The organism is Actinomycetospora sp. C-140, assembly GCF_054796175.1.
The window spans coordinates 1-115343 of record NZ_JBTWNF010000014.1 but is presented as its reverse complement, the minus strand read 5'-3'; the positions used below and the strand labels follow the sequence as shown (position 1 = coordinate 115343).

General features: G+C 75.1%; 112 protein-coding genes (1 of these 112 running past the window's edge). 86 read left to right on the top strand and 26 right to left on the bottom strand.

Annotated elements, in window-relative coordinates; translation table 11 throughout:
- Positions 1-17 carry the 3' portion of a hypothetical protein gene (locus ACR9E3_RS22295; protein ID WP_460382720.1) on the top strand. It extends 277 nt beyond the left edge of the window, so only the last 17 of its 294 coding nucleotides appear in the window; its start codon lies off the left edge, out of view; the stop codon is at positions 15-17.
- 90 nt (positions 18-107) lie between these two features.
- The gene (locus ACR9E3_RS22290) at positions 108-698 is read left to right on the top strand and encodes an SAV_6107 family HEPN domain-containing protein (RefSeq protein WP_460382719.1); all 591 of its coding nucleotides are present in this window, start codon (positions 108-110) and stop codon (positions 696-698) included.
- Positions 699-728: 30 nt separating this feature from the next.
- On the opposite strand, the gene ACR9E3_RS22285 is transcribed toward ACR9E3_RS22290, so the two are convergent.
- Positions 729-1568, bottom strand: a complete 840-nt coding sequence (locus ACR9E3_RS22285; RefSeq protein ID WP_460382718.1) for a ParA family protein — start codon at positions 1566-1568, stop codon at positions 729-731.
- A gap of 74 nt (positions 1569-1642) precedes the next feature.
- Between ACR9E3_RS22285 and ACR9E3_RS22280 the strand changes: the two genes are divergently transcribed.
- The 32 genes from ACR9E3_RS22280 to ACR9E3_RS22125 all read left to right on the top strand — a co-directional run bounded on the left by ACR9E3_RS22280 (position 1643) and on the right by ACR9E3_RS22125 (position 40270).
- Entirely contained in the window at positions 1643-2395 is a 753-nt protein-coding gene (locus tag ACR9E3_RS22280; RefSeq protein WP_460382717.1) for a class I SAM-dependent methyltransferase, read from the top strand.
- Positions 2392-3699, top strand: coding sequence for a DNA polymerase IV (dinB, locus tag ACR9E3_RS22275; RefSeq protein ID WP_460382823.1), 1308 nt, complete (start codon positions 2392-2394; stop codon positions 3697-3699). Before ACR9E3_RS22280 ends, dinB begins: the two co-directional genes overlap by 4 nt.
- Before the next feature lie 132 nt (positions 3700-3831).
- Positions 3832-4230 carry a DUF3040 domain-containing protein gene (locus ACR9E3_RS22270; protein ID WP_285654586.1) on the top strand — a complete coding sequence of 133 codons (399 nt, stop codon included), beginning with the start codon at positions 3832-3834 and terminating at the stop codon, positions 4228-4230.
- Between the two features lie 642 nt (positions 4231-4872).
- On the top strand, positions 4873-5304 hold the full coding sequence (mraZ, locus tag ACR9E3_RS22265; RefSeq protein WP_285654584.1) for a division/cell wall cluster transcriptional repressor MraZ: 432 nt from the start codon (positions 4873-4875) through the stop codon (positions 5302-5304).
- 224 nt (positions 5305-5528) lie between these two features.
- Positions 5529-6539, top strand: a complete 1011-nt coding sequence (gene rsmH, locus ACR9E3_RS22260; protein ID WP_460382821.1) for a 16S rRNA (cytosine(1402)-N(4))-methyltransferase RsmH — start codon at positions 5529-5531, stop codon at positions 6537-6539.
- 37 nt (positions 6540-6576) lie between these two features.
- Positions 6577-7263: a hypothetical protein gene (locus ACR9E3_RS22255; protein ID WP_460382716.1), complete on the top strand. Its 687-nt coding sequence runs from the start codon at positions 6577-6579 to the stop codon at positions 7261-7263.
- Positions 7263-9179, top strand: a complete 1917-nt coding sequence (locus ACR9E3_RS22250; protein WP_460382715.1) for a peptidoglycan D,D-transpeptidase FtsI family protein — start codon at positions 7263-7265, stop codon at positions 9177-9179. The genes ACR9E3_RS22255 and ACR9E3_RS22250 overlap by 1 nt, the downstream gene beginning before the upstream one ends.
- 62 nt (positions 9180-9241) lie before the next feature.
- Positions 9242-10867 (top strand): UDP-N-acetylmuramoyl-L-alanyl-D-glutamate--2,6-diaminopimelate ligase, encoded by a 1626-nt coding sequence (locus ACR9E3_RS22245; protein ID WP_460382714.1) that lies wholly within the window; start codon positions 9242-9244, stop codon positions 10865-10867.
- Complete coding sequence (locus ACR9E3_RS22240; protein ID WP_460382713.1) at positions 10864-12309, top strand: UDP-N-acetylmuramoyl-tripeptide--D-alanyl-D-alanine ligase; 1446 nt, start codon at positions 10864-10866, stop codon at positions 12307-12309. Before ACR9E3_RS22245 ends, ACR9E3_RS22240 begins: the two co-directional genes overlap by 4 nt.
- Positions 12306-13373 (top strand): phospho-N-acetylmuramoyl-pentapeptide-transferase, encoded by a 1068-nt coding sequence (mraY, locus tag ACR9E3_RS22235; RefSeq protein WP_285654575.1) that lies wholly within the window; start codon positions 12306-12308, stop codon positions 13371-13373. Before ACR9E3_RS22240 ends, mraY begins: the two co-directional genes overlap by 4 nt.
- Positions 13366-14835, top strand: a complete 1470-nt coding sequence (murD, locus tag ACR9E3_RS22230) for a UDP-N-acetylmuramoyl-L-alanine--D-glutamate ligase (RefSeq protein WP_460382712.1) — start codon at positions 13366-13368, stop codon at positions 14833-14835. The genes mraY and murD overlap by 8 nt, the downstream gene beginning before the upstream one ends.
- Positions 14832-16154 carry a putative lipid II flippase FtsW gene (ftsW, locus tag ACR9E3_RS22225; RefSeq protein WP_460382711.1) on the top strand — a complete coding sequence of 441 codons (1323 nt, stop codon included), beginning with the start codon at positions 14832-14834 and terminating at the stop codon, positions 16152-16154. The genes murD and ftsW overlap by 4 nt, the downstream gene beginning before the upstream one ends.
- Before the next feature lie 33 nt (positions 16155-16187).
- Positions 16188-17318, top strand: a complete 1131-nt coding sequence (murG, locus tag ACR9E3_RS22220) for an undecaprenyldiphospho-muramoylpentapeptide beta-N-acetylglucosaminyltransferase (RefSeq protein ID WP_460382710.1) — start codon at positions 16188-16190, stop codon at positions 17316-17318.
- The gene (gene murC / locus ACR9E3_RS22215) at positions 17315-18799 is read left to right on the top strand and encodes a UDP-N-acetylmuramate--L-alanine ligase (RefSeq protein ID WP_460382709.1); all 1485 of its coding nucleotides are present in this window, start codon (positions 17315-17317) and stop codon (positions 18797-18799) included. Before murG ends, murC begins: the two co-directional genes overlap by 4 nt.
- Positions 18796-19677, top strand: coding sequence for a cell division protein FtsQ/DivIB (locus ACR9E3_RS22210; RefSeq protein WP_460382708.1), 882 nt, complete (start codon positions 18796-18798; stop codon positions 19675-19677). Before murC ends, ACR9E3_RS22210 begins: the two co-directional genes overlap by 4 nt.
- A 250-nt stretch (positions 19678-19927) precedes the next feature.
- The gene (gene ftsZ, locus ACR9E3_RS22205; RefSeq protein ID WP_460382707.1) at positions 19928-21298 is read left to right on the top strand and encodes a cell division protein FtsZ; all 1371 of its coding nucleotides are present in this window, start codon (positions 19928-19930) and stop codon (positions 21296-21298) included.
- Positions 21299-21386: 88 nt separating this feature from the next.
- Positions 21387-22097, top strand: a complete 711-nt coding sequence (gene pgeF, locus ACR9E3_RS22200; RefSeq protein WP_460382820.1) for a peptidoglycan editing factor PgeF — start codon at positions 21387-21389, stop codon at positions 22095-22097.
- Between the two features lie 98 nt (positions 22098-22195).
- Positions 22196-22867, top strand: coding sequence for a YggS family pyridoxal phosphate-dependent enzyme (locus ACR9E3_RS22195; protein WP_460382819.1), 672 nt, complete (start codon positions 22196-22198; stop codon positions 22865-22867).
- A gap of 426 nt (positions 22868-23293) precedes the next feature.
- A complete protein-coding gene (locus ACR9E3_RS22190) occupies positions 23294-23863 on the top strand; it encodes a cell division protein SepF (RefSeq protein WP_460382818.1) in 570 nt (189 codons plus the stop codon).
- Positions 23864-24426: 563 nt separating this feature from the next.
- Positions 24427-25365, top strand: a complete 939-nt coding sequence (wag31, locus tag ACR9E3_RS22185; RefSeq protein ID WP_460382705.1) for a DivIVA-like cell division protein Wag31 — start codon at positions 24427-24429, stop codon at positions 25363-25365.
- Between the two features lie 65 nt (positions 25366-25430).
- Positions 25431-27086, top strand: a complete 1656-nt coding sequence (locus ACR9E3_RS22180) for a hypothetical protein (protein ID WP_460382703.1) — start codon at positions 25431-25433, stop codon at positions 27084-27086.
- 118 nt (positions 27087-27204) lie between these two features.
- Positions 27205-28827, top strand: a complete 1623-nt coding sequence (locus tag ACR9E3_RS22175; protein WP_460382702.1) for a potassium/proton antiporter — start codon at positions 27205-27207, stop codon at positions 28825-28827.
- Positions 28824-29426 (top strand): signal peptidase II, encoded by a 603-nt coding sequence (lspA, locus tag ACR9E3_RS22170; RefSeq protein ID WP_460382701.1) that lies wholly within the window; start codon positions 28824-28826, stop codon positions 29424-29426. The genes ACR9E3_RS22175 and lspA overlap by 4 nt, the downstream gene beginning before the upstream one ends.
- A complete protein-coding gene (locus ACR9E3_RS22165) occupies positions 29423-30352 on the top strand; it encodes an RluA family pseudouridine synthase (protein WP_460382700.1) in 930 nt (309 codons plus the stop codon). Before lspA ends, ACR9E3_RS22165 begins: the two co-directional genes overlap by 4 nt.
- 2 nt (positions 30353-30354) lie before the next feature.
- Positions 30355-31128 (top strand): hypothetical protein, encoded by a 774-nt coding sequence (locus ACR9E3_RS22160; RefSeq protein ID WP_460382699.1) that lies wholly within the window; start codon positions 30355-30357, stop codon positions 31126-31128.
- Between the two features lie 169 nt (positions 31129-31297).
- Entirely contained in the window at positions 31298-32584 is a 1287-nt protein-coding gene (locus tag ACR9E3_RS22155; protein WP_460382698.1) for an NAD(P)/FAD-dependent oxidoreductase, read from the top strand.
- 86 nt (positions 32585-32670) lie between these two features.
- Positions 32671-33651: a malate dehydrogenase gene (locus ACR9E3_RS22150; protein ID WP_460382696.1), complete on the top strand. Its 981-nt coding sequence runs from the start codon at positions 32671-32673 to the stop codon at positions 33649-33651.
- A 13-nt stretch (positions 33652-33664) separates the two neighbouring features.
- Entirely contained in the window at positions 33665-34045 is a 381-nt protein-coding gene (locus ACR9E3_RS22145) for a cupin domain-containing protein (protein ID WP_460382694.1), read from the top strand.
- A 33-nt stretch (positions 34046-34078) separates the two neighbouring features.
- Positions 34079-34921, top strand: coding sequence for a 4-hydroxy-tetrahydrodipicolinate synthase (gene dapA, locus ACR9E3_RS22140; RefSeq protein ID WP_460382693.1), 843 nt, complete (start codon positions 34079-34081; stop codon positions 34919-34921).
- Between the two features lie 198 nt (positions 34922-35119).
- A complete protein-coding gene (locus tag ACR9E3_RS22135) occupies positions 35120-35863 on the top strand; it encodes a hypothetical protein (RefSeq protein WP_460382692.1) in 744 nt (247 codons plus the stop codon).
- Positions 35864-36332: 469 nt separating this feature from the next.
- A complete protein-coding gene (gene dnaE / locus ACR9E3_RS22130) occupies positions 36333-39869 on the top strand; it encodes a DNA polymerase III subunit alpha (RefSeq protein ID WP_460382691.1) in 3537 nt (1178 codons plus the stop codon).
- Positions 39870-39883: 14 nt separating this feature from the next.
- Positions 39884-40270 (top strand): VOC family protein, encoded by a 387-nt coding sequence (locus ACR9E3_RS22125; RefSeq protein ID WP_460382690.1) that lies wholly within the window; start codon positions 39884-39886, stop codon positions 40268-40270.
- A 12-nt stretch (positions 40271-40282) separates the two neighbouring features.
- On the opposite strand, the gene ACR9E3_RS22120 is transcribed toward ACR9E3_RS22125, so the two are convergent.
- Positions 40283-40738, bottom strand: coding sequence for a group II truncated hemoglobin (locus ACR9E3_RS22120; RefSeq protein WP_460382689.1), 456 nt, complete (start codon positions 40736-40738; stop codon positions 40283-40285).
- A 104-nt stretch (positions 40739-40842) separates the two neighbouring features.
- On the opposite strand from ACR9E3_RS22120, the gene ACR9E3_RS22115 reads away from it, so the two are divergent.
- The 6 genes from ACR9E3_RS22115 (at position 40843) to ACR9E3_RS22090 (ending at position 46511) form a co-directional block, all read left to right on the top strand.
- Positions 40843-41670, top strand: a complete 828-nt coding sequence (locus ACR9E3_RS22115) for a class II aldolase/adducin family protein (RefSeq protein WP_460382688.1) — start codon at positions 40843-40845, stop codon at positions 41668-41670.
- Positions 41671-41698: 28 nt separating this feature from the next.
- Positions 41699-42553, top strand: coding sequence for an amidohydrolase family protein (locus ACR9E3_RS22110; RefSeq protein ID WP_460382687.1), 855 nt, complete (start codon positions 41699-41701; stop codon positions 42551-42553).
- Positions 42554-42658: 105 nt separating this feature from the next.
- Complete coding sequence (locus ACR9E3_RS22105; protein WP_460382686.1) at positions 42659-43267, top strand: TetR/AcrR family transcriptional regulator; 609 nt, start codon at positions 42659-42661, stop codon at positions 43265-43267.
- On the top strand, positions 43264-44712 hold the full coding sequence (locus ACR9E3_RS22100) for an MFS transporter (protein WP_460382685.1): 1449 nt from the start codon (positions 43264-43266) through the stop codon (positions 44710-44712). Before ACR9E3_RS22105 ends, ACR9E3_RS22100 begins: the two co-directional genes overlap by 4 nt.
- A 9-nt stretch (positions 44713-44721) precedes the next feature.
- On the top strand, positions 44722-46101 hold the full coding sequence (locus tag ACR9E3_RS22095) for an NAD-dependent succinate-semialdehyde dehydrogenase (protein ID WP_460382684.1): 1380 nt from the start codon (positions 44722-44724) through the stop codon (positions 46099-46101).
- Positions 46098-46511 carry a VOC family protein gene (locus ACR9E3_RS22090; RefSeq protein WP_460382683.1) on the top strand — a complete coding sequence of 138 codons (414 nt, stop codon included), beginning with the start codon at positions 46098-46100 and terminating at the stop codon, positions 46509-46511. The genes ACR9E3_RS22095 and ACR9E3_RS22090 overlap by 4 nt, the downstream gene beginning before the upstream one ends.
- A gap of 22 nt (positions 46512-46533) precedes the next feature.
- Here ACR9E3_RS22090 and ACR9E3_RS22085 read toward each other — a convergent pair whose 3' ends face one another.
- The gene (locus ACR9E3_RS22085) at positions 46534-47391 is read right to left on the bottom strand and encodes a PaaX family transcriptional regulator (protein ID WP_460382682.1); all 858 of its coding nucleotides are present in this window, start codon (positions 47389-47391) and stop codon (positions 46534-46536) included.
- A gap of 49 nt (positions 47392-47440) precedes the next feature.
- Here ACR9E3_RS22085 and ACR9E3_RS22080 point away from each other — a divergent pair, with 49 nt between their 5' ends.
- Positions 47441-48718 (top strand): adenosylmethionine--8-amino-7-oxononanoate transaminase, encoded by a 1278-nt coding sequence (locus ACR9E3_RS22080; RefSeq protein WP_460382681.1) that lies wholly within the window; start codon positions 47441-47443, stop codon positions 48716-48718.
- A gap of 453 nt (positions 48719-49171) precedes the next feature.
- Positions 49172-51523 carry a SulP family inorganic anion transporter gene (locus ACR9E3_RS22075; RefSeq protein ID WP_460382680.1) on the top strand — a complete coding sequence of 784 codons (2352 nt, stop codon included), beginning with the start codon at positions 49172-49174 and terminating at the stop codon, positions 51521-51523.
- A 41-nt stretch (positions 51524-51564) separates the two neighbouring features.
- Here ACR9E3_RS22075 and ACR9E3_RS22070 read toward each other — a convergent pair whose 3' ends face one another.
- Positions 51565-52659 (bottom strand): TIGR03617 family F420-dependent LLM class oxidoreductase, encoded by a 1095-nt coding sequence (locus ACR9E3_RS22070; protein ID WP_460382679.1) that lies wholly within the window; start codon positions 52657-52659, stop codon positions 51565-51567.
- 23 nt (positions 52660-52682) lie between these two features.
- Here ACR9E3_RS22070 and ACR9E3_RS22065 point away from each other — a divergent pair, with 23 nt between their 5' ends.
- From ACR9E3_RS22065 to ACR9E3_RS22030, 8 genes are all read left to right on the top strand, one after another.
- The gene (locus ACR9E3_RS22065; protein WP_460382678.1) at positions 52683-53843 is read left to right on the top strand and encodes an 8-amino-7-oxononanoate synthase; all 1161 of its coding nucleotides are present in this window, start codon (positions 52683-52685) and stop codon (positions 53841-53843) included.
- 67 nt (positions 53844-53910) lie between these two features.
- Positions 53911-54780 carry an STAS domain-containing protein gene (locus tag ACR9E3_RS22060; RefSeq protein ID WP_460382677.1) on the top strand — a complete coding sequence of 290 codons (870 nt, stop codon included), beginning with the start codon at positions 53911-53913 and terminating at the stop codon, positions 54778-54780.
- Positions 54777-55664, top strand: coding sequence for a DEAD/DEAH box helicase family protein (locus tag ACR9E3_RS22055; RefSeq protein ID WP_460382676.1), 888 nt, complete (start codon positions 54777-54779; stop codon positions 55662-55664). The genes ACR9E3_RS22060 and ACR9E3_RS22055 overlap by 4 nt, the downstream gene beginning before the upstream one ends.
- A 16-nt stretch (positions 55665-55680) precedes the next feature.
- Positions 55681-56376: a dethiobiotin synthase gene (gene bioD, locus ACR9E3_RS22050; RefSeq protein ID WP_460382675.1), complete on the top strand. Its 696-nt coding sequence runs from the start codon at positions 55681-55683 to the stop codon at positions 56374-56376.
- A 68-nt stretch (positions 56377-56444) separates the two neighbouring features.
- Positions 56445-57479 carry a biotin synthase BioB gene (bioB, locus tag ACR9E3_RS22045; protein ID WP_460382674.1) on the top strand — a complete coding sequence of 345 codons (1035 nt, stop codon included), beginning with the start codon at positions 56445-56447 and terminating at the stop codon, positions 57477-57479.
- Positions 57476-57751: a biotin synthase auxiliary protein BsaP gene (bsaP, locus tag ACR9E3_RS22040; RefSeq protein ID WP_460382673.1), complete on the top strand. Its 276-nt coding sequence runs from the start codon at positions 57476-57478 to the stop codon at positions 57749-57751. Before bioB ends, bsaP begins: the two co-directional genes overlap by 4 nt.
- Positions 57748-58353 carry a DUF2567 domain-containing protein gene (locus tag ACR9E3_RS22035; protein ID WP_460382672.1) on the top strand — a complete coding sequence of 202 codons (606 nt, stop codon included), beginning with the start codon at positions 57748-57750 and terminating at the stop codon, positions 58351-58353. Before bsaP ends, ACR9E3_RS22035 begins: the two co-directional genes overlap by 4 nt.
- Entirely contained in the window at positions 58350-59411 is a 1062-nt protein-coding gene (locus ACR9E3_RS22030) for a M20 family metallopeptidase (RefSeq protein WP_460382671.1), read from the top strand. Before ACR9E3_RS22035 ends, ACR9E3_RS22030 begins: the two co-directional genes overlap by 4 nt.
- Here the strand turns inward: ACR9E3_RS22030 and ACR9E3_RS22025 are convergent, their stop codons facing one another.
- Entirely contained in the window at positions 59412-59837 is a 426-nt protein-coding gene (locus ACR9E3_RS22025; protein ID WP_460382670.1) for an ester cyclase, read from the bottom strand.
- Positions 59838-59950: 113 nt separating this feature from the next.
- Positions 59951-60637: an O-methyltransferase gene (locus ACR9E3_RS22020; protein WP_460382669.1), complete on the bottom strand. Its 687-nt coding sequence runs from the start codon at positions 60635-60637 to the stop codon at positions 59951-59953.
- A 67-nt stretch (positions 60638-60704) separates the two neighbouring features.
- Between ACR9E3_RS22020 and ACR9E3_RS22015 the strand changes: the two genes are divergently transcribed.
- Positions 60705-61607 carry a LysR family transcriptional regulator gene (locus ACR9E3_RS22015; protein WP_460382668.1) on the top strand — a complete coding sequence of 301 codons (903 nt, stop codon included), beginning with the start codon at positions 60705-60707 and terminating at the stop codon, positions 61605-61607.
- Here ACR9E3_RS22015 and ACR9E3_RS22010 read toward each other — a convergent pair.
- The 3 genes from ACR9E3_RS22010 to ACR9E3_RS22000 are packed head-to-tail and all read right to left on the bottom strand — an operon-like array spanning position 61600 to position 63538.
- A complete protein-coding gene (locus ACR9E3_RS22010; RefSeq protein ID WP_460382667.1) occupies positions 61600-62064 on the bottom strand; it encodes a DUF3237 domain-containing protein in 465 nt (154 codons plus the stop codon). The genes ACR9E3_RS22015 and ACR9E3_RS22010 overlap by 8 nt on opposite strands.
- A gap of 9 nt (positions 62065-62073) precedes the next feature.
- Positions 62074-62775: an LON peptidase substrate-binding domain-containing protein gene (locus tag ACR9E3_RS22005; protein ID WP_460382666.1), complete on the bottom strand. Its 702-nt coding sequence runs from the start codon at positions 62773-62775 to the stop codon at positions 62074-62076.
- Positions 62776-62830: 55 nt separating this feature from the next.
- The gene (locus tag ACR9E3_RS22000; protein WP_460382665.1) at positions 62831-63538 is read right to left on the bottom strand and encodes an NUDIX hydrolase; all 708 of its coding nucleotides are present in this window, start codon (positions 63536-63538) and stop codon (positions 62831-62833) included.
- 246 nt (positions 63539-63784) lie between these two features.
- Here ACR9E3_RS22000 and nadA point away from each other — a divergent pair, with 246 nt between their 5' ends.
- The 6 genes from nadA to ACR9E3_RS21970 all read left to right on the top strand — a co-directional run bounded on the left by nadA (position 63785) and on the right by ACR9E3_RS21970 (position 70238).
- Positions 63785-64789, top strand: coding sequence for a quinolinate synthase NadA (gene nadA, locus ACR9E3_RS21995; RefSeq protein WP_460382664.1), 1005 nt, complete (start codon positions 63785-63787; stop codon positions 64787-64789).
- Complete coding sequence (locus tag ACR9E3_RS21990; protein ID WP_460382663.1) at positions 64786-66432, top strand: L-aspartate oxidase; 1647 nt, start codon at positions 64786-64788, stop codon at positions 66430-66432. Before nadA ends, ACR9E3_RS21990 begins: the two co-directional genes overlap by 4 nt.
- Positions 66429-67304, top strand: coding sequence for a carboxylating nicotinate-nucleotide diphosphorylase (gene nadC, locus ACR9E3_RS21985; RefSeq protein WP_460382662.1), 876 nt, complete (start codon positions 66429-66431; stop codon positions 67302-67304). The genes ACR9E3_RS21990 and nadC overlap by 4 nt, the downstream gene beginning before the upstream one ends.
- Entirely contained in the window at positions 67301-68473 is a 1173-nt protein-coding gene (locus ACR9E3_RS21980; RefSeq protein ID WP_460382661.1) for an NAD(P)/FAD-dependent oxidoreductase, read from the top strand. Before nadC ends, ACR9E3_RS21980 begins: the two co-directional genes overlap by 4 nt.
- Positions 68474-68484: 11 nt before the next feature.
- The gene (locus ACR9E3_RS21975; protein ID WP_460382660.1) at positions 68485-69342 is read left to right on the top strand and encodes a GH12 family glycosyl hydrolase domain-containing protein; all 858 of its coding nucleotides are present in this window, start codon (positions 68485-68487) and stop codon (positions 69340-69342) included.
- A 125-nt stretch (positions 69343-69467) separates the two neighbouring features.
- On the top strand, positions 69468-70238 hold the full coding sequence (locus ACR9E3_RS21970) for a GH12 family glycosyl hydrolase domain-containing protein (RefSeq protein WP_460382659.1): 771 nt from the start codon (positions 69468-69470) through the stop codon (positions 70236-70238).
- Here ACR9E3_RS21970 and ACR9E3_RS21965 read toward each other — a convergent pair.
- Complete coding sequence (locus ACR9E3_RS21965; RefSeq protein WP_460382658.1) at positions 70224-70601, bottom strand: RNA-binding S4 domain-containing protein; 378 nt, start codon at positions 70599-70601, stop codon at positions 70224-70226. The genes ACR9E3_RS21970 and ACR9E3_RS21965 overlap by 15 nt on opposite strands.
- 45 nt (positions 70602-70646) lie before the next feature.
- Here ACR9E3_RS21965 and ACR9E3_RS21960 point away from each other — a divergent pair, with 45 nt between their 5' ends.
- On the top strand, positions 70647-71486 hold the full coding sequence (locus ACR9E3_RS21960; protein ID WP_460382657.1) for an LLM class F420-dependent oxidoreductase: 840 nt from the start codon (positions 70647-70649) through the stop codon (positions 71484-71486).
- Between the two features lie 5 nt (positions 71487-71491).
- On the top strand, positions 71492-71911 hold the full coding sequence (locus ACR9E3_RS21955) for a TIGR03668 family PPOX class F420-dependent oxidoreductase (RefSeq protein WP_460382656.1): 420 nt from the start codon (positions 71492-71494) through the stop codon (positions 71909-71911).
- On the opposite strand, the gene ACR9E3_RS21950 is transcribed toward ACR9E3_RS21955, so the two are convergent.
- From ACR9E3_RS21950 to ACR9E3_RS21940, 3 genes are read right to left on the bottom strand one after another with little or no spacing between them, the layout of a single operon-like run.
- Positions 71868-72509 (bottom strand): hypothetical protein, encoded by a 642-nt coding sequence (locus ACR9E3_RS21950; RefSeq protein ID WP_460382655.1) that lies wholly within the window; start codon positions 72507-72509, stop codon positions 71868-71870. The genes ACR9E3_RS21955 and ACR9E3_RS21950 overlap by 44 nt on opposite strands.
- Entirely contained in the window at positions 72506-73363 is an 858-nt protein-coding gene (locus tag ACR9E3_RS21945; protein WP_460382654.1) for an NmrA family NAD(P)-binding protein, read from the bottom strand. The genes ACR9E3_RS21950 and ACR9E3_RS21945 overlap by 4 nt, the downstream gene beginning before the upstream one ends.
- Positions 73360-74793 carry an MFS transporter gene (locus ACR9E3_RS21940; RefSeq protein ID WP_460382653.1) on the bottom strand — a complete coding sequence of 478 codons (1434 nt, stop codon included), beginning with the start codon at positions 74791-74793 and terminating at the stop codon, positions 73360-73362. Before ACR9E3_RS21940 ends, ACR9E3_RS21945 begins: the two co-directional genes overlap by 4 nt.
- Before the next feature lie 91 nt (positions 74794-74884).
- On the opposite strand from ACR9E3_RS21940, the gene ACR9E3_RS21935 reads away from it, so the two are divergent.
- On the top strand, positions 74885-75319 hold the full coding sequence (locus ACR9E3_RS21935; protein WP_460382652.1) for a MarR family winged helix-turn-helix transcriptional regulator: 435 nt from the start codon (positions 74885-74887) through the stop codon (positions 75317-75319).
- Here the strand turns inward: ACR9E3_RS21935 and ACR9E3_RS21930 are convergent.
- Genes ACR9E3_RS21930 through ACR9E3_RS21910 form a run of 5 tightly spaced genes read right to left on the bottom strand, consistent with a single transcriptional unit; the run spans position 75306 to position 79566 of the window.
- Entirely contained in the window at positions 75306-75956 is a 651-nt protein-coding gene (locus ACR9E3_RS21930) for a hypothetical protein (RefSeq protein WP_460382651.1), read from the bottom strand. The genes ACR9E3_RS21935 and ACR9E3_RS21930 overlap by 14 nt on opposite strands.
- Positions 75953-76837, bottom strand: coding sequence for an amidohydrolase family protein (locus tag ACR9E3_RS21925; protein ID WP_460382650.1), 885 nt, complete (start codon positions 76835-76837; stop codon positions 75953-75955). The genes ACR9E3_RS21930 and ACR9E3_RS21925 overlap by 4 nt, the downstream gene beginning before the upstream one ends.
- 14 nt (positions 76838-76851) lie before the next feature.
- Positions 76852-77646 (bottom strand): SDR family NAD(P)-dependent oxidoreductase, encoded by a 795-nt coding sequence (locus ACR9E3_RS21920; protein WP_460382649.1) that lies wholly within the window; start codon positions 77644-77646, stop codon positions 76852-76854.
- Positions 77643-78182, bottom strand: coding sequence for a carboxymuconolactone decarboxylase family protein (locus ACR9E3_RS21915; RefSeq protein WP_460382648.1), 540 nt, complete (start codon positions 78180-78182; stop codon positions 77643-77645). The genes ACR9E3_RS21920 and ACR9E3_RS21915 overlap by 4 nt, the downstream gene beginning before the upstream one ends.
- A 28-nt stretch (positions 78183-78210) precedes the next feature.
- A complete protein-coding gene (locus ACR9E3_RS21910) occupies positions 78211-79566 on the bottom strand; it encodes a cation:dicarboxylate symporter family transporter (protein WP_460382647.1) in 1356 nt (451 codons plus the stop codon).
- 122 nt (positions 79567-79688) lie between these two features.
- Between ACR9E3_RS21910 and ACR9E3_RS21905 the strand changes: the two genes are divergently transcribed.
- Entirely contained in the window at positions 79689-80453 is a 765-nt protein-coding gene (locus tag ACR9E3_RS21905) for an IclR family transcriptional regulator domain-containing protein (RefSeq protein WP_460382646.1), read from the top strand.
- Here ACR9E3_RS21905 and ACR9E3_RS21900 read toward each other — a convergent pair.
- Positions 80450-81376 (bottom strand): alpha/beta hydrolase, encoded by a 927-nt coding sequence (locus tag ACR9E3_RS21900; RefSeq protein WP_460382645.1) that lies wholly within the window; start codon positions 81374-81376, stop codon positions 80450-80452. The two genes, ACR9E3_RS21905 and ACR9E3_RS21900, sit on opposite strands and share 4 nt — an antisense overlap.
- A gap of 119 nt (positions 81377-81495) precedes the next feature.
- Positions 81496-82035: a hypothetical protein gene (locus tag ACR9E3_RS21895; protein WP_460382644.1), complete on the bottom strand. Its 540-nt coding sequence runs from the start codon at positions 82033-82035 to the stop codon at positions 81496-81498.
- A gap of 224 nt (positions 82036-82259) precedes the next feature.
- Between ACR9E3_RS21895 and ACR9E3_RS21890 the strand changes: the two genes are divergently transcribed.
- Positions 82260-83999 (top strand): hypothetical protein, encoded by a 1740-nt coding sequence (locus ACR9E3_RS21890; RefSeq protein ID WP_460382643.1) that lies wholly within the window; start codon positions 82260-82262, stop codon positions 83997-83999.
- A 1-nt stretch (position 84000) separates the two neighbouring features.
- Here ACR9E3_RS21890 and ACR9E3_RS21885 read toward each other — a convergent pair whose 3' ends face one another.
- From ACR9E3_RS21885 to ACR9E3_RS21870, 4 genes are read right to left on the bottom strand one after another with little or no spacing between them, the layout of a single operon-like run.
- Positions 84001-84840: a glutaminyl-peptide cyclotransferase gene (locus tag ACR9E3_RS21885; RefSeq protein ID WP_460382642.1), complete on the bottom strand. Its 840-nt coding sequence runs from the start codon at positions 84838-84840 to the stop codon at positions 84001-84003.
- A 19-nt stretch (positions 84841-84859) separates the two neighbouring features.
- Complete coding sequence (locus tag ACR9E3_RS21880) at positions 84860-85537, bottom strand: MBL fold metallo-hydrolase (protein ID WP_460382641.1); 678 nt, start codon at positions 85535-85537, stop codon at positions 84860-84862.
- Positions 85538-85556: 19 nt separating this feature from the next.
- Positions 85557-85745 carry a hypothetical protein gene (locus tag ACR9E3_RS21875; protein WP_460382640.1) on the bottom strand — a complete coding sequence of 63 codons (189 nt, stop codon included), beginning with the start codon at positions 85743-85745 and terminating at the stop codon, positions 85557-85559.
- A 16-nt stretch (positions 85746-85761) separates the two neighbouring features.
- A complete protein-coding gene (locus ACR9E3_RS21870; protein WP_460382639.1) occupies positions 85762-86334 on the bottom strand; it encodes a TIGR03086 family metal-binding protein in 573 nt (190 codons plus the stop codon).
- Positions 86335-86368: 34 nt separating this feature from the next.
- On the opposite strand from ACR9E3_RS21870, the gene ACR9E3_RS21865 reads away from it, so the two are divergent.
- The 6 genes from ACR9E3_RS21865 to ACR9E3_RS21840 all read left to right on the top strand — a co-directional run bounded on the left by ACR9E3_RS21865 (position 86369) and on the right by ACR9E3_RS21840 (position 93071).
- Positions 86369-87196, top strand: coding sequence for a helix-turn-helix domain-containing protein (locus tag ACR9E3_RS21865; RefSeq protein WP_460382638.1), 828 nt, complete (start codon positions 86369-86371; stop codon positions 87194-87196).
- A 414-nt stretch (positions 87197-87610) separates the two neighbouring features.
- Complete coding sequence (uvrA, locus tag ACR9E3_RS21860; protein ID WP_460382637.1) at positions 87611-90511, top strand: excinuclease ABC subunit UvrA; 2901 nt, start codon at positions 87611-87613, stop codon at positions 90509-90511.
- Positions 90512-90877: 366 nt separating this feature from the next.
- Positions 90878-91417, top strand: a complete 540-nt coding sequence (gene infC / locus ACR9E3_RS21855; RefSeq protein ID WP_460382636.1) for a translation initiation factor IF-3 — start codon at positions 90878-90880, stop codon at positions 91415-91417.
- 183 nt (positions 91418-91600) lie between these two features.
- Positions 91601-91798: a 50S ribosomal protein L35 gene (gene rpmI, locus ACR9E3_RS21850; RefSeq protein WP_460382635.1), complete on the top strand. Its 198-nt coding sequence runs from the start codon at positions 91601-91603 to the stop codon at positions 91796-91798.
- 74 nt (positions 91799-91872) lie between these two features.
- Positions 91873-92259, top strand: a complete 387-nt coding sequence (rplT, locus tag ACR9E3_RS21845; protein WP_460382634.1) for a 50S ribosomal protein L20 — start codon at positions 91873-91875, stop codon at positions 92257-92259.
- A complete protein-coding gene (locus ACR9E3_RS21840) occupies positions 92256-93071 on the top strand; it encodes a TrmH family RNA methyltransferase (RefSeq protein ID WP_460382816.1) in 816 nt (271 codons plus the stop codon). The genes rplT and ACR9E3_RS21840 overlap by 4 nt, the downstream gene beginning before the upstream one ends.
- A 6-nt stretch (positions 93072-93077) precedes the next feature.
- On the opposite strand, the gene ACR9E3_RS21835 is transcribed toward ACR9E3_RS21840, so the two are convergent.
- Complete coding sequence (locus tag ACR9E3_RS21835) at positions 93078-93620, bottom strand: NADPH-dependent F420 reductase (RefSeq protein WP_460382633.1); 543 nt, start codon at positions 93618-93620, stop codon at positions 93078-93080.
- Between the two features lie 86 nt (positions 93621-93706).
- Between ACR9E3_RS21835 and ACR9E3_RS21830 the strand changes: the two genes are divergently transcribed.
- From ACR9E3_RS21830 to pheT, 3 genes are all read left to right on the top strand, one after another.
- Positions 93707-94186: a MarR family winged helix-turn-helix transcriptional regulator gene (locus tag ACR9E3_RS21830; RefSeq protein WP_460382632.1), complete on the top strand. Its 480-nt coding sequence runs from the start codon at positions 93707-93709 to the stop codon at positions 94184-94186.
- Positions 94187-94269: 83 nt separating this feature from the next.
- Positions 94270-95337 (top strand): phenylalanine--tRNA ligase subunit alpha, encoded by a 1068-nt coding sequence (gene pheS, locus ACR9E3_RS21825; RefSeq protein ID WP_460382631.1) that lies wholly within the window; start codon positions 94270-94272, stop codon positions 95335-95337.
- Positions 95338-95398: 61 nt separating this feature from the next.
- Positions 95399-97906 (top strand): phenylalanine--tRNA ligase subunit beta, encoded by a 2508-nt coding sequence (gene pheT, locus ACR9E3_RS21820; RefSeq protein ID WP_460382630.1) that lies wholly within the window; start codon positions 95399-95401, stop codon positions 97904-97906.
- A gap of 51 nt (positions 97907-97957) precedes the next feature.
- On the opposite strand, the gene ACR9E3_RS21815 is transcribed toward pheT, so the two are convergent.
- Positions 97958-98515 carry a TetR/AcrR family transcriptional regulator gene (locus ACR9E3_RS21815; protein ID WP_460382629.1) on the bottom strand — a complete coding sequence of 186 codons (558 nt, stop codon included), beginning with the start codon at positions 98513-98515 and terminating at the stop codon, positions 97958-97960.
- Between the two features lie 63 nt (positions 98516-98578).
- On the opposite strand from ACR9E3_RS21815, the gene ACR9E3_RS21810 reads away from it, so the two are divergent.
- From ACR9E3_RS21810 to tyrS, 15 genes are all read left to right on the top strand, one after another.
- Positions 98579-99388, top strand: a complete 810-nt coding sequence (locus ACR9E3_RS21810) for an alpha/beta hydrolase family protein (RefSeq protein WP_460382628.1) — start codon at positions 98579-98581, stop codon at positions 99386-99388.
- On the top strand, positions 99385-100431 hold the full coding sequence (locus tag ACR9E3_RS21805; protein WP_460382627.1) for a winged helix DNA-binding domain-containing protein: 1047 nt from the start codon (positions 99385-99387) through the stop codon (positions 100429-100431). The genes ACR9E3_RS21810 and ACR9E3_RS21805 overlap by 4 nt, the downstream gene beginning before the upstream one ends.
- 228 nt (positions 100432-100659) lie before the next feature.
- Positions 100660-102819 carry an NAD(P)/FAD-dependent oxidoreductase gene (locus ACR9E3_RS21800; RefSeq protein ID WP_460382626.1) on the top strand — a complete coding sequence of 720 codons (2160 nt, stop codon included), beginning with the start codon at positions 100660-100662 and terminating at the stop codon, positions 102817-102819.
- Between the two features lie 270 nt (positions 102820-103089).
- Positions 103090-103608, top strand: a complete 519-nt coding sequence (locus ACR9E3_RS21795) for a hypothetical protein (RefSeq protein WP_460382625.1) — start codon at positions 103090-103092, stop codon at positions 103606-103608.
- A 40-nt stretch (positions 103609-103648) separates the two neighbouring features.
- The gene (argC, locus tag ACR9E3_RS21790) at positions 103649-104680 is read left to right on the top strand and encodes an N-acetyl-gamma-glutamyl-phosphate reductase (RefSeq protein WP_460382815.1); all 1032 of its coding nucleotides are present in this window, start codon (positions 103649-103651) and stop codon (positions 104678-104680) included.
- Positions 104677-105837, top strand: a complete 1161-nt coding sequence (gene argJ, locus ACR9E3_RS21785) for a bifunctional glutamate N-acetyltransferase/amino-acid acetyltransferase ArgJ (RefSeq protein WP_460382624.1) — start codon at positions 104677-104679, stop codon at positions 105835-105837. Before argC ends, argJ begins: the two co-directional genes overlap by 4 nt.
- 26 nt (positions 105838-105863) lie before the next feature.
- Entirely contained in the window at positions 105864-106778 is a 915-nt protein-coding gene (gene argB, locus ACR9E3_RS21780) for an acetylglutamate kinase (RefSeq protein ID WP_285659969.1), read from the top strand.
- A gap of 2 nt (positions 106779-106780) precedes the next feature.
- A complete protein-coding gene (locus tag ACR9E3_RS21775; RefSeq protein WP_460382623.1) occupies positions 106781-107983 on the top strand; it encodes an acetylornithine transaminase in 1203 nt (400 codons plus the stop codon).
- A gap of 2 nt (positions 107984-107985) precedes the next feature.
- Positions 107986-108927, top strand: a complete 942-nt coding sequence (argF, locus tag ACR9E3_RS21770) for an ornithine carbamoyltransferase (protein ID WP_460382622.1) — start codon at positions 107986-107988, stop codon at positions 108925-108927.
- Complete coding sequence (locus tag ACR9E3_RS21765; protein ID WP_460382621.1) at positions 108924-109472, top strand: arginine repressor; 549 nt, start codon at positions 108924-108926, stop codon at positions 109470-109472. Before argF ends, ACR9E3_RS21765 begins: the two co-directional genes overlap by 4 nt.
- Positions 109469-110662 carry an argininosuccinate synthase gene (locus ACR9E3_RS21760; RefSeq protein ID WP_460382620.1) on the top strand — a complete coding sequence of 398 codons (1194 nt, stop codon included), beginning with the start codon at positions 109469-109471 and terminating at the stop codon, positions 110660-110662. Before ACR9E3_RS21765 ends, ACR9E3_RS21760 begins: the two co-directional genes overlap by 4 nt.
- Positions 110659-112089 carry an argininosuccinate lyase gene (gene argH / locus ACR9E3_RS21755; RefSeq protein WP_460382619.1) on the top strand — a complete coding sequence of 477 codons (1431 nt, stop codon included), beginning with the start codon at positions 110659-110661 and terminating at the stop codon, positions 112087-112089. The genes ACR9E3_RS21760 and argH overlap by 4 nt, the downstream gene beginning before the upstream one ends.
- A gap of 91 nt (positions 112090-112180) precedes the next feature.
- Positions 112181-113110, top strand: a complete 930-nt coding sequence (locus ACR9E3_RS21750; protein ID WP_460382618.1) for a lytic transglycosylase domain-containing protein — start codon at positions 112181-112183, stop codon at positions 113108-113110.
- Between the two features lie 32 nt (positions 113111-113142).
- On the top strand, positions 113143-113778 hold the full coding sequence (locus ACR9E3_RS21745) for a DNA-3-methyladenine glycosylase (protein WP_460382617.1): 636 nt from the start codon (positions 113143-113145) through the stop codon (positions 113776-113778).
- A gap of 23 nt (positions 113779-113801) precedes the next feature.
- A complete protein-coding gene (gene tyrS, locus ACR9E3_RS21740) occupies positions 113802-115082 on the top strand; it encodes a tyrosine--tRNA ligase (RefSeq protein WP_460382616.1) in 1281 nt (426 codons plus the stop codon).
- The last annotated feature ends 261 nt before the right edge of the window (positions 115083-115343 follow it).

Below are 115343 nucleotides of genomic sequence, written 5' to 3'. Positions count from 1 at the left end.
GGTGGGCCGGGGCCTGAGCCGGCGGGCCGGCCGCTGACCCGGTCGCCGAGCCGCTCCCGCCCGCCATCGCCCCCGACGCCCGCTCCGAGACCACCGAGGAGATCACCGTGACCAGTGCCCTCGCCCTGCCCGGCCTGTTCGACACCAGCCCGCCCGACGCCGACCACCCCCCGGTCGGCGTGCCCGACGGGTCCGCGGGCGGGCGGGTCCCCGCCCCTCCGCCCGCGGGCCCGTCCTCCTCGCCGATCCCGCCGGCGCCCTCCCGCTCGGCGACGCGCGGCGCCACGGCCCGTGCCGAGGCGCCCGCCGCGCCGCCCTCGCCGCCGCCGTCGCGCACGGTGGTGCAGCTGCTCGGGGCCGCCCGCGACGAGCTGCGGGCCGCGCAGGAGGAGGACGACCCGGCGGAGCGGTTCCGGTCCGCCCATCTCGGGGCGCTGCGCGCGGCCGCGGCGGTGCTCGCCCTGCGGGCCCGGGCCAAGCGCTCCTCGCGGCCCACCGACGCCTGGACGCTGCTGGCGTCGGTCGCTCCGGAGTACGGCGAGTGGGCGGCGTTCTTCGCGGCGCACTCGGCCACGCGCTCGGCGGTCGAGGCCGGTGTGCGCGGACGGGTGTCCCAGCGCGACGCCGACGACATGGTCCGCCAGGCCGACCTCTTCCTCGCCCTCGTCACCCGCACGGTGGCGGGCCGCACGCGCTGAGACCGGGGCGGGGGCTCGCGGGATCCGGTCTCAGGCGTCCGGCGCCTGGCGGGCCCGGGCCCGGTGCGAGCGCTGGGCGCGCGAGCGCACGATCCGGCCGAGCAGCGAGTCGAACGAGCTGGAGATCTCCCGGGCGCCGGGGGTGTCCCAGCGCTGGATCGGGACGCCGGCGCCCTGGGCCTGCTGCACCGCGCTGCGGTCGGGCAGCACGGCCGAGAGCACGAGCGGGCCGAAGAGCTCGCGCAGCTCGGCGACGCGGAACTCGTGCTCCGAGGAGCGGGCGCGGTACTTGTTCACCAGCACGCCCAGCGGCTGGAGGTCGGGGTTGTGCTCCCGCTCGGCCTGCACGGCCTCGAACGCCCGCTGGACGCCCGACACCGCGAAGATCGTCGGCTCGGTCACCAGCACCGCGCGGTCCACGGCCACGAGCGCGGAGCGGGTCAGCTGACCGAGCGACGGCGGGCAGTCGATCAGCACCAGGTCGTACTCCGCGATCCCGGTCGCCGTGGCGCCCTGCCCGTCGCGGGGCAGGCCGGCCAGCAGGCGCGCGAGGCGCCCGAGGCGCTGCGAGTTCGGATCCGGGTGGTTGTGGCGCTCGACGTCCTCGGATCCCACGAGCACGTCGAGGTCCTCGCCCCAGGCGCTCGGGCCGATCGACGAGGCGAGCAACGCCGCCGACGGGCGTTCCATCGCCTGGGCGATCGTCGTCTCGGTCGGTTCGGGTTCCAGCGCCGTGGTGGCGTTGCCCTGGGGATCCAGGTCGACCACCAGGGTGCGCAGGCCGGCCCGCAGGGCGGAACCGGCCAGACCCAGGACGACCGTCGTCTTCCCGACGCCGCCCTTGAGGCTCAGGACCGCCGTGACGTGCACGGGGGGAACCTACCGGGCGGTCGCCGCGGTTGCCGGTACGCCCGCGCACGCGTCACACGTTCTACGGTGTCGCCGTGAGCCGTACCGCGTCGTTCGCCCCGGTCGACGTCGTCGCGCGCACGCTGCGGGTGGAGCTCACCGCCGCGCGCTCGCGACGTGACGGTGCCGCCCCCCGGGTGCTCGACGTCGGCGGCGGCAGCGGCACCTGGGCGGTGCCGCTCGCGGCGGACGGGTGCGAGGTCACGGTCGTCGACTCGAGCGCGAACGCCCTCGCGGTCCTGCGCAGCCGGGCGCGCGACGCCGGGGTCGCCGACGGGGTGCACGCGATCCAGGGCGACGTCGACACGCTCGTCGACGCGATCGGCTCCGCGGAGGCCGACCTCGTGCTCGGCCACGGTCTGCTCGAGTACGTCGACGACCCCGCCGAGGCGTGCCGGGCGCTCGCCGCGGCCACGGTGCCCGGCGGCGCGGTCTCGCTGCTGGTGGCCGGCCGGTTCGCGGCCGTGCTCTCCCGGGTGGTCGCGGGCCGTCTCGCCGAGGCCCGCCAGGTGCTCGTCGACCCCCGCGGCCGGTGGGGCGAGGACGACCCGCTGCGCCGGCGCATGGACGTCGAGGAGATCCGCACGCTCGTCGAGGCCGGGGGGCAGCTGACCGTCGAGCGGGTGCAGGGCCACCGCGTCCTCGCCGACCTGGTGCCCGACGGCGTCCTCGAGCCCGGCGGCGCGCCGAGCGACCCGCTCGCCGAGCTCGAGGACATCGCCGCGGGCACGCCCCCGTTGCGTGACATGGCCTCGCGGCTGCACGTCCTCGCCCGGCGGCCGGGCTGAGCGAGCCAGAGCCCGGCCCCGCCCGGGACGCGGGCTGCGGTGTCCTGCACGTCGACATGGACGCCTTCTACGCGGCCGTGGAGATCCGCTCGCGGCCCGAGCTGCGCGGCCGGCCCGTCGTCGTCGGCGGGGGACCGGAACGCGGCGTCGTGCTCTCGGCCAGCTACGAGGCCCGGGCGTACGGGGTCCGGTCGGCGATGCCCTCGGCCCGCGCGCACCGGCTCTGCCCGCAGGCCGTGTTCCTCCGCCCGGACTTCGCCACCTACGCCGAGGTCTCCCGCGCCGTCATGGCGGTGTTCCGGTCGGTCACGCCGCTCGTCCAGCCGCTGAGCCTCGACGAGGCCTTCCTCGACGTCTCGGGCGCGCTGCGCCGGCTCGGCACGACACCGCTCGGCGTCGCGGCCTCGATCCGCGAGGAGGTGGCCGCGTCGCAGGGGATCACGTGCTCGGTCGGGGTCGCGCCGACGATGTTCGTCGCCAAGCTCGCGTCGCGCGTGGCCAAACCGGACGGCGTGCACCTCGTGCCGGCCGACGGCGTCCGCGCGTTCCTCGACCCGCTGCCCGTCGGTGCGCTGTGGGGCGTCGGCGAGCGCACCGCCGAGGTGCTCGACCGCCACGGCATCGCGACCGTCGCCGACGTCGCGGCGGCGGGCTACACGACGATGCGGCGCGCGGTGGGCGACGCCCACGCCGCCCACCTGGTCGCCCTCGCGCACGGGGTGGACGAGCGCCGGGTCGACCCGCACGGACGGGAGAAGTCGGCGGGGGCGGAGGAGACCTTCGCCCGCGACCTCGTCGACCCGGCCGTGCGGCGCCGCGAGCTGCTGCGCCTCGCCGATCGTGCCGCGCGGATGCTGCGCCACCGCGGGGTGCGCGCCCGCACGGTCGCGCTCAAGGTCAGGTTCGACGACTTCACGACGATCACACGGTCCCGCACCCTCCCGGCGCCGACGGACCTGGCGCGCGATCTCCACACCACCGCGGTCGATCTCCTCGACGCGCTCGGCGACATCGCGCCCGTCCGGCTGCTCGGTGTGCGGGGCGAAGGGCTCGTCCCGGCTGACCGCGCGCCCGAGCAGATCGCGCTCGGCGAGCCCGAGCACGGGTGGTCCGACGCCGAGCGGGCGGCTGACCAGGCGCGTTCCCGGTTCGGCGTCGCGGCCGTCCGGCCGGCGAGCCTGCTCGGTGATCCCGACCCGTCCCGGGCGCGATCTCCCGCCGACGCGGCGGAGAAGGCCCGCGATGGTCACCGACCGCAGCCGAACGTGTCGCGAGCGACATCACCACCGGAGCCGAACGGATGATCGAGAGCGCAACACGCCGGTCCGGGTAGTGGAGCGGTCGGCGGACTCGTACGATGGTGACGGGACATCAGGACGATGCCCGCCGGACCACCCCAGGTCGGGCGAATTCCATTCCGGTGCCGGAGGAGAACCATGCCGCTCTCCGAGCACGAGCAGCGTCTGCTCGAGCAGATCGAGCGCGCTCTCTACGACGAGGACCCGAAGTTCGCGTCCACGGTTCGGGGAGGCAAGCTCCGACGTCCGTCGCGCCGGCGCCGTATCCAGGGCATCGCGCTCTTCGTGATCGGCGTCGTGATGCTGGTGCTCGGCGTCGTCTTCAGTTCCTCGGTTCCGGGGATCATCGTCAGCGTCGTGGGCTTCCTCGCGATGTTCGGCGGGGCGGTCCTCGCGATCACCTCCTTCGGCGCGCGCAAGAAGGAGGCGGCCGCGGAAGGCGAGGCCGCCGCCGGCGGCGCCGCCACCGAGAAGGAGCGCAGCCGCTTCACCTCCCGCATGGAAGAGCGCTTCCGCCGCCGCTTCGAGCAGGAGTAGCGCCACCCCGAGTCACCCGATGCGCCGTCGACCCCCGTGGTCGGCGGCGCGTCGTCGTTCCGGGCCCGCTCTGGAGATCAGGAGCACCTGGTGCACCTCGACCTGCCTCGTCGGGTGCGTGACGCGCTCCTGATCTCGCGGCAGGGCGCCCCGGGGTCGCGAGGGGCACGTTTCGCATGATCCGGAGGCTCGCGGGCCTGCCGAACGTGCTCCTCGCGGCCTGCGGGGCGCCGGTGACGGCGCCGCGAGGTTCCCGCCGCGCCCCACCGCGCCCCACCACGTCGCCCCCACATCTCCCCACCGCGGCGCTCCACCTCGCCCCACCGGGCGCCCCGCGCCGCTCCCCACGCCCCCCACCCTGCCCCACACCGCCGCCACGGGAGCCCCGTGAACGCGGTCGCCCAGCTCAGAGCCAGGCCCCGGTGGTGGGGAACGACGGCGCCCGGCGTGTCGGCGCCACACGCGAACGCCCTGGAGAGAAGGTCACCGCTCGCACCCCCCACTCCGCCCCACCGGCGCTGACCAGGCACGACTACCCGAATCGGGGATCGCCGGGCGCGCAGGATGGTTTGGTCGTGGGGATATGTGGGGTATGGTGGTGCGCAGTGGGGCGGACGGGGTCTCACAGGGGAGGTGGGGGCCGTGTTCCTCGGCACCCACACCCCGCGATTGGACGACAAGGGCAGGTTGACCCTGCCCGCCAGGTTCCGCGACGAGCTCGCAGGGGGGTTGATGATCACGAAGGGCCAGGACCACTGCCTCTACGTGTTCCCCCGTGACGAGTTCGAGCAGATGGCCCGCAAGGTGGCCGAGGCGCCGTTCACCGACGAGCGGGTGCGCGCGTACCAGCGCTACCTGTTCGCCGGCACCGACGAGCAGCGCCCCGACTCCCAGGGCCGCATCCCCATCGCGGCCGAGCTGCGGCGGTACGCCGGGCTCGACCGCGACTGCACGGTGATCGGGGCGGTCAACCGCCTCGAGATCTGGGACAGCGCGGCCTGGGCGCGCTACCAGGACGAGCACGAGGCCGGCTACGCGCAGGCCCAGCAGGAAGTGCTGCCGGGCGTCTTCTGACGCCGACCGCACCGACAACAGAGATCACGCGGCGCCCCGAGGGGCGTCACGCCGGGTGCCGTGAGGCCCCGGCCCGCAGGGCGACGGCCCTGGCGCACCTTCCCCGGCGCCAGGTCCGTCGATCTGCGGACCGGGACGTGACGGCACCCGGCGCTGCGAGCGGGCAGCGAGCAGACGGCGGGCCGGCCGGCCCGCCGACGAGTCGGTGGAAACGGGTGGCGGCAGTGGTGGACGGGCACGGGGCGGAGCCGCCCCTCGGCGGTGACCCACCGCCGGACGTCGCCGACCAGCGCCACGTCCCCGTCCTGCTCGACCGCATCCTCACCCTCTTCGCGCCCGCCCTCACCGACCGCGACGCGGTGCTCGTCGACGCCACCCTGGGGGCTGCCGGCCACTCCGCCGCGCTCCTTTCTCGGCACTCTGGACTCACTCTTGTGGGTGTTGATAGAGACGAATCGGCGCTGCGGCTTGCCCGGACGCGCCTCGCGCCCTACGCCGACCGGACGCACTTCGTGCACGCCGTCTTCGATGCGCTGCCCGAGGTGCTCGACGACCTCGGGTACGGCGCCGTCCAGGGCGTCCTCTTCGACCTCGGCGTCTCGTCGATGCAGCTCGACGAGGACGAGCGCGGCTTCTCCTACGCCCGCGACGCCCCGCTGGACATGCGGATGGACCCGTCGACCGGGCCGACCGCCGCGGACGTCCTCAACACCTACGCCCCGGGCGACCTGATCCGGGTGCTCCACGACTACGGCGAGGAGCGAGCGGCCCGGCGCATCGTCGAGGCCGTCGTGCGTGCCCGGCGGCGGGCTCCGCTGCGGACCAGCGCGGAGCTCGTCGCCCTCCTCGAGCAGGCCATCCCCGCGGCCGCCCGCCGCACCGGCGGCCACCCCGCGAAGCGCACGTTCCAGGCGCTGCGGGTGGAGGTCAACGGCGAGCTCGACGCGGTCGCCGCGGCGGTCCCGGCCGCCGTGGACGCCCTGGCGGTCGGCGGCCGGGTGGTCGTCATGTCCTACCAGTCCCTGGAGGACCGCATCGTCAAGCGCGTGCTCGCCGAGCACAGCCGCTCGAAGGCACCGCCGGACATGCCGGTGGTGCGACCGGAGGACGAGCCCGACCTGCGCCTGCTCACCCGCGGCGCGGAGAAGGCCGACGAGGACGAGATCGCCGCCAACCCCCGCGCGGCGTCGGTGCGGCTGCGGGCTGCGGAACGGGTCCGGGAGGCGGCGGCATGAGCACCACGAGGGACACGGCCACGGAGAGGACGAGGGCATGAGCACCGCGACGCTGACCGGCCCCCGGACGAGCGGCCGGACCGACACCCGGCCCGACCCGCGTACGCCGGCGTCGACGCGCCGCGGGACGGCCCCGCGCCGGCCCGCCGCGGCGACCCGCCGCGACGCGACCACCGAGGCGCGCGCCTCGGGGACCGCGCCCTTCGTGCTCCTCATCATGGTGCTGCTCACCGGCGGGCTGGTGGCGACGCTGTGGCTCTCGACCGCCGCGGCGGCCGACTCCTACCGCCTCGACGAGGCCCGCCAGGTCGCCCGCGACCTCTCCGAGCAGAGCGAGCGCCTGCACCGCGACGTCGCGGCCGCGCAGTCCGCGCCCGCGCTCGCGGCGGCGGCCCGAGCCCAGGGCATGGTGCCGGCGGGGGAGCCCGCCGTGCTGCTCGTCCACCCCGACGGGTCGTCGCAGGTGATCGGCGACCCGCGGCCGGCCCAGGCCGTCGCCCCGCCGGTGCAGACCCCCGCGGCCCCGCCCGGCCAGGCCCCGCCGGGACAGCCCCCCGCCGATCCCGCGCAGGTCAACGGCGCGCAGGCCGCCGCCGACGGCCAGCAGGCCCCGGCGCCCGCCGGCGCGGCCGCCGCCGAGGACCAGCTCGTCGCCGTGCCCGACGACGGGCGACCGGCGCAGAACACCGAGCGTCCCGCCGCGTCCGACCCGGCCGGCCGCTGATGCCGCGCAGCGCGGCGACGCTGAGCCGTCCGCCGGCCCGGGCCCCGGGCGGGCGCGCCCCCGGTGGCCGCCGCCCGGCGCCACCGCCGCCCCCGCCGCGGCGCCCGGCCCGCCGTCCCGCGGCGCGCCCGCCGGACCCGCGGCGCCGCCTGCGGGTCGGCCGCGTGCTGCTGGTTGCCGTCCTGCTGCTGTGCACGCTCAAGCTCGTCGAGGTCCAGGGCATCCGGGCGGGCGACCTGTCCGCCGACGCCGCCCGCCAGCGCACGACGCGGCTGGTCGTCCCCGCCGAGCGCGGGTCGATCCTCGACCGCTACGGCACCCCGCTCGCGTTCAGCGTCGAGGCGAAGGCGCTCGTCGCGAACCCGCGGCGCATCACCGCCGACTGGAACGAGCCGGCGGTCCGCTCGCAGCCCGGCTCCCCGACCGCGGACCAGCGCAAGTCGGCGATCGCGCTGGGCATGGGCCGCATCCTCGGCACCGATCCCGGTCCGATCTTCCAGGCGCTGACGTCCGACCGCAGCTACGTCGTGCTCGCCCCGCTGGTCGACCCGGGGGCGGCGCGCCAGGTGCGCGAGGCGTTCCCCGAGATCGCCGAGGAGGACCGCGAGTCGCGCCAGTACCCCGCGGGCGACGTCGCGGCGACCGTCGTCGGCAGCGCCGCGTGGAACATGGACCGCCAGAAGATCCGCGGGTCGATCGGGCTGGAGAGCGCGCTCGACACGACCCTGGCCGGCACCGACGGCTTCCGGGTCGTCGACACCGCGGAGGGCAGCGACGCCGTCATCCCCGGCACCACCCGCGCCGAGCAGCCCGCCCAGGCCGGCCGCGACGTCGTCCTCTCCCTCGACACCGACCTCCAGTACGCCGTCGAGCAGCGCCTGCGCGACTACACCGCGCGGGTCGGCGCCCGCACCGGCAGCGCGGTCGTGCTCGACGCGCACACCGGCCAGGTGCTCTCCATGGCCAACTCGGGGTCGTTCAACCCGGCCGCACCCGGCACCCCCGGCTCGCAGCTGAGCAACCCGTCGGTGACCAGCCCGTTCGAGCCCGGCTCGGTCAACAAGATCGTGACGATGGCCGCCGCGATCGAGGCGGGAGTCGCCCGCCCCGAGGACGTCCTCACCGTGCCGGGCAGCATCCGCTTCGCCGACCGCACCATCAGCGACGCGTGGTCCCACGGCACGATCCACCTGACGCTCAACGGCGTCCTCGGGCGGTCGTCGAACGTCGGCACGCTGATGACGGCCCAGCGGGTCGGGCCGGACCGCTTCGCCTCGATGCTCGACGCCCTCGGCATCGGCACCCGGACCGGCATCGAGCTGCCCGGCGAGAGCCCGGGGTCGGTGCCGGCGCGCGAGGACTGGTCGGGCTCGACGTTCGGCAACCTGCCGATCGGGCAGGGCCTGTCGATGACCACGCTGCAGATGGCGAGCATGTACCAGGCCGTCGCCAACGACGGCGTGCGCGTGCCGCCCCGCATCGTCGAGGCCGAGGTCGGCGCCGACGGGGTCCGCAGCCCGTCGCCGGCGCCCGAGGGCGTCCGCGCGATGAGCCCGCAGACCGCGCACACGATGCGCGACATGCTGCAGTCGGTGACGCAGGACGGCCACGGCGGCGACCGGGGGACGGGGCCGGCCGCCGCGATCCCCGGCTACCCGGTGGCCGGCAAGACCGGCACCGCGCAGCAGGTCGACCCGGGATGCGGCTGCTACTCCCAGTCGAACTACTGGATCACCTTCGCCGGGATGTTCCCCGCGCAGGACCCGCGCTACGTCGTCGCGCTCATGCTCGACCGCCCGCCGGGCGGCGACTCCGCGGCCCCGCTGTTCCACGACATCGCGGCCTACCTGGCCCAGCACGGCAACGTCCCGGTCTCGACCGCGCCGCCGCGCCAGGTGCCGCTGACGCTCCCGTGACCGCCCCGTGCCAGGGCACAGGGCCTGCCGGGACGCACGGGGCCGGTGAGTAGCCTTCGCCCGTGCCCGCCGCACCGCCGAGAACCTTCGACGACGCCGCCGGCCCCGCCCGGGGGCGGGTCCCCGACGGCGGTTCCGAGGGCGCCGCGCAGGGCGCCGACCCGGGACCGCTGCGACCGGTGCACACCGTGCCCGTGACGATCACCGCGGTCGCGGAGCGCATCCACGCGGCGCTCGCGGACGACGCCGCCCCGGAGATCGTCGGCGACGCCGCCGCGACCGTCACCGGCGCCACGCTGCGTGCCCACGAGGTGCGCCCCGGCGACCTCTTCGCGGCCCTGCCGGGCGCGCGCGCCCACGGTGCCGACTTCGCCGCCGACGCCCTCGCGCGCGGTGCGGCGGCCGTCCTCACCGACGCCGCCGGGGCCGAGCGCGCCGCGCTGCGCGACGCCGGCGTCCCGGTGCTCGTGCACGCCGATCCCCGCGGGGCGATCGGGCACGCGTCCGCGCTGGTCTACGGCGACCCGTCGACGCGGCTCGCCGTCCTCGGGGTCACCGGCACGAGCGGCAAGACGACCTCGGTGTACCTGCTCGAGGCGGCGCTCGCCGCGGCCGGCGCGAGCACCGGGCTGATCGGGACCGTGGAGACCCGGCTCGGCGGGCAGCGCCTGCCCAGCGCCTTCACCACCCCCGAGGCCCCCGACCTGCAGGCTCTGCTCGCGCGGATGGCCGACGACGGCGCGAGCCACGTGGCCATGGAGGTCTCCAGCCACGCGCTGTCGCTCGGCCGGGTCGCGGGCACGCGCTTCGCGGTCGGGGCCTTCACCAACCTCTCGGCCGAGCACCTCGACTTCCACGCCGACATGGAGGACTACTTCGCGGCCAAGGCCCGCCTGTTCGACGGGCGCTCGGCGGCCGAGGTGGTCTGCATCGACACCTCCTGGGGGCGCCGGCTGGTCCGCGAGGGCACCGTCACGGTCGGGACCCCGGACGCCGACTGGCGCGCCGAGGAGATCGTCGCGCTGCCCGACGGCACCCAGCGCTTCACCGTGCACGGCCCCGACGAGCTCGTGCTGCCGGTGGCGGTCCGCCTGCCGGGCGCCTTCAACGTCACCAACGCCCTGCTCGCCCTGGCCTGCGGGGCCGCCGCCGGCTACGATCCGGCCGCGCTCGCCCGCGGGCTGGCCGAGGTCCGGGTGCCGGGGCGGATGCAGCGCGTCGAGGCGGGGCAGCCGTTCCTCGCGGTCGTCGACTACGCCCACAAGCCGGCGGCGGTCGCGGCCCTGCTCGAGACGCTGCGCGCCGGCACCGACGGCCGGGTGCTCACCGTGCTGGGCTGCGGGGGCGACCGCGACCGCGCGAAGCGCCCGGTCATGGGCCGCCTCGCCGCGCAGCTCTCCGACCACCTCTGGGTCACCGACGACAACCCGCGCACCGAGGACCCGGCCACGATCCGCGCCGCGGTGCTCGACGGCGCCCGCGAGGTCTCCGGCGCCGTCATCGACGAGGTCGGCGACCGGCGCGAGGCCATCGCCGCCGCCGTGGGCGCCGCGCGGGCCGGCGACGTGGTCGTGGTCGCGGGCAAGGGGCACGAGACGGGCCAGCAGATCGGGGCCGAGAAGCTCCCCTTCTCCGACGTCGACGAGCTGGAGCGGGCGCTCGCGCGCGTCCAGGGTGGTCGCGCGTGATCGACCTGACCCTCGCCGACGTCGCCCGCGTCACCGGTGGGCGTCTGTCCGGCGCGACGGGGGACGAGCGGGTCACCGGCACCGTCGAGTTCGACAGCCGCGCGGTCACGCCGGGCGGGCTGTTCGTCGCCCTGCCCGGCGAGCGCGTCGACGGGCACGCGTTCGTCGGGGCCGCGATGGCCGCGGGCGCCGCGGGCGTGCTCGCCGCCCGGGAGGTGGACGCGCCGGCGGTGATCGTCCCGCCGGTCGAGGCCGTCTCCAGCTCCTACGTGCTCGCCGCCGACTCCGGCGGCGCCGGGGCGGGGGTGCTCGCGGGTCTCGCCCTGCTGGCGCGTCACGTCGTCGACGTCCTCGCCGCGGACGGCCTGCTGGTCGTGGGCATCACCGGCTCGTCGGGCAAGACGTCGACCAAGGACCTCACCGCGCACCTGCTCGAGGGGGCCGGCGAGACCGTCGCCCCGCCCGGGTCGTTCAACAACGAGCTCGGGCACCCCTGGACCGCGCTGCGCGCCACGCCGTCCACCCGCCACCTGGTGCTCGAGCTCTCCGCCCGCGGGCCCGGCCACGTCGCGGCCCTGTGCCGGGTGGCGCCGCCGCGGGTCGGGGTCGTGCTCAACGTCGGTTCCGCGCACCTCGGCGAGTTCGGCTCCCGGGAGGCGATCGCGCAGGCCAAGGGCGAGCTCGTGGAGGCGCTGCCGTCCACCGGGGTGGCCGTCCTGGGCGCCGACGACCCCGTGGTGGCGGCGATGGAGCACCGGACCGCGGCGCGGGTCGTGCACGCCGGCCGTGCCCCGCAGGCCACCGTCCGCGCCGTCGACGAGGCGCTCGACGACGCGGGACGGGCCACGTTCCGGCTGGTCACCCCGGCCGGCGAGGCCCCGGTCCGTCTCGCGCTGCACGGTGCCCACCACGTCGACAACGCCCTCGCCGCCGCGGCCGTCGCGCTCGAGGCGGGGCTCGACGTCGCCACGGTCGCCGAGCGGCTCGGCACCGCCTCGGCGCGATCGCGCTGGCGCATGGAGCTCACCGAGCGCCCCGACGGCGTCCGGGTGCTCAACGACGCCTACAACGCCAACCCCGAGTCGATGCGCGCGGCGCTCGCGACGCTCGGCGCGATGGGTGGCCGCCACACCGCCGTGCTCGGGATGATGGCCGAGCTGGGCGACGACGCCGCCCGCGCGCACGGCGAGCTCGGCCGCGAGGTCGCCCGCACCGGCGTCGAGCGGCTCGTGGTGGTCGGCGCGGACGAGGCGGTGGTACGCCTGCACGAGGCGGCGGCCTCCGCGGGCGTCGACTCCCACCTGGTCCCCGACGTCGCGGCGGCGGCTGAGATGGTGAGCGCCGGCGTCGCGCCCGGCGACGTCGTGCTGGTCAAGGCGTCCCGGTCCGCGGGGCTGGAGAGGGTCGCCGCAGTGCTCATCGACGGGGAAGGAGCCCGATGAGGGGCGTGCTGGTCGCGGCGGGGGTCGCGCTGGCCGTGTCGATCCTCCTGACCCCGTACGTGATCCGGCTGTTCATCAAGCAGGGGTTCGGCCAGGAGATCCGCGAGGAGGGCCCGCAGAGCCACCGCGGCAAGCGCGGCACGCCGACCATGGGCGGCGTCGCGATCCTCGTCGCGGTGTGGGTCGGCTACCTCGGGGCGCACCTCGTCGGCGACGTCGCCATCTCGGCGTCCGGCCTGCTCGTGCTGATGCTGATGACCTCGCTGGGGATCGTCGGGTTCCTCGACGACTTCATCAAGATCCGGCGTCAGCGCAACCTCGGCCTGAACAAGACCGCGAAGCTGGTCGGGCAGCTCGTCACCGCCGTGCTGTTCGGGGTGCTCGCGCTGCAGTTCCCCGACGAGCAGGGCCTGCGACCCGCGTCCCCGAACCTCTCGTTCGTCCGTGACATCGCCGTGGTCAGCCTCGGCACGATCGGCTTCGTCATCTTCTGCTACCTGGTGGTGACGGCCTGGTCGAACGCCGTGAACCTCACCGACGGGCTCGACGGCCTCGCGGCGGGCACGTCGGCGATGGTGCTCGCCACGTACCTCATCGTGTCGTTCTGGCAGTTCCGCAACGCCTGCGGCATGCAGATCGAGGCGGGCTGCTACCAGGTCCGCGACCCCCTCGACATCACCCTCGTCGCCGCCGCCGCGATGGGGGCGTGCATCGGGTTCCTGTGGTGGAACGCCGCGCCCGCGAGGATCTTCATGGGCGACACGGGATCGCTGGCCCTCGGCGGGCTCTTCGCGGGGCTGAGCATGGTGACGCGCACCGAGCTGCTGCTCGTGGTGCTCGGCGGCGTGTTCGTCGTCGAGGCGCTGTCGGTGGTGCTGCAGGTGGCGGTGTTCCGCACGACGCGACGGCGACCGTTCCGGATGGCGCCGTTCCACCACCACTTCGAACTGGCGGGCTGGGCCGAGACCACAGTGATCATCCGGTTCTGGCTGCTCGCGGCGATCTGCTGCGCCCTGGGGCTCGGACTGTTCTACAGCGAGTGGTTGGCAGCGTCGGGTGGCTGAGTGGCGTGACCGGCACGTGCTCGTGGCCGGGGCGCGCCGCACGGGGGTCTCGGTCGTCGACGTGCTGCTGTTCCTGGGCGCTCGGGTCACGGTCGCCGACGGCGATCCCGCCCAGCTGGACGGGCTGGGCGACCGCCCCGTCGCCCGCACCCGCGACCTGGCCGCCCTGCCCGGGGGATGCGACCTCGTCGTCACCAGCCCCGGCTTCCGCACCGACTCCCCGCTGGCCCTGGCCGCCCGGGACGCGTCGGTCCCGATGATCGGCGAGCCGGAGCTCGCGTTCCTGCTGGGCGGCGACGCGGAGGTCTGCCCGGACGGTCCGCCGCGCTGGCTCGCGGTCACCGGCACGAACGGCAAGACCACGACCACGACGATGCTCGAGGCGATCCTGCGCGCGGCGGGGGAGGACGCGGTCGCCTGCGGGAACATCGGGCTGCCGGTGGTCGACGCCCTCCGGGCGGGCCACCGGGTGCTCGCCGTGGAGCTCTCCAGCTTCCAGCTCGAGTGGTCGCCCTCGGTGCGGCCCTACGCGGGCGCGCTGCTCAACCTCGCCGAGGACCACCTCGACTGGCACGGCTCGATGGCCGCCTACGGCGCGGCGAAGGCGCGGGTGCTGCGCGGGGAGGTCGCCGTCGGCGGGCTCGACGACCGGGAGGCGACGGCGCTGCTGCTCGCCGCCCCGGCACCGCGGCACGTGGGGTTCACCCGCGGCGCGCCGGGGCCGGGCGAGCTGGGCATCGTCGACGGGCACCTGGTCGACCGGGCGTTCGGCGATCGTGTGGAGCTCGCCGCGGTCGCCGACGTCGCCCCGCCCGGGCCGCCCGGGGAAGCCAACGCCCTGGCCGCGGCCGCGCTGGCCCGCGCGCACGGCGTGCCCCCGGAGGCGGTCGCCGCGGGGCTGCGGGCGGTGGCGCCGGGCGCGCACCGCGGGGCCGTGGTCGCCGAGGCGGGCGGCGTGCGGTGGGTCGACGACTCGAAGGCCACCAACCCGCACGCGGCCGCGGCGTCGCTGGCCGGGCACGACCGCGTGGTGTGGGTGGCGGGCGGGCTGCTCAAGGGCGCCGACGTCACCGACCTCGTCGTGGCCCACCGCGGGCGCCTGGCCGGCGCGGTGGTGCTGGGTCGCGACCGGGACGCCGTCGCGGCCGCTCTCGCGCGACACGCCCCCGAGGTCCCCGTCCGGGACGTCGGCGGGGGTGACGATGGGGCCGTGACTGACCGAGCGAGCGACACAGCGGGCGAGTCGATGCTCCGTGCCGCGCGGGCGGCGGCCGGCCTGGCGCAGCCGGGCGACACCGTGCTGCTCGCGCCCGCCGCCGCGTCGATGGACATGTTCCGCGACTACGCCGCCCGCGGCGACGCCTTCGCCGCCGCGGCCCGGGTCGTGGCCGGCGGCGCGGGGCCGCAGGGCGCCGCGGTCCCGGACGAGGCCCCGAGTCCCACCGGCGGCGGCGCGGCGTGAGCGCGCCGGCCCGGGGGCCCCGCTCCCGCCCGGCCCGTCCCGGCCGCCCCGGTCTCGTCGCGTCCGCCCGCACCGCGCTGCACCAGTGGCTCGAGCGTCCGCTGACGTCGCTGCACCTGGTGCTGGCGGTGTTCGGGCTGCTGACCGCGCTCGGGCTGGTCATGGTGCTCTCGGCCTCGGCGGTGTCGTCGTATGCGGCCGGCGGCTCGTCGTACGGGGTGTTCCTGCGCCAGGCCGTCTTCGCCCTCATCGGGCTCGCCCTGTTCTGGCTCGGGCTGCGGATCCCCCCGCGCAAGCTCCGCGCGGCCAGCCCCTGGCTGCTCGCCGGCTGCCTGGTGCTGCTCGTGCTCGTGCTGGTGCCGGGCCTGGGGTCGGAGGTCAACGGCTCGCGCGCCTGGTTCCGCATCGCCGGGCTCTCGCTGCAGCCCTCCGAGCTCACCAAGATCGCGCTCGCGCTGTGGGGGGCGCACGTCCTGGTGCGCCACCGCCCGCACCCGCGCACCTGGAAGGCGGCGCTGATGCCGCTGCTGCCGGTGTCGCTGCTGATCCTCGCGCTCGTGCTCGCCCAGCCGGACCTGGGCACGACGGTCTCCTTGATGATCATCGTGTTCGCCCTGCTGTGGTTCGCGTGCGCGCCGCTGGGGCTGATGGCGTTCATCGTGTCCAGCGGGGTGGTCGGCTCCGTCGTCCTCGGGATCGTCGCGACCTACCGCCAGAGCCGGATCACCGCGTTCCTCAACCCGGACCTCGCCGACCCGCTCGGGCCCGCCTACCAGGCGCGCCAGGCGCTGTACTCGCTCGCCGACGGCGGGCTGTTCGGCGCGGGCCTCGGGCAGGGACGGGCGAAGTGGGACTACCTGCCCAACGCCGACAACGACTTCATCTTCGCGATCATCGGTGAGGAGCTCGGGTTCGTCGGCGCGTTCGCGGTGGTCGCCCTGTTCGCCACCCTCGCCTACGTCGGCCTGCGGATCGCCGCGCGCAGCGCCGACCCGTGGATGCGCGCCGTGGCCGCGACGCTGACGGTGTGGCTGGTCGCGCAGGCCTGCATCAACATCGGGTACGTCGTCGGCCTCCTGCCGGTGACGGGCATCCCGCTGCCGCTGGTGTCCTCCGGCGGCACCTCGCTGGCCCTCGCCCTGTTGTCCGGGGGGCTGCTGGCGAACTTCGCACGCCACGAGCCCGAGGCGGCCGCGGCCCTGCGCGCCCACGGTCAGGGCCGACTGGCCCGCGTACTGCGCCTGCCGGAGCCGAGCCTGCCGCGCGCGGCGATGACCGACCGGCCGAACGACCGGCCCTCCCGCGGCGGGGGCCGGTGAACCCCGGCGCGGCCGACCCCGGACGATGGGGCCATGAGCGGGGAGCCGTCCGTGGACACCGACAGCCCTGACACGCCCTCGGTGGTCGTCGCCGGGGGAGGCAGCGCCGGGCACGTGGAGCCCGCCCTCGCCACCGCGGACGCGGTCCGCCGCCTGCGGCCCGGCGCCCGCGTCACCGCGCTGGGCACGGAGCGGGGCCTCGACACCCGTCTGATCCCGGCGCGCGGCTACCCGCTGGAGCTCATCCCGCCGGTGCCGCTGCCGCGCAAGCCCAACGCGGACCTGGCGCGGCTGCCCTACCGGGTCGTCCGGTCGGTGCACCGCACCCGGAAGGTGCTGCGCGCCGTCGGGGCCGACGTCGTCGTGGGCTTCGGGGGCTACGTCGCGCTGCCCGCCTACCTGGCCGCCGCGTCCCTGCGCCTGCCGATCGTCGTGCACGAGGCCAACGCCCGCGCCGGGATCGCGAACAAGGTGGGCGCGCGGTTCGCCCGCTCGGTGTTCGCCGCGGTGCCCGGGAGCGGGCTGGACGCCGAGGTGATCGGCATCCCGCTGCGCGAGGCGATCACCGGGCTCGACCGTGCCGCCCTGCGCGCCGAGGCACGGGCGCACTTCGGGCTCGACCCCGAGGCGCCGGTGCTGCTGGTGTTCGGCGGTTCGCAGGGCGCGCGCTCGCTCAACGAGGCCGTGTCCGCCGCGGTGCCCGCGCTGACCGCGGCCGGGGTGTCGGTGCTGCACGCCCACGGGCCGAAGAACGAGCCCACCGTCGAGGCCCACGGCTACGTACCGGTGCCCTACCTCGAGCGGATGGACCTCGCCTACGCCGCGGCCGACGTCGCGCTGTGCCGCGCCGGGGCGATGACCGTCGCCGAGGTCTCGACGGTCGGGCTCCCGGCGATCTACGTGCCGCTGCCGCACGGCAACGGGGAGCAGGCGCTCAACGCCCGCCCGGTGGTCGACGCCGGCGGCGGGTCGCTCGTCGCGGACGCGGACCTCACCGGGGAGACCGTCGCCTCGCTCGTCACCGACCTCGTCGCGGACCCCGCCCGGCTCGCCGCCACGGCGAGCGCGGCCCGGCGTTCGGGGCACGCGGGGGCGGACGGGACACTGGCGCGGGCGGTGCTCGAGGTAGCGGGCGCACGGGCGGAGCGGAGGACCACCACATGACCCCGACCGATCAGGTGGCGCAGTCCGACGTCGGGGTGCCGGAGCTGCCGCGCCTGCTCTCGCGGGTGCACTTCATCGGCGCCGGCGGGGCGGCGATGAGCGGGATCGCGCGGATCCTGCTCGCGCGCGGGGCGATGGTGTCCGGGTCGGACGCGAAGGACTCGCGCGCGGTGCTGGCCCTGCGCACCCTCGGGGCCGAGGTCGCGGTCGGCCACGACGCGCACAACCTCGACCTGCTGCCCGGGGGCCCGACGGTCCTCGTCACGACGAAGGCCGTGCACCAGGCCGATCCGGACAACCCCGAGCTGCTCGAGGCCGCCGCCCGGGGCATCCCGCTGCTGCACCGGTCCGCGGTGCTCGCCGAGCTCATGGCCGACCACCGCGCCGCCTGCGTCTCGGGCAGCGCCGGCAAGACGTCGACGACGTCGATGCTCGTGGTGGCGCTGCAAGCCTGCGGCGAGGACCCGTCGTTCATGATCGGCGGCGACCTGCTCGCGTCCGGGTCCAGCGCCCACCACGGGCTCGGCGACGTCTTCGTCGCCGAGGCCGACGAGAGCGACGGCTCGTTCCTGGCCTACTCGCCGGCCGTGGCGATCGTGACCAACATCGAGCCCGACCACCTCGACCACCACGGCACCGTCGAGGCCTATGTCGCCGTGTTCGACGCCTTCGCCGCCCGCATCGAGACCGGCGGCGCGCTGGTCGTGTGCGCCGACGACCCCGGTGCGGCGGCCCTCGGCGACCGGGCGGAGTCCGCCGGGGTGCGCGTGCGCCGCTACGGCCGCGCCGCGACGGGCCCCGACGACGCCCGCGTGCTGGACTACCGCGCCGAGGGCTCCGTCGGCGTCATCCGCCTCGGGATCGCGGGTGCCGAGCACGAGCTGCGCCTCGGCGTCCCCGGCGAGCACCAGGCCCTCAACGCCTGCGCCGCCCTGCTCGCGGGGCTCGACCTCGGCGCCCCGCTCGACGGGCTGCTCGCGGGCCTCGCCGGGTTCGACGGGGTGCGCCGCCGCTTCGAGTACCGGGGTACCGCCGCGGGCGTGCGGGTCTACGACGACTACGCCCACGCACCCACGAAGGTCGCCGCGCAGCTGCGCGCCGCCCGGCCCGTGCTGGGGGAGTCCGGCCGCCTGATCGTCGCGTTCCAGCCGCACCTCTACTCCCGCACCCGGGACTTCGCCGCCGAGTTCGGCGCCGCGCTGTCGCTGGCCGACGAGGTGGTGGTGCTCGACGTCTACGGCGCCAGGGAGCAGCCCGAGCCCGGCGTCAACGGCGAGCTGATCGCCCGCCAGCTCACGCTGCCCGAGCAGAACGTGCACTACGAGCCGTCCTGGGGTCAGGTGCCGGCCCTGCTCGCCGACCTCGCCCGTCCCGGCGACCTCGTGGTCACGATGGGCGCCGGCGACATCACCGTGCTCGGCCCGGAGGTGCTCTCCGAGCTCGAGCGCCGCGCCGAGCAGGCCGGGAACGCCGCGCCGTGAGCGGATCCGCCCGGCCCACCGGCCGCCCCGCCCGGGGTGGCCGGTCGGGACGGGCGGGACGCGGTGACCGCGGTGACCGTGGGGACCGGCCCGACCGCGAACGGCGCTCGGGCGGCGCCGGCGCCCGGCCCTCGGGCGCGGCCGCCGGGTCGCCGGGGCGCACGCAGCGGTCCGCGCGGCCCCGGGCGTCCGGTCCGGTCCGCCGTCGTCGCGGGCTCTGGACCGGGCTCGCCGCGGGGCTGCTGCTCGTCGCCGCGGTGGTGTACGTGACGGTCTGGTCGCCGCTGCTCGACGTGCGCGACGTGCAGGTGGTCGGCGCGGCGCCCGACCAGACCGAGGCGGTCCGCGCCGCCGCGGCCGTCGCGCCGGGCACCTCGCTGCTCTGGCTCGACGGCGACGACGTGGCCGACCGCGTGCGCACCCTGCCCCGCACCGCGTCGGTCGACGTCGCCCGCGACTGGCCCGGCACCCTCGTCGTCACCGTCTCCGAGCGGGAGCCCGTCCTCGCGGCACCGGCCCCCGGCGGCGGCGTCCTGCTCGTCGACGCCACCGGCTTCGGCTACCGGACGATGCCCGCGCGCCCGGCCGGTGTCCCGGCGCTCACCCTGCCGCCCGGGGTCCTGCCCTCGCCCGACGAGCCCGGCACGCGGGCCGCCGCGGACGTGATCGTCGCCGTGCCGGCGTCCCTGCGCGCCGACGTCACCGAGGTCCGGGCGGACGGTCCGTTCGACGTCGGGTTCGTGCTCACCGGCGAGCGCGAGGTCCGCTGGGGCGCCGACGCCGACAACGACCGCAAGGCCGCGGTGCTGACCGCGCTCCTCACCCGGCCCGGCAGCGTCTACGACGTGTCGACCCCGGACCTCGCCGTCGTCCGCTGACGCGACACACCGGGACCTCACGAACCGTCGAGTGCGGGTCGAGGGTCGTGACCGCCCGGCGACGGGATGGCCGTGAGGTGGGGACACGCCCGGCGCGCCTCGTGGAAATGCCGTCCCGCGCCTGCCTACCGTGCGCACGTCGCTCAGCTCAGCAGTCCCTCAACCTAGACCTCCACTAGAGGTCGAGGGTTGGCGACACGCCGGACCCGGACGACGACCGTCGACCAGACCCAGCTCGAAAGGCGGTTCCATGACGCCCCCGCACAACTACCTGGCCGTGATCAAGGTGGTCGGCATCGGTGGTGGCGGCGTCAACGCCGTCAACCGCATGATCGAGGTCGGCCTCAAGGGCGTCGAGTTCATCGCGGTGAACACCGACGCGCAGGCGCTCCTCATGTCCGACGCCGACGTGAAGCTCGACGTCGGCCGCGAGCTCACCCGGGGCCTCGGCGCCGGCGCGGCGCCCGACGTGGGCCGCCGCGCCGCGGAGGACCACCGCGAGGAGATCGAGGAGGTCCTCAAGGGCGCCGACATGGTGTTCGTGACCGCCGGCGAGGGCGGCGGCACCGGCACCGGCGGCGCGCCCGTGGTGGCGAGCATCGCGCGCAAGCTCGGCGCCCTGACGATCGGCGTCGTCACCCGCCCCTTCAACTTCGAGGGCAAGCGGCGCGCGACCCAGGCCGAGAACGGCATCACCGAGCTGCGCAACGAGTGCGACACGCTCATCGTCATCCCCAACGACCGGCTCCTGCAGCTCGGCGACGTGGGCCTCTCGCTCATGGACGCCTTCCGCAGCGCGGACGAGGTCCTGCTCTCCGGTGTCCAGGGCATCACCGACCTCATCACCACGCCGGGTCTGATCAACCTGGACTTCGCCGACGTCAAGAGCGTCATGTCCGGGGCGGGCAGCGCCTTGATGGGCATCGGTGCCGCGCGGGGCGAGAACCGATCGGTCGAGGCCGCGGGCAAGGCGATCAACTCGCCCCTGCTCGAGGCGAGCATGGACGGCGCCTACGGCGTGCTGCTCTCGATCGCGGGCGGGTCGGACCTCGGCCTGTTCGAGATCAACGAGGCGGCCTCGCTCGTCCAGGAGGCCGCGCATCCCGAGGCGAACATCATCTTCGGGACGGTCATCGACGACTCGCTGGGCGACGAGGTCCGCGTCACGGTGATCGCGGCGGGCTTCGACTCCGGGTCGCCGACGCACAAGAAGCTCGAGCCCCAGGCGCTCGGGTCCGCGTCGTCGAGCGCGACGGTGTCGGCGCAAGCCGGGGACGTGCACCGGCCGGGCGCCACGAACGGCGCCGCGAGCGGCACCCCGAACGGGTCCACGAACGGCACCCCGGCCGCGCCCGCCAACGCCGGCGGGCCGTCGCCCGCGGTCTCCGCCGCCCCCACCGTCCCGGCGCGCCCGGCGGTCGACCGCGCCGCGGTCGAGGCCACCGCGGGCCCCGGCGCCAACGGGGCGGGTTCCGCGGGCGCCGCACCGAGCGACCCGGCCGGTGAGGCCGCCGCCTCGGCGCCCTCGAACGGCGCCGCGGGCGCGTCGTCGTCGGAGACCCCGGCGGCCCGCAGCGCGGACGAGGACGACGTGGACGTCCCCTCGTTCATGAGACGCTGAGGGCGTGGCTGCGCGCCCCGTCTCCGGACCTGTCTCCCGCTCCGCGACCGCCGACGACCCGCGCGACGGGCCCGCGCCGACGCCCCCGCTGCGGGTGCGGCGCGTCCTGACGACGCGGGCCGGCGGGCGCTCGGCGTCGCCGTACGACTCGTTCAACCTCGGCGACCACGTCGGCGACGACCCGGCGGCGGTCGCGGCCAACCGGCGCCGCCTCGGTGACGGCATCGGTCTCGGGCCGGAACGCGTCGCCTGGATGCACCAGGTGCACGGCACCGGCGTCGCGGTGGTGTCGTCGGCCGGTGGCGAGACGCCGACCGCGGACGCGATGGTCACCGACCAGCCGCGGCTCGCGCTGGCCGTCGTCGTGGCCGACTGCGTGCCCGTGCTGCTCGCCGATCCCACCGTCGGGGTCGTGGCCGCCGCCCACGCCGGGCGGCGCGGCGCGGCCGACGGCGTCCTCGACCGCACGCTCGAGGCGATGGCCGCGCTGGGTGCCGAGCCCGGGCACGTCGAGGTCCTGCTCGGGCCCGCGGTGTGCGGCGAGTGCTACGAGGTCCCCGCGGGGATGCGCGACGAGGTGGAGGCCGCCCTGCCCGCCAGCGCGGCGACCACCCGCCTCGGCACCCCCGGACTCGACCTGCGCGCCGGCCTGCGCCGGCGGCTGGCCGAGCTCGGCGTCACGCGGGTCGACACCGACGCGCGCTGCACGTTCGAGGACGACCAGCTCTTCAGCCACCGGCGCGCCCAGCCGACCGGACGCTTCGCCGCGGTCACGTGGTGGGAGTACGCGCGGCCGTGACGGCACCGCCGGAAAGGCCGGACGGGCCGGAGCGGCCCGCGGGCCCGGACGCCGGGGAGGCCGATCGCCGGGCCGGGCTCGCCGACGCGCTCCACGCGGTGCGCGCCCGCGTCGCCGACGCCGCGCGCGCCGCGGGCCGCGACCCCGCCGAGGTCGGCCTGCTCGCGGTGACCAAGACGTGGCCGGCCTCCGACGTCGCGCTGCTGTGCGATCTCGGCCTCGACGCGTTCGGGGAGAACAAGGAGCAGGAGGGCGCCGCGAAGGCCGCCGAGCTCACGGCCCTCCGCCCGGACGCCGCCGCCCGGTGGCACGTCGTGGGACGGCTGCAGCGCAACAAGGCCCGCAGCCTCGTGCGGTGGGCCCACGCCGTCGACTCGGTCGACTCCCCGCGCCTCGTCGACGCACTCGCGGCCGCGGCCGCGAAGGCCGTCGACGCGGGGGAGCGGTCCGACCCGCTCGAGGTGCTGATCCAGGTGAGCGTCGACGCCGACCCCGGCCGGGGCGGCGCGCCGGTCGCCGACGTGCCGGCGCTGGCCGACCGGGTCGCCGGATGTGATCACCTGCACCTCGGCGGCCTGATGACGGTGGCCCCCCAGGACGTCGAGCCGGCGGAGGCGTTCGCCACGGTGTGGGAGGTGGCGGAGCGGGTACGCGCGGCGCACCCGCACGCGTCCGCCCTGTCCGCGGGGATGTCGGGGGATCTCGAGGCCGCCATCGCGCACGGGTCGACGTGCGTGCGTGTCGGAACGGCCTTGCTCGGCCGACGGTGAGCTAGCGTTCCGTGTGAGTGAACGACACGGATGTGACTCACCGCGTGTGGAGCGCGGGGTCCCCGTCGGACAGGGGAGACGGCCATGACCACTCTGCACCGCGTGAAGGCGTACTTCGGCATGGTCCCGGCCGACGAACTGGACTCGTACGACGGTTACGACGACGATCGGTACGACGGACGAGACCGGCACCCGCTGGACCGGCACTCCTCGGACCGGCACCGGTACGGGAGCGACCGCTACGACGACCGCTACGACGCGTACGACGGCGGTTACGACTCCTCCTACGACCGCTACGGCCGTGACTCCCGCGGGCGTGCCGCCGACGAGCGCTACGACCGGGAGTCCCGGGACGCGCGCGACGACCGGTACGACCGCTACGAGGACTCGCGGGAGCGGCGCACGCCGCGCCCGCGCGACCCGGAGGTGGCCGAGATCCGCCGCGACGACGACGCGGCCACCGAGACCGTCCCCCGCACCGCGGGGCGCGGCCGGAGCTGGGCGGCCAACACGGGCCCGAGCCACACGTCGGTGCGCCCGACGCACCGGACGCCGCCGTCGCTGTCGTCGGCGCCGACCTCCTTCTCCTCGTCGTCGTCCGCGTCCACGGCGGCCGCCGCGGCGTCCTCGCCGGCTCCGGCGCCGCTGAAGGCCGCGCCGACCCCGGCGACATCGAGTGCCTCCTCGGCGTCGGCCGCCGACGACCCGCAGAGCGCGCCTGCCGAGATCACCTCGCTGCAGCCCAAGAGCTACAACGAGGCGCGCCTCATCGGCGAGCGCTACCGGGACGGCATTCCGGTGATCTTGAATCTGACCGAGATGGACGACGTCGCGGCCAAGCGCCTGGTCGACTTCGCCGCCGGTCTGGCCTTCGCGATGCGCGGCTCCATCGAGAAGGTCACCAACCGCGTGTTCCTGCTCTCACCGCCGAACGTCGAGGTCTCGGCGTCGGACCGCCGCAAGCTGGCGGAGAAGAACTACGCCTCGACGTCGTAGGGAGCCGGGCCCCGCGACCCCTCCGGCGGCGCGTCGCGGGGACTCTGGCACCCTGCTGGTCCTCACGGCCGCCGCCGGGCCTCCGGACGGCGGCCGCGGGTGGTCCGGTGACGCGAGCGGTGTCACATCCACGGGCTGCCGAGCGATGCTCCTGACGGGCTCCCGCCCTGCTCGCGAGCTCGATCGACACGTCGCGCCACGCGGCCGATCGGGGGACGCGCGCTGTGGCGCGCCGGATGGCGTCCTGGGTGCGCCGAGCGCATCTCGACGGGCCGTCGAGGCCCGACGGTCCCGGGATCCGCTCCTGTCACCGCACGTAGAGGGACACGGAACGTCACGACCCGACCGGCGGATCGCTACCGGCCGCGATAATCGGTAGGTCTGTGGGTTTCGCGGGCCCCGCTCGTGGCGCTGCGTCACCATTCGAGCGTTGTGGGCAGCGCGTCACTGGACCCGTCCATTATGGTTCTGTCGCTCGCAGAGGTCATACTCTGCGGGTCGCGGAGCTCGAAGAGCCCGAGGTACCTGGGGTTCCGCAGCCGAGGAGTGCTTGAGGAGATCCGATGCCGCTGACCCCCGCCGACGTTCACAACGTCGCGTTCAGCAAGCCGCCGATCGGGAAAAGGGGCTACAACGAGGACGAGGTCGACGCTTTCCTCGACCTCGTCGAGGCTGAGCTCGGTCGCCTGCTGGAGGAGAACAACGACCTCCGCGAGCAGGTCGAGCAGCTCGAGCAGCAGCTCTCGTCCGCGCACGCGGACCTCGACGACGCCCGCAGCAAGGCCGCGTCCGCCCCGAGCCAGAGCTCCGGGCCGGCCACGCAGGTCTCGGCCCCGCCGCCGGCGCGTCCCGTGGAGGACGCCCCGCGCACCGTGCAGCAGCCGATGCCGCCGCAGCAGCCCCAGCAGCCCCAGCAGCAGCCGCAGCCGGTCACCCAGGCCGTCTCCCCGCCGCCGTTCGGCATGTCCGAGCAGCAGGGTGGCGGCGGTGGCGGTGACCACCACGTGCAGGCCGCCAAGGTCCTCGGGCTCGCCCAGGAGATGGCCGACCGGCTCACCGCCGAGGCCAAGTCCGAGGCCGACGGGATGCTCGCCGACGCGCGCACCAAGTCCGAGCAGCTCCTCTCCGAGGCGCGCACCAAGTCCGACAGCATGGTCAACGAGGCGCGCACCCGCGCCGAGACCATGCTGAACGACGCGCGCACGCGCGCCGAGACGCTCGAGCGGCAGGCGCGCGACAAGGCGTCGACCCTCGAGCGCGACGCCCAGCGCAAGCACAACGAGACGATCAGCCTCATCGAGCAGCAGAAGGGCGGGCTCGAGAAGAAGATCGACGAGCTGCGCACCTTCGAACGCGAGTACCGGACCCGCCTGAAGACCTACCTCGAGTCGCAGCTGCGCGACCTCGACGGCCGGGGCTCCGCGGCGCCGGACAACGGCCGCAACGGCAGCGGCGGGTACGCGACCAGCGGCTACGGCTCGCGAGCCGAAGCCGGCAGCTGACGGCCGCCGCCGGCCCGCGCGCGATGGCGCGCGCGGGCTCGTGGCCCTGAGTCGGGGGTCCGATCGTGCTGCTCCTCGTCCTGCTCTGTGTGCTGATCGCCTTCGGGCTCCTCGTGGTGGCCGTGGTCACCTCGGTGGCCACGTGGGCCTGGGGCTCGGTGGTCGCCAGCGTGCTGGCCGCCGTCCTCCTGGTCGCCGACGTCGTCCGCCGACGCCGGCGCTCGCGGGAGAGCCGTCGTGACGCCGTCGGCGCCGCGGCACCGGCCTCGTCGACGTCGTCGACATCGACGGGGCCGTCCGCGTCGGGTTCGACGCCGTCCACCCCCTCCGGTTTCGCTCCGGGGCCACACTCCTCGGCCCCGGGGCAGGGCTCTCCGGAGGGCTCGGCGTCACCGGTGGGCGGCCCGCCCCCCGGCGGCCGTCCGCCCGGTGCTCCGCCGCAGGCGTCGCCCGCCGGCTCGGCCGGTCCGGGTGGTCCGGGCGGCCCTGGTGGTCCCGGCGCGCCGGGCGCCGGACGCCCGCACGGGGCGCCGGAGGCCGCGACAGCGATGGTCGGCACGCCACCGGGCCAGGGGCCGCAGGACGCGCAGGCCACGGAGGTCGCGCGCAGGCCGGACGCGGAGAAGGCACCCGAGGGTGCGCGCGGTCAGGACGAGCGCGGCGGCCGGTACACGGCAGCCGGAGCGGTCGGGGCGGCAGGGCTCGCCGCCGGAGCGGCCGGAGCGGCTGTGGCGTCCCAGGGTTCCGGCCGCGGGGCCGGCCCCGGTGCTGGTCCGCCGGGAGCGCCCGCCTCGCCGGCGCAGCCACCGGCGTCGGGGACCCAGGCCGGTCCGGCCGGTCCGTCTCCCCGGACGCGCTGGGCCACCCCCACCTCACGACTGAGCACCGAGACCTCCCGCGCGCCCGGCGCTCCCCGCGGCGCCCTCGTGCTCGGCATGCTGCCGCTGGCCGGCACGCCCGCCGAGGCCCGGCTGGGCGGTACGCCCGCCGGCCCCGGCACACCCCTCGACGCCCGTCCCGCGGACCCGCGCTCGCCGGGTGCTCCCGCCGAGCCGGCGTCTTCCGGTCCGACAGCAGGTGCCGACGCTCCCGCCGGCACCGCACCCGGCGGCAACGGCGCGGCGGGTGGACCCGCGGCCGCCGCGGCGGGCGTGGGCGGCGCCGCCGGAGCGGTCGGCGCGGCGGCCGCCGCATCGGGACGTCCCGGCGGCGACGGGGACGACGCCGCCACCACGCGCCTCGAGATGGGCGACATCGCCCGCATGCGCCAGGTCTCCGCGGACGGCGCGGCCCCGAACGGCGGCCCGCCGCCCGGAGCTCCCGGCGCACCCGGAGGCCCGGGCCGTCCCGGTGCCCCCGGTCAGCCCGGCGGCATGCCCCCCGGCGGTCCGCCGCCCGGCGCCCCCGCGGGCCAGGCCCCCGGCCGTCCGCCCGGCGGGATGCCGCCCGGCGGAGCCCCGCCGCCCCCGCCGCCGGCCGCCCCGCCGGAGGAGGAGGTCGTCGACGACGCCGCCCGCCAGGCGGCCGCCGGTCTCGACGACGAGGTCCTGGTCATCGACGAGGAGCCGCTGTTCCACCTCGGGCGGTGCAGCTACCTGTACGGCCGCGAGGTGATCCCGCTGCCCGCCTCCGAAGCGGTCGAGCTGGGGTTCACCGGGTGCTCGTGGTGCACGCCGGTCACGGCGCTGACGGGGGCCCAGAGCGCCGACAGCCGCGGCTGACGTCGTCGCCGACGACCGTCGGGCCGGGGTGAACCGCCTCACCGACCCGAGATCCGTCGCCGTCCGATTGCTGCCCGCTCGCTAGGGTCGTGCCTCCGCTGGGGAGGGGGTACGACGCGTGGACCAGCTGCCCCTCCTGCTCGGGATCGGCGCGGGAGTCGTGCTCGTCGCCGTCCTGGCCGTGCGCGTGTCCACGCGCGTCGGGCTGCCCTCGCTGCTGATCTACCTCGCGATCGGCGTCGCGCTCGGCGAGTCCGGGCTGGGCATCCGGTTCGACGACGCCGCGCTCACCCAGGCGCTGGGGATCGCCGCGCTCGTCCTCATCCTCGCCGACGGCGGGCTCTCGACCCGCTGGACCACCGTGCGCCCCGCGCTGAGTCTCGGGGTCGCGCTCTCCACGGTGGCCGTCGCGGTGAGCATCGGCGTCACCGGCCTGGCGCTCTGGGCACTGCTCGGGCTCGACCTGCGCGTCGCGTTCCTCTGGGGCGCGGTGCTCTCGTCGACCGACGCCGCCGCGGTGTTCAGCGTGCTGCGCAACCTCGGGCTCTCCGGACGGCTGGTCGGCGCGCTGGAGCTGGAGTCCGGCCTCAACGACGCACCGGTGTTCCTCGCCGTGGTGCTCCTGTCGTCGGCGGCGACGCTGACCTGGCTCGACCCGCTGCTCGTCGTCTACGAGCTCGTCCTCGGCGGGCTGCTCGGCGCGGCGCTCGGCCGGCTGGGGGCCCTGGGGCTGCGCCGCGCCGCCCTGCCCGCGACCGGCCTCTACCCGCTCGCCACGCTCGCGGTCTGCGTGCTCGCGTTCGCCTCGGCGCAGCTGCTGCACGCGTCCGGCCTGCTCGCCACCTACACCGCCGCGCTCGTCCTCGGGAACTCGACGCTGCCGCACCGGGAGGGCACCCGGTCGTTCGCCGAGGGCCTCGGCTGGCTCGCCCAGATCGGGCTGTTCGTGCTGCTCGGGCTGTTCGTGTCCCCGGACCGCCTCGTCGACGCCGTGGTGCCCGCGCTGATCGCCGGCGCCGTCCTGACGCTCGCGGCCCGGCCGCTGTCGGTGCTGGCCGCGTCGATCGGTCTCCGGGTGCCCTGGCGGGAGCAGGCCTTCCTGTCCTGGGCTGGGCTGCGCGGAGCCGTCCCGATCGTGCTCGCCCTCATCCCGCTGACCGAGGGCGTCCCCGGCGCGCAGGCGCTCGTCGACGCGGTGTTCGTGCTCGTCGTGGTGCTCGTTCTCGTCCAGGGCACGACCCTGCCGCTCGTGGCCCGCGGCCTCGGGCTCGGCGGCGGCTCGCGGGTCGAGGAGATCGAGGTCGACGCCGCACCCCTGGACACCCTGCGCGCCGATCTCCTGCAGATGACGGTGCCCGTCGGCTCGAAGATGCACGGCGTCTACGTCCGGGAGCTGCGCCTGCCCGAGGGGTCCGGGCTGAGCCTCGTCGTCCGGGACGGCACGAGCTTCACCCCGCAGGGAGCGAGCCGCATCCAGGAGGGCGATCAGCTCCTCGTCGTGACCACCGAGACGGCGCGGGCGGCCGCCGAGGACCGGCTGCGCTCGGTCGACCGGTCCGGCCGTCTCGCCCGCTGGCGCGGTGACACCGGCGGCACGCCCTCGCTGCGGGGCCCGCGCCGCGATGCGTCCGACGGCCCGGACGGCACGGTGCGGGGCGGGCGGGCCCCGAACCCGCCGGGCGGCCCGCCGGCGGGCGGGTCACCGGACCGCGGCGCGGGTCCTGGGACCATGGACCCGTGAGCAGCGCACCCACCGAGCCCGAGAGCGCCCCTGAGGCGCCCGGGGATCTCCCGCCGAAGCGGGTCCCGACGCTGGTCGTCCTCACGGTCGCGGTGGTCGCCCTCGACCTCGTCACCAAGATCCTCATGGTGTCGTGGCTGCGCGACGGCGAGCGCGTGCCGCTGGTCGGCGACCTCGTGTCGTTCACCCTGGTCCGCAACCCGGGCGCGGCGTTCTCGTTCGCCACCGGCATGACCTGGGTGCTGACGCTGGTGGCGCTGGCCGTCGTGGTCGGCATCGCCCGCTTCGCGCGGCGGCTGCGCTCGCGTGGCTGGGCGATCGCGCTCGGGCTCGTGCTCGGCGGCGCGCTGGGCAACCTCGTCGACCGCTTCTTCCGGGGCCCGGGTCCGCTGCAGGGCCACGTCGTCGACTTCGTCTCGGTCGGCTGGTTCCCGGTGTTCAACGTGGCCGACTCGGCCATCACGGTCGGCGGCGTGCTGCTCGTGCTGCTCGCGCTGCTGGGGCGCGACCTCGACGGCACGCGGACGGGCTCCCGCGACACCACCCACGGCGGCGGCGACGCCGACCCCGGCACCGGCCACACCGGGTCGACGCCGTGAGCCTCCGGACGCTGCCGGTCCCCGACGGTCTCGACGGGATGCGGCTCGACGCCGGCCTGTCGCGGATGCTCGGCCTCTCGCGCACCGCGGTCGCCGACCTGGCCGCCGACGGGGCGGTGCGCGTCGACGGGGTCGCCGCCGGCAAGTCCGACCGCCTCGTCGCCGGCGCGTGGCTCGAGGTCGAGCTGCCCGAGCCCGCCGACGCCACCCCGATCGTCACCGCCGAGGCCGTCGAGGGCCTCGTCGTGCTGCACGAGGACGACGAGATCGTCGTCGTCGACAAGCCCGTGGGCGTGGCCGTGCACCCCAGCCCCGGCTGGGCGGGCCCGACCGTCGTCGCCGGGCTGGCCGCGCTGGGCATCCGCATCGCCACCAGCGGCGCCGCGGAGCGCCAGGGCATCGTGCACCGTCTCGACGCCGGCACCACCGGGGTGATGGTGGTGGCGAAGTCGGAGCGGGCCTACTCGGTGCTCAAGCAGGCGTTCCGCGACCGCACCGTCTCGAAGGTCTACCTCGCCGTCGTCCAGGGCCACCCGGACCCCAGCGAGGGCACCATCGACGCGCCGATCGACCGTCACCCCAAGCAGGACTGGAAGTTCGCGGTGATGCGCGACGGCCGTCCCAGCGTCACGCACTACCGCACCCTCGAGGCGTTCCGGGCCGCCTCGCTGCTCGAGGTCGAGCTCGAGACGGGGCGCACCCACCAGATCCGGGTGCACTTCTCGGCGGTGCGCCACCCCTGCGTCGGCGACCTCACCTACGGCGCCGACCCCACGCTCGCCCGCACCCTCGGGCTGTCCCGCCAGTGGCTGCACGCCCACCGCCTCGGCTTCCACCACCCGGCCGACGGGCGCTGGGTGGAGTTCGTCAGCGAGCCCCCGCCGGACCTCGCGCAGGCGCTCGAGACCCTGCGGGCGGCGAGCTGAGCGTGGCTCGCGCGGAGCCCGGCGAGGACGAGCAGGACGACGAGCAGGACGAGGACGAGTCCCGCCTGCGGTGGCCGACGGCAGCGATCGTCCTCGCCGTCGTGCTGGTCGTGGCCCTCGTGACCGCGTGGTTCGCCGGGTCGTCGAGCCCGGGCCCGGACGGCTCCGGCATCCCCGGCAGCACCGACGCGGCGCGGCTCGGGCCCGCGCCCGGCGAGACCGTCGCCGGCTACCTCGCCCGCGCCCGTGCCGTGCCGCCGGGGCCGCCCGGTCCGCGTCCGGCGCTCGTGGAGCTCTCGGCAGAGCTCGACGTCGGCGCCGCGGCCGCGGTGGCCGGGGTCCCGGGCGTCACGGCGCGCGCCGCGGTCTTCCGCGTGCCGCTGCCGCGGGTGCAGACGGCGCTGCGACAGGTCACCCTCGACGGCTCGGTCGACCCCGCCACGGCCCTGCGGCTCGCCGAGGCCCAGGCGGCCAACCGCGCCGGCGAGCAGGCCCGCACGTCGACGGGCCGGGCGGCCGCGGTGGCCGCGACCGAGTCGGCGCGCCTGTCGTCCGGGTGCGCGTGCGTCGTCGCGCTCGTCGTCGAGATCGACCCGGCGACCGTGCCGACGCTGCTGTCGCGCACGGGCGTGCGGGCCGTCGAGGTGGCCCCGGCCGACGCCCGGATCGGGGCGCTGGCCGTGTCGCCGCTGCTGCCCGAGCAGGTCGACGACGGACGCGAACCACCCGCGATCGTCGGTCCGGTGCCCGACGACGGCCCGGTGCCGCCGCCCTGAGATCCTCGCGACCCCTGTGAGGGGACCGACAGGGTGACGCCCGTCGTGGGGTCCCCCGGCGCGGCGTGGCAGAGGACGATGGCGGGTAGAGCCGAGAGGAACCGTCCGTCGGCGGCCCTGAATCGTCACGGCCAGCACCGACAAGCCCGTCGCGAGAGGAGTGCGGCACATGACCGCCGATCCGTCACCCCGGCCGGAGGCCTCGGGGACGTCGATCACGAACACCGATTGGCGGCCGCACGTCGTCGTGCTCGGTGCGGGGTTCGCCGGTCTCGCCGCGGTCCGCGCGCTGCGCAAGGCCCCGGTCCGCGTCACGCTCGTCGACCGGCACAGCTACAGCACCTTCCAGCCGCTGCTCTACCAGGTGGCCACGGGGGCGCTGAACCCCGGCGACATCACCTACGGCGCGCGCAGTTTCGCCGCCACCACGGGAGCGCACTTCCGCAAGGGCGAGGTCACCACGATCGACCCCGACGCCCGCACCGTCTCGCTCGACGTCGGGCCGGACCTCGCGTACGACTACTTGATCATCGCCAACGGCGTGACCACCAACTACTTCGGCGTGCCGGGCGCCGCCGAGCACGCGTTCCCGATCTACACGCGCGCCGAGGCGCTGGCCGTGCGCGACCGCATGACGAGCTACCTCGACCACATCGCGGCCACCGGCGAGGCCCGCGGCGCGTCGGTCGTCGTCGTCGGCGCGGGCGCCACCGGCGTCGAGATGGCCGGGACGCTCGCCGAGCTGCGCAACACCGTGCTGCCGAGCCGGTACCCGGAGCTCGACCCGCACCAGGTCAACGTCGTCCTGGTCGAGATGACCGACAAGGTCCTCGCGCCGTTCGCGCCCAAGCTGCGTGACTATGCCGCCGAGCAGCTCCGGGCCCGGGGCGTCGAGCTGAGGCTCGAGACCGCGGTGAAGGAGGTCCGTCCCGACTCGGTCCTGCTCGCCGACGGCACCGAGCTCGAGGCGCAGATGACGGTGTGGGCCACCGGGGTCGCCGCGCAGGAGCGCGTGGAGTCCTGGGGCCTGCCGCAGGGCAAGGGCGGACGGATCGTGGTCGGCGGCGACCTGCGCGTCGCGGAGCACCCCGAGATCCTCGTCGCGGGGGACATCGGGGTCATCGACGACGACCCGCTGCCGCAGCTCGCGCAGCCCGCGATCCAGACCGGGCAGCACGCCGGGCGCACCATCGCGCACGTGATCGCCGGCGAGCCCACCGAGCGGTTCCACTACAAGGACAAGGGCACGATGGCGACCATCGGGCGCCTCTCGGCCGTCGCCGACATCGCGCACGGGCCCAAGCTCACCGGCGTGCTCGCGTGGCTGACCTGGATGCTCGTCCACGTCTTCGCGCTGCTCGGCAACCGCAACCGGCTGTTCGTGACCCTCGGGCTCGCGTTCCGCTACCTCGCGCAGCGCCGCGGGGTGATGGTCGTCGGCGACGATCCGGGCTGACCCGGGCTGAGTGCGCGGCCCGGGGCCCGACGTGCGAGGCTCCGCAGCTGACGAGCCCTGACCCGACAGAAAGCAGGAGCACAGGCATGGCGCCCACCCCCGTCAACGTCACCGTCACCGGCGCGGCCGGACAGATCGGCTACGCGCTGCTCTTCCGCATCGCCGCCGGCGACCTGCTGGGGGAGGGGGTGCCGGTCCGGCTCAAGCTCCTGGAGATCCCGCAGGCCGTGAAGGCCGCCGAGGGCACCGCGCTGGAGCTCACCGACGGCGCCTTCGAGCTGCTCGACGGCATCGACGTCTACGACGACGCCGCGCAGGCCTTCGAGGGCACCAACGTCGGCCTGCTGGTCGGGGCGCGCCCGCGGACGAAGGGCATGGAGCGCGCCGACCTGCTCGAGGCCAACGGCGGCATCTTCAAGCCGCAGGGCGAGGCGCTCAACGGTGCGGCGGACGACGTCAAGGTGCTCGTGGTCGGCAACCCGGCCAACACCAACGCCCTCATCGCGCGGGCGAACTCGGACGTGCCGGCCGACCGTTTCACCGCCATGACCCGCCTCGACCACAACCGCGCCCTCGGGCAGCTCGCGGTGAAGTACGGCGTCGGCGTCGGCCAGGTCTCCAAGGTCACGATCTGGGGCAACCACTCGGCCAGCCAGTACCCGGACGTCACCTACACCGAGATCGACGGCAAGCCGATCGGCGACGACGTCGACCGCGCCTGGCTGACCGACGAGTTCATCCCGCGGGTCGCCAAGCGCGGCGCCGAGATCATCGAGGCGCGCGGCGCGTCGTCGGCGGCGTCGGCGGCCGCGGCGGCCATCGACCACGTGTACACGTGGACCAACGGCACCAAGCCGAACGACTGGACGTCCGCCGCGATCGTGTCCGACGGCTCCTACGGCGTCCCGGAGGGCCTGGTCTCGTCGTTCCCGGTCACGGCGTCGAACGGGAAGTGGGAGATCGTCCAGGGCCTGGACATCAGCGACTTCTCCCGCGAGCGCATCGACGCGTCGGTGAACGAGCTCGCCGAGGAGCGCGAGGCGGTCCAGAAGCTGGGCCTGGTCTGAGACGCTGACGGGCGTGAGCAGCGAACCGGTCGAGGTGTTCCGCGGCGACGCGCTGGCCGAGGGCGACCCGACGCCCGGCATGCGCCGGGAGGTGGCGTTCTCGACGGACGCGCTGTGGGCGGGCCTCGTCCACACCGAGCCCGGCGCCTCGTCCGGCTGGCACCACCACGGCGAGCACGAGACCAGCCTCTACGTGGTGCACGGCGCGATGAAGCTGGAGTTCGGCCCCGGCGGCGGCGACGCCGTCGAGGCCGGCCCCGGCGACTTCCTGCGCGTCCCGCCGCACACGGTGCACCGCGAGTCGAACCCGACGGGCGAGCGGTCCACCGCCGTGATCGGACGGGCGGGCGGGGGACCGCCCACCGTCAACGTCGAGGGCCCGGACCCGGCGTAGACCGGTCGCGGTCCGGTGGGGCAACCTGAGGGCATGACCCTCGGCGCCGTCCTCACCGCCATCGTGACCCCGTTCGCCCCCGACGGCTCGGTCGACGAGCAGGCCTTCGTCGACCTGATGGGCCACCTGTACAAGTCGGGGACCGACGGGCTCGTGGTGTGCGGGACGACCGGCGAGGCGTCGACGCTCTCCACCGAGGAGCACCTGCGCCTCGTCGAGCTGGCCGTCGAGCACCGCCCGGCGGGCGCGTCCGTCGTCGCGTCGACGGGGTCGAACGACACCCGCCACGCCTGCGAGATGACCGAGAAGGCCACCGCCGTCGGCGCCGACGCGATCCTGTCGGTGACGCCGTACTACAACAAGCCGAACCGGCGGGGCCTCGTCGCGCACTACACCGAGGTCGCGCGCGCCACCGACAAGCCGGTCGTGCTCTACAACATCCCCTCGCGCGTCGTGCTCGACCTCGACAACGCGATGCTCGCCGAGCTCGCCCAGATCGAGCGGATCGACTACGTCAAGCAGGCCAACAACGCCAACCTCGCGCCCGTCGACGGCCTCGGGATCTACGCCGGCAACGACGACCTGTTCGGATCGGTGCTCGAGATGGGCGGCTGCGGCGGCATCCTCGTCGCCAGCCACGTCGTCGGGCCGGCCATGCGGCGGATGGTCGACGAGCCGGACCAGCGCGCCGAGATCGAGGCCTCGCTCAAGCCGGTCTTCGACGCCCTCGGCGTCACCACCAACCCGATCCCGATCAAGGCGGCGCTGGACCTCGTCGGGCACCCCGTCGGCGGCCTGCGCCTGCCGATGGTCCCGGCCGACTCCCGCGAGCGCGAGGTCGTCCGCGCGGCGCTCGAGGGCGTCGGGGTGCTGTAACCGCTCCTCGCGATCGGCGGGGCTCGTGGCCTGCGGAACGTGCCGGTCGCGGACTCCGTCGCCCGCGGCCGAGATCACGAGCGCGTCATGCACCTCTCGGGCCTCTCGGAGGTGCGTGGTGCGCCGCTGATCTCCGTGGCACGCGGCGTTGTCGGGGGTCGGGAGCACGCTCCACCTCGACGACCCCGAGGAGGAGCCATGGGCAGGCGCAGGCACGACGGACGGCGGCGGGCGGCGAAGGTCGCGGCGCGGCGGAGGCGCCAGGAGCGCGGGGCGGCCCGCCCGCCACGTGCGCCGCGTCCCCGCCGGGTGGCCGTGGAGCGGGTCGGGACGCCGCTGCTGAGCGACTGCGAGCTGCTCGAGCAGTTCCCGCAGGCGTTCGACGACGACCTCGACGACGACCTCGACGACGGCTGGTGGGACGAGGACGACGGGTGGGACGACGGGGACGGCGAGGACGGCGATGACGACGGCCCGGACCTGATCGACGTGCTCCAGGCCCGCCTCCGCGACGTCGTGATGGCGACGGCCGAGCGGCGCGATCCCGGTATCGCGCGGGCGTTCGTCGCCGCTACCCACGAGTCCGGTACCTGCCCGGCCGGGGGGAGTCGCGAGGACCGGGTCACCGGCAACCGCACGCTGGTCGACCTGTTCCTCGGCGCGTGGCTCGTGAAGGTGCCGCGCCGCTTCCCGACGGCCGACCTCCCGGGGCGAGCCGCCACGTGGGTCGCGGCCCAGCTCGGCGAGGAGGGTCTCGCGGTGGAGGACGCGGCGCGGGTCCTCGGGCCCTCGGCACGGGAAGCGCTGCGCGAGCACTTCCTGCGGACGCCGGAGGACGTCCTGGTCGCCCGGTTCTGGGTGCTCGCGGCAGCCCTCGCGCTCCTCACGGGTGGCCACGACACCGCCGCGGACCTCCTGCTCGCCGGCGACGACGGCCGCTGACCGGCGCATCGGAGCGCGACCGCCGTGCCGCCGCGCGGAGATCACCAGTGCACCAGGCACCTCCGGAGCCCGTCGGAGGTGCGTATCGCACCGGTGATCTCCGATGGCCCCGGCCGGCCACCCCGTGCGCCGTCGACCGGCTTGTTTCGCATGATCAGCCCCCCACGCGCCCGCGCAACGCGTCACGTGGCCGGTCCCACCCGCCGATCCCGTCCCCTCGGCCCCACACGAACGTGCGACCCCGCATCCGTGGGGCACGAGAGGCGCGTGTGGCGGATGGGAGGAGCCCGGATCCGGGCGACACGCCGGACCGTCGGAGGTGAGCAGCGAGGACGGATCGGGCCCGCGGGGAGGGGCGGCGCTGTCGGGGGTCGCGATTACTCTGGAGCCGCTCCCGCCGACCGCCGTCCCGCCCGCGACACCGGCCGGCTCACCGGAGCACCGCGGCGCCCAGGGGAGGTCCCACGACGTGACCGGCGACTCGTTCGTCCACCTGCACACGCACACCGAGTTCTCGATGCTCGACGGTGCCGCGCGGTTGGACGACCTGTTCGCCGAGGCCGCGCGGATGGGCATGCCGGCCCTGGCCATGACCGACCACGGCAACACCTTCGGCGCCTACGAGTTCTGGAAGAAGTCGAAGGACCACGGGGTCAAGCCGATCATCGGCATGGAGGGCTACCTCGCGCCCGGCAGCCGCCACGAGCGCAAGCGCGCGACGCTGGGCGGCCAGGTCATCAGCGATGACAACCCGGGCCAGATGTACACCCACATGACGCTGCTGGCCGAGAACACGGAAGGGATGCACAACCTCTTCCGTCTCTCCAGCCTCGCGAGCCTCGAGGGTTACTACTACAAGCCGCGCATGGACCGCGAGCTGCTCGAGACCTACGGCAAGGGGATCATCGCGACCACCGGCTGCCCGTCGGGCGAGGTCGCGCGCTACCTGCAGCAGGACGACTTCGACGGCGCGTGCCAGGCCGCGAGCGACTACCGCGACATCTTCGGCGCCGACAACTTCTTCTGCGAGCTGATGGACCACGGCATCGAGATCGAGCGCCGGGTCCGCGACGACCTCTACGACCTCAAGAAGAAGCTCGACCTCCCCGGTCTCGCCACCAACGACCTGCACTACACCTACGCCAAGGACGCGAAGCCGCACGAGGTGCTGCTGTGCGTGCAGACCGGCAAGACGATGAACGACCCGAACCGCTTCCGGTTCGACGCTCAGGACTTCTACCTCAAGAGCGCGCAGGAGATGCGCGCGCAGTGGGACGGCGTCTTCCCCGAGGCCTGCGACAACACCCTCGCGATCGCCGAGCGCGTGAACGTGGAGTTCGAGGAGGGGCGCGACCTCATGCCGGGCGCCCCTGTGCCCGCGGGTGAGACCGAGTCGACGTGGCTCGTCAAGGAGGTCGAGCGGGGCCTGCAGCAGCGGTTCCACGGCCAGGTCCCGGAGGGCCACCGTCAGCAGGCCGCGTACGAGATCGACGTCATCTGCCAGAAGGGCTACCCCGGCTACTTCCTGGTGACGGCCGACCTCGTGGCGCACGCCAAGTCGGTCGGCATCCGCGTCGGTCCGGGCCGCGGCAGCGCCGCCGGCTGCCTCATCGCCTACGCGCTGGGCATCACCGAGCTCGACCCGGTGAAGCACAACCTGATCTTCGAGCGGTTCCTCAACCCCGAGCGCAAGTCGATGCCCGACATCGACCTGGACTTCGACGAGCGCCGGCGCGGCGAGATGATCCGGTACGTCACGGAGAAGTACGGCGAGGACCGCATCGCCCAGATCATCACCTACTCCACGATCAAGGCGAAGGCCGCGATCAAGGACTCCGCGCGGGTGCTCTACGGCCAGCCGGGCTACGCGGTGGCCGACCGCATCTCCAAGGCGATGCCGCCGCCGGTGATGGGCAAGGACATCCCGCTCTCGGGGATCTTCGACCCGGGCCACAAGCGCTACTCCGAGGCCACCGAGGTGCGCGCGCTCTACGAGGCCGACGCGCAGGTCAAGGAGATCGTCGACACCGCGCGTGACCTCGAGGGACTCAAGCGCCAGTGGGGCGTGCACGCCGCCGGCGTGATCATGTCGTCGACGCCCCTGCTCGACGTCCTGCCGATCCAGCGCCGGGACTCCGACGGCGCGATCATCACGCAGTTCGACATGGGCGTCTGCGAGACGCTCGGGCTGCTGAAGATGGACTTCCTGGGGCTGCGCAACCTCACGGTCATCGACGACGCCCTGCACAACATCACCCTCAACGGCAAGCCGGCGCTCGACCTCGACAACCTCGCGCTCGACGACACCGAGGCCTACAAGCTGCTGGCCCGTGGCGACACGCTCGGCGTCTTCCAGCTCGACGGCGGCCCGATGCGCGACCTGCTGCGGCGCATGGAGCCGACGACGTTCGAGGACATCTCGGCCGTCCTCGCGCTGTACCGGCCCGGGCCGATGGGCGCCAACGCGCACAACGACTACGCCGACCGCAAGAACGGCCGGCAGGAGGTCAAGCCGATCCACCCGGAGCTGGCGGAGCCGCTCTCGGAGATCCTGGGCGAGACGTTCGGTCTGATCGTCTACCAGGAGCAGGTCATGGCGATCGCCCAGCAGCTCGCGGGCTACTCGCTGGGCACCGCCGACCTGCTGCGCCGCGCGATGGGCAAGAAGAAGAAGGAGATCCTCGACAAGGAGTTCGTGCCCTTCTCCGAGGGCATGAAGGCCAACGGCTACTCGCAGAACTCCATCCAGACACTGTGGGACATCCTCGTCCCGTTCTCCGACTACGCCTTCAACCGCGCGCACACCGCGGGCTACGGGCTGGTCTCCTACTGGACGGCCTACCTCAAGGCGAACTACCCCGCCGAGTACATGGCCGCGCTGCTCACCAGCGTGCGCGACGACAAGGACAAGGCGGCGATCTACCTCTCGGAGTGCCGCAAGCTCGGCATCACCGTGCTGCCGCCCGACGTCAACGACTCGGTGCGCGACTTCGCCCCGGTCGGCGTCGACATCCGCTTCGGCCTGGGCGCGATCCGCAACGTCGGCACCAACGTCGTCGACGCGATCGTCGAGACCCGCCGCGAGAAGGGCGCGTTCACCGACTTCTCGGACTTCCTGCGCAAGGTCCCGCAGCAGGTCTGCAACAAGAAGACGGTCGAGTCGCTGATCAAGGCCGGCGCGTTCGACTCGCTGGGCCACCCGCGCAAGGGCCTCGCGCTGGTGCACGCCGAGGCCGTCGACGCGGTGATGACGACGAAGAAGGCCGAGGCCGACGGGCAGTTCGACCTGTTCGGGAGCTTCGACGGCCCGGACGAGGACTCCGCCGACACGACGGGGATGTTCGACGTCAAGGTGCCCGAGGGGGAGTGGGAGTCCAAGCACCGCCTCGCGCTCGAACGGGAGATGCTCGGCCTCTACGTGTCCGGCCACCCGCTCAACGGCATCGAGCAGGTCCTCGCGAGCCGGGCCGACACCCAGATCACGAAGATCCTCGAGGGCGACGTCGCCGAGGGCGCGACGGTCACCGTCGGCGGCATCCTCGCCACCGTCACCCGCCGGGTGAACAAGAAGGGCGAGCCCTGGGCCTCGGCGCAGATCGAGGACCTCGCCGGCGGCATCGAGGTGCTGTTCTTCCCGCGCACCTACGCGGCGGTGTCGATCGACGTCGCCGAGGACGCGATCGTGCTGGTCAAGGGCAAGGTCAACAAGCGGGACGACCGCGTGAGCCTGTTCGTCGAGGACCTCGCGGTGCCCGACCTGTCCGGGGGCGTCGGCGGCGCCCCGGTGAAGGTCGTCATCGAGAGCGCGCGCTGCACCCCGGAGCGCGTCGGGAAGCTCAAGGAGGTCCTCGTCGCCCACCCGGGCCCGAGCGAGGTCCACCTCACGCTGCTCGCGGCCAACGGCGCGAGCCACGTGCTGCGTCTCGATGACGGCCTCAAGGTCACCAACTCCGGCGCGCTGATGGGTGACCTCAAGGCCCTGCTCGGTCCACGCTGTCTGGGCTGAGAGAGGAGCTGGTTATGAGTGGTCGGGTGGTCCACTTCGAGGTCCCGTTCGACGACGGCGACCGCGCGCGGGCGTTCTACGGCGCGATCTTCCGGTGGACGCTGCAGGAGATGCCGGGCATGGACTACACGCTCGCGATGAGCGGCCCGGTCACCGAGCAGGGCGCGCCGGAGGAGCCCGGGTACATCAACGGCGGCATGTTCCGCCGTGGTGAGGGCGAGCCCCGCGGGCCGGTGATCGTCGTCGATGTCGGGGACATCGACGAGACGCTCGCGCGGGTCGCCGAGTACGGCGGCGAGGTCCTGAGCGCGAAGCAGGCGGTCGGTGCGATGGGGTTCGCCGCGTACTTCCGCGACACCGAGGGCAACGTCGTCGGTCTCTGGGAGACGGCGGGCGGCTGACGACGGGGGCCGTCAGCGCACGAGCCCCTCCCAGCTCCACCGCGGCATCGCGGCGTTCGTCGGCACCACCGCGTCGACCGGCGAGTACTCCAGCACGTCGGCGACGGCCCACTCCATGTAGGCCCGCAGGCAGGCGCGCAGCTCGGGGTCGTCGGGCACCCCGGCGTCGTCGAGCGCGGCCAGGAAGCACGCGAGGAAGCGCCGGCCGAGGTCGTCGATCTCCCCGTTGCCGCTGTGCAGCCACAGCACGTGCGACTGGTCGGCGTCGCCGCGGGAGTACCGCGGCGGCCCGCCGAGCACCTCCGCCCAGTAGGCCGCCAGGCGTTCGACGTGCTGCGGGTGCTGGTCGGGATGGGAGAACGGGTGCCCGAGCTCGGGATCGGCCAGGCAGCGGCGGTGGTGCGCCCGCGCGAGGGCGAGGAACGCCGCGTCGCCGCCGACCGCGTCGTAGACCGAGGGTCGCGTCACGTCCGGTCCTCCTTCGCGGGCAGGCGGTCCGAGCCTGGTCGGAGAACGTGGCCGACGGCAAGGAACCCTTGACCCAGGGCCGTGACGCGGCGCACGGTCGAGGCATGGCCGCCCCCACGCAGGACAACCGCAGCGATGAGGACCAGACGTCGGCGTTCCGCCCGTCGCAGGAGGGCATCGTGATGCCCCAGCCGCCGACCTTCGCCACGAGCGCGGAGGAGCGGCTGCACCGCAAGCAGCAGCTCGCCGGGGCGTTCCGCATCTTCGGCAAGTTCGGGTTCGGCGAGGGCATCGCCGGCCACATCACCGTGCGCGACCCGGAGGACGAGCACCTGTTCTGGGTCAACCCGTTCGGCATGAGCTTCCGGCACATCCGTGTGTCGGATCTGATCGCCGTGAACCACGACGGCGACGTCGTCCACGGCTCCCGGCCGGTGAACCAGGCCGGGTTCGTCATCCACTCCGCGGTGCACGCGGCGCACCCGCACGTGGTGGCGGCCGCGCACGCCCACTCGGTGTACGGCAAGTCGTGGTCGTCGCTCGGCCGTCCGCTCGACCCGATCACGCAGGACGCCTGCACGCTCTACGAGAACCACGGCGTCGTCAGCGAGGGCCGCGGCGCGGTCGTGCTCGACCCCGAGGTCGGGCGGGCGCTCGCCGCCGGGCTGACCGGCCGCAAGATGGTCTTCCACCAGAACCACGGCATCTTCTCGGTCGGCGAGACGGTCGCCGAGGCCGCGTGGTGGTTCATCAACACCGAGCGCAACTGCCAGGCCCAGCTGATGGCCGAGGCCGCCGGCACGCCGACGCAGATCGACCACGCGAACGCGAAGTTCACCGCGGAGACGACCGGCTCGCCCTACATGGGCTGGTTCTCCTTCCAGCCCCTGTGGGACGAGATCGTCCGGACCGATCCCGACCTCTTCGAGTAGCTCCGACCAGCGCTGCGATGATGGCCGGGTGATCGTCGACGCCCACGTCCACGTCGCCCACCTGGCCCGGCTCAAGGTCCCGTGGGAGCAGTGGATCGGCCCCGCGGGCCCGTCGGAGGAGTGGACGGCCGCGTACGACAGCGACGGCGCCGCGATCCCGGAGAAGATCTCGGCGCTGTTCGCGGGCGCGGGCGTCGACCGCGTGCTGCTGTTCTGCGAGTACTCCCCGAAGGTCACCGGCTGGCAGACCGTCGAGGACATGCTCCCGCTGGTGGACGCGGACGCCGACCGGTTCCGGGTCGTCGCCAACATCAACCCGCACGTCCACCACCCGGTGGCCGCGGAGCTCGACCGGCAGCTCGACCTCGGTGCGGTGGCGCTCAAGGTGCACCCGGTGCACGCCGGGATCGCCCCCAACGACGCCCAGCTCTACCCGGCCTACGCCCGCTGCCTCGAGCGCGGTGTGCCCGTCATCGTGCACACCGGGCCGTCGACGTTCCCCGGCGCCACCGCCCGCTACGGCGACCCCGTCCTGCTCGACGACGTCCTGCGCGACTTCCCGGGGCTGACCGTGGTGCTCGCGCACGGCGGGCGCGGGTGGAGCTACGAGGCGGCGGCGTCGCTCGCGCTGACCCGCGAGAACGTGTGGCTCGACGTCGCCGGCCTGCCGCCGCACAAGCTGCCCGTCTACTACGAGCGGTTCGGCTTCGAACGCGTCGCGGCGAAGTGCGTGTTCGGCACCGACTCCCCGGCGGCCGACCCGGCCCGCAACATCGCCGCGATCCGCGACCTCGGGCTGAGCGAGGCGCTCACCGACGGACTCCTCGGCGGACACGCCCAGCGGGTCTACCCCGGTCTCTCAGATCCGCCCCGCCGCGTCTGAGACGCACGGCACCCTCGCCGGGCAACGGCGAGGGGAGTAGCGTCGGTTGGCGGACCGATCGGTCCAGGACCGTGTGGTCCGAGCCAGACCCCGAGAGGAGCCCTCGTGGCACGGACTCCCGCGCCCGGGACCCGGGACCGGATCCTCACGACCGCCTCGCGCCTGTTCTACGAGCACGGTGTCCGCGCCGTCGGGATGAACCAGGTGATCAGCGAGGCGGGCACCGGCAAGAACCTGCTCTACTCGCACTTCCCGACGAAGTCCGATCTCGTCGCCGCCTACCTCGAGCGGGCCCGCGACATCCGGTCCTCGACCGCCCGCACGGCGCGCGAGGCGGCGGACGACGAGCCGCGGGCCCAGCTGCTCGCGCTCGTGGAGGACGTCGCGACGACGACCGCCCACCCGCGGTTCCGGGGATGCGCCTTCCGCAACTACCTGGCCGAGTTCCCCGACGACGCCGACCTCGGCGCGGCCGAGGGGCCACCCACACCGGCCGGCGTGGCGCACACCGTCCTCGCCGCGTCGCACCGGGAGCTCGCGACGCTCGTCGAGGCGCTCGGCGCCGCCGACCCCGAGCGCCTCGTCGAGGAGCTCTGGCTCGTCGTCGACGGGCTCTACCTGCAGGCCGCGTACCGGGACCGCCTCGACCAGGGTGCGGCCGGCCGGACCGCGGTCGAGCTGGCCGCGCGCATCATCGACGCCCACACGACGTGAGCGCGCCGACCGCGGTCCGCCCGCGCACCGTCCTGCTGATCACGTCGGCGGCCGCGTTCCTGTCGAGCCTCGACCTGTTCATCGTCAACCTGGCCTTCCCGGACATCCGCGCCGACTTCCCGGGCACCGACCTCGGCCAGATCTCCTGGGTGCTCAACGGCTACACCGTCGTCTTCGCCGCGTTCCTCGCCCTCGCCGGGCGCCTCGCCGACCGCTCCGGCCACCGGCGGGTCTTCCTGGTCGGGCTCGCGGTGTTCACCCTCGCGTCCGCGGCCTGTGCGGTCGCGCCCTCGGTGGGCCTGCTCGTCGCCGCGCGGGCGGTCCAGGCGCTCGGTGCCGCGCTCGTGACGCCGACGTCGCTGTCGCTGCTGCTCGCGGCCTTCCCGGCCGAACGCCGCGCCCACGCCGTCGGTGCCTGGGCCTCGATCGGCGCGGTCGCGGCCGCGCTCGGCCCGCCGCTCGGCGGCCTGCTGGTCGAGGCGTCGTGGCACTGGGTCTTCCTCGTCAACGTGCCGGTCGGTCTCGTCGCGCTGGTCGCCGGCTCCCGGTTCCTGCCGGCGGGGGTCGGCACGGGCGCGGGCCGGCCCGACGTGCTCGGCGCCGTGGGGCTGGTCGTCGGCGTCGGGGCGCTGGCCTACGCCCTGGTCCGCGCCCCCGACCTCGGCTGGCTGTCGGCGCCGGTGGTCGCGGGCCTCGTCGTCGCGGTCCTCGGCCTCGCCGGGGTCGTGGCGCGCTCGCGCCGCCATCCCGTGCCGGCGCTCGACCTCGCCGTGGTCGCGACCCCGGTGGTCGGCCTCGCCGCGCTGACGATGCTCGCCTTCACCACCGGGTTCGCCGGCATGCTCGTCGCGAACGTCCTCTACCTGACCGGCACCTGGGGCTGGCCGGCGCCGGTCGCCGGGCTGGCGCTGGCGGTCGGGCCGCTCGTGGTGGTGGTCGTGTCACGGCAGTCGGGCCACCTCACCGGGCGCTTCGGCATCGGTCCGGTGGTCGCGGTGGGTGCGCTGCTGTTCGCGGCCGGTCCGGCGTGGTGGGCGCTGCGGCTCGGGGTGACCCCCGGGTACGCGTCCGGGATGCTGCCCGGCCAGCTCGCCACCGGGCTGGGCGTGGGCCTCGTCCTGCCCGCGCTGTCCTCGGTCGTCGGCACCGCCCTGCCCGCGCACCGGTGGGGCACCGGGTCCTCGTTGATCACCACCGCCCGCCAGGTCGGGTCGGTGCTCGGGGTTGCGCTGCTGGTGTCGGTGATCGGCACACACACCACCGGACGGCCCGAGGAGCTCGGCCTCGTGCGCGCCGGCTGGGTGATGCTGGCGCTCGCCGGTGCCGTCGCCGCGGTGTGCGCGCTGGCGCTGGCCCGGGCCGAGCGCCGGGACCGGCGGATCGAGGCCCCTGAGCTGGTCGTTCGGCAGAGCACGGACGATTGCCCGGCCGGGCGGGCGGGGTAGTCGTCAGCCATGGCCATCGCAACGACGAACCCCGCCACCGGGGAGACCGTCCAGGAGTTCGACGCCCTCACCGACGCGCAGCTCGAGGAGAAGCTCCAGCGCGCGTGGGATGCGTTCCAGACGTACCGGGACACGACGTTCGAGCAGCGCGCCGGGTGGCTGCGCGCCGCGGCGGACATCTTCGACGCCGAGAACGAGCGGCTGGCCGAGCTCGCGACCCTCGAGATGGGCAAGACCTTCGCCGCGGCCAAGGCCGAGGTGACCAAGTGCGCGCTGGGGTGCCGCTGGTACGCCGACCACGCGGCCGAGGACCTCGCCGACGTCGAGTGGCCCAAGCCGAAGTCGGCGCCCGAGCACGCGCGGATCTTCACCCGGTACCAGCCGCTGGGTCCGGTGCTCGCGGTGATGCCCTGGAACTTCCCGTACTGGCAGGTGCTGCGCTTCGCCGCGCCGGCGCTCATGGCCGGCAACGTCGGCCTGCTCAAGCACGCGTCGAACGTCCCGCAGGTGGCCCTGGCCATCGAGGACGTCCTCACGCGCGCCGGCTTCCCGGACGGCGCGTTCCAGACGCTGCTCGTGGGCTCCTCGGTGATCGAGGGGGTCATCGACGACGACCGCGTGCGCGCCGTGACGCTGACCGGCAGCGAGCCCGCGGGGCGCGAGGTCGGTGCCCGCGCCGGCCAGAACGTCAAGACCAGCGTGCTCGAGCTCGGCGGCAGCGACCCGTTCATCGTCATGCCGTCCGCCGACGTCGACGCCACCGTCGAGGCCGCGGTGTCGAGCCGCATGCTCAACAACGGCCAGTCCTGCATCAACGCGAAGCGGTTCATCATCCACGAGCAGATCGCCGATGAGTTCACGCAGAAGCTGGTGGCGAAGATGGAGTCGCTGACGATGGGCGACCCCATGGACGAGAACACCGACCTGGGGCCCATGTCCCAGGCCCAGGGCGTCGAGGACCTCGACTCCCAGGTCCAGGACTCCGTGGCCTCCGGCGCCCGCGTCCTCACCGGCGGGAAGCCGGCCGGCGGGCCCGGCAACTGGTACCCCGCGACGGTGCTCGCCGACATCCCCGAGGACTCCCGCGCCTACCGCGAGGAGCTGTTCGGCCCGGTCGCGCTGGTCTTCCGCGCGAGCGACGCGAGCGACGCGATCCGCATCGCCAACGACTCCGACTTCGGGCTGGGCGGCAGTGCCTGGACCCAGGACGAGGACGAGAAGATCCGGTTCGCCACCGAGGTCGAGTCGGGCATGGTCTACGTCAACAAGATCACCGAGTCGACGCCCGAGGTGCCCTTCGGCGGCGCGAAGAACTCCGGCTACGGGCGCGAGCTCGCGAGCTTCGGTCCGCAGTCGTTCGTCAACGCGAAGACGATCTGGATCCAGTGAGCGACCCGTCGTTCTCGGGCGTCGCCCACCTCGCTCTCGTCGTCCGTGACATGACGGCCTCGGTGACCTTCTACGAGGACGTCCTGGGCTTCGAGCGGGTGGGCGACGTCCGCGAGGGCCCGCCGGAGGCCGGGCACCCGCGACGTCTGATGCGGCACCCCGGGAGCGGCCTGGTGCTCGGCATCCACGAACCGTACGAGCGCTCGAACGACCTGTTCAGCCCGCAGCGCACCGGGCTCGACCACGTCGCGGTGACGGTCGCGTCGCGGGCGGACCTCGACGCCTGGGCCGAGCGTCTCGACTCCCACGGGATCGAGCACTCGCCGGTGCGCGACGCCGGCTACGCCGCGTTCGTCTCCTTCGGCGACCCGGACGGGATCGCCTGGGAGATCTGGTTGCCGACGGACTGAGCGACCGGGAGCCGGGACCTCGCTAGAGGCCGAGGACGCCCGCCGCCCGGCGGGCGCCCTCGGCCCAGGCGTCGTGGCGGCCGTGGAACACCCCGGCCGCGCGGTGCCCGACCCAGGCGCCCGGCAGGAGCGCGTCGGGCAGACCCGGGTCGAGGAACGGGAAGCGGCGCCACGCGTCGACCAGACGGATCTGCGCGGCGAGCGTCTCGGTGTCGTCGGCGGGATCCAGCTCGGCGAAGCGGGCGACGAACTCCTCGTAGCGCGCCGCGAGATCGGCGAGGTCCCAGGCGCGGGTCGCGAGGTCGGCGGACGAGAGCTCGCCGTGGTACTCGCCGGTGATGACGTGCGCGTCCGCCGGGCCGATCTCGGTGAGCACCTCGCGGACCTCGTCGAGGCGCCCGGTGTCCGGCGAGACCCACATCCCGGCGGCGGGGGAGCCGAGGCCCGCCCAGGCCAGCCGGGTGCGCAGGCGGTGCCGCCGGGCCCGCTGTTGCTCGGGGACGCTCGCGACGACCACGAGCCAGCGCCCGTCCCACCGCGTCCGCGCCCTCCCGTGGGCGTAGATCCGCGCGGCGCCCTCGGTGAGCAGTCGCCGACTCCAGTCGGTGAGGTCCCAGCGCACCCTGCGCCCGACCCGCTCGGACACGAGCAGCCCGTCGGCGGCGGTGCGGGCGAGCGCCTGGCGCGCCGACTTCTCCTCGACGCCGACCAGGCCGAGGACGTCGACGACCGACTGGGTCCAGACCGGGCCGTCGCCGGGCAGGACCAGCTCGCCGAGCACCGTCATCAGCAGCGAGCGCGCGCTGGTCGCGGCGACCTCCCGCCGGCGCGAGAACGGGTCCGGCCGGGCCTCGGCGCTGCTCTCGTCGGCGGTGGACATCACGGGTGATCCTAGGGCCCGGATCCGCACACGCCGTTACGGTGCGCGGATGACGTCGCGGGTGACCTCCAGGCTCCGGGATCTCGACCGCGCCCACGTCTGGCACCCCTACGGCCCGATGCCCGGGCGGACCGACCCGCTCGTCGTGCGGTCGGCGCAGGGGGTCCGGCTGACGCTGGACGACGGGCGCGAGCTCGTGGACGGGATGTCGTCGTGGTGGGCCGCCGTGCACGGCTACCGGCACCCCGCCCTCGACGAGGCCGTGGTCCGCGCCACCGGGTCGATGAGCCACGTGATGTTCGGCGGCCTGACCCACGACCCGGCCGTGGCCCTCGCCGAGCGTCTCGTCGCCCTGACCCCGGAGCCGCTGGAGCACGTGTTCCTCGCCGACTCCGGGTCGGTGTCGATCGAGGTCGCGCTGAAGATGTGCCTCCAGTACCAGCGCGCCCGCGGCCGCCCGGGGCGGACCCGCATGATGACCTGGCGGGGCGGCTACCACGGCGACACGTTCGGTGCGATGAGCGTGTGCGACCCCGAGGGCGGGATGCACACGGCGTGGACGGGGTTCCTGCCGCGGCAGGTGTTCGCCGACCGGCCGCCGCACTCCTACGACCCGGCGTACGACGACCACCTCCGCGCCGTCGCCGAGACCCACGCGGACGAGATCGCCGGCATCGTCGTCGAGCCCGTCGTCCAGGGGGCCGGCGGCATGCGCTTCCACGACCCGCGTCACCTGCGGACGCTGCGGGCGATCGCCGACGAGCACGACCTCGTGCTGGTCTTCGACGAGATCGCCACCGGCTTCGGGCGCACCGGCACGCTGTTCGCCTCCGAGCAGGCGGCGGTGTCGCCGGACGTGATGTGCCTGGGCAAGGCGCTGACCGGCGGCTACCTCACGGCGGCCGCCGCCCTGTGCACCCCCGCGGTGGCCACGGCGATCAGCGAGGGCGAGGCCGGCGGTCTCATGCACGGCCCCACGTTCATGGCCAACCCCCTCGCGGCGACCGTGGCCGCGGCGAGCATCGACGAGCTGCTGCGGCGCGACTGGGCGGGCGAGGTGGCGGCGCTCGGGGCCGGCTTGCGGGCCTCGCTGGAGCCCGCCCGGTCGCTGCCCGGGGTCGACGACGTCCGCGTGCTCGGGGGGATCGGGGTGATCCAGCTCGACCACCCCGTCGACGTGCCCGCCGCCCAGGCCGCCGCGGAGGCGCACGGGGTGTGGCTGCGCCCGTTCCGCGACCTCGTCTACGCCATGCCCCCCTACGTCACGCCGTCCGACGACGTCGCGCGCATCGGGGAGGCCATGGTCGCGGCGGCCCGCGCCGGGTGACGGCTCAGGTGAACACTGCGTGACGACGGTGTGAGCCCGCGATGAGGCCGGCGCGGTCCGGTGTGACGTGTCTGTCCCTTCCGTCTTATTCGCACGATTTCACTCGGGTGGACCAACGGCGCCCGGTGATCAGCACGGACCGGGCGTGAACGCGACGCCACAGATGCCCAGCTCCGCGCTGCATCACACCCGGACGAGGGACCATCGGTACCGCGCACCCGTCGCTGATTCGAACGGAGCGTCACGATCAACTCGTGGCCTTCCCGGGCGGTCCCCTGGACGTCGGGCACAGTGATCACAGCGCTTCCGGCACGGGGCAAGGACGCCCCGCCGGTGACGCCGGGTGACCGACCATGGGTCGGCGTCCCGGCCCCGCGAGCGCTCCTTGATGCCCCCGGTGATCGCACCGATCACCCCCCGCCGGGCCGGTCCACGGCCCCCGACGGAGGACCCATGACCACCGGAGCGACCGCCGCCCCCGCGGCCCCCACCCCCGACCGGGACGTCACCTGGCGCGAGCGCCTGCGCGCCGACGTCCCCGCCTCCCTCGTCGTCTTCCTCGTCGCCGTGCCCCTCTCGCTGGGGATCGCGGTGGCCTCCGACGCGCCCCTGACCGCCGGGCTGATCGCGGCCGCGGTCGGCGGCCTCGTCGCCGGCGCCCTGGGCGGTTCGCCGCTGCAGGTCAGCGGGCCCGCGGCCGGGCTGACCGTGGTCGTCGCCGACCTCGTCAACCAGTTCGGCTGGGGCGTGACCTGCGCGATCACCGTCGCGGCCGGCGTCCTGCAGATGGTCTTCGGCCTCACGAAGGCCGGCCGCGCGGCGCTCGCGATCTCCCCGGCCGTCGTCCACGGGATGCTCGCCGGCATCGGCGTGACCATCGTGCTCGGCCAGCTGCACGTCGTCCTCGGCGGCGAGCAGCAGGACGATGCCCTCGCGAACGTCCTCGCGCTGCCCGGTCAGCTGCTCTCGCTGCACGGCCCGGCGACCGCCCTCGGGCTCGCCGTGATCGCGATCCTGCTGGCGTGGCCGCGGCTGCCGAAGGCCGTGCCCGGCTGGGTGCGCGGAATCCCCGCGCCCTTGCTGGCGGTCGTCGCGGTGACCGCCGTGGCGTCGGTGCTCGCCCTGCCGGTCGAGCGCGTCGAGATCGGCGGCTCGCTGCTGGAGGCGATCTCACCGCCCGTGCTCCCCGACGGGCAGGTCGGGGCGTTCGCGGTCGGCGTCCTGACCATCGCGATCATCGCGAGCGTCGAGAGCCTGCTCTCGGCCGTCGCCGTCGACCGCATGCACGGCGGCCAGAAGTCCGATCTCGACCGCGAGCTGGTCGGCCAGGGCGCCGGCAACACCCTCTCCGGACTGCTCGGCGGCCTGCCGATCACCGGCGTCATCGTGCGCAGCTCGACCAACGTCGCCGCCGGCGCGAAGTCCCGCGCGTCGGCGATCCTGCACGGCGTCTGGATCGTCGTGTTCTCCGTGGCGCTGCTCGGGCTCGTGCAGCAGATCCCCATGGCCGTGCTGGCCGGGCTCCTCGTGGTCATCGGCGCGCGGCTGGTGAAGCTCGCGCACATGCGCGAGCTGCACCGCCACGGCGAGCTGCCCGTGTACGTCGTGACGATCGTCGGGGTCGTGTTCACCGACCTGCTGACCGGCGTCGTCGCCGGTCTGGCGCTGGCGCTGCTGCTGGTGCTTCGCCGCGTGGTGTGGGCGTCGATCGAGGTCCAGGAGCCGGCCGGCACCCCCGACGGCGACTGGCACGTGGTCGTCGAGGGCGCCCTGTGCTTCCCGTCGATCCCGCGCCTGGCCCGCAGGCTCGCCGCGGTGCCGGGCGGGGCACCGGTGGTGGTCGACCTGGTCACCGACTACCTCGACCACGCCGCCTACGACCACCTCCAGGAGTGGATCGAGCGCCACGAGCAGGGCGGCGGGCGGGTTCGCGTCGACGAGGTCGGCACGATGGGCCTGCTCGACCGGCACACGACGTCCAACGGCGGACCCGGCGACCGTCGCCCCGGGCCGGTGCCGCGGTTCCTGAGCCCGTGGTCGGTGTGGCAGTCCGGGCACGACGACCGCTACGGGGCCGGCGCGGGGCACGGTCACGAGCACGACGCCGCGGACGATCCGATCCTCACCGGCCTGCGCGAGTACCACCGCCGCGCCGCCGGGCTCGTCGCGCCGTACCTCTCCGACCTGGCCGACGGGCAGGCGCCGTACGCGCTGTTCCTGACCTGCTCGGACTCCCGGGTGGTGCCCAACGTGCTCACCTCGAGCGGGCCGGGGGACCTGTTCACCGTCCGCAACGTCGGGAACCTCGCGCCGCGGGGCACGGACGCGGACGCCTCGGTGGGGGCCTCGGTGGAGTACGCCCTCGACGCGCTCGAGGTCCCGACGCTCGTGGTGTGCGGGCACTCCGGCTGCGGCGCGATGACGGCGACCCTGCGGGGGACCGGCGGCGACGGCGAGCTCGGGCGCTGGCTCGACGGGGCCGCCGAGAGCCTGGCGCGCTGGCACGACGGCCACCCGGTCGCCGCGGCGGCCGCGGTGCGGGGCGCGTCGGACGTCGACCAGCTCGCGATGGTCAACGTCGCCGTCCAGCTCGAGCGCCTGTCCCGCCACCCCGCCGTGGCGCGGGCGCTGGACGAGGGCCGGGTGCGGCTGGTCGGGCTGTTCTTCGACATCGCCACCGCGCGGATGTCGGTGCTCGACGGGGACCGCTTCGTCCCGGCGTCGCGCGACCGCCTCGGCGCCGGCGCCTCCGCCACCCCCGGCGACCCCGCCACCGCCGCCTTCCCGGTCCCCGACCCCGCCTGACCCACGTGAGCAGTTGGCGCCCCTGGCGGGGCGCCAACTGCTCACATACCGGTGATCGTCGCCCGGGCGGGGGCGTCGGAGGCGGACTGGATGGTCGCGGCCAGGGCACGCAGGGTGTCGCGGTCGGTGTCGTCGCGGACCGCGATCGAGAACTCGACGTCGGTCACGACCGACGAGAACCGCTCGAGCAGCTTGTCGCCGATCTCGTCGTGGGTGCCGATGACGGCGAAGCGGTGCAGGGTCTCGTCGTCGACCATGTCCGGCAGCTCCTCCCAGCGCTGGGCCTTCGAGAGCCCCTTGGCCTCGTCGGCGAGGTCGCCCAGGCCGAGGTGGTCGAACGCGGCCCGGTAGCCGGGCGTCGACGCGTAGAAGGCGATGCGCGCCCGGGCGTCGCGGACCTTCCCCGCGAGCTCCTCCGGCGTGCGCGCCGACGCCACCAGCGGCTTCATCGCCACGCGGAACCCGTCGAGCGGGCGTCCGCTCCGGGCGGCGCCGCGCCGCACCGCGGGCAGCATCACCTCCCGGATGTACGAGGGCGTGCACACCGGGTGCGGGCGCAGGCCGTCGGCGACCTCGCCGGTCACGGCGCACATGTTCGTGTTGACCCCGGCGAGGTGGATCGGGATGTCGGGATCGGCGATGGGCCCGGCGTCGAAGAGCGGCACCATGAGGTCGAGGTCGTAGTGCTCGCCGTGGTGCTCCAGCGGCGCGCCCGTCTGCCACGTGTGCCACACCGCGCGCACGGCCTGCACGTACTCGCGCATCCACGGCGCCGGCGCCGACCAGGTCATGCCGTACCGCCGCCGGATGTGCCCCCGCACCTGCGTGCCCATCCCGAGCGTGAACCGTCCGCCCGAGAGCTTCTGCAGCGTCCACGCCTGCAGCGCCATCACCGTCGGGCTGCGCGGGAACGCGATCGCGACCGCGGTGCCCAGCCGCAGCGTGCGGGTGGCGCTCGCGGCGAGCGTGAGGACGGCGAACGGGTCGTCCTTGGTCTCCTCGACGGCCATCCCGCCGTAGCCGATCTCCTCGAGCAGGGCCGCGTTCGCCGCGACGGCGTGGAGGTCCAGCGGGGTGTCCGGCGTCCGCAGGCCCGGGTCGACCTTCCCGAGCGGCAGGAGCGTCTCGAGGCGCATGCCCCGAACGTAGGGTGTCGGCCGTGACCTGGCTGGACGCGTGGTTGGCGCAGACGGCGGCCGCGCGCCACGACGCGGGGCTGCACCGCACGCTGCGGCCCCGGGGCGCCGCCGACCGTGTCGTCGACCTCGCCTCCAACGACTACCTGGGCCTCGCCCGCGACCCCCGTGTCGTCGAGGCCGGCGCCGACGCCCTGCGCGCCTGGGGCGCCGGGTCGACGGGATCGCGCCTCGTGACGGGGTCGACGCACCTGCACGCCGAGCTGGAGGAGGAGCTGGCCGCGTTCACCGGCAGCGAGGCCGCGCTGGTGTTCTCCTCGGGCTACACCGCCAACCTCGGTGCCGTCACGGCGCTGACCGGGCGCGGCGCGCTGGTGGTCTCCGACGTCGCCGCGCACGCCTCGCTGGTCGACGCCGCCCGGCTGTCCCGGGCGCGGGTCGAGGTCGCGCGGTGCGCCGACCCGGCCGCCGTCGACCTGGTCCTCGCCGCCCGGGAGGAACCGCGGGCGGTGGTGGTCGTCGACGGGGTCGACAGCGTCGACGGCGGCATCGCCCCGCTGGCCGAGCTCCACGCGGTCTGCCGGGAGCGCGACGCGGTCCTGCTGGTCGACGACGCCCACGGCCTCGGCGTCCGCGGCCCCGGCGGCAGCGGGACCCTCGCCGAGGCCGGGCTCGCCGGCGCCCCGGACGTCGTGCTCACCGCCACGCTGTCGAAGTCGCTGGGCGCCCAGGGCGGGGTGGTGCTGGCAGGCCGCGCGGTGGTCGAGCACCTGGTCGACACCGCCCGGCCCTTCATCTTCGACACCGGGCTCGCCCCGGCGGCCGCTGGCGCCGCCCTCGCCGCCCTCGGGATCGTGCGGGCCGAGCCGGAGCGGGTCGCGGCGCTGCACACGCACGCGGCGTCCGTGGCGGCGTCGGCCCGCGCCGCCGCGCCGGGCCTCGACGTGCCGACGCCGACCGCCGCGATGGTGCCGGTCGTCCTCGGCGACCCCGAGCCCGCGGTCGCCGCCGCCGCGGGCTGCGCCGAGCACGGCCTGCGGGCGGGGTGCTTCCGCCCGCCCTCGGTGCCCGCGGGCACGTCGCGGCTGCGGCTCACCGCGCGGGCCGATCTCACCGCCGACGACCTCGCCCTGGTCGACCAGGTGCTGCACAAGGTGCTGGGCCCGCTCGTCGCCGGACGCTAGGGCGTGCATGGGGACCCCCGTCCGGGGGGTACTCGTGTGGGCCCACCCCACGGCCCCGGGAGACGACGTGACCGCAGTGCTGCGCGGGCGCCCCGAGGCGCCCGCCGGCGGCTCGGGTCACACCCTGCTCGTCGCCGACGCGGTCGAGCAGGGCCGCCGGGGCACGGCGTCATGGGTCGAGCGGGAGCTCGCGCTGGGCTCCAAGGTCTACTACAAGGGGTGGCTGCCCGACGGGCAGCAGCACTGGCTCAGCGGACCCGCCGGACCCCGCGGGGCGCGTGACGCCTTCGCGAGCGGCCAGCTCGAGTTCCTCGACTTCCCGACGCTCGTCGAGCGCTCCGGCGCCACGTCGGCCGGCGTGCTCGCCGTCTACCAGGACGAGGTCGAGCGGGCCTTCGACGACCTCTGGCCCACGGTGGCGATGACCCAGGAGAGTCCCGAGCTCCCGATGGCCGACGACGCGCACCTCGTGAGCGAGTACGCGACCTGGGAGTCGGGCTTCGACACCCTCACCGCCGAGTGGCCGGTCCGGATGCTCTGCCAGCTCAGCGTCCCGGCCGAGAGCGAGCGGGCGATGTGGGAGACGGTCGCGGTCCACCACCGCGACCTCGTCGACGGCGTCTGGTCGGCCGGCGACGACGACGGACGCTGGCGGCCCCGGGGCGACCTCGACGCCCACGTCTCGCGGCGGTTCGGCGCCGCCGTCCACGGCGCGCTGCGCGCCGCCCGCGAGCGGGAGGGCTGCTCCGACCTGCACGTCGACCTCGCCGCCGTCGACTTCATGGACGTCTCCTGCGCGGAGATCCTCATGCTCGCGGCCCGGTCGGCGCCGACGGAGCAGCACATCGTCCTGCACAACGGTCCCCGCTTCCTGCGGCGGCTGTTCGACGCGGTCGGGCGCCCGCCGTCGGTGCGCGAGAGCGAGGACCCGCGATGACCGCCCCGCCGGCGGGTCTCGTGCACCTGGGGCTGCTCCACCACGGCCCCGACGACCTGGCGGCGAGCGCTGTCCCCGAGCTCCGCCGCGCGCTGGCCGACGGCGAGGACGTCGTCGTGGCCGCCGACCGCGGCACCGTCCGCCGCGTGCGCGAGGCGCTCGGCGCGGACGCGGAGCGCGTCGAGTTCCCGCCGCCGTCGGGCCTGGCGGCACCGTCCGCGCCCGGGTTCGTCGCCGCCGTCCGCGGCTGGGCGCGGGCCGGCCGGCGGACCACGCTGCTGGGCCAGTACGCGCCCGCGGTGTCCGGCGCGGACCGCGCGTACGGCGAGGACGCGCTCGGCCTCGTGCTCGGCGACCTGCCCCTGACCCTCATCTGCTGCTGCCGGAACGATCTCGACCCGGAGCAGCTCGCGGTCGCCCGGCGCAGCCATCCCCGCCTGGCGACGGCCGTCGGCACCGTCGACAACCCCGACTACCGCGCGCCGTCGCCCACCAGTCCCGTGCCGGCCGCCGTCTGGGGGACGGTCACGGTGCGGGTCGGCGTCGACGGCACCGCCGACCTCGCCGAGGTCCGCCGCCGGGTCGCCGAGGCCGCCGCGCGCGCCGGGCTGGAGGGCGACGCCGTGCGCGCCGCGGTGCTGGCGGTGCACGAGGCGGTCGTGCTCGGCGTCCGCGACGGCGACCCGGACCACGCCGGGCTCACCGTCGAGATCCGCTCCGACGCCGGGTCGTCGGTGTTCTGCGAGGTCACGGGGCCCCGCGGCGTGACGACGGCGACGGTGCCGGCGGGCGACCCGCTCGCGCACGTGCGCCCGTTCTGCGCCCGCGCCGTGCTGCACGACGACCCCGACCGTCGCGCGGTGCGGGTCCTGTCCACGGCCTGAACTACCCTCGCGCGCCGTGCGGACCCTGATCGTCACCGGTACGGGCACGGACGTCGGCAAGACCGTCGTCACCGCCGCGATCGCGGCCCTCGCGCGCGCCGCGGGCGAGCGCGTCACGGTCGTGAAGCCCGCGCAGACCGGGGTCGCGCCGGGGGAGGACGGCGACCTCGCCGACGTGGCGCGTCTGGCCGGTCCGGTGGACACGGTCGAGCTCGCCCGGTTCCCCGAGCCCCTCGCGCCCGCGACCGCCGCGCGCCGGGCCGGCGCGATGCCGGTGATGGCCGCGCAGGTGGTCGACGCCGTGCGGGGGGTCGACGCCGACCTGGTGATCGTCGAAGGGGCGGGCGGGCTGCTCGTGCGCCTCAACGACCTCGGCGAGACCCTCGCCGACGTCGCCGCGGCCCTCGACGCCCCCGTGGTCCTCGTCGCGAGCGCCGGGCTCGGCGTGCTCAACACCGCCGCGCTCACCGCGGAGGCGCTCGGCCGGCGCGGGATCACGCTCGGCGGCACCGTCGTGGGCGCCTACCCGGACCAGCCCGACCTCGCCGAGCGGACCAACCTCGACGACCTCCCGGCCGTCACCGGCGCACCGCTGCTCGGCGTCCTGCCGGCCGGTCTCGGCACCGCGACCCCCGACGCCCTGCTGGCCGCCGCGCGGTGTGGCCTGGGTCCCGTCCTCGGCGGTGGGTGGTCCCCGGATCGCGGTGCGTGAGGCACACTGCGGCGAGCCCGACCGTGCCCGCGAGGGCCGGACGAGAACCCCGACGAAGGGAGCCGTGCGTGACGGCCGTCGAAACCGGCACCACGTCCGAGGACACCGGCGAGGACGTGCTCGCCGTGGCCCGCGAGCAGGTGCTCGAGCGGGGTGAGGGGCTGTCGCAGGAGCAGGTCCTGGCCGTCCTGCAGCTCCCGTCCGACCGACTGCCCGAGGCGCTGGCGCTCGCGCACGAGGTCCGCATGCGCTGGTGCGGGCCCGAGGTCGAGGTCGAGGGCATCGTGTCGCTGAAGACCGGCGGCTGCCCGGAGGACTGCCACTTCTGCTCGCAGTCCGGGCTCTTCGAGTCGCCGGTGCGCGCCGCGTGGCTGGACAAGGACCGTCTCGTCGAGGCCGCCAAGCAGACCGCGAAGACCGGCGCGACGGAGTTCTGCATCGTCGCCGCGGTGCGCGGTCCGGATGCCAAGCTCATGGAGCAGGTCCGCGCCGGCATCGCCGCGATCCGCGCCGAGGTCGACATCAACGTCGCGTGCTCGCTGGGGATGCTGACCCAGGAGCAGGTGGACGAGCTCGCCGCGATGGGCGTGCACCGCTACAACCACAACCTCGAGACCGCCCGGTCGCACTTCCCGGAGGTCGTCACCACGCACTCCTGGGAGGAGCGCTGGGACACCCTGCAGATGGTGCGCGCGGCCGGCATGGAGGTGTGCTGCGGCGGCATCGTCGGCATGGGGGAGACGCTCGAGCAGCGCGCCGAGTTCGCGGTGCAGCTCGCCGAGCTCGAGCCCGACGAGGTGCCGCTGAACTTCCTCATCCCGAACCCGGGCACGCCGTTCGCGCACCTCGAGGTGCCGCAGGGCGCCGACGCGCTGATGACCGTCGCGGCGTTCCGCCTCGCGCTGCCGCGCACCGTGCTGCGCTTCGCGGGCGGGCGCGAACTGACCCTCGGCGACCTGGGCGCGGAGCAAGGCATGCTCGGCGGGGTCAACGCGATCATCGTCGGCAACTACCTGACCAACCTCGGGCGCCCGGCCGAGCAGGACCTCGACATGCTCGAGACCCTCAAGATGCCGATCAAGGCCCTGAACGACACGTTGTGAGCGCCGTCCTCGAGCCGACCGACGGGGCCGGCCCCGCCGCCGCCTACTGCGCCTGGTGCGGCGGCACCCGCACCGACGGCGACCACGGCGCGTGCGACCGGCGCCTCGCGACGGTCGACCCGCCGCGGCACTGCCCGGTGTGCGCCCGCCGCATGGTCGTGCAGGTCGACCCGGTGGGCTGGACCGCGCGCTGCAGCCGGCACGGCGAGTCGGCGGGGCAGAACGGGTTCTCCTGGCCGGGAGGCGAAGCGAAGCGAGAGCTCGACCCGTGAGCTCCGCCCTCGACGACGACTTCCTGCCCGCCGAGCCCACGGGCCGGCTGGGGCGGGAGGAGCTGCGCGAGGACGTGCCCGCCGCGCTGCGCCTCGCGGCGATCCTGCTGGTGGCGGGCCTGCCGCTCGGGGCGCTGTGGGCGCTGCTCGCCCCGGTCGTGCACGTCGTCGCCCTGCCCGGCGCCGGCACCGGGTCGCCGGCCGGCGAGGCCGACCACGCGTTCGACGCCGTCGCGATCCACATCCTGCTGGTGGCGTCGTTCGGGGTGATCGCCGGCGCGGTCGCCTGGCGTCGCCGGCACCGCCGCGGGCCGGTGATGCTGATCGCGGTGGTCCTCGGGGCCCTCGTCGGTGCGTGGGTCGCGGGCCGGGTCGGCGCGCTGCTGGCCTGGGCCGCGTCGCCGGTGCCGGTGCTCGTGGACCCGGCCGCGCTGGGCGCCGCCGCCCCGGCGGCCCCGGTGCCAGCCGTGATGACGAGCCTCCCGCCGTCGCCCGGGCCCTGGTGGATCGCCCTGATCGCCGGGCTCGGCGCGGCGCTGGCCTACGTCCTGGCGGCCATCGTCGACGGGCACGAGGACATGAGCCGGGAGGACACCACGTGACCGCCCTCGACCTGGCGTGCGAGCTCGTCCGCCTCGACACCCGCGGCGGCGGGGAGCGGGCGGCCGCCGACCTGCTCGCCGACCGCCTCGAGGACGCCGGACTCGCCGTCACCGTCCACGAGACGCGCCCCGGGCGGGCCAACGTCGTCGCCCGCCGCGGCGACGAGACCCCGGTGACCGTGACCGGGCACCTCGACACCGTGCCCGCCGACGCCGCGGTGTGGTCATTCGACCCGCACGCCGGCGACGTCGTCGACGGGCGCCTGCGAGGCCGGGGGTCGAGCGACATGAAGGCCGGGGTCGCGTCCGCCGTCATCGCGGCCGCCGAGCACGTCCGCGCCGGCGGGAGCGGCGTGCAGGTCGTGCTGACCTTCGGCGAGGAGACGGGCTGCGAGGGCGCCCGCGAGATCCCCGCCGACGCGCTGCGGCCGTCCGGGACGCTGCTGGTCGCGGAGCCGACCGCGAACCGGGTCGTGCTCGGCCACAAGGGCGTGCTGTGGCTCGAGCTGGTGGCGCGCGGCGTCCCGGCTCACGGGTCACGGCCCGACCTCGGCCACAACGCGCTCGTGGATCTCGCCCGCGCCGCAGTGCGCATCCACGAGCACGACGCCTGGCCGAGCAGCCCGACGCACGGGGCGACGACGGCGAACGTCGGCATGATGCGCGCCGGCATCCAGCCCAACGTCGTCCCGGACCGCGCCGCGCTCACGGTCGACCTGCGCCTGGTGCCCGGCGACACCGCCGACGCCGCCGCGGCCACGGTCGCCGAGCTCGCGGGCGTCGCGGTCGAGACCGAGCGCCTCGTCGAGCTCCCGCTGATCGACACCGACCCGGCGCGGGTGGCCCGGGTCGTCGAGCTGCTCGGCGGCGGGACGGGGCAGTACGCCACGTACTTCACCGACGCGAGCGTGCTCGCCGGTGCCCTCGGCGGCGCGGACACGATCATCTACGGCCCCGGCGAGCCCGAGCAGGCCCACGTCACCGACGAGACCGCACCGGCCGGGCTGATCGAGCCGGCGGCCGAGGCCTACCGGCGCGTGCTGGCCGCGCTGACCTGATCAGCCGGCGGGCGCCGCCGCGAGCCCGAGCTGGGTCAGCATCTCGACCTGGTCGAAGTACAGGCCGAACGAGCGGTAGCGGTCGCCGGCGACGTCGACGATGTTGACGAAGGGAACGCTGACGCGGCGTCCGGTGGCCGGGACGTCGCCGCCCGGGGCGTGGAGGGTGCCGGAGTGGGTGCCCTCGAACACCGCTTCGACGGCCCCGTTGTCCCCGCCGTCGACGAGACGCACGATGCGGCACCGGTTGTCGGGGAAGGCTTCCTGCCAGAGTCGATAGAACATCGTCACGGTCTCCGGGCCCGAGCCGCTGACCCCACCCGGCGCCGTCAGCGTCGCGTCCTCGGTGAAGAGGCCGCACCAGCTGGCCTGGTCCTTGGCGTTCCACCGCTCGAGGTTCAGCTCCATCAGTGCGCGCGTGTCCACGGGTGCTCCTGGTGTCCGGGACGGCGGACTCCGTCGGCCGCCGTCGGAGGGTGCAGGATCGGAGCGCCGCGTCACGTCGAGGTGCCGGACGGGACGAGGTTGGGTCTCGTCGCTCACCCGGTCCGGACGGTCACCTCGAGTCGGTCGCCCAGGGGGAGGTCGACCGACCGGTAGCCGGCCCGCGGGTCGCGGACACGCGCGAGATAGGGCGCGAGGACCTCGGGGAACAGCGACGTGTCGTCGGCGACGACGAGTGCCCCGGGACGCAGCGCGGGCTCGACGATCTCGAGCACCGGCAGGTACAGGGTGCTCCAGCCGTCGAGCAGGAGCAGGTCGACGGGGTCGCCGAGGTCGTCGAGGCCGCGGAGCGTCTCGCGGGCGTCGCCCACCCGCAGGTCGACGAGGTCGTCGAGCCCGCAGCGGCGCAGCGAGGCCGTCGCGGCGTCGGCCTTGGCGGTCTCGATCTCGGTCGTGACCACGCGGCCGCCGCCGTTGTCGCGCAGCGCGGCGGCGAGGTAGATCGTCGAGATGCCGAACGAGGTCCCGAACTCCACCACGGTCCGCGCGCCGGTCGCCCGCACGAGCAGGGCGAGCAGCTCGCCCACCTCGCGGGGCACGGCGATGTAGGCGTCGGTGAGGAGGTCGGCGACGTCCTCGTCGGAGGTCGGGCCGGTGCGAGGGTCGCTGACGGGGAAGCGGGCCGCGAGCCGGGCGTGCAGCTCCGGCTCCTGGGCGTCGGCGGCCGCGAGGAGGCCGGAGAGCTCGTCGAGGACGGCGGGGGCGTCGAGCGTGGAGGTCATGACACCGACGCTAGGAAGCGCCTCGCGTGCGCACCAGTGAATGCTCGTGCACCTAGCATTGCGTCTCGTGCAATCCGTCGACCTCAACCTGCTGGCGGCGCTCGACGCGCTGCTCGCCGAGGGCAGCGTCACCGGCGCCGCGCAGCGCATGCACCTCAGCCCGCCGGCCGTGAGCCGCAGCCTCGCCCGGCTGCGCCGCGCGACGGGCGACCCGTTGCTGGTCCGGGTGGGCCGGGACCTCGTCCCGACCCCGGAGGCCGACCGCCTGCGCGAGCGCGTCCACGCCGTGCACGCCGCGGCCCAGGAGATCCTCGGGCCGCGGGGTGCGGTCGACGAGGCCACCCTCGACGCGACGTTCGCCGTGCGCACCGGGCACGCCGCCGCGGTCGCGCTCGGACCGGCGCTGCTGGCCGCGATCCGCCCGCGGGCGCCGCGGGTGCGGCTGCGGCTGGTGGGGGAGGGCGACGAGAGCGTCGCGGCGCTGCGCGACGGTGCCGTCGACCTGGACGTCGGCGCGGCGTCGGACGCGGACGACTCGGCCGAGCTGCACCGCGAGGTGCTGCGGCACGACCGGATGGTGCTGGTGGGCCGCCGCGACGGGGCGCTGGCGCGGCGGGGCGCGGTGACCCCGGAGGCGCTCGCCGAGGTCGGGCACGTCAACGCCACGCGGCGCGGCCGGCGGCGTGGCCCGCTCGACGACGCGCTCGCCACCCGCGGCCTCGCCCGCGACGTGGTCGCGACCGTGCCCGACCTCGTCGCCGCGTTCGCCCTGGTCCGCGCGGCCGACCTGGTCACCCTCGCGCCGCGGTGGTTCGCCGACGTCGTCGGCGGCGCCGACCTCGTGACCTGGGAGGTGCCGCTGGACCTGCCGCCGCTGGTGATCGAACAGTCGTGGCACCCGCGCACCGACGCCGACCCGGCACGCCGGTGGCTGCGCGACCGGGTCCGGGAGGTGGTCGCGCTCAGGTGAGCGTGTAGGCGTCGTAGACCACGGCCGACGGCGTGCGCCGCGCCGTGGCGACCGTCAGCGCCCGGGTCATCCAGCGGTACCGCGACGCGGAGGTCTCGAACGTCGCGGAGACACGGAAGTAGTACGCGGCGGGGTCGACGTCCTCGCCGCGGGCCAGCGCGTCGAGCACCGCGGGCGGGCCGGAGCGCACGCCGGCGGTGCGGATGTGCACGAGCGCTCCGTCGTCGGCCCGCCACGTGTAGCGGGTGTCGACGGCCACCGCGCCGTCGTCGTGGACCACCTGCCAGTCGGCCCCGCCCGGGACGACCACCCCGGAGAACCGCTCACCGCGCACCGTGCCCCCGACGATCGGGACGATGCGCCGGTGGCCCGCGTCGGTGGTGCCGAGGTCGAGGAGCTCGCCGAGCTCGACCTCGACGTGGGCGAGGAACTCCAGGCCGGGGACGGGCAGACCCATCGCGCCCCCTCAGTTCAGGCTGTGCTCGACCGCGAACTTGACGCTCGGGGCCCACACCGCGCGCAGCTCGCCGAGCAGCACGGCCTCGCGCGTCATCGACCGCCGGACGAGCTGCAGGCGCTCCATGGGGCAGGTCTGCTCGAGCAGCTCCTGGCGGTCCGAGAGCGGTAGCAGGCAGTCGCCGGCCAGGATGTGCGCGAGCTCGGGGTCGGCGACGTCGGGGGCCGCCTCCTCGGTGAGCTCGGCGGGCATCTCGCCGTCGCCGCCGCCCTGCTGGCGCCAGGCGGTGGTGCAGTACCGCCGGTGCGCGGCGCGCGCGGCCATCGCGAACGGGGCGAGGTCCTGCTCGTCGTCGTCCTCGTCGTCGGGCAGCCACTCGACGTTCGCGACGAGGTAGGGAGCGGTCGTGTCGTCGACGTCGACGAGACGGAACCGCCGGTCGCCGGTGGTCTGGATGTCGAACCGGCCGTCGGGCAGGCGGCGCACCTCGCGCAGCGACGCGGTGCAGCCCACGTCGTGCAGGCCGCCGCGGCCGTCGTCCGGGCTCCAGCCCTCCCGGACCGCGACGACGCCGAACTGCTTGCCCGGGATCGCGCCCGTGACCAGGTCGATCGTCAGCTGGCGGTAGCGGGGCTCGAAGATGTGCAGTGGCAACGAGGCGCCCGGGAGCAGCACGGTCCCCAGCGGGAACAGAGGCAGCGTCTCGACCACGGCGCCCACGCTACGACCACCACGGGCTCGGCGCCGGGTGGCGCGGTGCGGGTTCTCAGCCGGGCTCGCCGGGTGGTCGGAGCGCGGCGAAGGGGTCGGTGACGCGCAGTCCGCGCTCCGAGAACCGGAAGACCGCCGCCGGGCGGCCGCCGGCGGGGCCCGACGCCGCGGTCTCGCCGGTGGGCACGAGCACCCCGCGCCGGGTCAGCACCCGGTGCAGGTTGGTGGCCGAGACGCGGTGCCCGAGCGCGGCGGCGTAGAGGTCGCGCAGCTCCGAGACGGTGAACGCGGCGGGCGCGAGCGCGAACCCGATGTTGGTGTAGGAGAGCTTGGCGCGCAGGCGGTCGAGGCCGTCGCGCGTGATGGCGCCGTGGTCGAAGGCCGTCTCGGGGAGGCGGTCGACCCGGTGCCAGGCGGTGTCGTCGGGGACGGCCGGGTCGGCGTCGGTGGGCACGAGGCCGAGGAAAGCCGTCGCGATGCGCCGCGGGGGCGGGCCGCGGTGGGGGTCGGAGAACACGCCCAGCTGCTCGACGTGGGCGACCTCGGCGAGGTCGACCTTCTCCGCGAGGTGTCGGCGCACCGAGGCCTCGACGTCCTCGTCGGGCCCGAGGCGTCCGCCGGGCAGCGACCAGCGACCGGCCTGCGGCTCCCGCGCCCGCTGCCAGAGCAGCACGCTCGGCACGGCGCCGGTGATGCGCAGGACGACGGCGAGCACGTCGTGCGCGTACGTCCCCGCTTCCCCGCCCGCACCAGCCGTCTCCACGGAGAGTGATCGTAGGCGTACCAGCGAAGTGCCGTTGCAGACGCTCAGCGTCCCGGATCCAGCACAGCACGCCGATAGGGGCACTTCGCTGACAACCCTGGGGTGGTCCACGCCACGCGGGGTGACCGGGCTCTGGCGCGAGGGCGGGGCGGGCGGGTACGGTCGACCACGTTTTCGACCAATAGGCGAAAACCACCGAGACCGGCCGCCCTCGACGCCGAGGGGTCGCCGGGGGAGGAGACGGCGATGACCGTCACCGCTGCCACGGACCTCGTCGCACCGGCCGCCGCCGGTCCGGGGTGGGCCGAGGAGATCCGCCGGCTCGCCCGGGAGCGCGACGCCGTGGTGCTCGCGCACAACTACCAGCGCCCCGAGATCCAGGACGTCGCCGACCACACCGGCGACTCGCTGGCCCTGAGCCGGATCGCCGCGGCGAGCGACGCGAGCACGATCGTCTTCTGCGGCGTCCACTTCATGGCCGAGACCGCGAAGATCCTCGCCCCGGGCAAGACGGTGCTCATCCCCGACGAGCGCGCCGGCTGCAGCCTCGCCGACTCGATCACCGCCGACGAGCTGCGCGCCTGGAAGGCGGAACACCCCGGTGCCGTCGTCGTCAGCTACGTCAACACCACCGCCGCGGTGAAGGCCGAGACCGACGTCTGCTGCACGTCGTCCAACGCGGTCGAGGTCGTGCGCTCGATCCCGGAGAACCAGGACGTCCTCTTCCTCCCCGACCAGTTCCTCGGCGCCCACGTCAAGCGCGAGACCGGCCGGGAGAACCTGCACATCTGGGCCGGCGAGTGCCACGTCCACGCCGGGATCAACGGCGCCGAGCTCACCGCCCGGGCCCAGGCCGACCCCGAGGCCGACCTGTTCGTGCACCCCGAGTGCGGCTGCGCCACCAGCGCGCTCTACCTGGCCGGCGCGGGCGCCGTGCCCGCCGACCAGGTCCACATCCTCTCGACCGGCGGCATGCTCGACGCCGCCAAGAACACCACCAAGCGCAGCGTGCTCGTGGCCACCGAGGTCGGCATGCTCCACCAGCTCCGCCGCGCGAACCCCGAGGTCGACTTCCGCCCGGTGAACGACCGCGCCGCCTGCGGCTACATGAAGATGATCACGCCTGGTGCTCTGACGCGGGCGCTGGTGGAGGGCCGCGACGAGGTCCACGTCGACCCCGAGACGGCGGCCCGGGCCCGCGGCGCCGTGCAGCGGATGATCGAGATCGGCCGTCCGGGCGGTGGCGAGTGAGCCGGGACGCGGAGCAGTGGAGGGAGCACGCCGACAGGGGAGCCGGACCATCGGGCTGGGAGACGTCTGCGGACCTCGTCGTCGTCGGCTCGGGCGTCGCCGGGCTCACCGCGGCCCTGGCGGCGCGACGGGCCGGGCTGCGCGTCGTCGTCGTCACCAAGGACGTCCCCGAGGAGGGCAGCACCCGCTGGGCGCAGGGCGGCATCGCGGTGGTCCTCGGTGACGTCACCGGCGACACCGTCGGCGCGCACCTGGGCGACACGGTCGCCGCAGGCGGCGGGCTCGTCGACGCCGTCGCGGCCGGGACGATCCTGCGCGCGGGCCCGGCCGCGGTCGACGCGCTGCGCACCGAGGGCGCGGTGTTCGACGGGCCACCGGAGAAGCTCGCCCGGGGCCGGGAGGGCGGCCACTCCGCCTACCGCGTCGTCCACGCGGGCGGCGACGCCACCGGCGCCGAGGTCGAGCGGGCCCTGCTCGCCGCGGCGCACCGCGAGGAGCTGACGGTGCTCGCCGGGCACGCGGCGATCGCGGTGCTGACGGGCGCCGACGGCAGCGTGCGCGGGCTGGAGGTCCGCGACGCCGCCGGCACCGCCGGGCGCCTCGCCGCTCCCGCCGTGCTGCTCGCGACGGGGGGCGTCGGCGGGCTCTACGAGACGACCACCAACCCCGCCGTCGCGACGGCCGACGGCTGGGCGCTGGCGCTGCGGGCCGGCGCCACGCTCGCCGACGTCGAGTTCGTGCAGTTCCACCCGACGGCGCTGTTCACGGGTCGGTCCTCGACGGGCCGCGCGCCGCTGGTCACCGAGGCCCTCCGCGGCGAGGGCGCGGTGCTGCGTGACACCACGGGCGCGTCGGTGACCGCGGGCGTCCACCCCCTCGGTGATCTCGCCCCCCGCGACGTCGTGGCCGCCGCCATCACCCGGCGGATCTCCGAGCTGGGCGCCGAGCACGTCTGGCTCGACGCGACCGGCGTCCCCGAGGTGGCCGCCCGCTTCCCGACGGTCGCCGCGGCGTGCGCCGCGATCGGCGTCGACCTCGCGGCCGACCCCGTGCCGGTCCGCCCCGCGGCCCACTACTCCTGCGGGGGCGTGGTCACCGACACCCGCGGGCGCACCGGGGTCCCGGGCCTCTGGGCCGCGGGCGAGGTCGCGCGCACCGGGCTGCACGGCGCCAACCGGCTCGCGTCGAACAGCCTGCTCGAGGGCCTGGTCGTGGGCGGGCGGGCCGCCGAGGACATCGCCCGCGCGCTGGCCGGGCCCCGCCGGCTCGCGGCGGCGAGCGAGACCGCGGCACCGCCGATCCCCGTCGCCGACCGTCGCGTCCTGCAGGCGGCCATGACGCGGGGTGCGGGGATCGGGCGCGACGCCGCCGGGCTCGCGGCGGCGTCGGACGCGGTCGAGGGAGCGAGCGCCGTGCGGGTCCCGCGGACGTGCGCGCAGGTCGAGGACGCGAACCTCACCCTCGCCGCCCACGCCCTGCTGGCCGCCGCCGGCTCGCGCACCGAGACCCGCGGCTGCCACGTCCGCCACGACCACCCGGCCACCGACGACCACTGGCAGCGCGCGTCGAGCACCGTCGTCCTCGACGGTGACGGGCGCCTGCACGTCGGCACCACCGACGCCCGCCACGGAGGTGTGGCATGACCGCGGCCCCCGCGCTCCCGGAGACCCTCGACCCGGCCGAGGTCGACGCCGTCGTCGCCCGCGCGCTGGAGGAGGACCTGCGCGACGGCCCGGACGTCACGACGACGGCCTGCGTGCCCGAGGGCAGCGTCGCCGTCGGCGAGTTCCGCACCCGCCCGGCGGGCACGCTCGCCGGGGTCGGGGTGGCGGTGCGGGTGCTCGAGCGGGTGTGCGGGCCCGACCTGGAGGTCCTCGCGGCGCGCGCGGACGGCGACCGCCTCGACCCCGGCGACGTCGCCCTCGCCGTCCGGGCGCCGCTGCGCACCCTGCTGACCGCCGAACGGACCGCGCTCAACCTGCTCGGCCAGCTCTCGGGGGTCGCGACGGCGACGTCGGCGTGGGTCGACGCCGTCGCCGGCACCGGGGCGCGCATCCGCGACACGCGCAAGACGGTGCCGGGGCTGCGGGCGCTGCAGAAGTACGCCGTGCGCTGCGGGGGCGGGGTGAACCACCGCATGTCGCTCGGCGACGCGATCCTGATCAAGGACAACCACGTGGCCGCGGCCGGGTCGGTGACCGCGGCGTGGCGGGCCGCGACGGCGGCCGCCCCGCACCTGCCCTGCGAGGTCGAGGTCGACTCGTTCGAGCAGCTCGAGGAGGTGCTCGGGCTGGGGGTCGAGCTCGTGCTGCTCGACAACTTCACGCCGGAGATGACGATGGAGGCCGTGGCCCGCCGCGACCGGAGAGCGCCCCGGACCGGCCTCGAGGTCTCCGGCGGCCTGACGATCGACACGGCCGCCGCCCACGCCGCGGCCGGCGTCGACTTCCTCGCCGTCGGCGCCCTCACCCACTCCGCCCCGGTCCTCGATCTCGGCCTGGACCTCCGTACGTGAGCGGAGTTCCGGGCTATAGCCCCAAAGTTCGCTCACGTACGGTCGTCGTCGGTGGCGGCATCGCCGGGGTGTCGGTGGCCGCGGAGCTCGCGCGGGACCGGGACGTCGTGCTCGTCGAGGCGGAGCGCGAGCTCGCCCGGCACACCACCGGGCGCTCGGCGGCGAGCTACATCCCCGGGCACGGGGCGCCGCCGGCGCGGGCGCTCATCGACGCGTCGTGGGACCGGTTCACCGCCCTCGCCGACGAGGCCGGCCACCCGTTCCTGCGCCCGCGGGCCTGCCTGCGGGTGGCCCACGACGACGCCGAGGAACGCACCCTGCGCGACGAGATCCTCCCGCTCGCCGGGGTCGACGAGCTGACCGTCGACGAGGCGGTGGACCGCTGGCCCGCCCTGCGCCCCGACACCCTGCACGCGGCCGCCGTCGTCGAGGACGCCCAGGACGCCGACCCGCTGGGCCTGCACCAGCACTACCGCAAGGCTCTCCGGGCCCGCGGCGGGACGATCCGCACCGGCGCCCCGGTGACGGCGATCGACCCCACGAGCACCGGCTGGCGCGTCACCCTCGGCGAGGAGCGGATCGACACCGACGAGGTCGTCCTCGCCGCCGGCGCCTGGACCGACCGGCTGCTCGCCCTCGCCGGCGCCGCACCGGTGGGCCTGCGTCCCCTCCGGCGCACGATCGCGGTCGCGCGCATCCCCGAGGGCGCCCCGGTCCGCCGCGACGACCCGTTCGTCGTCTCCGCCGGCGAGCGCTGGTACGTCAAGCCCGAGGGCGAGCACCTGCTCGTCTCGCCGTCCGAGGAGACCCCGGCCGAGCCGGGCGACCCGCGCCCCGACGAGCTGGACGTGGCCTCGGCCCTGGAGAACGTCAACGCGGTGACCACGCTCGGCCTGCGGTCGGTCGTCACGAGCTGGACGGGGCTGCGGTCGTTCGTGGCCGACCGCGCGCTGGTGATCGGCGACCGGCCCGAGCACCCCGGGCTGCACCTGTTCGCCGGCCAGGGCGGCTCGGGCATCGAGACCGCGCCCGCCGCCGCGGAGCTCGCGGCCGCCGTGATCCGTGGGCACGCACCGCCCGCCGACGTCCTCGACGCCCTCGCCGCCCACGGGACGGACCTCGACGCGGTGCTCGCCACCCGGATCAGCGCCGAGGACGGCGGTCGTTAGCCTTCCCCCGTATGGGGGAGACCTCGAGGTTCCGGCGCGCGAGCGCCGTCGTCCTGGCCGTGCTCGCGCTGGCCCTGGCCGGATGCGGCACGAGCGACGGGCCGGCGCCGGCCGCGCCGGAGAGCAGCGCGCCGGCCGCTCCCCGCAACCCCGGCCCCGGCGAGCTCGCGCCCCTGCCCGCGCGCGGCGCGCAGGACGGGCAGCGCATCTGCGGCAAGACCGAGTCGACGCCGGTGGCCGGCGGGCGCTTCGAGGTGCAGAACAACGCGTGGGGCGACGACACCCCGCAGTGCACGACGGCCTTCGACACCGGGTTCTCGGTGGATGCGCAGCACGCCAAGGACTCCGGCCCGGCGGCGTACCCGTCGATCGTCATGGGCTGCAACTACGGCACCTGCACCCGCGACGCGCCCTTCCCGCGCCCGGTCGCCGACCTCGGCGACATCCGCTCGAGCTGGGCGGTCACGACGCCCCGGCGCGGCGACTACAACGTCGCCTACGACGTGTGGCTCGACCCCACCCCGCGCCGCGAGGGCGCCAACACCGGCGCCGAGCTGATGATCTGGCTCGACCGCACCGACCGCGTCCAGCCGATCGGCGCCGAGCGGGGCACCGTCCAGATCGGCGACGCGCGGTGGGCGGTGTGGACCGGGGAGAACCAGGGGACGCCGGTGATCTCCTACGTCCGCGAGGAGGCGACGAGCCAGGTGCTCGACCTGCCGATCACCGACTTCGTCACCGACGCCACCCGCCGCGGCGTCGTCCAGCCGACCTGGTTCCTCACCAACATCCAGGCCGGCTTCGAGCCCTGGATCGGCGGCGACGGCCTGACCACCGACGCCTTCGCGCTCACCCGGAACGGGGTCTGAGACCCGAAAGAGTCGATCTCTTACGAGTGGGGCCGTTCCCCCACATGGCACGACGACCGTAACTTCTGCCGCGACGAACGGTCGAGACGCGAGGATGGCGGCAGATGAACGGTCGACGACGGGCGATGAGCGGACTGATCGTGGTGCTCGCGGCCGTGCTCTCGGTGCTGCTGGGCGCGGGCCCTGCGACTGCCACCACACCTCGGGTGGACGGCACGCGGGTCTGCGACAAGTTCGGCTCGACGCCCGTCGAGGGCGGCCGGTACGAGGTGCAGAACGACGTCTGGGGCGCCGACACCCCGCAGTGCGTCACGGCGTTCGACACCGGCTTCGTCGTCGACCCGGCCGACCACCACAAGGAGGACGAGCCGGCGGCGTACCCGTCGATCGTCTGGGGCTGCAACTACGGCAACTGCACCAAGGACAGCCCGTTCCCCCGACCGGTCTCGCAGCTCGCCGGCCTGAAGTCGTCCTGGGCCGTCACCGTCCCCCCGACCGGCGACTACAACGTCTCCTACGACCTCTGGATGGACCCGACGCCCCGGCGCGACGGCCGGCCCACCGGGCTCGAGCTGATGATCTGGCTGCGCCACACCGACCGCGTCCAGCCCATCGGCGAGAAGAAGGCCGAGGTCGACATCGCCGGCACGACATGGGACGTCTGGCTCGGCGCCATCGACCTGCCGACGATCAGCTACGTCCGCCACGACCCCACCGACGAGGTCCGCGACCTGCCGCTGGACCAGTTCGTCACCGACGCCCAGAACCGCGGCGTCGCGAAGCCCGAGTGGTACATGACGAGCGTGCAGGCCGGCTTCGAGCCCTGGATCGGCGGCGCAGGCCTCGCGACCCGGTCGTTCGCCGCGAGCCTGCCCGACGCGTCACCCGCTCCCTGACTCCTCGCGCAGGGCGTCGATCATCCGACGGTCGCGCTTGGTGGGACGCCCCGCACCCCGGTCGCGCACGGCGACGGGCGCGGGGCGCTCCTCCGGCGGGGGCGGGGGCGTGGTGTGGTCGACGTAGCACGTGACGGCCACCGGGGCGCCGACACGCTTCTCGATCACCCTGGTGACCTCGACGATCCGTGGGATCTCGTAGACCCGGGTGCGCACGGTGTCCCCGGGCTTCACCGGCGTGGCGGGCTTGGCCGGGGTGTCGTTGACGCGCACGTGCCCGCCGCGGCAGGCGTCGGCGGCGTCGGCGCGGGTCTTCGTCAGCCGGACCGCCCACAGCCAGCGGTCGACGCGCGTGGACTCCATCGCTCCCCAGCATGGCACCGCGCCCCACGGGATATCCGGGACAACGTGCAGCACGGCATCATGATGTTCCCGACCGACTACGCCATCGACCCGGCCGAGCTGGCCCGGGAGGTGGAGAACCGGGGCTTCGACTCGCTCTGGTTCCCCGAGCACAGCCACATCCCGACCAAGCGAGAGTCGCCGTACCCCGGCGGCGGCGACCTGCCTCGGATGTACATCCACACCTACGACCCGTTCGTCGCCCTCACCGCCGCGGCGGCCGCGACGTCGACGCTCAAGGTCGCCACCGGCATCTGCCTGGTCATCCAGCGCGACCCGATCCACACCGCCAAGCAGGTCGCGAGCCTCGACCGCCTCTCGGGCGGGCGCTTCCTGTTCGGGATCGGTGCGGGTTGGAACCGCGAGGAGATGGCCCACCACGGGGCGAACCCGAAGACCCGCATGCGGCTCATGGCCGAGCAGGTCAAGGCCATGAAGGAACTGTGGACGCAGGACGAGGCCGAGTACCACGGCGAGTTCGTCGACTTCGACCGCAGCTGGGCCTGGCCCAAGCCGGCCCAGCAGCCGCACCCGCCGGTGTACGTCGGCGGCATGGGGCCCGGCGTCGAGGACCGCATCCTCGACTACGGCGACGCCTGGCTGCCGCAGCGGGTCGGCCCGGACAACATCGGGCAGTTCGAGGAGCGCGCGAACGCCCTGCAGCAGAGGGCGGCGGACGCCGGCCGCGGCCCGGTCCCGATGTCGCTGTTCGGCGCCGAGAGCTCGCCCGAGGCCCTCGACGGCTACCGCCGGATCGGTCTCGAGCGCGCCATCCACGGCGTGAGCTCGTCCGACCGCGACACCGTCCTCAAGGAGCTCGACGAGCTCGCGAAGGTGACGGGCTAGCGCCCGTGCCCACCCTCGACGCCGACGACGCGCGCCGCCGGTTCGCCGCGGCGCGCGTCGCGCGCCTCGCCACCGTCTCCGGCGACGGGCAGCCGCACCTCGTCCCGGTGGTGTTCGCGGTCGAGGAGGACACGGTGGTCATGGCGGTGGACGCCAAGCCCAAGCGTCACCGCGACCTCAAGCGCCTGCGCAACATCGCCGACAACCCGGCGGTGTCACTCCTGGTCGACCGCTACGACGACGACTGGGACGCGCTGTGGTGGGTGCGCGCCGACGGCACCGCCACGGTGACCGACGCCGACGACGTGCTCGCCCACGCCCGCGAGGCCTTAGGCGCGCGCTACCGCCAGGACCGGGAGTCCCCGCCCGAGGGGCCCGCGGTCACCGTGGAGGTGACGCGCTGGTCGGGGTGGTCGGCGATCTGAGCCCCCACAGCGCCGCGAGGACCAGCCCGGGGAAGCGCCCGGCCGGGACCAGCCACACCGCCCCGGGCCGCAGCCACCACAGCGGGGACGCGATCCCGGCCGCCCCGGCGGCCAGACCGGCGACGACCGCGGGGCGGGGGAGCCGGCCGTCCTCGCCGCCGGCGAGCACGAGCGCACCGGTCAGCAGCCCGAAGCCGACGCCGTGGACCGGCCCGCCCGCCGCGAAGGCCAGGGCGGCACCGCGGCGCAGCTCGTCGTCGCCGTCGGTCCGCGTGAGCGTCGCGGCCGTGAGCGCGGACGTCGCGAGGGAGCCGACGGCCACCGTGCCGCCGACCGCGGCCGCCGCCCGCAGCCACCGTCGGCGGGTGGTGCGGGCGACGACGGTGGTGAGCCGGGCGAGGGCGGCCGTGGAGACGAGCTGGCCGGTCGCGCTGATGCGCGCCGCCGCGGGCCGGCCCCGGTAGTAGGCCCGCAGGGCGGCCGCGTCGGCGCCCGGACGCGGGAACGGCACGTCGGCGACGGCGAGACCGGCGGCGACCCCGGTGAGGAAGCTGCCGCCGACCAGGGGACCGGCGATCGCGCCGGGTGCCGGGCTCATCGCTCGTCCCGGAACCGCGCGAGGTGGCGGGCGGCCCAGGCGACGAACGTGGCGGGCGGACGCCCGGTGACGCGCTCGACGGTGTCCAGCACGGCGGTGCCGTCCTCGGTGTCCTCGCTGCGGGCGAGGATCGCGTCGACGACGTGCGCCGGGAACCCGGCGCGCACCATGCCGGCGCGCACGCCGTCGAGCGGCGGCTCGACGGCGCGCAGCGGGCGGCCGAGCAGCTCGGCGAGCACGGCCAGCTCGTCGACCGGGGTCAGTACCTCGGGCCCCGAGAGCTGGTAGGCCGCGCCCGCGTGCCCGGACGTGGTGAGGGCGACCGCGGCGACGGCGGCGATGTCGGCGGGATCGGTGGAGGCCGCCGGCCGCCGCGCGAAGGGGATCGCGACCTCGTCCCCGCGCCGCATCTGCGGGATCCACTGCAGCGCGTTCGCCATGAACCGCCCGGGCCGCAGGAGGGTGGACGGCACGCCGCTCGCGGTCACCGCGTCCTCGACCGCGCCCGACCACGCCGCGATGACGTCCTCGCCCTCGCCGCCGCGGTACACCGACAGCAGCACCAGGTGCCCGACGCCGGCCCGCACGGCGGCGTCGACGAGCGCCGGGACGTGGGTGGGCCGCGGCGCGCTGCCGACGGGCTGCGCCGACATGAGGAACGCCCGGTCGGCGCCGGCGAACACCGCGTCGAGGCTCGCGGGATCCTCGGCGTCGCCGCCGACGACCTCCACGCCGTGCGGCGCGTCGTAGGCGTCGGGACGGCGGGTGACGGCACGGACGGGGTGGCCGTCCGCGGCGAGGCGGTCGACGAGCTCGCGGCCGACGTGGCCGGTGGCTCCGGTGACGACGATCATGACCGGTCTCCGTTCCGTGCGGGTCCGGCCGTCACGAGGACGGCGGTGACGACGGCGGCGGCGATCAGGGCGACCGCGCCGCCGCCGGCGGCCGCGACGGCACCGCGGGACGACGCGGCGGCACCGGCGCCGAGGGCCGCGGCGGCCGCCGCCGTGTTGAGCACCGAGACGCCCACCGCGCCGCCGACCTGCTGCGACGCCGAGACGACCGCGGCGGTGACCCCGGCGTCGCGGGGCCGGGCGCGGGAGGTCGCCAGGCTGACCGCCGGCGTCATCACCGCGCCCATGCCGACGCCGAGCAGGAGCTCCGCCGGCAGGACCGCGCCGGCGTAGCCGTCGGCGGGGGACAGGCGCGTCAGCAGGAGCATGCCGGCCGCGGCCACGAGCAGGCCGGGGACGATCAGGGTGCGCGGCGCGACGTCGGCCATGACGCGGCCGACGACCTGCGCGCTCGCGAAGAGCGCGGCCGACAGCGGCAGGAAGGCGATCCCGGCGGCGAGCGGCGCGAAGCCCAGCACGACCTGCAGCACGTACGTCAGGACGAGGAATGCGCCGAGCATGCCGGCCATCGCGAGGCCGACGGCGAGGCACGCGCCCGCGACGTCCCGGTCGGCGAGGATCCGCAGCGGGAGCAGCGGGTGGGAGGTCCGGCGCTCCCGCACGACGAACGCCGCGAGCAGCACGGCGCCCCCGGCGAGCAGCGCGAGCGTCACCGGCGACGACCACGACCGCAGGGCCGCCTGCGAGCAGGCCCCGAGCACGGCGACGAGCCCGCCGGTGACGAGGACGGCGCCGGCGACGTCCCAGCGGCGGTGGTCGCCCGACCCGTCCGAGACCGGCAGCACCCGCGCGCCGAGGCCCGCGACGAGAGCGATCGGCACCGCGGCGAGCAGGCACCCGCGCCAGCCGACGCTCTCGGTGAGCACCCCGCCGAGCACCAGCCCCACCGCGCCCCCGCCGCCGGCGATCGCCCCGAACACGGCGAACGCGCGACCCCGCTCGCGGGGCTCGGTGAACGTCGTGGCGAGCAGCGCCAGCACGGTGGGCGCGAGCAGGGCGGCGAACGCACCCTGGGCGCCCCGGGCGATCGCGAGCAGCGTCAGGTCCGGCGCCAGGGCGCCGAGTGCCGACGCCGCGGCGAACCCGGCGAGCCCGACGCGGAACGTACGGGTGCGTCCGAGGTGGTCGCCGACGCGCCCGCCGAGCAGGAGCAGGCCCCCGAAGGCGGCGGTGTACGCCGTGATCACCCAGTGCCGCTCGGCGTCGGGGAACCCGAGGCCCGCCTGCGCGGACGGCAGCGCCACGGTCATCACCGTGGCGTCGAGGGCGATCATCATCTGGGCGACGGCGACGACGGCGAGCGCCCACCAGCGGCGGGGTGAGGCGAGGGGCGGCGACGCGGGCGGGACCTCAAGGGGTGCGTGGCTCATCGGGACCTCCAACGACGACGTCCCTATCGTTAGATGTCTAACGGTTAGCTGTCAATCCCTTAGCCATCGAACGATGAGCTACGCTGTCGCCGTGCCCGGACCTCCCGCCGACCCGCCCGTGGGTCTCGTCCTGACCGGCGCCGCCCGCGAGGTCGGGCGGGCCTTCGACGCGGCGCTGACCGCGGCGGGCGGCTCCCTGTCGACCTGGCTGGTCCTGCTCTCGCTGGCCACGCGCGCGACCGCGAGCCAGCGCGAGCTCGCCGAGGCCGTCGGCATCCAGGGCGCGACGCTGACCCACCACCTCGCCGGCATGGAGCGCGACGGCCTGGTGACCCGGCACCGCGACCCGGCCAACCGCCGCGTCCACCGCGTCGAGCTCACCGAGGACGGCCGTGCCGCGTTCCACCGGCTGCGCACGGTCGCCGTCGAGCACGACCGCCGCCTGCGCGACGGCCTCACCGACGCGGAGCTGGAGACCACCCGGCGCGTGCTCGCCCGGATGCGGGCCAACGTCAGCCCGGCCTGATCGTCCGCGGCCTGATCGTGCGGTGGTGGGCGAAGAGCCGCCGCTCGCGGGCCGTCACCGTGGCCATGACGTCGTCGCGGCGGGGTGTGGTGACCGCGCGCCGGTACTCCTCGGTGGCGAACACCTCCGGGCCGTCGAGCTCGTGCACCGCCAGCCGGTCCGGCCCGTCGCCCTCGACCCGCCGGAACCGGGTCGCGCGCCGCCATCCCGGCACGGCCGCGAGCAGCGGGAGGTGCTCCTCGGCGTACCAGGCGTCGAGCGCTCCGGGATCGGTGCCGGTCAGTCCGACCGTGAGGAGCAGGGGAGCGGGACCGGGCGCGGGCGGGCCCGCCCCGTCGAGCCGGGCGTAGACACGCCGGTCGAGGGCGGCCAGCCGCTCGACCAGGGCGGCCTCGGCGGGGCTGCGCACCCGCAGCGCGGCGTACTCCGGTGAGGCCAGGGCCTCCAGCCGCAGCGGGTAGACGGCCAGCCAGCCGGGCTCGAGGTCGTCGACGGCGCGGAAGCGCTCCGCGCCGAGCACGCCCGGCAGGGCGGCCCGTGCCGGCGCGTGGTCGGTGTCGTACCAGCGGTGGAACTCGTCGTCCGGCACGTCGCCGGGCGCCGACAGGACGAGGAGCAGGCCGTCGGCGTCGCTCACGGGAAGTCGAAGCAGGCCGTCGGGTTCTCGACGAGCAGCCGGTGCCGGTCGGCCGGGTCCGGCGCGATGCGCTCGACGAGATCGACCAGGTCGCCGTCGTCGGGGACGTAGCCGGTGGTGTTCGGGTGCGGGAAGTCGGTGCCCCACACCACCCGCTCCGGGGCGCCGCGGACGAGCAGCGCGGCCAGGTCGGCGGCGTCCGGGAGGCCGCCCGGCGAGCCGGCCAGGCGGTCGGTGCCGGACGTCTTGACCCACACGTCGCCGGTGTCGAGCAGGCGCCGCAGCGCGGTGACCGCGGGGGAGTCCGGGCCCGCCGCCAGGTCGACCCGCGCGAGATGGTCGACCACCACCCGCACCGGCAGCGAGCGCACGAGGTCGGCATGCTCGGCGATCCCGTCGCCCGCGACGTGCAGGGCGAGGTGCCACCCGTGGGGAGCGACGAGGCGCACGATCGCGGTGATGTCCTCGGGCGACGGAGCGGCCCCGAGGTGCGGGGTGAAGTGCAGCCGGGCGCCGCGGACCCCCGCGTCGTGGAGACGGGCGACCTCGGCCGGCAGCGTGTCGGGCCGGATCAGCGCCACGCCCCGGTAGCGACCGGCTCCCTCCTCGAGCGCGGCGAGCAGCGCGGCGTGGTCGGTGCCGTGCACCGCCGACTGGACGATCACCGCGCGCTCGAGGCCGAGGAGGCGGTGCCGCGCCTGCAGGTCCGCCAGCGGCGCCTCGGGCGGGGTGAAGGTGCGGTCGTCGGCGTAGGGGAACCGCGCGACCGGGCCGAAGACGTGGCAGTGGGCGTCGCAGGCGCCGCTCGGCGGGGCCCACGACGGGGCGTGCGGGTCGGGGTGCGGCCCGGGGTTGCGGGCGTCGGGGACGACCGTGGTCATCGGGTCTCCTCGCGTCAGTCGCACCGGGCGGTCATGCCGCCGTCGACGACGATCTCGGTGCCGGTCACGAAGCGGGCCTCGTCGGAGGCGAGGAACAGGGCGGCGGCCGCGGTGTCGCGCCCGTCGCCCATGAACCCGAGCGGGATGCGGGCGAGCCGCGCGGCGAGCAGGGCGTCGACGTCCCCGCCCGCGCGCTGGCCGGCGAGGCGCGCCTCGACCATCGGGGTGTGCAGCTGCCCGGGCACGACCGTGTTCACGCGGATGCCCTCGGGCGCGTACTGCACGGCCGTGACCCGCGAGAGCTGCACGACGCCGGCCTTCGCCGCGGCGTACCCGGCCTGGGCCGACCCGGTCCAGCGCAGCCCGGAGGTGGAGGCGACGTTGACGATCGCGCCCCCGCCGCGCCGGCGCAGGGCCGGGACCGCGTGGCGGCAGCCCAGGTAGGCCGTCGAGAGGTTGACGTCGAGCTGCGCCGCCCACACGTCCTCGTCGAGCTCGGCGACCCCGCCGGCGCGGGACCCGCCGACGTTGTTGACGAGCACGTCGAGACCGCCGAACCAGTCCTCGGCGGCCGCGATCGTCGCGGCGACCTCGTCCGACGCGGTCACGTCCGCGACGTGCGCGGCCACCGTGCCGGCCTCGACGAGGGCGAGGGTGGCGTCGAGCGCCTCCCGGTCACGGTCCACCGCGAGCACCCGCGCGCCCTCGCGGGCGAAGGCGACCGCCGTGGCCCGGCCGTTGCCCCAGCCGTCGCCGACGCTCCCGGCCCCGGTGACGACCGCGACCTTGCCGGCCAGACGTCCGCTCACGCCGCGTCCCGGCGCTCGTCGCCGACCTGCAGGGCGACGAGGAAGCGGGACACCAGGTTGTACGCGCCGACGGTGACCGTCAGCTCGACGATCTCGCGGTCGTCGAAGTGCTCCCGGAGCCCGGCGAAGACCTCGTCGGGGACGGCGACGTCACGGGTCATGGCTTCGGTGTAGGCCAGCGCCGCCGCACGCCGGGGCGTCAGGGCCGCGGGGTCGCGCTCGCCGCGCAGGACGGCGACGTCGTCGTCGCCCAGTCCCGCGGCCCGGCCGAGCGGCTCGTGGGCGTGCCACTCGTAGTCGGCGCCGTTGAGGGCGGCGATGCGCAGGACGGCGAGCTCGCGGACGTCGCCGCCGAGCGTCCCGCCGCTGCGGACGGCGCCGAGCAGGTCGTTCCACCCGTCGGCGATCGGGGGGCTGTGCAGCAGCATCCGGTCGAGCGGGGTGAGCGTCCCGCCGCGGCGGGCGACGATCCGTCCGGCGATCTCCGCGTCGGGTCCGGTCAGCGCGTCCGGGCCGACGTACTCCAGGCGGGGCATCTTCCTCCTCGTCTTCGGTGGTGGTTCCTCAGGTGGCGACCGCGGCCGGTGCCGGGGTGCGCTCCGCGGGCCCGGTCTCCTCGCCGGCGTCCTCGGGGATCTCCGGGACGTCCTCGCCGCGCAGGACCGCGCGGGCCCGGTCGACGTCGAGCCCGTTCTCCCACCGCGCGACGACCAGGCTGCCGAGGATCTGCCCGGACAGGCTCACCAGCCCGCGCATGGTGGACAGGAAGCGGTCGACACCGATGATCAGCATGATGCCGACGACGGGCACGATCCCGGTGGTGCTCAGGGTGGCGGCGAGGATGACGAACCCGGCGCCCGCGACGCCCGCGCTGCCCTTCGAGGTGACCAGGAAGACCGCGAGCAGCGCGATCTGCTGCCAGAGCGAGAGCTCGACGCCGAACGCCTGCGCGATGAACAGCGAGGCGAACCCGAGGTAGAGGCAGACGCCGTCGCCGTTGAAGGCGTAGCCCGAGGGCACGACCAGCCCGACGATCCGCCGGGGCGCGCCGAGGTGGGTGAGCTTGCGCAGCAGCGCGGGCATGACGACCTCGTAGTTCGAGGTGCCCAGGGTGATCAGCAGCTCGTCGCGGAAGTAGCGGTAGAGGCGCAGGACGCGCAGCCCGCACAGCCGGGCCAGCACCCCGAACACCACGAGGCTGAACACGATGCCGGTGACCCAGAACAGCAGGACGAAGTTCCCCAGGCTCACCAGCGTCGACGCCCCGAACTTGCCCGTCGTGTACGCCATCGCGCCGAAGGCGCCCAGCGGCGCCGTGTACATGACCAGGCGGATCATGCCGAAGGTCGCGTCGCCGATCTTCTGGACGGCCGTGACGATGCCGTGGCCGCGGGGTCCCATGGCCTTGACCGCGATCGCGAACAGGATCGACACCAGGAGGACCTGCAGGACGTTGCCCTCGGTGAAGGCGTTGACGACGCCGCTCGGGATGATGTCGACGAGGAAGTCGTACCAGTGCCCGCCCTCGCCCTGGGCCACGTACTGCGCGGCGCTCCCGGACAGGCGCAGCGCGTCCGGGCGGGCGTTCACGCCGTCGCCGGGACGGAACACGTCCATGACGACGAGCCCGACGATCAGCGCGAGCGTGGTGACGACCTCGAAGTAGACGAGGGCCTTCACCCCGATCCGCCCGACCGACGTGAGCTCGCCCGCCGACGCGACGCCGGTGACGATCGTGCAGAACACCACCGGCGCGATGAGCATCTGGATCAGGGCGATGAACCCGGTGCCGATCGGCTCGAGCGCGGCCCCCACGCCCGGTGCGAGCAGCCCGAGCGCGGCGCCGGCGACGATCGCGACGAGGACGGTCATGTAGAGCTTCGTCGTGAAGGCGCTGCGGACGATCGAGCGGACCGACATCGGGGACCTCGCTGTCACCGTGTACGACTGACGTACATTTGTGCGATGGGCGCACACGACCGTGGCGGGCGCGCGCCGCGGTTGTCAAGGGTCAGGCGCGCCGCCGGTGCGAGACTGGCGCCGTGTCCCGCGAGGATCCGGACGTCATCGACTCCGTGGACAAGGCGCTGCAGGTGCTCACGGTGTTCTCCGCCGAGCACCCGGAGCTGTCCGTCAGCCGGGTCGCCGAGCTGACCGGCTTCACCCGCGCCACGTCGCGCCGCATCCTGCTGACGCTGCGCCGCCTCGGGTACGCCGAGGAGCGCGACCGCCGGTTCCGGCTCACGCCGCGGGTGCTGCGGCTCGGGTACGGCTACCTGTCGTCGGCGCCGTGGTGGGAGACCGCGGAGGTGCACATGCGCAGCCTCTCGACGACGTTGCAGGAGTCGTCGTCGCTCGCCGCCCTCGACGGCACCGAGATCGTCTACCTCGCGCGGGTGCCGAGCCCCCGCAGCGTCGCGATCACGCTCAACGTCGGCTCGCGGCTGCCCGCCTACCCGACCTCGCTCGGGCGGGTGCTGCTCGCGGCCCTGCCCGACGACGAGCTCGACGCCTACCTGGACGCCGTCGAGCTGCGCCCGCTCACCGCGCACACCGTCACCGACCCGGCACGCCTGCGCGAGGTGCTCGGGCAGGTGCGCCGGGACGGGTTCTCGCTGATCGACGGCGAGCGGGAGGAGGGCGTGCGGTCGGTGGCGGCGGGCGTGCGCCACCGGGGACGGACCATCGCCGCGCTCAACGTCTCGGTCAACGCGGCGCGGCTGTCGGCCGACGAGCTGCGGGAACGCTGCGCGCCGATGGTCGTCGAGCACGCCGAGGCGATCTCCGGGGAGATCGCCGCGCGCTAACCGGCCTTGCCGACCCGCAGGTGCTCGACGAACCAGTCGCGCGCCGCCGCGGAGCTGATTTCGAAGCCCGGTCCGGTGTAGGCGTCGAAGTGGCCGCCCGGCACGATGACGATCTTCTTCGGGTGGACGGCGGTCTCGTAGGCCGCCGCGGCGAGCTCGCCCGCGATGAGCCGGTCGTTCGGTGTGACGACCATCTGCACCGGCGTCGGCGAGATGAGGGGGAGGAACGCCCGGGGCTCATAGCCCTGGAGCAGCTCGACCGAGCGCAGCGTCACCTCGTTGCGCCACGACGGCGCGCGGTCGCGCTGGGTACGGGTGAACCACTCGTAGGAGTCCGGGGTCGGCAGCGCGGCCGGTGCGGTCGGGTCCTCGGTGACGACGGGCATCATCGCCGGCTCACCACCGCGGGCGCGCTCGAGGCGGTCGGCGGCGAAGGCCTCCCACGTCGGGCCCCACGCGTCGATGCGCACGAGCGACTCGAACCCGCGGCGTCCGGAGACGAGCGGGGCCTGCCCGGACACGGCCTTGACGCGCCGGTCGATCGCGCCGAGGACGTAGACGTGACCACCCGAGTAGCTCGAGCCCCAGGCGCCGATCCGGTCGGCGTCGACGTCGTCGCGGCTCTGCGCGTAGGTGACGGCGTGCTGGTAGTCGCGGATCTGCTCCCAGGGGTCGATCTCCTGGCGCGGCCTGCCGGGTGCGGCGTCCGACGCGCCGAACCCGCGGTTGTCGTAGACGACGCACGCCAGCCCGGCGGCGGCGAAGACCTCCGCGTAGTCGTCGAGGTGCTGTTCCTTGACCGCGGAGAAGCCGTGCGCCATGACCACGCACGGGTGGCCGCCGTTCGCGTCGGCGCCGTCCGGCGCGTAGAACCAGCCCCGCAGCGTCACACCGTCGGCGTCGAAAGAGATGTCCTCGCGCATCGTCGCGCTCCCGTCACGTCGTCCACCCGGACGACCGAGCGTTCCCCGGACGGCGCACGGCGGGGTACCGCCGTGCACCGTCATCTGCGATCACGATCCGGGAACGGGAGCGGGGTGGGTCAGCGCGCGACCAGGTCGATCCGGCACTGGGCCACCGGGTCGGTGCCGGCCGGCACCTGCACGGCGGGCCGGACCGGCGCCACGGCCGTGATCTCGAAGGCGCCGGTGAGGGCGACCCCGCCGCCCGCCTCGGCCGGGCGCGCCGCGACGTGCGCGGCGTCGGCGCCCTGGATGGTCAGCACCGCGTCCGCGGCGGCGCTGTCGGCGCCGGGGCAGCTGTAGTTGCGCACGACCACCGTGGCGGGCCGCGCCGCCGGGTCGCCGCCGGTGAGCGCGGCCTGGTCGATCTGCACCTGGAGGTCCACCTGGCCCTGCGCGAGCGTGGAGCCGCGGAAGGAGTCGGGGTACGAGACGAGCGTCGCGACCAGCCCGCTCGCGTCCACGTCGTTGCGCACCACCCGATCGACGTCTTTCGCGAACAGGCCGCGCGCGACGCCGGTCAGGGCGAGGGCGAGCAGCAGGACGACCACGATGACGACGGCCGCCACGATCCCGAGGATCGTGCGCGACTTCCCTTGCTGCGGCGTGCGTTCCTGCACGGACATACCTGGCCCCCGAGCGATGCGATCCGACCTGTCACTGCTCGATCGGCGCGACGCCACCGGGTGTTAGCGCCGTTCGCCCGAACGAGTGATCAACGTGGCGGCGGCGTCCCCGAACGCCGTGTGCCCAGGGCGGACGGTGGACCTCGTGACAGCGGTCACCGAGGCGTGTGGTTGCATGTCTGTCCTGGTCGGGCGGCGGGGGCGGACTCATCAGCGCGGTGATCGAACCGAGGGCGACGGCGGACGCCGTCTCGTCGATCCCGCGCGCGGACGACCGTGCACCGACCCGCTGGAACCTCGTCGCGCTGGGCGCCACGACGGCCGTCTTCGCCGTCCTCGTGTGGCACCGGCGCTGGATCAGCGACGACGGCCTCATCGTGCTGCGGACGGTCCGCCAGCTCGCCGCCGGCCAGGGGCCGGTGTTCAACGCCGGCGAGCGCGTCGAGGCCAACACCTCGACCCTGTGGACCGCGCTGCTCGCCCTGCCCGGGCTGCTGCCGGGCCAGGTGCTGAACTGGGCCGCCGTCGTCCTGGGCCTGGTCCTGTCCGTCGCCGGGCTCGCGCTCGGGCTCGACGGTGCCCGCCGGCTGTTCGGTGCGCCGCCGCGGATGGTCCCGTTCGGCGCTCTGCTGGTCGTGGCGATGCCGCCGTTCTGGGATTTCGGGACCTCCGGGCTCGAGACCGGGCTGATCATCGGCTGGCTCGGCCTCACGTGGTGGCTGCTGGTGCGCCGGCTCGACCCGGGCCGGCCACGGGAGGCCTGGTGGCTCGCGGTCGTGCTGGGTCTCGCCCCGCTCGTGCGGCCGGACCTGGCCCTGGTGGCGCTGGTGATGGCCGTCGTCGTGGTCGCGATCGAGGCGCGGCACGGCTGGTGGCGCCTCGCCGGGCTCGCCGGCGCGGCCGTGGCGCTGCCCGTTGCGTACGAGATCTTCCGGGCGGGCTACTACGGCCTGCTCGTGCCCTCGACCGCGCTCGCCAAGGAGGCGTCCGCCCCCCGGTGGGAGCAGGGCCTGCACTATCTCGACGACCTCGTCGGGACCTACGTGCTGTGGGTCCCGCTCGCGGTCCTCGCGGTGGTGGGCATGGCCCTGGCCCTCGGGTCGCCGTCCCGGGGGACGGGCCCCGCGCGACGCCCGACGACCCTGGCCGTCGCCGCCGCGCCGCCGGTCGCCGCCCTGCTGCTGACCCTCTACGTCACGCGCGTCGGCGGCGACTTCATGCACGCGCGGATGCTGCTGCCGGCGCTGTTCTGCCTGGTGCTGCCCGTCCTGGCGGTCCCGCTGCGCCGCGACCTCCTGCCGGCGCTCATGGTGCTGGGCGTGTGGGCGCTCGTCTGCGTGGCCGGGCTGCGTCCCGACTACGGCGAGGAGCTCGGCCCGAACTTCATCGCCAACGAGCGCATGTACTACGTGAACATCACGCGCTCGCCGCACCCGATCACCACCGACGACTACCTCGGGCACCCCGTCGCCCCCGACGGCGCGGCGACGGTCGCCGCGGCGCCGCCCGGCACGTTCGTGCTGCGCGGGGCACAGGACGACTGGTCGCTGTTCCGCGAGGCCCCCGGCGTCCCGTCGACGATCGTCTGGCTCAATCTCGGTGTCACCGGCGAGCTGGCCCCGCTCGACGTCCGTGTGCACGACGCGGTCGGTCTGACCAACCCGCTGGCCGCGCACTCGACGAGCGTGCCCGACGGCCGGATCGGTCACGACAAGGAGCTGCCGCCGTACTGGGACCTCGCCGACGCCGGCGTCACCGATCCGCAGTGGCTCGACCCCGGCGAGCTCGCGGCGGCCCGGGCCGCCGTCGCCTGCCCCCGCACCCAGGAGATGCTGGCTTCGGTCCGGGAGCCCCTCACCGCCGCGCGGTTCTGGGAGAACCTCACCGGCGCGTGGGAGCGCACGTCCTACCGGTACCCGCGCATCCCGTCCGAGGCGGCGGACTGCCGCACCGGCTGAGTCAGGACGGGACGAAGCGCACCCGGAACATCGAGGGCCAGTACTTGCCGGTCAGCAGGAACTGATCGGTCCCCGGCACGGCGGCGATGCCGTTGAGCACGGCCTCGGGGTCGTCCGGGCGCTGCCCGGGCCGGAGCAGGCCGGCGGCGTCGACGACCGCGGTGACCCGCCCCGAGCCCGGGTCGATAAGGACGAGGCGGTCGGTGTGCCAGACGTTCGCCCACACGCCGTCGGCGGTGCACTCGAGCTCGTTGAGCCGGTCCACCGGCACGTCGGCGGCCGTCACCCGCACCGTGCCGACCGGCGCGAAGGAGGCCGGGTCGCGGAACACCAGCTCGTCGGTGCCGTCGCTCGTGACCACGCGCGTCCCGTCGTGGCACGCACCCCAACCCTCGCGCTCGAGCGGGACGGTGCGCCGGATCGCCCACGTCGCGGGGTCGCGCTCGTAGGCGATCCCGTCGCGGTAGGTCAGCTGCCAGAGCGTCGTCGGGGACGCGGTGACGCCCTCCCCGTAGACCGCCGGCGGCAGCGGCTCGGCGCGACGGACCGCGCCCGTGACCGGGTCGAGCGCGCGGAGCTGGGAGCGCCCGGTCAGCCCGGTGCCCTCCAGCACCGCGTCGCCGTCGATCTCGAGGCCCTCGGTGTACGCCGTCGGGTCGTGCGGGACCACGGCCAGGACCTCGGGGCGCAGCGTCGCGACGCCCACCGCGCGCAGGCGGGGCGGGTCGTCGAGCACCGACGGCCCCGCCCGGGGCATCGCGGACACCCCCACGACGACGAGCCAGGCGACGACGAGCGCTGCGGCGCAGGCCAGGCCGGCCCACCGCAGCGTCGGCGTCACGCGGACGACCGGAGCGGGGTCACCAGCCGCGCTCGCGCCATTCGGAGAGCTTCGGGCGCTCGGCACCGAGCGTCGTGTCGTCGCCGTGACCCGGGTACACGTGCGTGTCGTCGCCGAGCTGCCCGAACACCTTCGCCTCGAGGTCGTCCATCAGCGACGCGAACTCGGCGGGCCCCGCGGTCTTGCCCGGACCGCCGGGGAAGAGCGAGTCGCCGGTGAACAGGTGCCCCGCACCGTCCGGGTCGCGGTAGAGCAGCGCGATCGAGCCGGGGGTGTGGCCATCGAGATGGATGATCTCGACCTGCGCGCCGCCGAACCGCACGGAGTCGCCGTCGCCGACGGTGTGGTCCGGGGCCACCGGCAGCTCGGGGGCGTCGGCCTCCCCGGCGTAGGTGGCGGGGGAGAGGGCGCGCACCGCGTCCTCCAGGGACTGGATGTGGTCCCAGTGCTTGTGGGTGGTCGCGAGGCTCGTCACCTTGCCGCGGTCGGCGACCGTGTCGACGGTGTCGAGCAGGCGGTCGGTCTCGTTGGCGGCGTCGATCAGCAGCGCCTCGCCGGAGCCGTGGTCGACCAGCAGGTAGGCGTTGTTGTCCATCGGCCCGACCGACACCTTGGTGATCGAGACGTCCTTCAGGTCGCGCCGGGCGGCGGGGCCGCCGGGCTCGACGTGGCCGGTGTAGTCGTCGAGGAGGTCCACGGCCGGGAGCCTAGTGGCGTCAGGGCCGCACCGGCTTGTGGCCGGCGCGGCGCAACGCGTCCGGGCTCAGGGCCTCGCCGCAGCTCTCGCAGCGCGGGAGCTCGTCCTCGGCCATCACCACCTCGCGGTGCCGGCACTCGGGGCGCTCGCCGCTCCAGCCCGAGCGCGACCGCAACCGCGCCAGGTCCGCCGGGTCGATACCGCTCATGGCTCCATGGTGCCCGTCAGGGCGTCCGGGACGGATCGCGGCCGGCCAGCGCCACGACCCTGTCGAGCAGCGGCGCGTCCGGGGCGACGTCGACGGCCGGCCCGAAGGCACCCATCTGCCGGCCGAGCGGGGTCAGCTGGGTGAGCGCCTCGTGCACCTCCGCGAGCAGGGCGTCGTCCCACGTCACGGGCCGGTTCATCCCCGTCGCGAGGTCCCAGCCGTGCAGCACGAGCTCGCAGAGCGCCATCGTGCCGACCACCGCGGACGGGATCTCCGAGCTGGTCATCGTGGTCGTGCCCGTCCAGGACCGCGGGTCGCTCCAGACGGCGACGAGGTCGTCGCGCTCGGCGCCGAGGACGGTGGGCCAGTCGTCGCCGAGGGCGCGGGACGTGGGCTCGGGCGGGGTGCCGCGGCCGGCGCCGGCGAGGACCGGCGTCCAGGTGAGCAGGTGCTCGCCGAGGTCGCGGACGGTCCAGCCCTCGCAGGGCACGGGCGCGTCGGGGTCGCCGGCGGCGTCGGCGACGAGCTCCTCGTGCGGGGCGGCAGCGGCGACGATGAGGTGCGGGCGGGCCGCGAAGTCGGGGAACACGGCGAGGACGCTAGTGAGGTCCGGTCGGCCGGTCATGGAGGAACGCGACACCGTGGACGAGCGCGATCCCCGCGAGCTCGGCGGGCACTGGCGCACGGCGCAGCGGATCGCCGTGCACGAGCCGGACCCGGACCTCGCGCCGTGGGTCGAGCGGATCTGGACGGCGTCGTGGGACTACGCCGAGCCCTACGCTCAGAAGATCGTCCCGCTGCCGCAGGTGCACATCTCGGTCATCGGAGGCGGCACGCAGCACAGCGGAGCTGCCGCGCCGGAGGCGGGATACGGCGGACCCCGTGTCGTCGGGCCGCGCAGCCGGCACATGGTGCGCGAGCTCGTCGGCCGGGACTCGGTCGTCGGCGCGGCGTTCCGGCCCGGCGTGTTCCGGGCGTGGGCCGACCGCCCCGTCGGGCGGTTGGTCGACCGCGAGCTGGACGCGGCCGACGTCCCGGGCCTCGGCGGCGTCTGGTGCGGGGACATGGGCGCCTGGCTGCGCGCGCGACGGCCCGCCGACGGTCCCGGTGCGGCGGCCCGGGAGGCGGGGGAGCTGGTCGCGCACGTCGCCGCCGACCCGACGATCGCGCGGGTCGACCGCCTCGCCGCGGCGGCCGGGCTGGGGATGCGGACCCTGCAGCGCCTGTTCGCCGAGCACGTCGGGCCCAGCCCGAAGTGGGTGATCCGCCGTTACCGGCTCCAGGAGGTCGTCGAGCGCCTGGAGACGGGCGGGCCGGAGGTCGACTGGGCGGACCTCGCCGCGACCCTGGGGTACGCCGACCAGGGCCACCTGTCGCGCGACTTCACCGACCTCTTCGGCGAACCGCCGACCTGGTACGCGCGCCGCTACCCGCGATCACCAGTGCGATAGGCACCTCGCCGGCGCCGTCGAGGTGCGTTTCGCGCTGCTGATCATGTGAGCGCCCGCCCCCGGAGATCACGGGCGCGCTGTCCACCCGCGCGCCGCGGGCGGCGTGCACCACGCGCTCCTGATCACCACGCCGAGACGCCCGAGCCCGTCCGGACCCCCACGGACCGGGCGGCGGGAACACCGGGACCGGTGCCGACGTTGCGACGACCGGCGCAGCGGTCACGCGACCGTCGCGACGCCCTCCCCGCCGCCCGGTGCTCGTCGTCCGTCGCACCCCGTCCGGCGCCCCGACCGCGGGCGGCCCGGCCGTTGTCGGGGGTCGCTCCTAGCATGGAGTGCACCGGGGGACGAGGCATCCGATGGCGTGTGTTCCGAACCCCGGCGCGTCTCGCCCCGAGCCAGGAGGCCCCGCACGTGGTCGATCGTCTCGTCGTCCAGGGCGCCCGTGAGCACAACCTCACGGGCGTCGACCTCGACCTGCCCCGCGACAGCCTGGTCGTGTTCACCGGGCTGTCCGGATCCGGCAAGTCGAGCCTGGCGTTCGACACGATCTTCGCCGAGGGCCAGCGGCGCTACGTCGAGTCGCTCTCGGCGTACGCGCGCCAGTTCCTGGGGCAGATGGACAAGCCCGACGTCGACTTCATCGAGGGCCTCTCGCCCGCGGTCTCGATCGACCAGAAGTCCACGAGCCGCAACCCGCGCTCGACCGTGGGGACCATCACCGAGGTCTACGACTACCTGCGCCTGCTCTACGCCCGGGCCGGCACGCCGCACTGCCCGACGTGTGGCGAGATCATCTCGAAGCAGACGCCGCAGCAGATCGTCGACCAGGTGCTCGAGATGGAGCCCGGCCGGCGGTTCCAGGTCCTCGCGCCGGTGATCCGCGGGCGCAAGGGCGAGTACGTCGACCTGTTCAGCCAGCTCCAGGGCCAGGGCTACTCCCGCGTGCTGGTCGACGGCACGGTGTATCCGCTCTCCGAGCCGCCGACGCTGAAGAAGCAGGAGAAGCACGACATCGCGGTGGTGGTCGACCGCCTGTCGGTGAAGTCCAGCGCCAAGCAGCGCCTCACCGACTCGGTCGAGACCGCGCTGCGCCTGGCCGAGGGCATCCTCGTGCTCGACTTCGTCGACCTCCCCGACGACGACCCGGACCGCGAGCGCCGGTTCTCCGAGCGCATGGCCTGCCCCAACGGCCACCAGCTCCAGGTCGACGACCTCGAGCCCCGCGCCTTCTCCTTCAACTCGCCCTACGGCGCGTGCCCGACGTGCGTCGGGCTGGGCATCAAGAAGGAGGTCGACCCCGAGCTGCTGGTGCCCGACGACGAGCTCTCGCTCGCCGACGGTGCCATCGCGCCCTGGGCGATCGGGCAGTCCGCCGAGTACTTCACGCGGCTGCTCACCGCGCTCTCCGAGCAGGTCGGCTTCCGCATGGACACCCCGTGGCGCAAGCTGCCGGCGCGGGTCCAGAAGGCGGTGCTGCACGGTTCGGAAGACCAGGTGCACGTGCGCTACCGCAACCGCTACGGCCGCGAGCGCTCGTACTACGCCTCGTTCGAGGGCGTGGTGCCGTTCCTCGAGCGCCGGCTCGACCAGGCCGAGTCCGACAGCGCCCGCGAGCGCTACGAGGGCTACATGCGCGACGTGCCGTGCCCGGCGTGCGGAGGCACGCGCCTCAAGCCGGAGATCCTCGCCGTGACGCTGCGGCACGAGACCCTCGGCGACCGCTCGATCGCCGAGGTCTGCGCGCTGTCGGTGGCCGACTGCGCCGCGTTCATGACGGGCCTCGTCCTCGGCCACCGCGAGCAGGTCATCGCCGGCGCCGTGCTCAAGGAGATCGGTGCCCGGCTGGGGTTCCTCCTCGACGTCGGGCTCGACTACCTGTCGCTGGCGCGCGCCGCGGCCACGCTCTCCGGCGGCGAGGCCCAGCGCATCCGGCTGGCGACGCAGATCGGGTCCGGTCTCGTCGGCGTGCTCTACGTCCTCGACGAGCCCTCGATCGGGCTGCACCAGCGCGACAACCGGCGGCTGATCGACACGCTGTCCCGGCTGCGCGACCTCGGCAACACCCTCATCGTCGTCGAGCACGACGAGGACACCGTGCGGGCGTCCGACTGGGTGGTCGACATCGGTCCGGGCGCCGGCGAGCACGGCGGGAAGGTCGTCTACTCCGGGCCGGTCGCCGGGCTCGAGCGGAGCGAGGAGTCGCTGACCGGTGCCTACCTCGCGGGCCGGGAGGAGATCCCGGTGCCGCGGATCCGGCGCCCGGTCGACAAGAAGCGGCAGGTCAGCGTCATCGGCGCCCGCGAGCACAACCTGCACGACGTCGACGTCTCGTTCCCCCTGGGCTGCCTCGTGTCGATCACCGGGGTGTCCGGGTCGGGCAAGTCGACGCTGGTCAACGACATCCTGGCCACGGTGCTGGCCAACAAGCTGAACAAGGCCCGCCAGGTCCCGGGCCGCCACACCCGGGTCACCGGCACGGAGCACCTCGACAAGCTGGTCCGGGTCGACCAGTCGCCGATCGGGCGCACGCCACGGTCCAACCCGGCGACCTACACCGGCGTGTGGGATCACATGCGCAAGCTCTTCGCCGCCACCAACGAGGCGAAGGTGCGCGGCTACGGGCCCGGGCGCTTCTCGTTCAACGTCAAGGGCGGGCGCTGCGAGGCGTGTGCGGGCGACGGCACGATCCGCATCGAGATGAACTTCCTGCCCGACGTGTACGTGCCGTGCGAGGTCTGCAAGGGCGCGCGGTACAACCGCGAGACCCTCGAGGTGCACTACAAGGGCAAGAACGTGGCCGAGGTCCTCGACATGCCGATCGAGGAGGCCGCCGAGTTCTTCAAGCCGATCGGCGCGATCCACCGTCACCTGCAGACGCTCACCGAGGTGGGCCTGGGCTACGTCCGGCTCGGCCAGCCGGCCCCGACGCTCTCGGGCGGCGAGGCGCAGCGGGTGAAGCTGGCGTCCGAGCTGCAGAAGCGCTCCGCCGGGCGGACGCTCTACATCCTCGACGAGCCCACCACCGGCCTGCACTTCGAGGACATCCGCAAGCTGCTCGGCGTGATCAACGGCCTGGTCGACAAGGGCAACACCGTGCTCGTCATCGAGCACAACCTCGACGTCATCAAGGTGTCCGACTGGGTCGTCGACATGGGTCCCGAGGGCGGCAACAACGGCGGCACCGTCGTCGCCCAGGGCACGCCGGAGCAGATCGCGGCGGTGCCCGAGAGCTACACGGGCCAGTTCCTGACCAAGCTCGTCGAGCCCGACGCCGGCCCCGTCCGCAAGAGCCGCGCGAAGAAGGCCGGCTGACGCCCACCGCGCCCGATCCCGGGGCGACGGCAAGGAACACCGCAGGGCAGTGGTAGCGTTACACCTCGAGCGACCAGCTCGGTGGGTGCAGCGCGTCCGTCGAGCGGCAAGTGGAGCCCCGGCTCCCACCCGTCCGCCGTCCAGGTGAGCGGGTCCGGTCCAGCCGCCTCGGGCGAGTCCCGCGGCGGAGGTGTCCGTGCAGGTGGGACGCCGGATCGGTCGACCGTGGGCCCCGACGCCAGGCATGGCGCGGGGCCCGACGTTCATCGGGGCTCCGGGTGCCGGGTCGCAGCGACACAGTCACGGACCCGAGGAGAGCTCATCAGCACAGAGACCCGCATCAACGAGCGCATCCGCGTTCCCGAGGTGCGACTGGTCGGCCCCAACGGGGAGCAGGTCGGGATCGTCCGTATCGAGGACGCTCTGCGCCTGGCCCGCGAGGCCGACCTCGACCTGGTCGAGGTGGCCGCCCAGGCCCGCCCGCCGGTCTGCAAGCTCATGGACTACGGCAAGTTCAAGTACGAGAGCGCGCAGAAGGCCCGCGAGTCGCGGCGCAACCAGCAGCAGACGGTGATCAAGGAGCAGAAGCTCCGGCCGAAGATCGACCCGCACGACTACGAGACGAAGAAGGGTCACGTGACCCGCTTCCTCGGGCAGGGTCACAAGGTCAAGGTCACCATCATGTTCCGCGGCCGCGAGCAGTCGCGCCCGGAGCTGGGCTTCCGCCTGCTGCAGCGCCTCGCCGAGGACGTCGGTGAGCTGGGCTACGTCGAGGCCACGCCGAAGCAGGACGGCCGCAACATGACGATGGTCCTGGCGCCGAACAAGAAGCCGCAGAAGGCCCCGCGCGCCAACCAGGAATCCCAGCAGGAAGCAGCGGAGCCGGCCCCCGAGCCGGCCGGCTGAGCTGGCGCACGACCGGCCGCACCCGCCCCCGGGGTGGGCGCGGCCGGGTACCCGGGCGCCCGTACCGTCGCTCCCCGAGCGACAGCGCGGACGTCGACCACCCCCGGCAGGAGACGGAGCGCAGCGGAGCTCGACCATCGGCTCCGGAGCCCCGGCTCCGCACGAGGAACCCAAGGACTGGACATGCCGAAGAACAAGACCCACAGCGGCGCCAAGAAGCGCATCAAGGTGACCGGGTCCGGCAAGCTGCTGCGCGAGAAGGCGGGCAAGCGCCACCTGCTGGAGAAGAAGTCCAGCCACAAGACCCGTGAGCTCTCCGGCAACGAGAACGTCGCGCCGCAGGACGCCGGGCGCGTGAAGCGCCTGCTCGGCGGACTCTGACCACCTACCGGCCCCGCCGACCCACCCCGGGCGGACGCTCGTCCGCTCCCTGATCAGATCGAAGGCAGGACCACGTGGCACGCGTGAAGCGCGCGGTCAACGCGCAGAAGAAGCGTCGCACCACCCTGGAGATGGCCAGCGGCTACCGCGGTCAGCGCTCCCGGCTCTACCGCAAGGCCAAGGAGCAGACGCTCCACTCGCTGACCTACGCCTACCGGGACCGCAAGCAGCGCAAGGGCGACTTCCGGCAGCTGTGGATCACCCGCATCAACGCGGCGGCCCGCGCCAACGACATGACCTACAACCGGTTCATGCAGGGGCTGAAGCTCGCGGGCGTCGAGGTCGACCGCAAGAACCTCGCGGAGATCGCTGTGTCCGACCCGGCCGCGTTCACCGCGCTGGTCGAGGTCGCCCGCGCCGCGGTCCCGGCCGACCCGAACAAGAAGGACAGCGCGGCCTGAGCCAGGCGCTCCTCACCGAACGCACGCCGCGCGTCGCGGCAGCTCGCAAGCTGCTGCGGCGCGCGGCGCGTGTCGAGGCCGGGCGGTTCCTCGTCGAGGGCGTCCGGCCCGTGCACGAGGCGCTGACCTGGGCCGAGGAGGGCCCGGGCCGCCTGTACGACCTCTTCCTCACCGACGCCGTCGCCGACCGGGACCCCGCGCTGGAGGACCGGGCGAGGGCGCTCGACGTCCGCGTCGCCCGCGTGACCGACAAGGCCGCGGCCGGCCTCTCGGACACCGTCACCCCGCAGGGCGTGGCCGCCGTGTGCTCGACGGTCACCGTCGGGCTCGACCAGGCCCTCGGTGCCGCGCCCCGGCTGGTCACGGTGCTCGTCGGCGTCGCCGACCCCGGCAACGCGGGCACGGTCATCCGCACGAGCGACGCCGCGGGCGCCGACGCCGTCGTGCTGGCCGGTGACGCCGTCGACCCGCACAACGGCAAGTGCGTGCGCTCGACGATGGGGAGCCTCTTCCACGTCCCCCTGGCCGCCGAGCGCGACGTCGACGTCGTCGTCACCGCGCTCCGGGAGCGCGGTCTGACCCTGCTCGCCGCGGCCGGCGACGGCGCGACGGTCCTCGACGCCGGCGCGGACGCCCTCCTGCGCGGCCCCACGGCCTGGCTCTTCGGCAGCGAAGCCCACGGCCTCGACGAGCACACCGCCGCCGCGGCCGACCACCGCGTCCGCGTCCCCATCCACGGCCGCGCGGAGAGCCTCAACCTGGCGACGGCGGCCGCCGTGTGCCTCTACGCCTCCGCCCGCGCCCAGCGCTGAGGGCGCTCAGAGCTCGCCGGGCACGGCGAACCGGTAGAAGACACCGCCCGGCGGCGTGGCGCCGAGCAGCAGCCACACCGCGCCCTCGAAGTCCCGGGCGCGCGACAGGTCCCCGACGCGCACCGGCTCGTAGCCGGCGTCGCGGATCAGCGTCTCGGTGACGTCGACGGCCTCGTCGTCGGCGACGTACCAGTTGCTCGGCCGGACCCGCTGCTCGCGCACGCGGTCGAACAGGCTCGCGTAGTTCATGTTGAAGCTCTTGGCCACCGGTCCGCCGGTGACGGCCTTGACCTCCTCGGCGTTCGACGGGACGTCGCCCGCCCGCGCGGGGAAGACGTTCGTCGCGTCGACGACGGTCTTCCCGGCCAGGCCGCTGACCTTCGCCAGGGCGGGGGAGACCTGGTCGCCGGGCACCGCGACGAGGACGACGTCCGCGTCCGACACGTCACCGCCGTCCCGGCCCAGCTCGTCGACGTCGTGGCCCGCCTCGCGCCACAGGCGGGCCAGCCCGCCCCCGATGCTTCCCCGGCCGATCGTCACGATCTTCATCCTCGGTCTCCTCCTCGATGGTTCACGTGTTAACCAGACGCTAGGCCGGGTTGGTTCACACGTCAACCAGGCTCTACGCTGGTGGTGTGGCCGAGACGCGGTGGCTGGACGAGCGCGAGGAGCGGGCCTGGCGCGGCCTCATGGCGATGCAGGTCGACCTCGCCGAGTTCCTCGACCGCCGTCTCCGGACCCGGTGCGGGATGTCGGGCCCGGACTACGAGGTCCTGGCCCACCTCTCGGAGACGCCGGAGGGATGCGTGCGGCCGTTCGTGCTGGGGCGCCACCTCGGCTGGGAGAAGGGCCGCCTCTCCCAGCACCTGGGCCGCATGGAACGCCGTGGCCTCGTGACCCGCGACCCGTGCCCGACCGACCAGCGCGGGGCGATCGTGGCCATCACCCCGCGGGGTCGTGACCTCATCGAGGCGGCCGCCCCTCAGCACGTCGCCGACGTCCGCGAGGCCGTCGTCGACCACCTCACACCGGCCGAGCTGGACGCGCTCGCCGCCATCGGCGAGACGGTCCGCGCCCGGTTGGCCGCGCTCGACGACCGACGCGTGGAGCCCTGAGCCGGGTGCAGGTCGGCAACGGCCTCGACCTGCTCCGATAGGATCGGCCGACACCCGAGAGCAGCAGGAGCGAGACGACCTCGATGTCCGGCACCAACGACCTCTACGACCCCAAGCAGGTCGCGGCGCTCGACCCCGAGACGCTCGACGCCGCGCGGGCGGACGCGACCTCGGCCTTCGCCGGCGCCTCCACCCTCGAGGCGCTCACGGCGCTGAAGCCCGCCCACCTCGGCGACCGCTCGCCGGTGCTCACCGCGCGCCGCGAGATCGGCGCCCTGCCGCCCCAGGCGCGCTCCGAATCGGGCAAGCGGGTCAACGAGGTCCGGGTGGCCATCCAGTCCGCCTACGACGAGCGCCACGAGGTGCTCTCCGCCGAGCGCGACGAGCGGATGCTGGCCGAGGAGGCCGTCGACGTCACGCTGCCCGGCGACCGGCACCCCCGCGGCAGCCGGCACCCGCTGACCCAGCTCTCGGAGCGGATCGCGGACATCTTCGTCGCGATGGGCTACGAGGTGGCCGAGGGCCCCGAGGTCGAGTCGGAGTGGTTCAACTTCGACGCGCTGAACTTCCTGCCCGACCACCCGGCGCGCACGATGCAGGACACCTTCCACGTCGAGCCCGCCGCGGCCCGCCAGGTGCTGCGCACCCACACCTCGCCGGTGCAGATCCGCGCCCTGCTCGAGCGCGACCTGCCCGTCTACGTCGTGTGCCCGGGCCGCACGTTCCGCACCGACGAGCTCGACGCCACCCACACCCCGGTCTTCCACCAGATCGAGGGCCTGGCGATCGACAAGGGCCTGACCATGGCCCACCTCAAGGGCACGCTCGACGCGTTCGCGCGCGCGATGTTCGGTGCGGAGTCGACGATCCGGCTGCGGCCGTCCTACTTCCCGTTCACCGAGCCCTCGGCCGAGCCCGACGTCTGGTTCCCGCAGAAGAAGGGCGGCGCGGGCTGGGTCGAGTGGGGCGGCTGCGGCATGGTCGACCCCAACGTGCTGCGCGCCTGCGGCGTCGACCCGGACGTCTACTCCGGCTTCGCCTTCGGGATGGGGCTGGAGCGCACGCTGATGTTCCGCAACGGCCTGCCCGACATGCGCGACATGGTCGAGGGCGACGTGCGGTTCACCTCCGCGTTCGCCGTCGAGCCGTGATCCCGGCCGAGCCCTGAGCCGACGCCGTCCGCATTCCTGCACCAGAAAGGCCCGGTAAGCCGTGCGTGTCCCCGTCTCGTGGCTCCTCGAGCACGTCGATCTGGCCGATCCGCCGAGCGCCGACGCCGTCGGCGAGGCGCTCATCCGCGTCGGGCTCGAGGTCGAGGACGTCGCCCCGATCCCGGCCAGCACCGGTCCGCTCGTGGTCGGGCGCGTCGCGTCGGTCGAGGAGCTCACCGAGTTCAAGAAGCCGATCCGGTACTGCCGGGTCGACGTGGGGTCGGAGCACAACGACGACGACGGTTCGCGCGGCATCGTCTGCGGCGCGACGAACTTCGCCGAGGACGACCTCGTCGTCGTCGCCCTGCCCGGGGCCGTCCTGCCCGGCGACTTCGCGATCGCCGCGCGGAAGACCTACGGCCACGTCTCCGACGGCATGATCTGCGCGCTCGACGAGCTGGGCCTCGGTGACGACCACAGCGGCATCCTCGTGCTGCCTCCCGGCACGGCCGATCCCGGTGACGACGGCGCGGCGCTGCTCGGGCTGGACGACGCCGTCCTCGACATCGCCGTGACGCCGGACCGCGGGTACTGCCTCTCGGTCCGCGGGCTGGCCCGCGAGCTCGCCTGCGCCCTCGACGCGCCGTACGGCGACCCGGCCCTGCTCGGCCGGGACCTGCCCGCCGAGGACGGGGAGGCCTGGCCGGTCCGCCTCGACCCCTCCTCGCAGTGCCGGCGCTTCGTCGCCCGCCGGGTGACCGACCTCGACCCCACGGCCCCGGCGCCGTGGTGGCTGCGCCGGCGCCTGCTGCTCTGCGGCGTGCGCCCGATCTCGCTGGCCGTCGACGTCACCAACTACGTGATGCTCGAGCTGGGCCAGCCGATGCACGCCTACGACGCCGCCACCGTGCGGGGCGACGTCGTGGTCCGGCGGGCGACCGCGGACGAGAAGATCACCACCCTGGACGACGCGCAGCGCGCGCTCGACGTCGACGACGTCGTCGTCACCGACGACTCCGGGCCCATCGGCCTCGCGGGCGTCATGGGCGGGGCGAGCACCGAGGTCGGTACGGGCACCTCCGACGTCCTCCTCGAGGCGGCGACCTGGGACGCGCCGTCGGTGGCCCGCGCCGCGCGCCGGCACCGGCTGCCGAGCGAGGCCGCCCGCCGGTTCGAGCGCGAGGTCGACCCCGCCGTCGCCCGGGCCGCCACCGACCGCGCGGCGTGGCTGCTCGCGCACTACGGCGGCGCGACGGTGTCGCCCGGCGTCACCGACGAGGGCGGCGTGCCGACCCCGGAGCCGGTCGACATGGCGCTCGACCTGCCCGACCGCGTCGCCGGCACCCGCTACGAGCGGGGCGCCGTGGTGCGCAGGCTGAGCCAGATCGGGTGCGCGGTCGAGGTCGCCGGCGCCGACCCCGCCGGCCAGGGCGGCGCCGGGCTGCGGGCCGTGCCGCCGACCTGGCGCCCCGACCTCACCCGGCCCGCCGACCTCGTCGAAGAGGTCCTGCGCCTCGAGGGGTACGCCGGGATCCCGTCGCAGCTGCCCCTGGCGCGCCCGGGCACCGGCCTCACGCTGGCCCAGCGACGCCGCCGCCAGGTCTCGCGGGCGCTCGCCGACGCCGGCTACGACGAGGTGCTCCCGTCGCCGTTCGTCGCGCCCGCGGTCTTAGACGCGTTCGGTCTCGACGCCGACGACGACCGCCGGAACGCCCTGCGCCTGGCCAACCCGCTCGACGCCGACCGCTCGCTCATGGCGACGACGCTGCTGCCGGGCCTGCTGGACGCCGTGGTCCGCAACGTCTCGCGCGGCCTGCGCGATCTCGCGCTCTACCAGGTCGGCCAGGTGGTCCGCCCCGGTCCGGGCGACCCGCCGGACGCCCCGCTGCTGCCGGTCGACCACCGCCCGGACGACGCGGCGGTCACCGCGGTGCTGGCCGGCCTGCCCGCCCAGCCGCTGCGGGTCGGCGCCGTGCTCGCGGGCGCCTGGGAGCGCGCGGGCTGGTGGGGGCCGGGCCGCCCCGCCGACTGGGCCGACGCCGTCGAGGCCGCCCGGCTCGTCGGGCGGGTGTACGGCGCCGAGCTCACGGTGACCTCCGACGTCCACGCGCCGTGGCACCCCGGTCGCTGCGCCGCCCTGAGCCTCGGCGACACCCTCGTCGGACACGCCGGCGAGCTGCACCCGAAGGTCCTCGAGGCCCTCGGCCTGCCCGCGCGCACGTGCGCGATGGAGCTCGAGCTCGACCGGCTGCCGCTGGCCGAGGACCGCCCGGTGCCCGCGGTGTCGTCGTTCCCGCCGGTGCTGCTCGACGTCGCCCTCGTGCTCGACCAGGACGTGCCGGCGGCGTCGGTGGTCTCCGCACTGCGCGACGGCGGCGGCGACCTCGTCGAGGACGTCCGTCTGTTCGACGTCTACGCCGGTCCCCAGGTCGGCGAGGGCAAGCGCTCGCTCGCCTTCGCCCTGCGCCTGCGTGCACCCGACCGGACGCTGACCCTCGAGGAGGCGTCGGCCCGCCGTGACGCCGCGGTCGCGACCGCGACCGAGCGCGTCGGAGCCCGTCTGCGCTAGGTGCCCTCCGGGCTCGTGAGCACTTCGGAGTGCTCTGGCACTCCGAAGTGCTCACGTGCGCGGTAGCGCACCCCGCAGCAGCCAGCCGAGGGTGACCTCGAGGTCGGCGCGCAGCTGCGGCGGCGCCAGGTTCGCCTCGTCGGCGGTCGCGAGCGCGGCGTAGCCGAGGGTGCTGACGATCAGCGCCCGCACCACGCGGCCCGCGGCGTCGGAGTCGACGCCGGCCCGCGCGAGCAGCACGGTCGTGGCCGCGCCGAGGGACCGGGCGTTCGGTCCGCGCGCGCCCTGGCGGGCGAGGTAGAGCGGCACGAGGTCGGGGTGCGCCGCGAGCAGGTCGAACGTCGCGAGCATGACGTCGCGCAGGCCGCCCACGGGGTCGGCGTCGGCCGGCGGCGGGGCGAGCGCGCCGAGCCGGTCGTCGAGCAGCGCGTCCACCAGCGCCGTCTTGTCCGCGACGTGGCTGTAGAGAGCGTTCGGGGCGACCCCGAGCTCGCCCGCCACCGAGCGCATCGACAGCCCGGTCAGTCCGCGCTCGGCGAACACCGCCCGCGCCGCGGTGAGGACGGCGTCGTGCGTCAGTCCGGCACGCTGGCCGGGGGTCCTCGGCATGGACGAACTGTACACCGTCCAGTATGCTGGACACCGTACAGTTCGAGAGTCAGGGGAACGCACATGACCGTCACGGACCTCGAGACCGGCGTCGCCGCCGGCGTGCCCTACGTGCTGCGGGCGCCGGAGGGGCGGCGCGCGGACGCGCCGGTCGTCGTCGGGTGGCACCTCATGGACGCGCCGCGCAGCGAGGCGGCCTTCGCGGCGGCGCTGCCGCTGGCCGGGCTGGACGCCTGGCGGATCTACCTCGGCCTCCCCGAGATGGGGGCGCGCCTGCCGGCGGGCGGGATGGACGAGCTGATGGCCCGCGGCTACGAGGACGCGGTCATGCTCATGCACGGCCCGGTCAACGCGCAGGCCGCGGACGAGTTCGAGGCGGCGCTGCGGGCGCTGCGGGAGCGGTACGGGTTCGCCGGGGGTCCGTTGGCGGTCTTCGGCGGGTCGGCGGGGGCCGGCGTCGCGCTGGAGGTGGCCACGCGCCGCGACGATCTCGCGGCGCTCGTCGGCGTGAGCCCGATGCTGCGCCTGCGTCCGGTCGTGGCGACGCTGGGCAAGCTCTTCGGCGTCGACTACCGGTGGTCGCCGGCGTCGGACGCGGTGGCGGCGCGGATGGACTACGTGGCGCGGGCCGGGGAGCTGGGCACGCTGCCGGTGCGTCTCGTCGTCGGGTCCGAGGACGACGCCACGGCCTTCCTCGAGCCCGCGCGGGAGCTCGCCGCCGCGGCGGCCGGATCCTCGGACGTCGTGGTGGTCGAGGGGATGGGCCACGCGCTGGCCGAGGAGCCGGGTCTCGAGCCCGCGCCGCAGACAGCGCACGCGGCCGAGGTCGACGGCCACGCGGTCGGGTGGTTCCGGAAGTATCTGGGCGTGTGAGCTCCCGCGGCGTCTCCGAGATCGGGCTGCTGCGGCTCGTCGCGCAGCGGCTGGTCGCCCCGCCCGACGACGACGTCGCCGGCGTCGTCCGTCACCTCGGCGCCGCGCAGGGGCAGGACCCGGTGGGCGCGCTGACGTCGCTCGCCCTGCGCACGGCCGGCCGGTCGACCGGCGCCGTGGTCGCCGCGTTCGACGCCGGCACGGTCGTCCGCAGCTGGCCGATGCGGGGCACGCTGCACGTCCTGCCCGCCGAGGACCTCGCGTGGATGCTGCCGCTGGGCACACCGCGCCCGCGCGTGCAGGCCGCCCGGCGCCGCGGCGAGCTGGGCCTCGACGACGCCGACGTCGACCGGGCCCGGGAGATCGCGCTGATCGCGGTGCCCGCCACGCGCGCCGGGCTGTTCGCGGCGTGGGAGGCCGCGGGGCTCGCGCCGGCGCGGGGCCGCGGCTACCACCTGCTCGCGGAGCTCGCGTCCACCGGCGTCCTGTGCTGGGGGCCCTACCGCGACGGCGAGCAGATGATCGTCGACATCGCCCGCTGGGTCCCGGTGCCGCGGCACCTCGAGCGCGACGAGGCGCTGGGGGAGTGGGCGCGGCGCTACTTCCGCTCGCACGGCCCGGCGACCCGCGCCGACTTCGCCCGTTGGACCGGGATCCCCGCCGCGGACGTGGACACCGGCATCGCCATCGCCCGGCCCGATCTCGCCGCCACGGACGTCGACGGCACCGAGTACCTCCTCGACCCGGCGGTGCCCGACCACCTCGCCGCGCACCGGCGCGCCGCGCTCGGGGTGCACCTGCTGCCGGGCTTCGACGAGTTCGTCCTCGGCTACGGGCGCCGCGACGACGTCCTCGAGCCGGCCTGGTTCGAGCGGATCGTCCCCGGCGGCAACGGGGTGTTCCGGTCGACGGTCGTCCACCGTGGGAGGGTCGTCGGGACGTGGGCGGCGCCGCGCGGTCGGCTGGAGGTCACGCCGTTCCGTCCCCTCGACGCCCGCACCGACGCGGCCGTCACCCGCGCCCACGCCCGTCTCCCGCGATGACCGCTCGTCGCCGTCCCTGAGAGCCCGACGGTCGCCGATTGGCCCGATCGGGCGATCACCGAACCGGTGACCGCGCGGTGGTGCGTGATGGACGGCCCGGCGCGTGTCGGGCTCTCAGGTCGGCCCCACGTGAAGATCGTCGTTCGTACCGTGACCGGGCCGTGACTCCGGGAGCTCCCCCTCTGCCCGGACCGGCCGCCTCGACCCCGATCGCGAGGAGACCTCTGCATGTCCAGCGTGCCCCCGCAGGCGCCGGAACCCGAGCCCGACGCGTCGGGTGAGCCCTGGTCGACCACGGACTTCATCGTCGGTCGCGGGGCCCTGCTCGTGGCGGGCCCGGTGATCGTCGCCCTGCTGTGGGTGTTCGGCGCGCTGCCCGCGTGGGGCGCGGCCGCCCTCGGTGGCTTCCTGTGCGTGGTCGCGCTGGTCTTCCTGGCCCGTCTGCGCGGGCGGAGGCCCGAGGGCGGCGAGGGCGCCCGGGTCCTCGTGGTCGGCGGCGGCTACGCCGGACTGGTCGCGGCGCGGGCGCTGCAGGCCCGCCTGCCCGGCGGCACCCGCGGCGGGCGCCACCTCGGGTCGGGGGACGCGCGCGACGGCATCGCCTCGATCACCGTCGTGGACCCCCAGGCCCACATGACCTACCAGCCGTTCCTCCCGGAGGCCGCGGCCGGCGCGATCGAGCCTCGCCACCTCACGGTGCCGCTGCGACGCGTGCTGCGGCGCTGCGACGTCATCACCGGCTCGGTCGCGGCGATCGACGACGCGAGCCACCGCGCCGTCGTGTCGCTGCCCGGCGGCGGCACGCGCGAGGTCCACTACGACGTGCTCGTGGTGGCGCCCGGCACCGCGCCGCGGCGCCTGCCGGTCCCCGGTCTCGACGACCAGGCGCTCCCGTTCCGGTCGGTCACCGACGCGCTCGCCCTGCGCGAGCACGTCCTGTCCCGCCTCGACGCGGCCGCGTCGACCACCGATCCCGCCGAGCGCCGGCGCCTGCTGACCTTCACCGTGATCGGCGGCGGGTTCGCGGGGCTCGAGGTGCTGGGCGAGCTCGAGGACATGACCCGGCGCGCCGCCAAGCACCAGCCGGGCTACATCGCCGGCGAGATCCAGTGGGTGCTCCTGGAGGCGGCCGGACGGATCATGCCCGAGGTCAGCCCCGCCCTGGCCGCCCGCGTGCACGCCCAGCTGCTGCGCCGCGGCATCGAGGTCCGCGTCGGCGCCAAGATCACATCGGCCCGCGACGGGAACGTCGTGCTCGCCGGCGGCACGAGCTTCGCCACGGACACGATCGTCGTCGCCGCCGGCTCGGTGCCCAACCCGCTGCTCGAGCGCACCGACCTGCCCCTCGACCCGCGTGGCCGCGTGCGCTGCGCGACGACGCTGCAGGTCCGCGACCGCGCCCACGTCTTCACCGCCGGCGACTGCGCCGCCGTGCCCGACGTGACGGTGCCCGCCGCCCGCGACGGCGAGCCCGCGACGACGGCGCCGACCGCCCAGCACGCCGTGCGCCAGGCGCGCCTGCTCGCGCGCAACGTCGACGCCTTCCTCGCCGGGCGGCTGCTCAAGGGCTACCGCCACAAGAACGCGGGGGCGGTTGCCGGTCTGGGCCGCCGGCGCGGTGCGGCCCAGATCGGTCCGCTGCGGATGACCGGCTGGCCCGCGTTCCTGCTCCACCGCGCCTACCACCTGTGGGCCATGCCGACCGCCGACCGCACCGTGCGCATCGCGCTCGACTGGCTCGTCTCCGGGCTGCTCGGCCGCGACCTCGTCGCCGTCGGCCGCCGCGACACCGCCCCGCTGCCCGACACCGACGCCCCGTCCACGGTCGCGCCGCGTCTCGAGGAGGAGCCCGTCCCGGGCGAGCAGCCCGTGGCGCCGCCCGTGTCCGCGCCGCTGCCGACGGCCGCCCCGACGACGGGGGCCACGCCGACCTGGGGCGCCGACCCGGCGACGACCGGGTCGCGTCCGGTGACCCCGGTGCCCGCCCGGGCCGCCGACGAGGCGGCGCGCAGCGCCACGGACTCGCAGGGCATCCCGGCGATGCAGATCGCCGCCTCCCAGACGGGCGGCATCCCCGCCGCCCGCGAGCCGCACCCCTCGTTCCCGCCGTTCGCCGAGCCGTTCCCGTCGACGTCGTTCCGCTCGCCGACGTTCTCCGAGCCGACGTTCGGCGACACCCGTTTCGAGCAGGCGTTCCGCGACCCGACGCCGTCGCTCTCCTTCGGCGAGGACCGGGAGTACGGGGATCCGGCGCCGTCGGGCTCGTTCCGCGAGCCCCACCCCTCGTTCCCGTCGACGCCCCGCGACACGTCCGACGGGCCCCGTGCGCCGTACCCGTCGACGAGCCGCCCCCGGCACTCCCTGCGCGACGAGAACCGCGCGAACTGACGCCGGCGACGCGCGCGACGTGCGGACCCGGTGATCAGGAGCGCGCCATCCACCCCGGCGTGCCCGCCGACGTCGATGACGTGCCCCTGATCTCCCGCCTCGGGTCTCGCGCCCGCCCGATCGCCCGGTTACTGGCTGGTACCGCTCGCCCCGCGAGCAATACCAACCAGTAACCCCTGGAACCCGCCGCGCCGACACCCGAGCGCGTCGGAGTCCCCGCCCACGGAAACCGGGCTGCGCCGGGCGCGCCGCGGGTGATCGCATGACCCCGTGCACGTCGAGTTCTCGAAGCGCCCGGACGGGGGGTCGCTCGCGCTGATCGACCGGGACGACGGCGTCCGGCTGCGGCTCCGGTCCTACGACCGCACCGGCGAGGTCCCGCACGACGCCGTCCACCTCGTCGGCGAGCGGGCGCTGGGCCTGACCACCGGCCTCTGGGGCTCGATCGCGGCGGGAGCGGTGTTCGACAGCGTCGAGGTCGTCAGCGGCACGCTGCGTCACGACCGCCGGCGGCGGTCCGACGCGATCCGCCGGGAGAACGCCGAGCAGCTGCGGCTCGCGGAGACGGTCGTCGGGGTCCTCCAGCAGTCGGTCGACCGCGACGGCCCGGCGACGAAGGCCGCCCTCGACGGGGCCTGGGGCATCACCCGCACGGGGGCGAGCCCGTACACCGCGACGCAGGCCGCGACCGCGGTCGCCGAGCTGCGCGAGCTGCGGCGACGCTGGCGCGATCTCGCTCCGGAGGAGACGATCCCCTACGACTGGAGCCTCCGCCGGCGCCGACGATGATCAGCTCACGTTGCATGGGTTTTCGATGGCATGCATACTCATTCGCATGCGCGTCGCCGTGGCCGGAGCCAGTGGGTACGTCGGGGGTGAGGTGCTGCGGCTCGCCCTGGGCCATCCCGAGGTCGAGATCGGGGCGGTGACGGCGGGGGAGTCCGCGGGCACCGCACTCGGGGCCCACCAGCCGCACCTGCCGTCCCTCGCCGACCGGACGATCGCCGCGACCACCCCGGAGGAGCTCGCGGGACACGACGTCGTGTTCCTCGCCCTGCCGCACGGGCGTTCGGCGGAGCTCGCGGCCCAGCTGCCCGACGACGTGCTCGTCGTCGACTGCGGCGCCGACCACCGGCTCACCGACCCGAAGGCCTGGGAGCGCTGGTACGGCGGCGAGCACGCCGGGTCGTGGCCGTACGGCCTGCCCGAGCTGCCCGGCGCCCGCGACCGCCTGGAGAACACGCGCCGCATCGCCGTCCCCGGCTGCTACCCGACCGCGAGCACGCTGGCGGCGTTCCCCGCGCTCGCCGCAGGGCTCGTCGACCACGACGTCAGCATCGTCGCCTTCTCCGGCACGTCCGGCGCCGGGAAGAGCGCGAAGCCCCACCTGCTCGGGTCCGAGGTCATGGGCTCCGCCACGGCCTACGGCGTCGGTGGGGGCCACCGGCACACGCCCGAGATCGTCCAGAACCTGGCGGCGGTCAGCCCGGAGCCCGTGCGGGTCTCGTTCACCCCGGTCCTCGCCCCGATGCCCCGCGGCATCCTCGCGGTCGCGAGCGCCCCGTTGGCGGACGAGAACATCACCTCCGACCAGGCTCGCGAGGCCTACGCCAAGGCCTACGACGCCGAGCCGTTCGTGCACCTGCTGCCCGCCGGCGTCCAGCCGCAGACGAAGTCCGTGGTCGGCTCGAACAGCGTGCAGATCCAGGTCGCGGTCGACGCGGACGCCGCGCGGCTCGTCGTCACCGCCGTCATCGACAACCTCACCAAGGGCACGGCCGGCGGCGCGTTCCAGTCGGTCAACCTCGCCCTCGGCCTCGACGAGACCCTGGGCTTGCCGACGACGGGGGTCGCCCCATGAGTGTCACTGCGCCCCAGGGCTTCCGGGCCGCGGGTGTCCGCGCCGGACTGCGGGCCCACGGGGAACGCCCCGACCTCGCGCTGGTCGTCAACGACGGCCCCCAGCAGGTCGCGGCCGGCGTCTTCACCCGCAACCAGGTCAAGGCCGCGCCCGTGCTGTGGTCGCAGCAGGTGCTCACCGAGCAGAACCTGCGCGCGGTCGTGCTCAACGCCGGGGGCGCCAACGCCTGCACCGGGCCCGACGGGTTCGGCGACACCCACCGGACCGCCGAGAAGGTCGCCGACGTCCTCGGCTGCGGCGCCATCGAGGTCGCCGTCTGCTCGACGGGTCTCATCGGCGAGAGGCTGCCCCTCGAGCAGCTCCTGCACGGCGTCGACGACGCCGCCTCCGAGCTCGCCGACGGCGAGGACGCCGGCACCCGAGCGGCGACGGCTGTGCTCACCACCGACACCGTCGACAAGCAGGCCGCCGCGAGCCGTCACGGCTGGACGGTCGGCGGGTTCGCGAAGGGCGCCGGGATGATGGCGCCGAGCCTCGCGACGATGCTGGTGGTCGTCACGACCGACGCGGTGGTGACCGCCGAGCAGGCCGACACCGCCCTCCGCGCCGCCACCGCGGTGACCTTCGACCGCCTCGACGTCGACGGCTCCACCAGCACCAACGACACGGTGCTCCTGCTCGCCTCGGGCGCGTCCGGGGTCGAGGCCGACCCCGACGCGTTCACGGAGGTCGTCACCGAGGTCTGCGCCGACCTCGCCCGGGGGCTGCAGGCCGACGCCGAGGGCGTCACCAAGCGGATCGCGGTCACCGTGACGGGGGCCCGCGACGACCACGACGCCCTCGTCGGTGCCCGCGCGATCGCCCGCGACAGCCTGGTCAAGACCGCACTCTTCGGCTCCGACCCGAACTGGGGCCGGATCGCCGCCGCGGTCGGCGCGAGCGAGGCGCAGGTCGACCCGGAGCACCTCGCCGTCACCGTCAACGGCGTCCTGCTCTGCGAGGCGGCGACCGCGGTCGGCGACCGCGGCAAGGCCGACCTGTCCGGCCCGGAGGTCACCGTCGACGTCGACCTCGGCCTCGGCGACGGACAGGCGACGGTGCTGACGACCGACCTGTCGCACGCGTACGTCGAAGAGAACAGCGCGTACTCGACGTGAGCGCCCTCGAGAACGCCGTGACCTCCATCCCCGTCCCGCCCGACGTCCCCGACCGGTACCAGTCGGCCGCCGCGAAGGCGGGCGTGCTGGCCGAGGCGCTGCCGTGGCTGCAGCGCTTCCAGGACGCCGTCGTGGTGGTCAAGTACGGCGGCAACGCCATGACCGACGACGCCCTGCGGCGCGCGTTCGCCGAGGACATGGTGTTCCTGCGCGTCGCCGGCATCCGCCCCGTGGTGGTGCACGGCGGCGGCCCGCAGATCACCAGCATGCTCACCCGGCTCGGCATGGAGGGCGAGTTCCGCGGGGGGCTGCGGGTCACCACGCCCGAGACGATGGACGTGGTCCGGATGGTGCTCGTCGGCCAGGTCGGCCGCGAGCTCGTCGGACTCGTCAACGCCCACGGTCCCTACGCCGTCGGGCTCTCCGGCGAGGACGCCGGCCTGTTCACCGCGGCGCGGCGCACCGCGACCGTCGACGGCGAGCAGGTCGACGTCGGGCTGGTCGGCGACGTCGTCGACGTCAACCCGGCCGCCGTGCTCGACCTCGTCGCCGGCGGCCGCATCCCGGTCGTCTCGACGGTCGCGCCGGACGCCGACGGCGTCGTGCACAACGTCAACGCCGACACCGCCGCGGCCGCCCTGGCCGAGGCGCTCGGGGCGCGCAAGCTCGTCGTCCTCACCGACGTCGAGGGGCTCTACACCGACTGGCCGGACCGCTCGAGCCTGCGCTCGCAGATCGACGACGACGAGCTGGAGACGCTCCTGCCGAGCCTGGCCAGCGGGATGATCCCGAAGATGGAGGCGTGCCTGCGGGCCGTGCGGGGCGGCGTGCCGCGCGCCCACGTCATCGACGGGCGGGTGGCGCACTCGGTGCTGCTCGAGGTGTTCACGAGCGAAGGGGTGGGGACGATGGTCGTCCCCTCCGACGGGAAGGAGGCCTAGACATGACCGTCACCAGCGAGGACCTCCGTTCCCGATGGGTCGGGGCGTTCATGGACAACTACGGCACCCCGCCGATCGGCCTCGTGCGCGGCGAGGGCGCGCTGGTGTGGGACGCCGACGGCCGGGAGTACCTCGACCTGCTCGGCGGGATCGCGGTGAACTTCCTCGGCCACGCCCACCCGGCGATCGTCGAGGCCGTGTCCCGCCAGGTCGCGACGCTGGGCCACACGTCGAACCTCGTCATCAACCCCGTCGCCGTCGAGCTCGCCGAGCGCCTGCTCGGACTGCTCGGCCACGACGGCCGGGTGCTGCTGTGCAACTCGGGCGCCGAGGCCAACGAGGCCGCCCTCAAGATCACGCGCCGCACCGGTCGCACCAAGGTGATCGCGACCGAGGGCGGCTTCCACGGCCGGACGATGGGCGCGCTCGCCCTCACCGGCCAGCCCGCCAAGCGGGAGCCGTTCGAGCCGCTGGTGCCCGGGGTCGAGTTCGTGCCCTACGGCGACGCCGACGCCCTGCGCGCCGCCGTCGACGACGAGACCGCCGCGGTGTTCCTCGAGCCGATCCAGGGCGAGGCGGGCGTGATCGTGCCGCCCGAGGGCTACCTGCAGGCCGCCCGGGAGATCACCTCCGAGCACGGCGCGCTGCTGGTGCTCGACGAGGTGCAGACCGGCACCGGGCGCACCGGCGTCTGGTTCGCCCACCAGCGCGCGGGCATCACGCCGGACGTCGTGACGCTGGCCAAGGGCCTCGGCGGCGGCCTGCCGATCGGCGCCTGTATCGGTGTCGGCCCGGCGGGCGACCTGCTCGGGCCCGGCCAGCACGGCACCACCTTCGGCGGCAACCCGATCGCCTGCGCCGCGGCGCTCGCGGTCCTCGACACGATCGTCGCCGACGGCCTGCTCGACCGCGCCGAGGAGATCGGCAAGGACCTGGGCCGGCGGATCGGTGAGCTCGACCACCCCCTGGTCGCCGGCGTCGACGCGGCCGGCCTGCTGGTCGGCGTCGCGCTGCGCGAGCCCGTCTCGACGCAGGTCACGGCGGCTGCTCGCGACGCCGGCTACCTGATCAACAACGCGGTGCCCGGACGCCTGCGGCTCGCCCCGCCCGCCGTGGTCACCGACGCCCAGCTCGACGGCTTCGTCGCCGCGCTGCCCGAGGTCCTCGACCAGGGCGCGGCGGCGGCCGAGGCGGCCGGGTCGTGACCATGACGCTCCCGACGGTGGCCGCGCGCACCCGCCACCTCCTGCGCGACGACGACCTCGCGCCCGCCGAGCAGGCCGAGGTGCTCGAGCTGGCCGCGACGATGAAGACCGATCCGTTCGGCCAGCGCCCGCTCGCGGGCCCGCGCGCCGTGGCGGTCATCTTCGACAAGAGCTCCACCCGCACCCGGGTGTCCTTCGAGGTCGGCGTCGCCGCGCTCGGCGGCACGCCGGTCATGATCGACGGGCGGGACGCCCAGCTCGGGCGCGGGGAGACGATCGGCGACACCGCGCGGGTCCTCTCGCGCTACGTCGACGCGATCGTGTGGCGCACCAGCAGCGAGGCGCGCATCCAGGAGATGGCCGCGCACGCCACCGTGCCGGTGATCAACGCGCTCACCGACGGGTTCCACCCCTGCCAGGTCCTCGCCGACCTGCAGACGATCGTCGAGCGCCACGGCCGCACGGCGGGCCTGACCCTGACCTACCTGGGCGACGGCGCCAACAACATGGCCCACTCCCTGCTGCTGGGCGGGGTCACGGCCGGCATGCACGTCCGGATCGCCGCGCCGACGGGCTTCACGCCGGACGAGGCGGTCGTCGACGCCGCCCGGGAGCGGGCGGCCGTCGCCGGCGGCTCGGTCACGGTCACCGACGACCCGGAGGCGTCGGAGGGCGCCGACGTCCTCGTCACCGACACCTGGACCTCGATGGGTCAGGAGTCCGACGGGCGCGACCGCGCGTCCCTCGTGCCCTACCGGCTCGACGGCGCCGCGGTCGCCCGCGCCCGCCCGGACGTGACCGTCCTGCACTGCCTGCCCGCGCACCGCGGCGACGAGATAACCTCCGAGGTGATCGACGGCCCAGCGTCGGCGGTGTGGGACGAGGCCGAGAACCGCCTGCACGCCCAGAAGGCCGTGCTGACGTGGTTGCTGGAGCACTCGTGACGGAGGTCCGTGGTGTCACCAGCCGTGCGGCGCGCCAGGCGCGCGTCGTCGCCCTGGTGACCGAGCGGGAGGTGCACAGCCAGGCCGAGCTGGCCGCGCTGCTCGCCGACGAGGGCGTCGAGGTCACGCAGGCGACGCTCTCGCGGGACCTCGACGAGCTCGGGGCGGTCAAGCTGCGCGGCGCCGACGGCGGCGTCGGGCGCTACGTCGTCCCCGACGACGGCAGCCCGGTGCGCGGCGTCGTGGGCGGCACCGACAGACTGTCCCGGCTGCTCGCCGAGCTGCTGGTCTCCGCCGACCACTCCGGCAACCTCGCGGTGCTGCGCACCCCGCCCGGGGGCGCGCACTACCTGGCCAGCGCGCTGGACCGGGCGGCGCTGGCGGAGGTGGTCGGCACGATCGCCGGTGACGACACGGTGCTCGTCGTCGCCCGCGAGCCCCTCGACGGGGCCGGTCTCGCAGCCCGGCTGCGGACCCTGAGCACCAGGACGACGCCGCGGTCGTCCGCACCTGACATGAGCGAGCAGGAAGAGAGAGAGCAGTGAGCGAGCGGATCGTGCTGGCGTACTCCGGGGGTCTCGACACCTCGGTCGCCATCGGCTGGATCGCCGAGGAGACCGGGCGCGAGGTCGTGGCCGTCGCCGTCGACGTGGGGCAGGGCGGGGAGGACCTCGAGGTCATCCGCAAGCGGGCCCTCGACTGCGGCGCGGTGGAGGCGGCCGTCGCCGACGCCCGCGACGAGTTCGCCGACGGCTACTGCCTGCCGGCGATGCGCGCGAACGCCCTCTACATGGACCGCTACCCGCTGGTCTCGGCGCTGTCGCGGCCGCTGATCGTCAAGCACCTCGCCGAGGCCGCGCGCGCCTACGGCGCGACGACCGTCGCGCACGGCTGCACCGGCAAGGGCAACGACCAGGTCCGCTTCGAGGTCGGTGTCGGCGCGCTGGCGCCCGACCTCGACGTCATCGCCCCGGTCCGCGACTTCGCCTGGACCCGCGAGAAGGCGATCCAGTGGGCCGAGGAGCGCTCGCTGCCGATCGACGTCAACAAGCGCTCGCCGTACTCGATCGACCAGAACGTGTGGGGCCGCGCCGTCGAGACGGGCTTCCTCGAGGACATCTGGAACGGGCCCATCGAGGACGTCTACTCCTACACCGCGAACCCCGCCGAGCCGCGCGACGCCGACGAGGTGGTCGTGGGCTTCGAGGCCGGCGTGCCGGTGACGATCGACGGCCAGAAGGTCTCGGTGCTCGAGGCGATCGAGCAACTCAACCAGCGCGCGGGCGCCCAGGGCATCGGGCGGCTCGACATGGTCGAGGACCGTCTGGTCGGCATCAAGAGCCGCGAGGTCTACGAGGCCCCGGGCGCGCTCGCGCTGATCACCGCGCACCAGGAGCTGGAGAACGTGACGCTCGAGCGCGAGCAGTCGCGGTTCAAGCGCCAGGTCGAGCAGCGCTGGGGCGAGCTGGTCTACGACGGCCTGTGGTTCTCCCCGCTGCGCCGCAGCCTCGACGCGTTCGTCGACTCCACCCAGCAGCACGTCACCGGCGAGATCCGGATGACGCTGCACGGCGGCCGCGCGGTGCCGACGGGACGGCGCAGCGCCCAGTCCCTCTACGACTTCAACCTCGCGACCTACGACGAGGGCGACCTGTTCGACCAGTCGCTGGCCAAGGGCTTCGTGCAGCTCTGGGGTCTGCCGTCCAAGATCGCGGCGAAGCGCGACCAGCAGTGACGCCCCCGGAGGGTTCCGCCCTCTGGGGCGGGCGGTTCGCGTCGGGCCCGGACGCGGTGATGGCGGCGCTGTCGAAGTCGACGCAGTTCGACTGGGTGCTCGCGCCCTATGACATCGCCGGGTCCCGGGCCCACGCGCGCGTGCTGTACGGCGCGGGGCTGCTCACCGACTCCCAGCTGGAGGCCATGCTCGATGGGCTGCGCCGGCTCGCCGACGACGTGGAGTCCGGGGCGTTCCTGCCCGCCGAGGACGACGAGGACGTGCACACCGCGCTCGAGCGCGGGCTCATCGAGCGGGCGGGGGAAGACGTCGGCGGGCGGCTGCGCGCCGGGCGCTCCCGCAACGACCAGATCGCCACCCAGCTGCGGATGTGGCTGCGCGACGAGCTGCGCGAGGTGGTGCGCGGGGTGGCGGGCGTGGTGGACGCGCTGCTGATCCAGGCCCGCGCCCACCCCGACGCGGCCATGCCCGGGCGCACGCACCTCCAGCACGCGCAGCCGGTCCTGCTGGCGCACCACCTCGGGGCGCACGCCCAGGCCCTGCTCCGCGACGTCGGCCGGTGCCGCGACCTAGACCGCCGGCTGGCGTACTCGCCGTACGGGTCGGGGGCGCTAGCCGGGACGTCGCTGGGTCTCGACCCGGCGGCCGTGGCGCACGACCTTGGGTTCGTCGACGCGGTCGACAACTCGATCGACGGCACGGCTTCGCGCGACCTCGCCGCCGAGGGCGCCTACGTGCTGGCCCAGATCGCGGTCGACCTCTCCCGGATCGCCGAGGAGGTCATCCTCTGGGCGACCGCGGAGTTCGGGTACGTGACGCTCGCGGACGCCTGGTCGACCGGGTCGTCGATCATGCCGCAGAAGAAGAACCCGGACGTCGCGGAGCTCGCGCGCGGCAAGGCCGGGCGGCTCGTCGGCAACCTGTCCGGGCTCATGACCACGCTCAAGGCCCTCCCGCTCGCGTACAACCGCGACCTGCAGGAGGACAAGGAGCCGCTGTTCGACTCGGCGGCCCAGCTCGCGATGGTGCTCCCGGCCATGGCCGGCATGATCAAGACGCTGACGTTCCACACCGACCGCCTCGCCGAGCTCGCCCCCGCCGGGTTCACGCTGGCGACCGACCTCGCCGAGTGGCTGGTGCGCCAGGGCGTCCCCTTCCGCCGCGCCCACGCCGCCGCCGGCGCCACCGTCCGTGCCGCCGAATCCCGGGGTGTCGGGCTCGACGAGCTCACCGACGCCGAGCTCGCCGACTGCGACCCGGCGCTCACCCCTGACGTCCGCGCGGTGCTCACCGTCGCCGGCTCGATCGCGTCGCGCGACGCGCACGGCGGGACGGCCCCGAAGCGCGTGTCCGAACAGCTCGACCGCGTCTTCGCCGCCGCCATCGAGGCCCACGCCTGGGCCGGCCGCCCGATCGAGCGCCGCTGAGCGTGTCGTCGTCGGTGTCAGCGAAGTGCCGTCACAGACGCTGAGCGTCCGTATCGGTACTTCGATCACCGCGGTGCTTACGGTGGATCTCATGCGCGCGGGGAGGCGGGTCCTGGTCGTCCTCGGCCTGCTCGCCGCCCTCGGCGGCTGCGCCACCGCGCCCACCCCGGCGCCGGCCCTGCCCACCGCGGCGCCGCCGCCGGTCCCGTCGGTCGCCGCCGACACGCTCGGCCCCCACGGTCCGACGGTGCCGTCGGATCCGGTCGCGCTCGCCGGTGCCCTCGCCGCCGCCCGCGACACCGTCGCCGACCCCGCCCGGTCACCGGCCGAGGTCGCGGCGGCGGGCCGCACGGCGCAGGTGGCGTACGAGGAGCTCGCCTTCCACCCCGACCTCCTCGGCCCGGTCCTCGCAGCCCTCCCGCCCGGGCACGCCGCGGCCACCGACCGGATCGTCGGCGCCGGCCGGGACCTGCTCGCCATGCACGACGGCCCGCTCGGCACCGAGCTCCCGGCATGGCGCGTGGTCGACCCGCTCCCACCGGAGCGCCTGCGCGCCTTCTACACCGAGGCGCAGGAGCGTTTCGGCGTGCCCTGGTCCGTGCTCGCCGCCGTCAACCTCGTCGAGACCCGGATGGGCCGCATCGCGGCGCCGTCCGCGGCCGGGGCGCAGGGCCCGATGCAGTTCATGCCCGCCACCTGGGCCCGCTACGGGCTCGGCGGCGACGTGCACGACCCGCACGACGCGATCCTCGGCGCCGCGCACTACCTGCAGCGCAACGGCGGCGACACCGACGCCGGGCTCGACCGCGCCCTGCACCGCTACAACAACGACGACCGCTACGTCCGCGCCGTCCGGGCCTACGCCGGGCTGATGCAGGTCGACGAGCGCGCCTACCTCGGCTTCCACGCCTGGGTCGTCTACGCCCGGACGGCGGGGGAAGGCCGGGTGCACCTGCCGACCGGCTACGACGAGCCGCGGCCCGTCCGCGCGGCCGACTACCTCGCGGGGGCACCACGCTGATCCCGTCGGCCCGCCGGGGAGGATCGTGCCCGATGACGACACCGACCCTCGTGGACCAGGACACGCTGGCCGTCGACCCGCTGGACGCGGCCCGGCGACTGCTCGGGTGCGTGCTCGCCGCGGACACCCCGCAGGGCGAGATCCGGGTCCGGCTGGTCGAGGTCGAGGCCTATCGGGGCGCCGACGACCCCGGCTCCCACTGCTACCGCGGGAAGACCGACCGCAACGCCGTGATGTGGGGCCCGGCCGGGCATCTCTACGTCTACTTCGTCTACGGCATGCACTTCTGCGCGAACGTCGTGTGCCTCTCCGAGGGCGTGGCCGGGGCGGTGCTGCTGCGGGCCGGCGAGGTGGTCTCGGACGTCGGCGCGGCGCACGTCCGGCGACCGACGGCCCGCGGCCGTGACGCGGAGCTGGCCCGGGGACCCGCCCGGCTGTGTGCCCTGCTCGGGATCGGGCGCGAGGCCAACGGCGTCGACGTGCTCGCGGCGTCGTCCCCGGTCCGCCTCGAGGTCGGCGACCCCGTCCCCGACGGTGACGTCCGGACCGGCCCCCGCGTCGGGGTGGCCGCGGGCCAGGAACGGCCGTGGCGGTTCTGGGTCGCGGGCTCGCGGGCGGTCACCCCGTACAAGGCCGGGCGCGCCCGGCCCGACGGGCCGGACTGGTGAGCCCGTTCGGCAGACTGGCGAGCGTGACCGAGCCGCACATCCTCGACGACCTCGCCTGGCGGGGCCTCATCGCTCAGAGCACCGATCTCGACGCGCTGCGGCGGGACCTCGACGCGGGGATGGTCACCCTCTACTCCGGGATCGACCCCACCGCACCGAGCGCCCACATCGGGCACCTGCTCCAGTGGCTGACCCTCGCGCGGTTCCAGCGGGCGGGCCACCGGCCGATCGCCCTGGTGGGCGGCGCGACGGGGCTCATCGGCGACCCGAAGCCGACCTCGGAGCGCACGCTCAACGACCGCGACGTCGTCGCCGGCTGGGTGGACAAGCTGGGCGCGCAGCTGCGGCCGTTCCTCGACTTCTCGGGCGGCGAGAACGCCGCGCTGCTGGTCAACAACTTCGACTGGACCGAGGGCCTCTCGGCCCTGGACTTCCTGCGCGACGTCGGCAAGCACTTCCGGGTCGGGCGCATGCTCGCCAAGGAAGCCGTCAGCCGCCGCATGGAGTCCGACGAGGGCATCAGCTACGCCGAGTTCTCCTACCAGCTGCTCCAGTCCTACGACTTCCTCGAGCTGTTCCGCCGTTACGGCTGCACGCTCCAGACCGGTGGCAGCGACCAGTGGGGCAACCTCACCGCGGGCACGGACCTCGTGCACCGCGTCGAGGGGCGGTCGCTGCACGCCCTGGGGACGCCGCTGATCACGAAGGCCGACGGCACGAAGTTCGGCAAGACCGAGTCCGGCACGGTGTGGCTGGACCGGGAGCTGACCAGCCCGTACGCCTTCTACCAGTTCTGGATCCAGGCCGAGGACGCGATGGTGGGCACCTACCTGCGCGCGTTCACGTGGCTCTCGCACGACGAGATCACCGAGCTCGAGCGTCTCACCGAGGAGAAGCCGCAGGCGCGCGAGGCGCAGCGCGCCCTGGCCCGGTCGGTGACGGCCACGGTCCACGGCGAGGTGGAGGTCGAACGCGCGGAGGCGGCGAGCCGAGCACTCTTCGGTCGCGGCGAACTGGCGGAGCTCGACGCCGGGACGCTCGCGGCCGCCATCGCCGAGATCCCGTCCTACACCACCGCGCGCGCCGAGAAGCCCACGATCGTGGACCTGCTCGTGGGCAGCGGGCTGTCCGCGAGCCGGGGCGCCGCGCGGCGCACGGTCGCCGAGGGCGGTGCGTACGTGAACAACGCCAAGGTCGAGACCGAGGACTGGGAACCGGCCGACGCCGACCTGCTCCACGGCCGGTGGCTGGTCCTGCGCCGGGGCAAGCGCAACGCCGCCGGGGTCGAGCTCGCCGGCGCCTGATCGGGTCACCGGGCGTTTGCCCGGTGTTGGCCACGGGAACCTGCACCTGACCAGCGCCGACGCGCTGATCGACCCCCCGTGTGCGGGCCGGTTTCGAGCGTGTGTAGAGTTCTGGTCATCGCAAGGTCAGGGGTTGTCCCCAGGCCCTGCGGACAACTAAGGTAGAAAGGTCGCCCTCCGGAAGGCCAGGCCCTCGGGTCCGCTGGTACGGTGGCGATCGATCACCACGGGGAACCGGCCGGGAACGGCGCGGCGAGCCGC

Bases quoted from the DNA above. Each gene is read 5' to 3' on its own strand.
- ACR9E3_RS21975 (WP_460382660.1), top strand. From the start codon at position 68,485: ATGGGGGAGACCTCGAGGTTCCGGCGCGCGAGCGCCGTCGTCCTGGCC.
- ACR9E3_RS22085 (WP_460382682.1), bottom strand. From the start codon at position 47,391: ATGTCCACCGCCGACGAGAGCAGCGCCGAGGCCCGGCCGGACCCGTTC.
- ACR9E3_RS21940 (WP_460382653.1), bottom strand. From the start codon at position 74,793: ATGAGCCACGCACCCCTTGAGGTCCCGCCCGCGTCGCCGCCCCTCGCC.
- ACR9E3_RS22080 (WP_460382681.1), top strand. From the start codon at position 47,441: ATGACGTCGCGGGTGACCTCCAGGCTCCGGGATCTCGACCGCGCCCAC.
- ACR9E3_RS22135 (WP_460382692.1), top strand. From the start codon at position 35,120: ATGGGCAGGCGCAGGCACGACGGACGGCGGCGGGCGGCGAAGGTCGCG.
- ACR9E3_RS21750 (WP_460382618.1), top strand. From the start codon at position 112,181: ATGCGCGCGGGGAGGCGGGTCCTGGTCGTCCTCGGCCTGCTCGCCGCC.
- dapA (WP_460382693.1), top strand. From the start codon at position 34,079: ATGACCCTCGGCGCCGTCCTCACCGCCATCGTGACCCCGTTCGCCCCC.
- ACR9E3_RS22255 (WP_460382716.1), top strand. From the start codon at position 6,577: ATGAGCACCGCGACGCTGACCGGCCCCCGGACGAGCGGCCGGACCGAC.
- rpmI (WP_460382635.1), top strand. From the start codon at position 91,601: ATGCCGAAGAACAAGACCCACAGCGGCGCCAAGAAGCGCATCAAGGTG.
- ACR9E3_RS21900 (WP_460382645.1), bottom strand. From the start codon at position 81,376: ATGCGCGAGGACATCTCTTTCGACGCCGACGGTGTGACGCTGCGGGGC.
- ACR9E3_RS21810 (WP_460382628.1), top strand. From the start codon at position 98,579: ATGACCGTCACGGACCTCGAGACCGGCGTCGCCGCCGGCGTGCCCTAC.
- ftsZ (WP_460382707.1), top strand. From the start codon at position 19,928: ATGACGCCCCCGCACAACTACCTGGCCGTGATCAAGGTGGTCGGCATC.
- ACR9E3_RS22055 (WP_460382676.1), top strand. From the start codon at position 54,777: ATGACCGCCCCGCCGGCGGGTCTCGTGCACCTGGGGCTGCTCCACCAC.
- ACR9E3_RS22010 (WP_460382667.1), bottom strand. From the start codon at position 62,064: ATGGGTCTGCCCGTCCCCGGCCTGGAGTTCCTCGCCCACGTCGAGGTC.
- ACR9E3_RS21915 (WP_460382648.1), bottom strand. From the start codon at position 78,182: ATGCCCCGCCTGGAGTACGTCGGCCCGGACGCGCTGACCGGACCCGAC.
- ACR9E3_RS21965 (WP_460382658.1), bottom strand. From the start codon at position 70,601: ATGGAGTCCACGCGCGTCGACCGCTGGCTGTGGGCGGTCCGGCTGACG.
- wag31 (WP_460382705.1), top strand. From the start codon at position 24,427: ATGCCGCTGACCCCCGCCGACGTTCACAACGTCGCGTTCAGCAAGCCG.
- murG (WP_460382710.1), top strand. From the start codon at position 16,188: ATGAGCGGGGAGCCGTCCGTGGACACCGACAGCCCTGACACGCCCTCG.
- argF (WP_460382622.1), top strand. From the start codon at position 107,986: ATGACGCTCCCGACGGTGGCCGCGCGCACCCGCCACCTCCTGCGCGAC.
- ACR9E3_RS21800 (WP_460382626.1), top strand. From the start codon at position 100,660: ATGTCCAGCGTGCCCCCGCAGGCGCCGGAACCCGAGCCCGACGCGTCG.
- ACR9E3_RS22070 (WP_460382679.1), bottom strand. From the start codon at position 52,659: ATGCGCCTCGAGACGCTCCTGCCGCTCGGGAAGGTCGACCCGGGCCTG.
- ACR9E3_RS22270 (WP_285654586.1), top strand. From the start codon at position 3,832: ATGCCGCTCTCCGAGCACGAGCAGCGTCTGCTCGAGCAGATCGAGCGC.
- ACR9E3_RS21865 (WP_460382638.1), top strand. From the start codon at position 86,369: ATGGAGGAACGCGACACCGTGGACGAGCGCGATCCCCGCGAGCTCGGC.
- ACR9E3_RS21910 (WP_460382647.1), bottom strand. From the start codon at position 79,566: ATGTCGGTCCGCTCGATCGTCCGCAGCGCCTTCACGACGAAGCTCTAC.
- ACR9E3_RS22095 (WP_460382684.1), top strand. From the start codon at position 44,722: ATGGCCATCGCAACGACGAACCCCGCCACCGGGGAGACCGTCCAGGAG.
- ACR9E3_RS21775 (WP_460382623.1), top strand. From the start codon at position 106,781: ATGACCGTCACCAGCGAGGACCTCCGTTCCCGATGGGTCGGGGCGTTC.
- ACR9E3_RS21835 (WP_460382633.1), bottom strand. From the start codon at position 93,620: ATGAAGATCGTGACGATCGGCCGGGGAAGCATCGGGGGCGGGCTGGCC.
- ACR9E3_RS21925 (WP_460382650.1), bottom strand. From the start codon at position 76,837: ATGACCACGGTCGTCCCCGACGCCCGCAACCCCGGGCCGCACCCCGAC.
- ACR9E3_RS21875 (WP_460382640.1), bottom strand. From the start codon at position 85,745: ATGAGCGGTATCGACCCGGCGGACCTGGCGCGGTTGCGGTCGCGCTCG.
- ACR9E3_RS21745 (WP_460382617.1), top strand. From the start codon at position 113,143: ATGACGACACCGACCCTCGTGGACCAGGACACGCTGGCCGTCGACCCG.
- ACR9E3_RS22250 (WP_460382715.1), top strand. From the start codon at position 7,263: ATGCCGCGCAGCGCGGCGACGCTGAGCCGTCCGCCGGCCCGGGCCCCG.
- ACR9E3_RS21950 (WP_460382655.1), bottom strand. From the start codon at position 72,509: ATGAGCCCGGCACCCGGCGCGATCGCCGGTCCCCTGGTCGGCGGCAGC.
- ACR9E3_RS21945 (WP_460382654.1), bottom strand. From the start codon at position 73,363: ATGATCGTCGTCACCGGAGCCACCGGCCACGTCGGCCGCGAGCTCGTC.
- argJ (WP_460382624.1), top strand. From the start codon at position 104,677: ATGAGTGTCACTGCGCCCCAGGGCTTCCGGGCCGCGGGTGTCCGCGCC.
- ACR9E3_RS22150 (WP_460382696.1), top strand. From the start codon at position 32,671: ATGGCGCCCACCCCCGTCAACGTCACCGTCACCGGCGCGGCCGGACAG.
- ACR9E3_RS22155 (WP_460382698.1), top strand. From the start codon at position 31,298: ATGACCGCCGATCCGTCACCCCGGCCGGAGGCCTCGGGGACGTCGATC.
- nadA (WP_460382664.1), top strand. From the start codon at position 63,785: ATGACCGTCACCGCTGCCACGGACCTCGTCGCACCGGCCGCCGCCGGT.
- nadC (WP_460382662.1), top strand. From the start codon at position 66,429: ATGACCGCGGCCCCCGCGCTCCCGGAGACCCTCGACCCGGCCGAGGTC.
- ACR9E3_RS22115 (WP_460382688.1), top strand. From the start codon at position 40,843: ATGGCCGCCCCCACGCAGGACAACCGCAGCGATGAGGACCAGACGTCG.
- ACR9E3_RS22125 (WP_460382690.1), top strand. From the start codon at position 39,884: ATGAGTGGTCGGGTGGTCCACTTCGAGGTCCCGTTCGACGACGGCGAC.
- ACR9E3_RS21815 (WP_460382629.1), bottom strand. From the start codon at position 98,515: ATGCCGAGGACCCCCGGCCAGCGTGCCGGACTGACGCACGACGCCGTC.
- ACR9E3_RS22075 (WP_460382680.1), top strand. From the start codon at position 49,172: ATGACCACCGGAGCGACCGCCGCCCCCGCGGCCCCCACCCCCGACCGG.
- mraY (WP_285654575.1), top strand. From the start codon at position 12,306: ATGAGGGGCGTGCTGGTCGCGGCGGGGGTCGCGCTGGCCGTGTCGATC.
- pheS (WP_460382631.1), top strand. From the start codon at position 94,270: ATGTCCGGCACCAACGACCTCTACGACCCCAAGCAGGTCGCGGCGCTC.
- murC (WP_460382709.1), top strand. From the start codon at position 17,315: ATGACCCCGACCGATCAGGTGGCGCAGTCCGACGTCGGGGTGCCGGAG.
- ACR9E3_RS22020 (WP_460382669.1), bottom strand. From the start codon at position 60,637: ATGACCTCCACGCTCGACGCCCCCGCCGTCCTCGACGAGCTCTCCGGC.
- ACR9E3_RS21970 (WP_460382659.1), top strand. From the start codon at position 69,468: ATGAGCGGACTGATCGTGGTGCTCGCGGCCGTGCTCTCGGTGCTGCTG.